The following is a 115,343-nucleotide window of genomic DNA, read 5'->3' on the forward strand; positions in this document are numbered from 1 at the left end:
GCACCAGTCACACCGGTTACCCCAGTTGATCCTGTTGCTCCAGTAGCTCCAGTCGTTCCTGTTCCCGTGGCACCAGTCACACCGGTTACACCTGTAGATCCTATTGCGCCCGTTATACCCGTGGTTCCGGTCGCACCCGTGCTGCCTACAGACCCTGTAGAACCTGTTACTCCTGTTGTTCCCGTTATTCCAGGATCGCCCGTTGTACCCGTTAAACCCGTCGCGCCGGTGGCTCCTGTTACACCTGTTGATCCCGTAACTCCTGTAACTCCTGTTACCCCGGTGGCTCCTGTTGCGCCGGTTACACCTGTAGATCCTGTTGTTCCCGTTATTCCAGGATCGCCCGTCGTACCCGTTAAACCCGTCGCGCCGGTAGCTCCGATTCCCGTTGCGCCTGTCGCACCAGTTACACCTGTAGATCCTGTTGCTCCAGTCGTTCCTGTTCCTGTGGCACCAGTCACACCGGTCACCCCAGTAATTCCCGTTACACCAGTGGCGCCAGTAGCCCCTGTTCCCGTTGCACCTGTGACACCGGTTATTCCAGTAGAGCCCGTCGCTCCCGTTGCGCCTGTCGTTCCGGTTACACCCGTAGATCCTGTTGCACCAGTAGCTCCTGTTCCGCTGGCTCCGGTGGCTCCGATTCCCGTTGCGCCTGTCGCACCAGTTATACCTGTAGATCCTATTGCGCCCGTTGTACCTGTGGTTCCGGTCGCACCCGTGCTGCCTACAGACCCTGTAGAACCTGTTACTCCTGTTGTTCCCGTTGTTCCCGTTATTCCAGGATCGCCCGTCGTACCCGTTGAACCCGTCGCGCCGGTGGCTCCAGTCATCCCTGTTCCCGTTACGCCGGTGTCTCCTGTTACACCTGTTGAACCCGTTATTCCTATTGCACCAGTAACACCAGTGGTACCTGTAGATCCCGTAACTCCTGTTGCTCCTGTTACACCAGTGGCGCCAGTAGCCCCTGTTCCCGTTGCACCTGTGACACCGGTTACCCCAGTAATCCCCGTTACACCAGTGGTGCCAGTAGCCCCTGTTCCCGTTGCGCCTGTCGTTCCGGTTACACCCGTAGATCCTGTTGCACCAGTAGCTCCAGTCGTTCCCGTTCCTGTTGTCCCTGTCGCACCGCTTCCCCCAGTAATCCCCGTTACACCAGTGGTGCCAGTAGCCCCTGTTCCCGTTGCACCTGTGACACCAGTTACTCCACTAGAGCCCGTCGCTCCCGTGGATCCGGTTGTTCCTGTTCCCGTTGCGCCTGTCGTTCCGGTTACCCCAGTAGATCCTGTTGCACCAGTAGCTCCAGTAGCTCCAGTCGTTCCCGTTCCTGTTGTCCCTGTCGCACCGGTTCCCCCAGTAATCCCCGTTACACCAGTGGTGCCAGTAGCCCCTGTTCCCGTTGCGCCAGTCGTTCCGGTTATACCCGTAGATCCTGTTGCGCCAGTTGCTCCGGTTCCACCGGTATCTCCTGTTGTTCCCGTTATTCCAGAATCGCCCGTCGTACCCGTTAAACCCGTCGCGCCGGTGGCTCCAGTCATCCCTGTTCCCGTTACGCCGGTGTCTCCTGTTACACCTGTTGATCCCGTAACTCCTGTAACTCCTGTTACCCCAGTGGCGCCTGTTGCGCCGGTTACCCCAGTTGAACCCATCGCGCCGGTGACTCCAGTTGTTCCTGTTCCGGTGTCTCCTGTCGCACCAGTTACACCTGTAGATCCTGTTGCGCCCGTTATACCTGTGGTTCCGGTCGCACCCGTGCTGCCTACAGAACCTGTAGCACCTGTTACTCCGGTTCCACCGGTATCTCCTGTTGTTCCCGTTATTCCAGGATCCCCCGTTGTACCCGTCGCTCCGGTGACTCCAGTCGTTCCAGTTCCCGTTACGCCGGTGTCTCCTGTTACTCCTGCGCTTCCGATAGCTCCGGTGGCCCCTGTAATCCCAGTCACACCTGTGGTACCTGTAACTCCTGTTACCCCAGTTGCACCTGTCGGACCAGTTGCGCCCGTCGATCCAGTCGTTCCTATTCCTGTTGCACCTGATGCACCAGTGACTCCCGTTGAGCCTGTAGCCCCTGTCAATCCACTGACTCCTGTAGCTCCCGTTGTCCCGGTTGTTCCTATGGTCCCATTGGCTCCTAACAACTCTGATGATACGATACGATGAGGCGTTACAAGCTGTCCTGAAGAATTTTTTCCCCAAACTGAAATTTCTATCTGCTGTTCTGCTAAACCACTTGTTGTAAAGACAAATTCAAATACATCCAGATCCGCAAAATAATCTTTCCTTATTGCTTGATTTGGATTTACACTAATTAATTCGAGTACATATTCCGTTCTAGTCCCGTTTAGGTAATAACCCTGAATCAAGATAATTGCATTAGTGGCCACATTTCTATTATCAATATTGATGGTCAGCTGTTGTGTTGGTCTTACACCATTGACCGGATTATTCTCAATCGGTCCAGTTGATAAAATAGTCATTATTCCCTCCCCTTTGTACGTTTTTTAGAAACAGGAGAGATATCTACATTCCTTATATACTAATACTTCTCTGACTCCTATAGACCGACAATTTTAATTGCCTGGTCTTCCTTTTCCCTGTGCCACATATTTTTGTCCATACATGGTATACTTTTATTTTTCAAGAGTGTGAACAGTTGAAGACAGTTCCGCTTATAAATTTTCTCCTGCAACATTCAAAATGCTCAATTTATTCATCCGACTCTTTGTTTATTTTTATAAACCACCAAGCGTCATTTGAAGATAACCAAAGTAGGGATGAACGCGATGGATATTAGATATTAAAGTAATCTGGCTGTTAGTTTAACTTCGCCCTCGATTGCGCATCTACTTTAATTTCTCATTCTAACTATGGAATGGCAGGTAAAATAGCGACATCTCATTGTTTGTTACGGAGCTACAATCCCCCATGACTCATAGTAATGATACGAAAAAGGAATCCATTTCTCTTTGGACTTTTTCATTTTAGCCTCAATAGTTCCAGTTCTATAGGAATAATCTCCGGTCTGCCATTCAACAGAATATTTAACTTTGAATTTATCGATCCCTTCCCAAGTTAGCGCTCCAGCAACTGCACCATGAGCTTTCTCAATTAGCTCAGTACGCTCTTTTTTATTACCAAAGAAATTATCGTTTAATTCACGAAGTTGAACATAAACTCTCTTCCGTCTAAAATCTTGACATAGGGACCAACTCTAGCAACTAGCTGATCCCCGTATTTCTAAATGGAAATGTTTCCTCCAAAAAAAGATACGATGAAAATAAATAATACTTAATTAGATACTATAAATGCCCAATTTGTTTCGATATTATTAAGTTATCATGCACATGAATAAAACCTCCTATTAGAACAATTTTCTAGTTTGCTTCTAATAGGAGGTTTAGACATATCTATAGAATACTCAGCACGTCAGTTGAATAAAAGCAGCCGATTACATTTGATCTGCTGCTTTCTTGGTTTTATTAAACTAACGTTACCCGTTAGTTTAATCATATACATGCAATCTCAACTACCTGTGTACGGATTATTATTTACATACCCGAAAAACGTCATCTTTCCATTCTCGTTTTCAGCAATACTGTATGGTTGCATCTGGTCACAATATCTGCGTGCAAATAAGCCTTCGCCAACTGGATAAATCTCAATATGAAGATTTCCGACGAATCTCGTAAACTATAATTTTCCGTTCCTCATGTTTTGTTGGATATTCTACATTAATATGATAAATTAACCATCGGTCAATAGATCGAATTCAATTTTTAATATTCTATTGACTCTCCCCGTTCAAGACAGGAACATATCCAGAGCATAAAGCTCAACGTCCACCAAATTTTTACGAGGCAAACATTTGGCCCCCCCCCAAGTGCTTTCCTTTTTTTCTTAGCGTTAGCAAAACATTCAGCCTTTGTTTGCTTAATGGAATTACTTTCCTCTTCCGTAAGCCACCTAAGTATCTGTAGCACAAAATCCATAACAAGCTGCCCGATCCCCTCGAACTCCTGGTACTTCCACTGCCATCAAGCCAGAATGGATATGTTTAGCAGTAGCTTCACGATGAACACACCAGCTCAGCCAAATAGCCCCCGGCCTTATCCTTAAAAAATCGTCGTACAGATTACGCTTCGCATCACATAAGTTGCCAATGACTCGACCGTATGGACGTAACTTCTTTGGTGAAATGAACAAACTATGAATTCATCAGTTATCAGATAGAGACTCATGCTACGGCCATGAGTCTCTTATATGCACAAAAAACTGGAATTTGTCCGGTTTAAATCCCTTATATATTCCCGTAGAATTAAATTCACAACAATACAAAAATATATAAATTATCCCATATATTTATATATATTTTTTTGTATGAAAGAGGGTGATACAAGAAAATTATTTGCCCAAAATAAGATCTAGGCTTTCTTATTCAGGTTGATAAAATTTCGTTTTAGAGGAGAGTGTACGTTTTGTTATTCAAATTGAAGAAGTCAATTAGTGTTCTTTTGGCCCTCCTGACTGCCCTGCCGCTGATATTAACTCCAATTCAGGCTTCGGCTGCCAGCGATGTTACTGTAAACTTGTCTTCTCAAAAGCAGCTTATCAAGGGATTTGGGGGAATCAATCATCCGGCCTGGATAGGAGATTTGACACCATCGCAAAGAGATACAGCATTTGGTAATGGACAAAATCAGCTGGGTTTTTCAATTTTGCGTGTCTATATTGATGATAATAAAAACAATTGGTATAAAGAATTGCCTACCGCAAAACGAGCGATTGAACAAGGGGCAATCGTCTTTGCGTCACCATGGAATCCTCCAAGTGATATGGTGGAGACATTCAATCGTAATGGGGACACCACGGCCAAGCGACTTAAATACGATAAATATGCTGCGTATTCACAGCATCTTAATGACTTTGTTTCTTACATGAAATCCAACGGTGTTAATCTCTATGCAATCTCCGTACAAAATGAACCGGATTATGCGCATGATTGGACGTGGTGGACGCCTCAAGAAATGCTTCGATTCATGAAAGATTATGCAGGCTCCATTACAGGAGCGAAAGTAATGGCGCCAGAATCCTTCTCCTACCTAAAAGAAATGTCAGATCCCATACTGAATGATCCTCAAGCTTTAGCAAACATGGACATTTTGGGTGCACATACGTATGGTACACAATTTAACAATTTCCCTTACCCACTTTTTAAACAAAAAGGTGCAGGAAAGGAACTTTGGATGTCAGAGGTATATTACCCTAATAGTAACGCAAACTCAGCAGATAATTGGCCAGAGGCGCTGGATGTCTCCTATCACATCCATAATGCCATGGTAGAAGCAGATTTCCAGGCTTATGTATGGTGGTATATTCGTAGACAGTACGGTCCCATGAAAGAAGATGGCACCATAAGCAAACGTGGATATAACATGGCGCATTTTTCCAAGTTTGTTCGACCAGGCTTTGTAAGAGTTGAAGCGACGAAAAATCCGGATACCCAGACGTTTATCTCTGCTTACAAAGGAGACAACAAGGTGGTTATCGTAGCAATCAACCGAGGTACTTCCGCCGTAAACCAAAAATTTGTATTGCAGAACGGGAATGCCTCAACCGTATCTTCCTGGATTACGGACAGCACTAGAAATCTGGCAACCGGCTCTTCGATAAACGTCACTGGCAATTCCTTTACTGCTCAACTTCCTGCCCAGAGTGTTACCACATTCACAGCTCCATTAAAATAGTAACATGTCCGATCGCCTCACACTTTTCCTTGCATAAATGTTGATGTCCTCATATTAAAATCGTACCGCAAATAAACGCAAAACCCTTGAGACAACTTCCAATGATATTCATTGGGAGTTGTCTTCATATGAATGGTCAAAACCAGAATAAAAGACAAAAGCGCTCCCCTGTCTAAAACACAATAGGAGTGCTCTTGTCTTTTTGTTCTTGTCTATTTCTTGAACATGAACTCGTTATAGGCTTTTCCTTCCACTCCTTTTAATATTGAAAAATTAATTTGGAATATTGATACAGATCGTTCTTCCATACAGGCCAATCATGTCCACCGCTTTCCTCATACCAAATATGAGGTACTTCGTGTTGTGTCAAATAACCGTGCAACTGTTCGCTGATTTGCTTGAGGTTATCTTGGTCACCGCAGGACAACCAGAGCAAACGGAGAAGCGATGACGCTTCTGATGGATTCGGGAGGAGCAGCTCCGGGGCTTTGGTGTTTGGAGCTGCGGAGAACGCACCGATCCAGGCAAAATGGTTCAGATTGTTCAATCCGATATTTAAAGACTGGCCTCCGCCCATGGACAAACCTGCAATTGCCCGGTTCTCCCTTTTCGTCCGTACATGGTAATTCGATTCAATAAAAGGAATTAAATCGTGAAGTAAATCGGATTCAAACGTCTCGAATGCTTTTATTTTCTCAGGATCAAACAGATCTCCCTCAGCCCTGTCGTTTGGCATTGCGCGACCATTAGGAAATACGACAATCATCGGCTCAAGCTTTTTATCGTCGTACAGATTATCGAGAATCACTTGTGGATTGGCATGATTATGCCACTCGGCTTCGTCTCCACCGATCCCATGCAAAAGGTAGAGGACGTTATACGTATACTCAATGGAATATCCGGGTGGAGTATACACCATTGTTTTGCGCGAGTTCCCAACGGTTGCCGAGAAATATTCCACCATTTCCATGTTGCCGTGTAGTATGTTTTCCCTGTACTGGTCATACCCTTCTGGTGCTGTAGTTATCATCATATTCTCCCCTTCCAACATGCTTCTTTTGTTGCTGCTAAACAGGATGTTGTGACTAATCAACATAACCAAATCCCAGAATCGTAAATCGTTTGCCCTCGTGGCCTTCAGCCATCTCAATCTCCACCGTGTGCTCTCTGGAATGCTTTTCATCGTACAGGATTACGGCATGGCAGTGTGTCCAGTTCACTTGATGCGGATCGGCTGTCTTCATCAGTGTTCCGTCCACTCTAATATTCGCGGTTCCAAAATCCGCCCTTCCGGAATCCTTGAACACCAGAATAAGGCGCTTGCTCCGGAGGATCAGCTTAAAGCTGTCTTTACCCGCTACGTTCTGCCCCGTATGCATCCAGTTATTAGGAAATAGCGGTGTACTGTGTGCATGATCATCCATCTCTGTCAGTTGCAGATCGGTATCCGTCTCCCGAAACCCACCCGCCTCAATCCGGGCGATCCTGTCGCCATTCAGACGATCAAGCAGCTTCGTGTCAACAAAGGCATTTCCGAGCAGCGGTGGCTTTTCATTCGCGTTATCTTCCTCATCCGGGGCGGATCGATCCGTTACGTCGAACAACCAGCCCAGACAGTCGGCCATAATATGATGTCCGGCATTGGTCGGATGGTAGATGTCATGGAAAAATTGCTTTTTGGTAATGACATTGCCCTGTTCCTTCGTCCACTGGAATTGCTCCACCACAGCATCTTTTACACTCACCATAGGCAGATCATAATGCCAGCCAACAGGAGTCAGGCGATCCTGAAGATTCCAGTCATTCTCAAACACACTGAACAGCAGAATGACGGCTGGTTTGTTGTTAGCGCCAAGTGCCTTGAGCACCAGGCTCTCGTAACAAATGCCTTTGGTCTCATCGTCTGCATCATTGACGGCAAACTCCACAATGACAATATCAGGCTGGACTGTCCCGTCCCGCAGCACATCCCGATCATAGCGGACAATGCCCAGCTGTGAGGGAGTGCCGCCTACGCCTGCCTTGATCAGACGAATCGGACTGTCATCCGATGGAGCGAACATATGCTTGAAAATTTCATGCGAGCGATAGGCGTAACAATTCAGATGAAGAGGAACGGCGCCTGCGCCGTGGGTAATCGAGCCGCCAATGTAAGCGATGGTGACCGGCTCGCCGCGTTTTGCTTTTTCAATAGCAGCCTTCAATCTAGTGTTGTTTCCTTTGTTCAATAGAGATTTACCAATCATATCACGATAAGCCTGTGACTCGGGATCAACCGGCGGCTCATTCCCAGCTTCAGCAACCCCAACAGGGTCACACGGTGCCGTCGGACCTTCCTTTTCATTTGCCGAATCCGCTGAATTGTTGAGCATGGACATCCATCATCCTTTCCATCAACAAAGGGTTTAATTGGGTTACTGAAGCATATTATGAAGCACGCTAATAAACTTCAGGTATACTCCAAAAGCCTTGCTTAAATTTGCTAAGCCGGGCTTTTGGAGATACATCTTAATTGTTAACTGCGACAAATTTCCATTGCTGATTGGTTGCGTTTGTAAAACCGTTTTGCTGTAATTTGGCACCGTCTGCAGTTGAGGAGCCTGCGACCTCTATGGCCTTATTGCTGTTGACGTTTATAATACTCCAATAGCCATTGCCCAGATCGTTGATTTTAAAATGCTGCGCGGTGGTATTCAAATTGCTCATGAGCTGTACTGCCTCTCCATTGTTACTGGTGCCATTACGAATGTCGATGACCTTATCGGGCGAATTTACACTCGTCAAACTGTAAATTCCACTAGCAATCTGGGTCAGGACCCACTTTTGAGGATTGCCACCCAAATCAGACCATTGCTGAAGCTGCAAATTGCTCTCATTTACCCCACCCGGTACATCAATAACCTTACTCGAATGTCTAGCCACGATCTTGTAGGTTGCCCCCGGCGTCAATCCGGTTGATGGAGTGCCACTGTTCGGGTAAGACTGTGCCCGTTCATAGAACCATTCGAACAGGAAACGTCCCATCGCGCTCCGTGAAGCATCACCGTCCCATTTTAGGCCTGCCGTCGGATCGGCAAAGGAGCTTCGTTCCCCAGCATCCAAAATGAAGCCGTTCATATGTGCTGCAATGCTGACATTGCCTGCCGCGTTGAAAATAGTCTTCGTATTGTTGCCGAAGCCTTCATTGCTGCCATTGAACAGATTCCAGTATTCGGAATCGCCTGCTTTTGTTTTGAACCACGTGACTTCGGTGATGTTAATCGGATATTTATCAGCCGCAGCCTTCACATTCGTATTCCACTGATCTTGCAGAATGGACATGTTGTCATGCGCTCCGTACCCCGGATACCAGTGAACGGCATAGCCGTAATTGTTCAGTGGATCTGTTAAAGGATGGCTTGCTGTCAGACTATAGAATTGGTTGTACCCCAAACCAGCGGCCCAGATAACATTATCCGCGCCTTGGCTGCGGATGGTCGAGATGATGGAGTTCTGAAAATTGCGCAGATCATTCCAGTGATCCACAAAGTCGTTCTCGCCGTTGTAGCCGCCCCAATGTCCGTTAGCGTACGATTTAACTGGCTCATTGATCAGCTCAAAGTGTACGTTGTCTGCGCTTTTAATTTCCGGGCGAGAAGCGAGATAACCCCAGATTTGATTGAACTTTTGCAGATTGGCTGTGGTCGTAGCTTGATCATCCTTCAATGTGAAGTCAAGTCCGAGTGTAACATAGACGCCTTTCGTTTTTGCATATTGGATATAAGGGATAATGACGTTCTGCGTTACAGTTTGTACACCAGCAAAATTATAAGTGCCTGCTGCTACGTCTCCCATGTCCTCGCGGTCAATGAACAGACGAATCTGATTCATATTCCAGCCGTGGCTGCTTCCGTATTTAGGACTTGTACTTGTAAATGTATCGGTAATGTCTTTCAGATAAGCCAATGTAGCGGCATGGCGGTTGTTGCCGTTTCGAGTGAGATAATAGTTGCTGTTCTGGTAGGTCCAGTAGGCTCCTGAGGGCTGATGCCAGCCACTCATTACGACGGGTTGGTTACTGCTGTTCACTAGATTTTTCCCACTGACGTGAAGCTTGCCCATAGGCATGCCAACCCACGCGTCCGCGCGACCCGATCCGAGTGGCGTGATGGACAGCAGCAAAGCCAGAATGAGCATAAATTTACAGTAATTCAACATCTTCTTCAACTTAATCCCTCCTGAGCTTGAATGGTGAAACGTGAAAACAGACGGCATCACCTCCTTCACTGAACTATATTGGGCTCGCCTTCGTAGCCCTTCTGATGGAGAAGCATCATCCAACGATGCCCGTGCGTTCAACACTCTCCACGAAATAACGCTGTACAAACAGGTAGATGATGATCAAAGGCAAGATGGCCAGTAAAATCCCGGTATCCTGTATCATGCTTAGATAAAAAGGATCGGCTTTGGATGCACCGTCGCTTACCTGCTGGGCCAAATTATACGGTAGCGAGGACAGCTGGGTGGACATCACTTTGCTGGACGTCAGATAGGTTGTCGTATAGAAGCTGTCATTCCATTGCCACACGAAGGAAAATAACAGCACCGTAACAATCGAAGGTATCGCATTGGGCAGCATGATGCGTGCAAAAGTGCGGCTGATGCCAGCACCATCAACGTAAGCCGCTTCCTCCACTTCCTTGGGAATGCCTCTGAAAAACTGGCGGAAGATGAAAATATACAGCCCTGCCTTGAGCGAATTGGCCGTTATGGCAGTCAGAATAAACGGCCAGTACGTATTCAGCAGATTTGCGGGTTTGCCAGCGATCAGCGTCATCAGTCCCATCAGATCAAAGCTCTTCAAATTCAGGTACACCGGAATCAGGATGGTCGTTGGCGGAACTAGAATGGTCAGGATGACTCCCGCAAACAACAGATTGCTCCCTTTGAATTTCAAGCGGGCAAACCCGTATCCAGCGAGTGCGCAGGAGAGCGTCGTCAAAATGGTCGTTGTTGCAGACAGTGCAAACGTATTGAGCAAGGTGGCCCAATAATCCATAACACGAATGGCCTGCTTGAAATTCTCGATGGAGAAATTTTGCGGAATCCAGACCACGACGGCCGAATACAGGTCGCTCTTATCCTTGATGGACGTCGATATTTTCTGGAAGATCGGAAACAGGATCACGAAGGAGAGCCCGGTAATCAGCGTGAACCGCACAACGGACCACAGCCAGCTCTTCCACTGCTCAAGTGACAGCAACCTTGATATCATCAACCCGGTCAACCCCCTTTCTAATCTTGATAGAAGACACGTTTGGAGAAAATAAGTGATACGATGACCAGAATGACGGCAATTGCCACGAAGTACACCCACGCCATGGCTGAACTCAGTCCAAAATCAAATTTGACAAAGCCTGTATCACGAATGAGGGTAGTCATAGCATTGTTGGCAAAGGAATCGACAATGGTATAGATCACGTTAACGAAAATAAGTGGGCTGACCATAGGAAACGTAATTTTCCAAAAGGCTTCATACCCCGTAGCCCCTTCCATTTTGGATGCCTCGTACAGCTGGGGCGATATGGTTTGGATGCCTGCCAAAAAGATAAGAATCTGCACGCCTGATTGACTGACGATCTGATAAATGCGATCTACGGCGCCGCTCAGATACATGACAACCCACTCGCCCAGCCCCGCGTCCAGCATCAGGTTTTCGATCTCAAATGTGCCCAGGGCACTGCCACCCATACTGCTCTGGTTAACGGCCTCGATCAGACTGGTGCTTTCCAGTGCCATGATGACGCCTGATGCCAAAATCACCGGCAGAAAAAAGATTGACCGCGCTATGGCCCGCCCCGGAAACTTCTGATTGAGAATGACGGCAAGGAACAGGCTGAATATAACGATGAGCGGCACATTGACGAATACATCCGTTATGGATCCGATCAGCGCTCGGTTGAAGCTGGTATTGACCGTCAGCGCCTGAATATAGTTGGCGAGACCTGTGAACTGGATGGATATGCCCTGCGCGTTCGCCTGAATTGAACTCAGGCTGTAGCGCAGGGAAGCCAGCAGCGGAACAAAGAAGAACAGGACAAAGCCGATAAGCCAGGGAAGCACATAGATCACTCCCCAGGCCGCCTTCTGCTGAGCATAGGTTCGGCGTCCCCACTTTCCTTTCAGTAGCGCTTTCAGAGCTGCTCACCACCTGTCACGTAACTTTTGGCTTCTACGGTTCGGCCTGCTGCCTCCACGGGGAAGTCGTTATAATTCACCAGAGCGAAGCCTCCGTTTTCGTATGTCGTTTGAAATACCCCTTCAGCCAGCTTCTCGTGTGCGACCATGTTCAGCCCGGCGAATGAACGATTGGCCTGATTGACCTCTTCATACATCTCGGCTGCCAGGTCCATCCACTGCTCGTAATGGGCGGCGTACAGATCGTCGTAATCCGTTTCCTTCACGACATGGTTCGGCGCGTTGAACCATGTGAAGTAGGGGCTTGCTCCATACTCAACAAGCTTCAACACATATTGTCTTGCATCGGTATACGTTGACAGATTGTAGGCTGCTCCGGTGTAGCTGATGCCACCGTGAACAACCAGTTGGAAGAACGGAATCTCTTCATCCTCCAGCTTGAAGTGGCTGCTGGACATCGGCGCATCCGTCAACCCCGTCACATATGGCAGCGCATAAGCATTCCCACCCTCCGCCACAAGAGGCATCCCCTGCTGTGTAATTTGCTTCAATGCCTCCGTGACAGCAACTTGCGCTCCGGTTCGGTCCAGCAGTTTTTTCGGATTCATATCGCTATTCAGCTGCTCGGCCAGATCACGCATAGACAAGCCGCCTGTCTCATATGGCTGGAGTGCTTTTAGCATGTCTTCGGTCACATCACCCAGCAGGTTTGGAGAAAGGATATATGCCGGTTGTCGATCCCGGTCACGCCGCTGTGTTGCCGGGTCCATCGGATATAGAACCGCTGGCTCCTGCGTGAGTGTTCGGGAAGCTTCCGAGGAAGGCTTGAAGCCGCTCTTCGCATGCACGTTTAGGACCGCTATATCAGGATAAAAGCCGATCCCGGCCTCACGGGTATAGCCGCTAAATGCCTGCATGCCTTTACGTCCTCCCACCGCCCCATCCACCTTGATGGAATCCGGCAAACGATGAAGGAGTCCTCCGTTGAACCAGCCCGCGTAGCGCACCTGAATGTTGGATACGTGTTTTTCTTTGAGCTCGGACAAGATTTGCTGCGCCTCTTCAAACGTGGTCAACGCCTCATTCGATTCGTAAGGTATACCCAGCAGGTGTTTTTGGGTGGTCATACTGCCGACAAGCTTCAGGTAAAACGGAATGCCCTTTTCTCCCTCAGCCGTTTGCTTCGCCGGAAGGCCGTCCGTCCGGGTTAAATAATCCCGGTACAGAGAGGCAAGACCGGAATAGGACGCATCTTCTGCTCCGGCAAAGGCGTAACGAACGACAAAATCGGATGCCGTCGGCTTCTTCTGGAACTTGGGCAGTGTCCGTACCATGTCGCTCGCCTGAAGCGTCACATCACTTTTGTTCACAACGTAAAAGCTTGGATACACATTGTTGTAGCTATTCAGTTTTCCGCTGATATCCGCATTAACAACGGCTGTAGCCGCACCTTCCTCGATGATGCCCAGGAACGCACCGCCCGAGTGAATCAGTCCGAAAACCGGCAGCCTGGCCTTTTCCTCAGTCGAGTCCACTTCACGAAGCTTCATCGTCAGGTCCGGTCCATACACGTCCTGCTGATAGGCGGGATATTGAACCTTGCCATTGTTGAAATGAATGAGTGCTCCCGAACCGTCGGGTACAAACAGGGAACCTTCTTCGTCCGCTGCACCAGCACCGAAATAATCCAGCACCGATATGCTATTGATCGGATATTGCTCGGGAAAATGAATGCCGGATGCCGGCACGCGTACGACCAGTGTTTCGTCATCCAGCTCGTATTCGATGGATAACATAAACATGCGTGGTCCGCTTTTTTCCTGCTCGATGCCATGCTCGACATTGTCCAGTTCAACGTCCTCTGGTGTGTAACCGGCTGTCTCAAAAGCCTTGAGGGCACGCGTTAGCTGAAGTCCCTGCATCGCCTTGTCGATTCGGACGTAGACGCCTTCGTCCTTGTCCTCGGCATAGCCGACCTTTAAGGCACGCTGCCCGGCCTTATCGAGCGCGGCAAGCAGCTTCTGCTCGAAGCGCTCCTTGCTGATTTTCACAGGCAAATCCTCTATGGAGCTCTCATTACTGCCAAACTGGTAGTTCACCCGAACGCCATTTGGCAATACTTCGTAGCTTATCTGCTGGTGGGCTACACTATCCGTATAGGAGTTAACCGAGCTGCTCTGTCCCAGACTGTTATAAAAGCTGAGCTTGGCCTGCGAAGACAGCAGATCCTTGTTGATGCCCGCCGCAAGCGTATCCAATTTGCGCTCTTCCGGATTGCTGCGCCAGATCTGCCCGCTCTGCTTGTGAATCACCGCAATCTCGGCTGTCTCTTCCTGGATGAACAGCTGCAGCGCTTCATTCTGGGCAAGCCCGATCATGCCCGGAAGACGTGTATCGTTGAAGGATGAGGCCAGCTTCTCTCCGGGCGGCAGCGCAGGCACTTCCGCTTGTTCACCCGAGCTCGCAGACATCCTGGGTTCAGGCATGGAAGCGGGCTGATACCCGCCAAGAAGCAGGCCGAATACGAGCAGGATCGCGATCATTTTTTTAGCCACGTACAAATTCATCTCCATTCTCCTTCCTTAGCCCCGGAGTACAAGTTCCTGATAGATGGTGGCTGCAAAGGACACAATCTGCTGCACCAGACTGAAGAACAGCAGGCAGAGAAATGCCATGAAGGCCATGGCAACCAACGTCAGAAGCATGGTCAGCACCGTTTTGGCGGGTGAGTATTGATGCACCGTCATATTGCCGACAAATAACAGGTATACCGTCCAGGCCGTGGCAGCCATGTTAAAGAAATAATAAAAGGCGGTTTCCTGCCCGGAAATGATCAGGCTGAGCCAAATCCAAGGAAACTGAATCAAAATCAGCGGAACCAGTGCAAAACACGTGGACATGAAAATTTCCGAGAATTTGCCCTCTCCGTCCATAAGCGTGGTGAGCGACCAGTTCGCTGTACACCAGAACAGCACCGGAACAATGACATAGACCATTTCCAGCAGGCTGTTCAATCGTTTCGGGTTATTGAAATTAACCAGGAAGCCGCTGTATTGGGCCTGAAGGATCGTTGTTATTGTCAACAAACCCAAAATGACCAATGCGATCATCAGCGTTGTTCTCTGATTTCGCTCGTATTTCAGCTCCCAATACCCGTCAAACGGATGAAATATGAGATGCAGCGGATATTGGATCAGCTGTCTACTTGATACCTGCATTCGTTGTCCCCCTTCTCTGTCTGCGAACGATGGTCACGGTTACCAGCACGGCAACAATCAGAAATAATCCCGACATGATCCATGAGAAATGCTCGCGGAGCAGCTCTTTGCGAAACAGGAGAAACGCTTTGGAATACCCTTCCCGCTCCATGCTTCGCTTAAAATATTGCGCAGATTCTGCATAATCCTTCTGACGCAGCAGCGCTTTTCCGATGCCTGCGTAGGCGTATTCAAGATTGGCATTCATATCTGCCGCTTTCGCAAAGCTTGCCGCAGATCCTTCCTCGTCTCCGTTGAAATAGCTTCGCACCGCTTCATGCAGTGTGCGTCCATATTCTGTCGTTTGAAATACGGTGATCTCGCCCAGTGCTTTGTCCAGCACAAGTATGCGGTCTCCTGCACGCTCCAGCGAAACAGGAGTGTTGAATTGTCCCAACCGGTTGCCGATGCCTCCGAACATGTGGAGCAAATATCCATCTCCGTTATAGGTAAACACTCGCCCCATCTTGGCATCAAGCACGGAATACATATCGCTGTCCCCCACGTCCACATCAACCAGCCGGGAAGGCCCTTTCTCATTGGTGTACAACAAATCCCCCTGCGGCGGATAGTAGCCTTCCCTTCTCAGGATGTCCGCGCCCTGCGCATTCAGTTTCTTAATCGGTAATCCCTTCTGGTCCCCGCTCGTTGCATAGATGAATCCTTCTTCGTCAATGTCCATATTGGTGAACTCGGTTGGTGTGAACATGACCATCTGGCTGCGCTGTTGACGGGTTGCGAATCGTTTCCAAAGATACTCCACCGGGTCGACCGATACCCTGTTGGCTCCGATAAACGAGGCAAAGGAACCGTCGGAATTAAACTCCATGAAGCCGTCAAAAACACCTTCAGCCATGACGTAAATCCGTTCGCCTTTATCCATAACAACCCGGAGCGGCTTGAATTGAAAGTCCGCTTTCAGCAGGTCGGATTGCGGCTGCTCCACAATTTTGATCAACTGCCCCTGCTCATCCAGATGAACCACCCGCTGATGATCCGAATCCGCAACGAGCAGCTGCCCATTGTCTGATACATACAATCCCTGCGGATTTTTGAAATAATCCTTCTGTCCGTCATGATCAAATGAATCGATAACTCGTCTCAGCTTCAATTCCCGATCCAGCTCGACGATTCGGCTGTTGCCCGAATCCAGCACGTAAACTCGCTCATCGGCTGTGACATGCATGTCGTTTGGTTCTTTGAATGTGCCAATCTTCAGCTCGGTGCCCGTCACTATTCGGGTCGCCTCATACGCGGCAGGAGAGCGAACCGCTTCTCCCCAGTAGGAGTAGTTGTACGCATCCGTCTGACCATCGGCAAAAGCCGTTGCCCCCGCATTTCCCAAGCACAGGAGGCAGGCAAGGCCCATCGTGAGCCATCCGCATTTTTTCCACATGTTTTTCAATATGTTGCTGCCCCCCTTCTACTCTTTCATACCGGAAGTTGCCATCGTCTGCATGACACTGCTCTGGGAGATGATGAACAGGACGATCGGCACGATCATGAGCAGAAGCGCTACCGCAGCGCCGACGCCTGCACGGGCAATTCCTCCCTGGATAATTTGACTGAGCGCATAGTGCAGTGTTTTCAGATTTTCACTGTAAATGAAGCTTCCGCCATCGGTTCCCCACAGCGCCGGAAACTGCAAAATCATAAGCGTGAGCCAGGCTGGCTTCACATTAGGCATTACGATACTCCAGAATATCCGGTATTCGTTGGCCCCGTCGATTTTTGCGGCCTCCAGCAGCGCATCCGGTATTTGCTCCATGAACTGCTTCATCAGGAAGAGTCCCAGGGAAAAGGCGAGTGAAGGCACAATAATGGAGGCATGTGTGTTGATCCATCCTAGCCAGGACATCACCATGTAGTTCGGAATCGCCGTGACATGTGGTGAGAACATCAGGGACAGAATGACGATGGTAAACAGCACCTTTGAACCGGGAAACCGGTATTTGGCCAGCGGGTACGCGGCTGCGGAAGCCAGCAGAATATGGCCTGCCGTTCCGAGCAGCGTAATAATCAGCGTATTGGCAATGTATCTGGTTAAAGGAACCCAGGAGTTACCCATCAGATTGATCAGGTCTGCAAAATTTTCTGTCGTCGGATTGTTCACCCAAAAGCGCGGTGGAAAAATAAACAGCTCATCCAGCGGTTTGAAGGCATTGTTAACCGTGTAGATCAGCGGCAATACCATGAATGACCCAAACAGAGCCAGCAGTGCAAACAACATCAGGCTGACGGTAAATGACCGATTCAGTTTTCTGGACATGCCGAAGACGGCGCGTACCTTGCTGGTCATTGTCATTCACCTATCTTTCTCAGCATTTTTTGTGTCAGTATGTTCGTTCCGAGCATCATGGCGAACAAAACAGTCGCAATGGCGGACGCATAGCCCATCTCGAAACGGATGGTGCCGTAGTCCATCAGATGTGTTACGACGGTATGTGCCGCATAGTTGACGCTTGGAAAGCCAGCCAGCGCGATGGAGATTTCGGCGACAGCGAACGAGGCTGTAATTTGCATCACTGCGCCGAACATAAGCTGCGGTCTCATGGAAGGCAGTGTAATGTACCATAGCTCCTGCCAGCGGTTTTTGATGCCATCCACAGTGCCCGCTTCAACCAACGATTGGTCGATGGTCTGGAGGCCCGCAATAAAGGCGAGGAAGCTCGTGCCAAGGCTGAGCCACAGCTGTACGAGGATGACGATCGCCAGCACGTACTTCTCGTTTGCAAGCCACAGGATCGGCTCCAGAATAACGCCGAGGCGCATCAGAAAGCCGTTCATATATCCATAGCTGTCTCCCGAAAAAATGATCAGCCAGATGAAAAAAACGTTGCCTGAAATGGAAGGTGCATAGAACACAAGCGTCATGATGGCCCGAATTTTGGGCGACAGCTCGTTGATGATCCACGCAAACAAAAAGCAGGCAATATAGCTGACTGGACCCGTAATAACGGCAAATAGCAGCGTATTTTTAAGGGCGATTAAAAAAACATCGTCGTTCAGGAACAGCCGCGAGTAATTTTGCCAGCCGACAAATCGGGGCAGCTCCAGCATATTGAAGTGAAAAAAACTGAGGCCCAGCGAGAGTCCGACCGGAATGACCGTAAACAAGAAAAAGATCAGCATAAACGGTGCCATCAGTACGTAATAGTGTCTGCTTAGGTACAAATCCCTTTTCAAAAGGGACCACCTGCTCGCTTGCCTGGCGTTGATGGCAGGCGCAGCGGGTGTCTTGGTGATTTCTGCCTGCAACCGTTACCCTCCCTTCCTTCTACTTCAGATTAAATTCCTTGCGCTTGAGCTCGATCTCATCGTCGATGTACAGAACATAATCGGACAAGGCTTCACGCGGATTCTCGTTTGCATTGACCACCTTACGGAACGCGTTGTCGAGATGTCGGCCCGTGAAATAGCCACCGGGAACCTGGGGAATGCCCTCTACCCACTCCCACTGCTGCTCCAGGTTTTGATAATCCTTAACCGGCCAGGGCAACTGCTCTAATGCCTCGATGTTGGCGGTCGGATAACGCGCCGCTGCTCCCATCAGTCCCTCCATTTCCCTGCCATATTCAATCTGGGTCTGCTTGTCGGTCCACCATTTCATGAACGACCATGCAGCCTCCTTGTTCTTTGCGTTTTCCAGCATCATGACTGCACTCGTCGTGCTTGCCACCTCATGCCTTACGGAACCATCCTCCAGCTGCGTGCCCGGAACGATGGTGAAGTCCCACAGATTGCGGATCTCGGGCGCCATAACGGTCAACATGTTATAGGTTGTGTAATCCGCGATACCAAGCGGCATCTCCCCAGTACGGAAGCGGTTTGGAAAATCAGCTTTAAGCGGGAATTTGTAATTTGTATAAAATTGGGTCCACCTCTTGAACGCATCCATGGAAATTTCTGAATTCAGCGCGCTCTCCTTTTGATCTTCCTTATAGAAGTCGCCATCGTTCTGGTATAGCAGCATGGCGAAGGTGGCGTTGGGTATCATGTTGGCATTGTTTGTTGTATCCTCGATTGGCAAATAGAACTCCATATTGTGCTTTTGCAGCACCGAGATGGCATTATAGACGTCCTGCCACGTTTTTGGCGGCTCCAAGCCAAGCTCGTTGAGGACATCCTTGCGATAGAACAGCATCGGAAAATGCTGCTGCTCTGGAAGAGCATATACCCCGTTGTTATAGCGGTAAGCCGTCAATCCGCTCTCGCGAAATCGACTTGCAACCTGCTCAAAGTCCGGGAATCCGCTCAGGTCGGCTGCCGCATTACGCATCGCGTAATTGACCGGAATATCCTCGCCCATCTGCATCGCCACATCCGGGCCTTCCCCGGCCAGCGTTGCAGGCAGCAGGATGTTGGGAGGAACAAGGCGCAGCTGCACCGAAATATCGGTTTCCGGTGTAAAGGATTCATCAATCAGAGCTTTCAGCACCTGTGCCTGATCACGTCCGGTTGTAATCCATACGGTGATGGAATCCTTTTTCTGCTCCATGTTGCCGATGCTGTCATAATCCTCCGTGTAGGAAGCGACGTAGGCACCCACTTCATGCTTCATCTGTTGCAGCACAGTTGCCTCAGCCTCGGGCAGCTTCTGATCCGGTGAGGATACCAGGAGGTAATCCAGTGCTATAGGCTGTTCACGAACCGATAGAATCCATGTTCCCAACCCGCCCACGTTGATTTTGAAGGTATCCAGACGTTTGGGCACCGTTTCCGGTCTTGCCGCCATATCCTCCAGCTGCACGACCATCGCATGCAATACGGCTACCTTGTCGCTCTGCTCACCTGTCGCCTTCTCCAAATAGTCGGCAACGGAACGGAGAATGTCGGCCTGCCGCTGGAATACCTCGGTCATCTCGGGAATGCGCTGTTCAAGCTGGTAATCCCTCAAAGGATCAGGATTGTTAGAGGTAATCATCAAAATTTTGCGGTACATCTCATTCAGATCCAGCACGCTGGATTCCACCGTGCGCAGCAGCGGAGCGATATCGCCCAGCGTAACCGTCATTCGCAAGCGATGTGTTCCTTTTGAGAGCTGGAACAGGTAAGGCTCGCTTTCACCAAGAACCCGTGTCTGCCATTCGGGGCTATAGTTAAAGCGAATGCGTTCCATTTCCTTGAATGGAACCTTCCCGTCAATCATCAGACTTCGTGTGGCATAGACGCCACGAAGCTGATCCTGTTTCACCTTGAGTGCAATCTGGTACAGGCCATCCTCCGGCACGTCTACATCCCATTCGATCCATTCGCCGGGAAGCTTCCAGTTGATGCCTCCAATGGCGTTGATCCGAATTTTGGATACATCATAGGGCTCAAGTGAAGGACTCGACCGATCCGAAATGGGGGCAAGGGTTGGTGACGATTTACTCACCGCCTGTTCTCCCTGTACCTTGAGCATGACAGCTTCCGCTGGCTTGAATCCTGCCGATTCATAAGTGGCCTGCAGCTCTGCGTAAGATGGAATGTCCTCTTCCTTGTACAGCTCGATATAATCGATCGCCATGCTTTCGCGCAGCGAGGTAAGCGAAAGCTTCTGGTTTCCCTTTTCAAAATAAAACTGGTACGGCTCCTCGAAGTAACCGGCGCTGTCCTTGAATGCAGCAAGCTGCCAAACGGGCTTCTCCACCTGCCGTGGTCTGAGATCATTGCCACGATCATCTCTTCGCACGCTGTCTTCGCGGTTCCCCCATACCCTGTCAAATAGCAGCACATCGGCTCCCCTGAACGGAACCTCTCCGTTCAGGGTCAGCTTCCGCTCAATGCCGGAGCTTTTGCCCGCGACGGGATAATAATGAACGCGGATCTGGTATAAACCGCTCGCCTGTACAGGGACCTCCCAGCTGATAGTGCCAACTTCCGGGGTGATGACCGCTTTCCCATCCAGTCCGGCATATTCATTGACAACCTCGAACTCATCGTCCGCAGCCTGAATGAAAGATTCTCCTTCGATTCTTACGGTCTGCTCCGGCTTGTCTGCGTTTGTATGCGTTGAGAGATAATGTTCATAGCTGCGTGGATCGTCTGTACCCGACACGGCTTCAAAATCCTCGCGCGCCTGAACGATGCCCGGACTACGATCCCGCGCAGGGTAAATGCTCCATATGGAGAAGATCAACGCAATGGCGAGCAGCAGAATCAATCCTTTTTTCTTTCGTGACCGCATGTTCCAATATGTCCCCCTTCCTTATGGCGTGGAGCATGGTTATGGTGTGTCACTCTCCAGGGACAGTGCGTAGGGCTTTGCATCCGTTCCGGAGAGGACAGCATCATTTCTTTTGCTTGTATACCTCATCGATGGCTGCCTGGAACGGCGTCTTGTATTTTTCAATGACGGTTGAAACGGAAACACCATCGACCAGCTCACCGTTGAAATCCCAGAAAGGCAGTGACGGGAACGTATTGTGGTCAAGCACCAGCATGCCGTCAGCAACCGTTCTGGCATTTTCGATGTCAGCTTCGTCCGCCAAGTGAGTCTCCAGGGTCGATTGTCCGGGGTAATCGTAGATTGAATCGATCTCATTGATTTTTTCCCAGATATACATCAATTGCTCCGGATGCTCGACTGCTTTTGGAATCGTCAGCGCCTGATATTGCGACTCGCCAGAGTGGTACGCGCTTGCACTTGGCCCTTTCGGGAAAGGCAGGAAGCCGATATCATAGTCCTGCATATCTGTTTTGATGCCTTCGATCTCGTACATGGCGCCCGAATACATTAGCGTATTGCCCTGACGGAAGAACGTGGCCGGTTCAGTCCAATCCCCGCCTTCCGAGGCTCTGCCGACTTGCTCGGTAGCCATTTTGGAAACGAAGCTCAGTGCTTCTTTTGTTTTTGGATCATCCAAATTTTGCTTGTCACCATTGGTCAGTGAGGCTTCGTTGGAATACAGCACCGGTTCAAGCAGTCCCCTTTGGGCCAATCCCCAGGTATCGAGCTTGCCGTCGTTATTGCGGTCCTTGTTTGCCTTTTTGGCTACTTCAATGAACGTATCCCAGTTCCACTGATCTTCGTCCACATATTCCTGCAAGGGCTTCATACCTAGCTCCTGCATGAGTGTGCGATTATAAAAAATGCCACTGATAAATGAAGATTGATCCTCGGTAAATCCGTAGCCCCTACCTTCGTACTGCATGTATTCGTTGGTCGTTTTCTGGTTGAACACCTTTTCGTTCTTGGTATACTCATCCACGGGCCATAACAAGTCTTGCTTGGTCAGTGCCGGAATAGCGTAGCTTTTGCCCAGCCGGACAATGTCGCCCAGCGGTTCTCCCGCCATCAGGGAAGCCACGACCTTCTCCTGGTATTCGCCAAAATCAATCGAAATGTATTCGATGTCAAAGTTGTGCTTTTTCTTCAGTGCTTCCAAGTTCTCGATTCGCTGAATGTTATCCGGGTTGCTATCGGTCATTTTCATGTCCCACCAGGCAACCACCTTGATTTTTCTTCCCCCCATGTCAAAATCCATCTCCGGCGTTGATGTCTCATTCTTAGGTTCTGTTTCATTCGTAGTTTGCTCCGCCTGCGGCGCCTTCGTTTCCGGCTCTGTCTGTGCGCTGGAGCCAGTGCTGCACGCGGTAATCAACAGCATGATTACAAGGACCAGGCTCATCAGCATGTACGTTTTTTTTCTCATCGTTGTCCCCCCTGAATGTGTTTTACAGTTTTCTATCAAAGTGTAGCTCTTGAATGAAAGCGCAAACAACCCGTTAAAGTAAAGGGGCTTACCCTGTCAAACTATGGGTTTTGGCAATTTGAATCCAGGTTGAAGCATTTTCGGCTTGAATTGGTAAACAAATGGTCCCTCCGCAAAGAGATGCACATTGTATGCGCTTTCTTTTATTCCCATAATGAAATAAAGACATGAGTCATACTAAGGACCGAGGGTTTTAGAGTGGTTCAGAGAGATTCAAATCAAGCGAAAGTGAGGTTTTGCTTCATGCATGACATCTTGCTTGTGGACTTCAGCGGCCACACGCACGGAGAATTGCAGAAGTTGCTGCGGCGCAGTAACTCCGATCACGTCATCGGAGACTGCGTAGTCTCTGCGTGCGCCGCCTTGTCAGCTTTGGCCGGTCGAGAATTTTCTGTCGTGCTCGTGAGCACCGGGGGATTTGCTGCTGCAGGTTTGTGGTTATGCCACTATATTCGAAAGAAAAGTCAGATTCCGATCCTTTTCATGGGGGGAGGGGATCATTTCAGGCTTGTACGCAAAGCGTTAGCATATCAGGTCAGCGATTATTTGCCAGGTCCGTTCCATGCCTCCGCCCTCCTGAACAGTCTGGATCGGCTCAAGTCCAGGCTTGATTCGGAGCCCGCGAAGAGACTTCCTTCTGCCTTCAGATCGCTGGTTCATTTGGAAGGCAAGCACGTGCATTCCAGCCAAGTGATCAAGATGGTAAAAGCTTATGTGCTCGATCACCTGAGCAGTGACATTACACTAAAGAGGATTTCCGACTTGCTTCATTTTAATTGTGCGTATCTTGGTCAAAAATTCAAAATGGAAGAGAACGTGTCCTTTAATCATTATTTAATGCAGCAGCGGATGGAAAAAGCCAAGCTGCTGTTGATATCCACCAATTTGCGGATTTACGAAATTGCCAGCGAGGTTGGATATACGGATACAGACTGGTTTTATAAAAAGTTCAGAGCATATACCGGGGAGACCCCCAATGTCTATCGAAAGCAAAAAACGTTCACCGCATAGTTGTGGAGCTGCCCCTTTGGGAATCATCAAACAAAAACAAAAGCAAGACCTCAGGTTCATCTCACCTGAGGTCTTGCTTCTGTTCATATCTACTTCTATTTTAACGGACCAAAAGGGATTCCCGGAATTCCTGGGGAGTCATGCCTGTCACCTTTTTGAAAAAACGAGTAAAGGAATGCGCTGCCTCATAACCAACCAGGAGTGCAACCTCCCGAACCATGAGATCGCTATTCCTGAGCAGTTCCTTTGCTCTTCTAACTCGCAGCTCGTCAATAAATTCGGAGAGGTTGATGCCCATCTCCTGTTTGAAGAAACGGGAGAGATAGGATGGATTGAAATGATGAAGCTCTGCCAGCCTCACTAGGGAAAGATCTTCTTCCAGGTGCTCCTTGACGTAAGTACACAGGGAATAAATGACCGCATTCGCTCGCTCCTGCTCATCCGAGCCCTTGAAGCGTACGAGCTTGTCGGTTGCCTGATACAGCACCTGCACCGCGTCCTTCATAGATGCGCACTCGCTCAGACGAAGCAATCTGCGCTGATCGGGAATATCCTGATACAGTCCCCATCGATTGATAGTCGAATACAGATACAGCGCCAGATTATAATAGGTTTCCATCGCCCTCTCCATCGTCACATCCTGTTGAAGCAGTTCATTGGCCAGCTCTTCAAACACTTCGTAAAATTGCTGAATTCGTCCCGTTTCCAAATACCCTGACATGACCTCAATTCGGCTGCTGACCCGTGTGAGCTCCCTTTGGCCCTGATTCGGCAAAGCATCATCATGATCGGTAAGCACCATGGAAATGCCATCACCAATCTTCATCCAATGCAGTTGCCTCAATCGCTCGTATTGCCGAGTAATGTCGTACCAGTTGTAGCTTTTCCCGCTTAACGCAAAAGCCACCGATATGCCAAGTGAAGCCATGCAGGCTTCCTGCACCAATTCGAGTATACCCTCCAGATATCGGATCAGTGAATGGCCTGGCTCTGCTTCCGGATGTTTTGGCTGAACCAGCCATACCACATCTCCATAATGGTCTGTTACGCTGGCGTGAAGGGTGTGCTCATCCATCAGGGAAGAACCGATCCTTCGCGCTGATGCCTGAATCTGTACGCGCTCCAGGTGCAGAGGTTTATCCTTATAATCAAATCGACCCATCACAATGTAAACAGGGGCCGAGAGATGAAGACTCATGTCTCGCCTTGCCCATTCATCCTGAATCTCACTGGAGCAACCTGCCACATATGGTGTGGAGTTCTGTAGCACGTTCCTCAAATACTCTTCCTGCTGAAGCACCTCCAGCTGACAGGTTGCCTCTTGGGACTGCTCCAGCAATTCGTGCATGCGGTGACTCTGCCGAATCTCTTGCATGACCTCCTCAACCACAGCCATGATCTTGTCATATCCTTCCGTTTTGAGTAAATAACGTACATTGGGCATTTGAAAAGCCTTGTAGGCATAATTAAAATCGCTGTAGCCGGTGAGAAAAATGACGCGGCAGTGCGACCAGTAAGCCTGGATCTGTTCTGTCAGTTCAAGACCGCTCATGCCAGGCATACGAATGTCTGTCAACACGATATCGATCCTTGAGCGTTCCATCCACGTTAATGCCTCCCTGGCTGAATAAGCCTTGCATACATCAAGCCGTTCCGGCATATGGCTTGCAAAGGTTTCGTAGAGGCTGTCCGTAATAATTTCCTCATCATCCACAATCAAAAGTCGATACATTCGCTTTGCCTTCCTTCCCTTCGGATTCGAATCGTGACCTTCAATCCCTGCAGCTCGCTTCTGGCCAAAAACAGGCCGCTTCCTTCCCCGAATGTCAGCACCAGGCGCCGATGAATATTCATGAGTCCGGTCATTTCATCCGAGTTGCCATCTTCAAGCAGACGCTCCTGAAGCGCATGAATGTGCAGGTCCGTCAACTCATGCCCGTTGTCCTCTACACTGATTTCAGCGATATTCCCCTTCATGCTGAACCGGACCCTAAGCATGCCCTGATCCGTCATTTTTTCAAGACTGTGCTCGTAAGCATTCTCAATGATTGGCTGTATGATTAACCGGGGAACACGAATCTGCTTCATATCCAGTGGCAGCTCCCCGAAGTCGGCCTGTATTCGTCTGGAAAAACGCAGCTTCTGAATTTCCGTATACACACTCGAATGGGCAGCTTCCTCCTCCAGTCTTACATGATCTGTCCCGTTTCGGGTAATGAACCTGAAATATTCACCAAGCATGTTGGCAAATTGCTCAATCCGCGCTGTATCCCCCGTTCTTGCGAGCGAATTGATAATGAAAAAGCTGTTATACAAAAAATGAGGATTAATCTGCGACTGAAGCTGCTTCAATTCGGCGCGCTGCATCATCATCGTCTTTTTGAAATCCCGATCGATAAGCAGTTGAAGCTTCTCAAGCATCTGATTGAACCGGGAGTACAGAAAGCCAAATTCATCCTTGCGCTTGTGCACGATGGGGATGTCCAGTACACCTGTCTCCATTTTTTTGAATCTTTTGACGAGCAACAGCAGCGGAATGTGAATCAGCCTGTAGCTAGAATAGAGATAAGCCGATATCGCGACGAAGGATGTCATTGCAAACAGCCAGGCCCAATGATAGAACTTGCTTAGCGGCCTCTTCACACTTTCCTCCGGTAAATACGTTGCTACCGATAAGCCCAATGGGCCCATATGGCTCTGGCTGACATAATAGCGTGTACCCTCGACCTTCACCTGAAAGCCGCCATGATCACTATCGGTGATGTGATCACGGTAGTAAGGGAGGATTAAGTCACGCTTGGAAACGTCTGTGATAATATGGCCCGTCTTTTCCTCAATGAGGAAGGAGCCACTGTCCGAGTACAGATTAAGCTGGGTCAGTGCATTTTGAAATTGCTCCGTATCCAGCTCGACCTGGACCGCAAACAGCGGTTCTTCTCCCTTCTTGCCAGTCAGGCGCACGGCACTCAGATTCATGGTGTCCTCCTTCACCGTAAAGCGCGCGCCTTTCCCCTGCATGCCGGAGCTAAAGTATTCATAGGAGGCTTTGTCATAATCATCGATGCCATGGGTGGCGGAGATGCTCTTGCCAATCGTGCGGATATGCACATAAACGTTCTTGATGTAAGCACTGCTGTTCTTGAACGTAGCCAGCCGCTCGGACAAATAATTCAATGTATCGCGGCGCTCTACCTGATCCATCATTCCCCACAGAATGGCGAGCCTGTTCAGCTTCCTGTCCTCAACGATGTCAAACTGCTGCAACTCCAGCCATTCAATTTCCCGATTCAATTCATCCAAATATCGGGTAAGCCGTCTTTCTGTTGACGAGGAAATTTCCTGGCTGGCATTGTCATAGCTCCAATTGTACAGATACAGGCCCAGGAGAATCAGTGGAAGAACAAAAATCAGATAGGTGATAACCAACCGGGCGAAAATGCTGCTGCGCCAGGATTGGGCAGGAAACTTAATCAACTCACTCCCCTCCATTGCTACAGGCTGGATTGTCTTTTTGCACATTTTGCATATGAAGGCACCATTGAGGAGCGGTCAGCGTTCCAGTGCTGTTTTGGTTTTGAGCCACGCATTAACCTCCGTTGTGATCTTTTCTCCGCCTAACTTGAGCCAACTCTCCACAAACTGGTCGAACTCTTCAATCGGTCTGCCGAGAATAATGTTCATGTATGCCTCAAGCTGAAGATCGTTCAGGATCATCTGACGGTCGACCATCGTTTCTGTAATCCCCCCCGTGAATTGGTCATATAAAAGCTGTCCGTTCCGCTCGTAACCATCAGCTATGCTAAATGCGCCTGTCGGTCCGTAGGTTTGATTCCAGCCCCAGCCGCTTTCGACACCTTCCGTCTCATAGGCCTCAACTCTTTTCTGAATAGCGGATGCTTCATCCTGAAGAACAGCAAGATTACCGGAACGCTGCGCCTCCCGAATTTGCCGGTAAGCATCCAGATTTTTGGTTCCCGGAAAGGGGGTCACCGGCGATAGCATCCACACTGCCTTGGAATCGTCATTGTAGTACGTTTCATACTGCGCCTGCTCCCCCCAGTTGGTCTGCAAATGAAGATTCATAAGCTTCATCACCACTTCAGGATGAGCATAGTCCTTCCTGACGGCGAAATATTGCCAGGTATTGGTGCGAAGTGGCACTTTAACCTGCCTGCCGGATTCTGCGGCAATGGGGTAAGGCTGCCAGTCCACTGCTGCATCGTTCTCTCGGCTCGACTGAATCATGAAGGGTGTCCATTGTTCTCCGTACAGCATGCCGATTTTTCCGTTTTTGATCAGTCGTACGGCCTGTGTTCCCTTCTTATAGCTGAATTCAGGGTCAAGCTGCCCCTCCAGGTACATCGTTTGCAGAACCTGCAGCGCCTCCCGGACTTCAGGCTGAATGCCGCCATAAACGAGCTTGCCATGTGCATCTTTAATCCATATATTCGGGTATGCACCATACCCTGCCATCAGACCAGCACCCCCCATGACCGGGTCCCACAGATGATTCGTTAGTGCAAGGCCGTAGGTATCCTGTTGGCCGTTGCCGTCAGGGTCTTCTTGTGTAAACGCTTTCGAAATCTCAAGTACGTCCTCCATCGTCTCAGGCGGCTGAAGTTCCAGACGTTCAAGCCAATCGGTTCTGATCCACAAGTACTGGGCTGTCTCGATGGAGGAGGCCGTTTCAGGTATCGCCATCAGCTTGCCATCGATGGTTGCCGCGTCAAAAGGCCCGCTTCCTTCCGCCTCCAATATGCTCTTCGCAAGCGGCGAAGCATACGTTGTGTACACCTCGGACAGATCCTGGATCAGCCCCGCATTGCTCAGCTGCCTTAATTGGTATGGATTTACCTTCACAACGTCCGGAATTCGACCTGCAGCGAGGGAAACACCCAGCTTCTGACCGTACATATCTCCTTTGGCGATCCAGTCATAGCGAAGCTTAATCCCAAGCTCTTGCTCATATAACCGGGTCCAGCGATTGTCCAGCAGTGTCTCTCCCGGCATCTGGCTGATCATGCGCTCCAGATCATCCCCGGCCTCTCTGACAAAAGATACTTCTACAGGAGAACTGTATTTTCCGAAAATGGAATGATCCTCGGATGGCTGCCCATCCACCACGGGCATGCTTTGTCCTGAATATCCGCTCGTATGGTCTGTTGGTATACATGCACTGAGCAACAGAATGACAACCCACTTTGTTTTGGTTAAAGCAGAAATACGCACATCATGCACCCCCATTCGTCTGTAATGGACAACGTTTTTTGGCAACATCAGGAATTTTAACCTTTCTGATATTATAAAAAAAGCCGCCGGCTCGGCGACTTCTATGCAAGTTTGTTCTCGTCCTCCGACACGATCACATCATATTTAAAATTCGAAAAATCAGCGCTGCCCCCGGTCACTCTCGTCGAATATAAAAACAACCCGATCCGGCAGCCCATAAAATGATCCAGCTTATAAATCATTTTGTGGGAAATGCCAAGCGGCTTCCACTCTGTCCCCTCCAGATAGGAGAACGTACAGTCGTCCTGATTATTCACGAAGTTGCCAAAAGCCTTGAGCGTAACTACGGATCCTGAAACAGGTATCCTGGCATACTCGGTGGCAGGCTCCGTATCAACCAGATTGCCAAATATCGATGAGTCCTCGCTGTTTCTTGCCAGCATGACCAGGTAAAATTGCCCTTCAGTCTTCGTCAGCGCAATTAAACCGTATGTACCGATCAGGAAACACAAGCCTGCATAATCACCATCCTCCAGCCTGCTGCCATCCAGCGTAACGATTGCTTCACAGGCAGGGCCCATTGCACGCTGCGTCAGCGTATTAACCGCAAAGGTCAGATTGGGGCTGATGTGTGCGGTTTGAATCCGATACACCCCAGGCTGGTCGGTTACCGACCAGAGCGCATCATTCGGAGTGTGATTCCATTGCCAGACATCCTTGAGCCGTACCTTTCCTTCTGCATTCGCTTCATAGTGAAAGTCATCGCTGCCAATCAGAGGTTTGTAGACGTGATCCGGTCTCGTACTCGGCACAACGATCTCTTTTGGCGCTTCCGTGGGGAACACCGGGATATCGTTCTCAAAGTGAAGCGGAACCAGCACAGGGATGCGGCCAACCGCCCCGTGATCCTGAAACAGCATGGCGTACCAGTCGCCATCCGGTGTATCCACGATTCCGCCCTGGGCTACACCTGAATTAAAATAACCCATATCGTCGTTAAACACTTTTCCGCCAACAAATTCGTCTTCCAGGGAATCCGCCATGTAACACGCCTGTGTTCTTCGGCCGGTAGCTTGTGAAATATGAATCAGAAACACATAGTATTTTCCATTAATTTTGTAAAAATGGGCCCCCTCGTAACCGAGGAAATAAGGCTCTTTTTCTTTTACGATCATGCGCAGCACTCCACCGGGCTTGGGGCCGGACAGATCAGAGCTTAACTCGGTCAAATGAATTTCGGCATTACCATGGACCAGGTAAATTCGGTCATCTTCGTCGAAAAACAGGGAGCAATCATGATAAAAGCCTTCCACATACTGCTTGGCCCATGGACCCGAGATCGTATCGGCCGTGTACAAATATGTCTTATGGGTATCGTTTGCCACAAAAATGACATAGAACTTATGCTTGTGATATCGAAGCGACGCTGCCCACATGCCTTTGCTGTAAATCTGCCTGCCTTGCTCCAGCCGCTGCGCGGGTGTATCGTCAAGTCTGTCGTACACATGCGTAGCCACTTCCCAATGGATCAGGTCATAGGAACGCAGGATGACGCAGCCTGGCATCATATGCATGGTTGTGCTGACCATATAATACGTGTCTTCAACCCGAATCACATCTAGATCGGGATAATCGGCCCAAATAATTGGATTTGCATGCATGTTGGCCATTCTTCCTTTCTAGCTTTATTGGCCACACAATCTCAGCAGATATATTAGGCCCAAGTCTAGTTCCTTGCTTATTCAAAACTCCATTCCCTAATACTGAAGCCTTGCTTGCCCAATGCTCCCCCAACCACCATATAGATGTCATGAACTCCCTGTGCATCAGTAATCCCGGTTGAATGCTCTTTCCATCGAGGTGATATGCCCGATTCAGGTGATCCACCCGATGCCGGAATCTCAAGCTGCCCAATCAGCAGTCCGTCCGGACGATCCAGATGAAGCTCCAGCACCGCCTCCGCGCCTTCATTGGAGATTGCAGCTGTAAAGCATGCTGCCCCTTCATTGCCAAAATCAACCTTCGATAACGCAATCCAGCTGCCTCTTTCCATCTCGGTAACAACAACCTCAGAATCGGCACCAGCCGTAGGCTTTGATGTACTTAATCGCTCCGTCTTCACCCCTGCGCTCCATCCCATTGTGGCAGCAGCTACCCTCTGATAAGGATTGAACAGCTTGATCTGTTCAACACCTTCATAATCTGCGTCCACCTCGTTCATACGACCATCTGCTTCGTTGAAGCTAATCTGGTTCAGATGTGTCGAACGATAACCATCAGGAACCTCCATCGCCTGTGATAACGTCTGGGCGTGATAAGCAATATACCAGTGATCCGCAAATTGAAATATGGCATGATGGTTGTTGCCGCCAACGCCAAAAAAGTGACCCGGATTTCGCAGGACCGTTCCTCTGTACGTCCATGGACCCATGGGCTGGCTGCTCGTCATGTAAGCAATCTCGCCGGGTGGCGGACTGCCCTCTGGACGAATACCCTCGTCAAAGTTAGAGCAGTAGGTAAAATAATAGATATTGTTAAATTTATGAATCCCCGCATCCTCAAACATGTACGGAGCAGGGATAACCCTCGCCCGGCCCACCACACTGGTCATATCTTCACCCAATGGCATAACTCTTGCGGTATCCGGCCTATCTGCTCTCCCTTCCGGTATACCACCCCCAAAATAGATATAAGCTCTGTGATCATCATCTACCAGCACGGCCGGATCGAACAGCCACGTCACATCCTCAACACCCGGAGTCTCTCTGGTAATGAGCGCTTTTCCAATAGGATCTGTCCAGGGCCCGACCGGACTCGGGGCTGACAATACGCCGATGCCGCTGGCATTGTTTGAAAAATAAAGGAAGAATCGATCCTGCCCGTCAATAATCTGATGGGCAGCGGCTGGTGCCCAGGATTGAGTGGCCCATGTGGCTGCGCCTTGGGGCCCTGCCACATGAATCTCACCATGATCTGTCCAGTTAACCAAGTCGTCTGAAGAGATGACTGTTATGCGGTTGATCGAGTGGAAACTGTTTTTCTGCGGATTGCCCTCAGAATCATATTCCAGCTTATCACTCGTCATGTACAGATAGACACGCCCCTCGAACACCAGAGCATACGGATCGGCTCCAAATTTATGAGCAACCAAAGGATTTTTATTTGGTGGAAGTTTTCCTATGGCCTTACTGATCTTCACAGCAGCTATAGATGCATGATTCTGTTCCGTTTGTTCCCTCGCATTTGAAGCAGAATTGTAGTTCATCAGTCGTTCCTCCATTTGAGTTTGATATACATCTTATCGCCGCTCTGCGATTTGCCAGATCCAGGCCTAAAATGCAGGGAAACGCTTGCAATAGCAGATGCAGCATGTTAGGTTGATTACAGTTTAAGGTAAAGCTGATTACATTTTCATTGCGTATTCCGCTCTATTTATTGCGCGAAAGGACAAGGAGGTGCTATATGAACGGATCCACTGAATATTTTTACGATCCCATCCAGTCCGAGCTTTTATATCTTCATCGCGTAACTACGTATCCATTGGAAACAATCTATCATCGACATGATGCATACGAGATCTACCTTTTTATTCGCGGCAATGTCAACTTTTATGTGGAGAACCGATGTTATCATCTGGAGCCGGGGGATTTGCTTATTATGTCTCCGGAGGAAATGCATCGCGCCTTTATTTTGGATGGAACCGAATATGAACGAATTACTATTAATCTAAAAAAAACATATCTTTGTCAGTTGTCGACTCTATCAACCAATCTATCCGCATGTTTTGATCATCGTCCAAAGGGACAACAAAACATCGTTCACTTAGATGATTACCATATGAAGCTGATTTTGCATTTAACTAGCGAACTGGAGGAATTGCTTGATTCAAATGTATATGGAACGGATGTTAAAACCAATGCAGTCATTGCACAGTTGTTGGTTCTCATTAACAATTCGTTCCACAATAAGTCCTCTATACCAATCGATATCATGCCAGAGATGGTACGTAAAACAATGGATTATATTGAAGCGCACATTTCCCAGGAGATTACGCTTCATAAGCTTGCCGAGGCATTTTATATGAACAGCACGTATATCAGCCGCCAGTTTAAAAAGCATACCGGACTAACGATCCGCTCTTACATCTTGAACCGTCGTATTGAATTGGCGAGATATTACCTATCCGGCGGGGTGAGCATTACGGATGCCTGCTTCCAATCGGGGTTTCGCGATTATGCCAATTTTATTCGAACCTTCACCAAAATTACCGGAGTCTCTCCGGGCAAATATAGCAGACAAGCACAAAATATTCCTGATCCATCCTTTGCACACTATGCAGCATTAAACCCGGCAAAGGATGGTCAAAAATAAACCCCTGCAATGAAGAGTATTCATCAACAACATTGAGCAATCCTACCCATTAGATTAACGAATTAAGAGGCGAAAATCGTTTAGATACATGCCTAATCGGTAATCGGATTATGTTCTTGTCCATTCAGGCAATCGGTACAAGTTCTTCTCCTTGGCCGGGACACGAACTTGTACCAACCTTCATATCGTGCATTCCCCTATAAAATGCAGCGTACATTCCTGCAGGACCGGACCGCCGCCCACAATCGTTAGAATTTATAATTCAGTCATCGTCGTCCTGTCCTTCTCCTGTTTAGTCTTGTTTGTATTGGTTACGTTCAAGAGGCTTGTGTCGCATACAATCGTGCATAAATACCTCCGCTATGCAGCAGTTCCTCATGCGTACCCATCTCGGCAATCTCTGTACCCTCCAGCACAACGATCTGGTCGGCATGACGGACCGTCGATAGCCGATGGGCAATCACCAGTGTTGTGCGATCCTTCGATATTTCATCCAGTGCCTGTTGGATCTCTTGCTCGGTCTTGGTATCAAGCGCCGATGTGGCTTCATCCAGAATGAGGATCGGTGCATTGCGCAGAATCGCCCGTGCTATCGAAAGGCGCTGTTTCTGCCCTCCAGACAAACGCACACCGCGTTCACCAATTACCGTATCGTAGCCTTGCTCCATCTGAGATATAAATTCATGCGCTTTAGCTGCTTTAGCTGCGGCAATCACATCTTTCCGTGTCGCGCCCTTCCATCCATAAGCAATATTGTCATACACCGAGCCATCAAACAGGAACGTATCCTGCAGCACCATTGAAATATTGTTACGCAGGCTGGAAAGCGTCACATCACGAATATCGATGCCATCCACTCGAATCGATCCCGCCTGTTCTTCTGTAGTCATATCACCATAAGGGACATAAATTGTCGGGGCAATTTTGGATAAATCTTCATAATTTTCATCGCCCCATGCTAAAATGATCAGATCAGGCTCAAGAGTCATGACATCTTCCGGCTCCATAGCTACTTTAATGGAGTCTGTAATCTGGTTAGCAAAAACAGCCTCTTTCCCGTCCCTTGCCGCTCTCGCCACACCTAGTGGAGTTACACCTAGAGCCACTACATCGCCAACCAAATAATCGACTACAACACGCTGAGGGTTGTTAGGCACCTTAACGTCACCCTTTACTGTGGATATCGTTCTCGTCTGCGAAACTGCTTCTGAAGCTTTCGTATCCGATACTTCCGATTGTGTTGTCTGTTGTGTCTGCGCAGGGATTGGATTCACCGTCCCCCCGTTATTCGATGGCGTTCCCGACGCACATGCCGACAATAAAAACATCAAACTCATCGCCGCCGCCAAGATCATTTCTTTACTTCTTACTTTTCCAAACATAGTTGATTCCCCTTCTCTATAAGACTGGACTAGACCCGCTAGTTCCCTCTCATAGTAAAGAAAATGAGAATCATTATCAATACCATCAACCTGCATGGATAGTGCGTTTATTTTCCGATAATCACTTGGTGTCATCTTGTAATACTTCTTAAACATCCGAAACAGATTTTTCTCATCTGTAAAACCAGTTCCTGTTGCAATCTCTTTAATGGTTGCTTCTGTATGCTTCAATTCCTGACAGGCAGCTTCAATCCTTTTCTGAATGAGGTACTCCTGTAAGCTCATCCCTTCCTTCTTTTTGAACAGCCGCGTCAATTGCCCACCACTGATCCCAAACATATCGGCAATTTCTTGAAACATAATCGGCTGCATGTAATGTTTATCGAGATATATCTTGGTAGAACAGGCTGGATCTGGCTGGAGATACCGAATCTCACCACTCTCAAAATCTCTGTATACCCCATGAACCAATTGATATAGAAAACTTTTGGCCTGCAGCTGATCCATCGCCTTGCCGCGGTTCCAACCATTCATCAACTGTTGAAACCAATCGAGTAGCAAGATAGGATTACTTGGTGTATAACCAAACTGTTGAACGAATGGATTCACTTCCTCCAGTAATTGCTGCAGGTGCCTCTTGAAAAAAAGAGGTGATTCTGCTTTATAAAACACCATAAAGGTCTTCACAATCTCCCCTTTTGGCGAAATACTGAGCAGGCTCCCTTTCCCGCCGTGAACTAAACCGAAGCGTTCCATTGCAAATGTGGTTTCATTCAGTTGAATTTGCGCTTCTCCTCCATATGCATAGATAAACATGCTGCTAGGCATTTTGTACTGCTCCAAAGGGGTTTGGGACGCTACATTCTGAAAGCGTACATCTATTAATGTAATGATCGAACGTGTCCAAATACGGGCCATCGTATCGATCATCTCCGGTGTAAATACCTGGCTTGCTTCTGCTTCTTCTTGCATCTATCCGCGCTCCCTCATCACACTTTTTCTATATATCAACCATTGATTGATATTGATTATCAATATCATTATTCATGAGGTAAGTATATCATCATTAAGTGATATTGGGGGAGCAGGCAACGGAAACTAAAAAAACTGACGTCGGTAGAGTACCGATGCCAGTTTGCCGCCAAGGTTCTTTTTCAATGTAAACAAAATGGGAAAAGAACTTGATTCCTTATAATAAAAAAGCCACTAAAATAGCGGCTTTACAGGGCATTGCTCATGTCTCTCGACATATTGAGTTTATCAACATCCCCCTAAGTGCTTAGGTAATGGAGCTGGTACCATGCGTAATTTTTATTTTACTACATACCGAATCTCTCGATATCCCCTTCAGAGAGCACGGTAACGCAACCCATCTACAAGCAGAGAAACAATATTTTTTGCATGCTCTATATCATCGTTGTCTACTGCCGTACTTAGGCTTGCTACCGCCCACAACAATTCATCTGGTGTAATCTTGGCACGTACTTCATCTGCAGCTGTTGCTGTTTCAATCAAAGTCTTTAGAGCTGGACTTAATTCCTCTACAAAGCAAATAGGTAAGGTTTCGTATGCCGGATCGCTAGAATGTAGAGCTGCAGCGAGTCCTCGTTTAGTTGCTATGAACTCCAAGTAACGCAACAGCCATCGCTCCAGTGCCTCAACAGGTTTATATTTATCAGCTAAGTCTACTGCAGCATCTGCACAAGCATCGATCTCCTGACGAAAAACAGCTTCAATTAAGTCTGAACGTTGTGGAAAATGACGGTAAACAGTTCCAACCCCTACGCCAGCCTTATCCGCAATCTCACGAACTGGAGCGTCTACCCCCGAGGTTGCGAACACTGTCATTGCTGACTGGAGCAAAGCATTAATGTTGCGTTGTGCATCGGCACGCACGCTTCGAACTGTCTGCTGACGAGGCTCCAATCCTTCACTGCGATCTTCCGTTTTGTCGTTCATATAAGTTATATCCCCCATAAGTTAATTCTACATTACGTCAATGGAATTTAGCTACTGTCCTATTCTTCATATTAACAAGACATAATCATAGCTTCAAACAAAAGAGTATTCCATATTCAAATTGGACATTGAAACAGGGCCTGTAGAATCCACTCATTACATAATCCAATGTAATCTAAAATACTGTGGATGTTATAAGTTTAATAAATATCTTGCAAGTGGAACTTCGTTCCGTATATAATAGGAACAACGTTCCACTTACGTTCTACTATAGCAGAACATAGGCGAACTCATAAATATTAATTGTTTAAAGAGAAAGGAAGGGATATTTAATATGAAAATCAATATGAGCGCTCCCTCTACCATCGTCTCTGTGAAGTCGATAGCACTAAAAGCCCCAGGTCGTGGTGAGGATTTGTTAGTGAAAATATCCGCCCCAACAACTGGAGGCAATTTGCCAATTATTCTTTTCGCACACGGTAACGGATCTTCGCTTGACGGCTATAGCCCTTTGACCGACTTCTGGGCTGCTCACGGTTTCGTGGTCATTCAACCTACGTTCCTCGATTCGAGAACTGTTGGCCTTACTCATGACGATCCCCGTAAACCACGGATTTGGCGTTACCGAGTCGAGGACATGAAGCGAATCCTCGATAATTTAGACCTTATTGAATCTGCCGTACCAGGCCTCAGTGGACGCACTGACCGAAGCCGAATAGCAGCAGCCGGACATTCCTTCGGCGGCCAAACGGCAGGAAATCTTTTGGGATTGCGAGTCCTCGACCCAGAAACTAAGAAGGACGTGGACCTGTCCGACTCACGCATCAAAGCGGGCGTGCTGTTCGCCACCGCTGGACAAGGTGGCGACAACCTGACACCGTTCGCGACCGAGAATATGCCGCACTTGAACGTGAGCTTCACGCACATGACCACGCCCACGCTTGTGATCGTCGGGGACCAGGACTATACCCCGCAAAAGTATCAGTTGACCGTCCGCGGCCCGGAATGGATGTCCGACCCCTACTTCCTGAGCCCAGGAGCCGAGAGCCTGCTCACCTTATTCGGTGCAGAACACTCACTTGGCGGAATCCCAGGTTATGAGGTTACGGAAACAACAGATGAAAATCCAGAACATGTCGCCTTAATTCAGCTGGTCTCATGGGCTTATCTTTGTCATGCGCTGGATATTGAACATGACAGCTGGTCGGCAGTTCAAAAGACTTTGTCAGAAGATCCAAATCCAATCGGTCGAATTGAATCCAAGTAAACTTTCACAAGAGCTAGATACGCTCCTTTACCCACCTCTCACTGGGAATGGAGAGCTAGTTCCAGTGTCAATATTTCGCTTTTTAAATACCTAGCCATCCGTATTTATCTCTTATCGTGTTTGTTGTTCCACAACAATATGAACATTTTCATATGTTATGGTACTTAATAAAGGTTCTAACTGTATATCCTTCATTATTTATCGATCTAATCAGGAATCGGACCTGGTTCTTATCCGATGAATGGTCCACTAAATTATCAAATCTAAATTTAAACGACGGATTCCCAGGTAGAAATACTGGGAATCCGTCGTAAGCCTATTTTAGAATTAGCTTATTTAAAGGGATCCTTATGCCATGTATTATCCCCCATTATCCTATCAATAATATGTTGTGATTCCCAAACAGCTGCGATCTCTAATCCTTCGCATTCTTTTATGTCAGCAGGTTTAATCTCACCCTTGTAATAAATTGAATACTCACCTGTAAGTTGATCAATGACACATGCAGGAGGTGGCCAAGCCTCTTCTTCATTAACAAATGGTCGGTTTTCTACTACAGGCCAATCACCTCATTTTAGAACATCATCATAAGCCCCAACAATAAATTGATAATTCTCTTGCTGCGCTTATCCTCAAAGGTGTTTCCCATATAGTTATAGATGGCTATACTTGCATCTTTAAATCTTCTTCCAAATGCAAATTTACCATTTGGCAGAGGTATGGCATATAGATCTCCCAATTTAATGCGCTTGCGTTTTGTATTTTTCAGGGTTTTCCAAACTCCTTCGTAGCAGCTTTAGAATATGCGTACTTTCCAACAGTTGTTCATCTATTTGTATGATAAGTATTTGGAGCTCTCTGCCAATCTATAAACCCGTCAGGTTCAAACCATCATACGTTTAGCTTTCTTTCCACCCAGAATTTGCACTTTCGTAACATCTAAGTCCTGATCCTAAGATTAATGAAAACATGTATGAGACTATTTCAAGGTATTCACTTGCTCACGGATCTTCTTTATAAAGTCATTTAAATCGTACTCATGTTTATGTTTCAATTTATAGCCCAAAAATATTTCATTCTTTACAATCATATCTCCGAAAACAACCTTAACCATGGAATTAGGCTGTTGTTGATTCAAAATATAAGTTGGAATAAGACTGATGCCCGCCCCATCTACAATAACTCTTAATATCATATGAACATTTGGAATGATATGAACAGGTTTAATTAAGGGACGATTCCTGAAGTGTTCTCGCCAATATCTGCGTATAATAGGTAACTCCAATCCGTAACTGATCCATTGCTGTTTCAAAAGCCATTCTTCTCGAATTATTAACTCATTACTTACAGGTACATCCAAAGAATTCGGGGCAACTAAAACAAATTGTTCTTCTAAAAGCCTGGTGTATTCAATTCCTGGAGCCAGGAATTTCTTCGAGGTGATAATCACATCTACCCGGTCTTCTTTCAGAAGCTCTAAACATTGCTCTGCATCCCCAAAATAGGCTACAGTACTTACTTCATACTCGGATAGATTACGAAGAATGATTTCGCTATACATTTCTGGGGCAGACCCTATTTTCACAACGTTCATCGTCGGCAGTGAGGTTGATTTAAGTCCCATGGTTGCTTGTTCTAAGGCCTCAATAAGTGGGGCAACTTGTGAATACAATTCTTTTCCTCGTTCGGTTGGAATCATTTTCCGTGCAGTCCGCTTAAACAATGGTTCTCCAGTTTCAGCTTCCAGTGCAGCTAAATGTTGACTCATGGCTGGTTGAGTCATAATCCGTGCCTTCGCCGCTTCGGAGACAGAGCTATGTTTGTATATGGCAATAAAACTTCTGTACCACTCAAAATCGAGCATTAAAACATTCCTCCGATGTACTTAAGAGTCAATAATATGTTACCAACATACATCATACAAACATATTATTATAAAATTATTTATAATAATAATGAAATTTCATAATTTGATTTATGGAATTTGGTGACCTATGATAGCTTCATAACCATTAAGGAGGATTGAGAATGACTAAATACAAGGCTCTTGTCGTAGGTGCAACTGGTATTATTGGAAGCTATATTCTTGATCATTTAAGTATATTGGACGAATGGGATGCAATCGGTGTTGCAAGAAATATCCCCAAAAAGAACCCTGAACGTTATGTAAGTCTGGATTTATTAAATCCTGAATTGCTTAGGAATAAACTGGAACAAATCCGAGGCATCACTCATATCTTTTATGCTGCATATCAAGATTTCCCTGCACAATCTCAAGAACAGCTTGATGTGAATACAAGTATGCTGGCTAATGTCGTGAAAGCTGTTGAGGAGACCTCGAATTCATTGGACCGAGTTATTTTGATGCAGGGTGCAAAAGTATATGGGGTCCATCTCGGGAAATTTAAGACGCCTGCGAAAGAAAATGATCCAAGGCATCTTCCTCCAAACTTTTATTATAACCAGGAGGATTTTTTACGAACTCACCAAAAAGGAAAGAGTTGGACTTGGACGATTCTACGCCCTGATGTCGTTGCTGGTGTATCCATTGGTAATCCAATGAGTATTGCCATGGTTCTTGGCGTATATGCATCAATTTCCAAAGAGTTAGCCCTTCCACTTCGCTTCCCAGGTAAAGAAAATGCTTATAAAGCACTAGTCCAATTTACAGATGCTTCTCTTCTTGCGCGAGCTTCTGAATGGGCAGCCCTTCAAAAACATACTGCACTTGAAGTTTTCAATATCACAAACGGAGACCTTTTCCGCTGGGAAGACCTTTGGCCAAAATTAGCTCAGTACTTTAAAATAGACGCTGGCCCGATACAGACGATTTCTTTGACAGAGCTAATGCCTTTACAAAAAGAAACTTGGGTCAGTATGGTTAACAAATATGATTTGCTGCAAACTCCATATGAAAAAGTTGCTGCTTGGCCATTTGGTGATTTTGTATTTGGATGCGACTATGATGTTATTTCAGATACTACAAAAATTAAGCAATTCGGTTTTCATGAAGTGATGGATACAGAAAAAGAATTATTTGCTGTTATGGATGAACTAAAAAAACAAAAACTCATTCCCTAAACTTAGTATTTCATATTACAATACAAATTCGAGTGTTTTGAGGGCGACCAATTGCTGATTCCGGAAATTGTAGATGCCGATACCGCTTTTCAAATGATTTCATCGATTGATATTGCGGCATTTGCCGTCATTGCCTTTAACTAGCCGGAGAAATTTACACGAGAAGTGGTTGAAATTGTCGGAGGTTAAATTTCCCTCCCATCCTTTGAAGGCCTTCTAAGAAATGTTTATACATTGGTTTACTGTCTTTAGCTCTGAATAATCTCCATTCAACACTCCTCCAGTCAAGTGGGCTACTTTGATGGATATATGCCTCACTCGATCCCGTCAACACGGGCTACGGCGTCCGCGCTTAGGCCGCAAAAAAAGAATCCAGGTGCACCCGGATTCTTTTTTTGCGAACAAATATATTCTTTGGGGAAAGCATCCAAGCATTACTCTATGGTAGGCATTGGGTTATTTGGTTGGCTCAAGTTGATCAGGGTGACATCAGACAATGTAATTGTCGTATCACTGTCTTCCGTCCCGGAAATGTTGCCCATGTCAAAAACAATTCGAGTATTCGCATAGCTTGGTTCGGAGGCTTCGAACTTATAGGAATACTCTTGTTCATCAGTGGACAGGTCCACTCGCTCTCCAAAAAAACCGTGCCAAGCATATTTGGCGGGAACGTCGACCCAGCCGATGCCCAAGCCCATTTTTCGCGCCTTATCCGCTTTGGCTTTGAAGGTAAGTTTGTAGATATAACCTTGCTGAACGCCAAACCCTTCATTAATGACCTGTCGATCCCATGGATTGCTCCCTACTTGGGCGATTCGAGCTAGCAACTGTTGATTCGCAACACTAATTGCTAGATTTGCAGGATTGCCGTCTACGTACGTGAACCAGCCTTCGCTTCCTTTAGCAAAGTCGCCGTTCGGAATCAGATTGACAGACACCAGCTGTCCGCCCTGATCAGCGCCTGGATTCACCTTCAAATAAGGTCACGTTTTGGATCAACACGTCATGCGGTTTAGACAACGGATATCCCAATCCAAAGGCCAGCACGGCCTCTGAATCGGAAGTGCCTCCCATCGTAAATGTATACGCATACTGCTGCTTCTCCTCAGTCAGTTCCACCGTTTCTTCCATATACTTGGCGAATTCTCCGCCGCTCTGCGAGATCACGGCCTGCATTGATTTTGGATCGGATACGGAAGCCTCGAAGCTCAGCCGGTATGTCTTTCCGGCATCCAGCGCAAGTTGGCCTTGCTGCAATAACGCATCCCACCAATTTCCGGTTGTCACTGGCAAGGCAATGCGGATACCAGTTTGACCTTCATGCGAAGCCGTGAGGTCGGCAGGAGTCAGTTCCCAATAGGTTCGATCTGCTGCCAGCTCGCCATTCTTTAACTTATTCTGTGAAATGTCAAGCCAGTGTGTATTGTACTCATTGCCTTCAAAATTTACGTAATACTGGCTTCCCGCTTTCAGCGAAACCGGTGGTAAATACACAGTTTTGTAAGTTTGCCAGCCCCCCGTGTCTCCAAGAAGAAGATCGGCGCTTGCAATCGTCGTCCCTTGTTCATCCTTGACGCTGAAGCGAACTTTTGAATCACTCTTAGCACTGGCTAACCGCGTGGAGAAAGCGTAAACTCCTTCGTTCGTCACATCGATCTTGTATTGCAGCAAGTCTCCTTCATCCATGTAGCTGACATGTTTGCCCCCTTCATCGGAGTTTTCTATTTGTAACCCTTGCATCATCCAGGCATCTACTGCAGGAATGTGCGTGTACCCATGAATCGTTACAGGTTTACCACGTTTCGTAAGGCGAACATTGTCTACATAGACCTTGCCCGTGGAACTGCCGAATAATAGACGAAGTTCGGACATTGCTGTAGCTGTACCCTCTCCGATCACAATCTCACCGGTGTAGTTCTTCATCTCTTGCCCAAGCCGGATCTGCTGTCCTTGATGAACCTGTACGACATGACCATCGCTGCTGGTCATGTCGATGTCCATTGTGCGAGGCGCATCGGACTTGGCGTCGAACGAGAAACCATAGGTCGTGCCTGCTTCCAGTTTCATATCCGGCTGAACCACAACTACTTGATCCGGCCGGCCATTGGTTTGCGCAACATCAACCACGAGTTGTCTTTCCATGATCGGGAATTTCAAGAAGTTGTTTACGGAGACCTGGGCTTCCGCACCCGAATGGGTCTGAGTGGACCAGAATCCCAAACGGTTTTTGCCTTGATCAAACGTGCCGTTGAAGACGTAATTGCCATCCGGTAGCGCTTTTCGTTCTATCGGCAGTGGATCTGCTTCGCCAATTTCGATCAGTCTGACATTGGACACAGTCACGGAAGCGTCACTCAGTCCTAAATTGAATTCGAATCTGGCATTGTTGTCCGTACTATCCCGCATGTTGAAGGTGTATTCGTACGGGTTCCAATCCGTAGTTAAGGAGAAAGATTTTTCACCGGAATAGTTCGTCCAGCTTTTTTCAAACTGAGTCACTTTGGATCGTATCACCCGGTTTGCAGATACCTTGGCATCAAACTGCACCTTATATTTTTTATTTTTCTTCACGTAGATCGGCATTTGCGTTAGTTGCACGGAATAATTTTCGGTTCCTGCCTGCGTGATCGTAACTTTCGCAGCTTTACCTTTCTGTTCATCCTCAACGACCTCTACCTTACCAGCCCCGCTGGCATTCGTGATGAATTTCCATTGGTTCGGCACACCATCAGCACCCAAACCTTCGGCAAAGCGTTCATTATAGATCTGGTTGCCATCCGCTTGAGGTTCGCGTTGTCGTTCAGGCTCGATCGGATTCGATGTTACGTCCGGCCATTCGTTCAGGTTTTTGTACGAATACACCCGGACGAAATCCACATTCATCTTTTCTGAGACAAACTCGCTTTCTGGTGATCCCGGCCAGTCTCCGCCTACCGCCAAGTTCAGGATCAGATAGAACGGACGATCGAACGGTGCTGGGAAGGTGTAACTCTCCGGCTGGCCCGCAGCTGTCGTCTGCCAGTTATTCACCTGATGATGCAGTTTCCCGTCAACGTAGAAGCGAATCAAACCTGGTAGCCACTCTACCTGAAAATCATGATATTCGTCTGCAAAGGACTTGCCTTCGGGCAATGTAAACTTCCCTTGATCATGACCGTGTGAACCGTCAGCCTTCACGGCATCATAGTGGAGTGTGCTGTATACTTCGTGTTCGGCCTCTTTGCCGCCGATCAACTCCATGATGTCGATCTCTCCGGATGACGGCCATCCTCCGTAATGAGCTTCATCCGTAGGCATCATCCAGATTGCGGGCCACATGCCTTTCTGTACAGGAAGTTTGGCGCGCACAACCACTTTGCCATATGTCCAGTCGCCTTTCCCCATCGTCATCAATTTGCCCGAGGTATACTCTTTGCCGCTCTTCGACTCCCGTTTTGCCTCGATTTGCAACACGTTTCGTTCGCCATCCTTGACGACGCGTGTATTGTTCGGGCTGTAATACTGCAATTCGTTGTTGTAGACGAGCCCGGTATCCTCAACGATCCATTTGGAAGCATCCACGGAAGACCCGCTGAATTCGTCGTTCCAAACCAGTTCCCATTGTTCATTCGGAATTGTCGTTGCAGGAATCGGCTTTTCACCTGCTGGATTTCCGGGAACGGATGGCGTCTGTCCGCTCGGTATCGACGATATCGGATCATTCGACCCATTGACGGGCGTTGATGGTTTGGATGGCACAGTCTGCTCAATTTCAGGCGTCATCATCGTGTGCTGCCCTGGAGTGATTTTTTTTCCGTTAACGAGTACGTCCGTTGCATCCACCTTCAGCAGCTTGATCTTGCCTTTTGTATTAATGCGGGTGTGCCGAGCTTTGTCCAAAATCGTAAGCGCATCGACGATGGTGTCGGAAGAAAGTTCAACCGTTGCTTTACGCAAGACAAGCATCTCTTCAACTTGACTGCCTCCTGCAATCTCCAGGTGTACTGGAACGGAAGCATTGTCGACCACGACGCGCTTCAGTTTGGAGTTGCGGATAAGGATAGAGTGGCTTCCGCCGCCTTTCACGATTACGCTTCCGGTGACGGTCACACCATCCAGCGCCACGGTACCATCACCAATGCCTTCAGTTAGTAACAAGTTACCGTTTACGGTTGTGTTCTTTAACGTCGCGTCGGCAGACCGAACGATTAAATTACCCTCGACCTTGGATTCATACGTGCCCGGAGCGCTTATAACATCCCCAATCATAGAGGACAATAACATTGCTGCTTCTGCTCGCGTAATGTTCGACTGCGGAGTAAGTTTACCACTGTATCCGTTTACAATTTTCTCACTGATAAAATAACTGAGTGCTTTTCTGGCATACCCTGCTACATCTGTCTCATCTTTAAAACTTGACACTACTCGTTCATCTTCCTTGCCTGTCGATAGCTGAAACGCACGATCCGCCATGACAGCAGCGTCTTGCCGGGTGATCGGTCGTTGCGGTGACAGGTGCGCTGCATCCGTTCCCTGGATGATTCCCGAACCATTTGCCCGCGTTAATGCATCATAGTACCAGTCCTCTTCATAAACGTCCGAAAAAGATGCTGATCGTGGACCGCCTGCAAATCCGAATACTCGGTCCAGCATCACCACAAACTCGGCCCGGCTGATGATTTCATTAGGCTTAAATGTGCCGTCCGCATAACCACTGGTCAAAGCAAGATCTTGCATGCGCGCCACGGCAGTTTCTGCCCAGTGTCCCGTCAGATCCTTATAAGCGGCGGAATGCAGGCTGTTCGCCTGCACATGTTTCGCCTCCGCTTGCTGCTGTGCGCTTTCTGCCCCGACAATTGCCGGATAAATCAGTGAAACCATCATGCTTCCTGCTACGAGACATGCCAATCCCTTTTTCAATCGTATTCCCCCTTCATCGTATTGTCATTGCCAGTCAGTGCTATTCTTTCACTGCCCCAATGACGATTCCTTTCACGAAAAAGCGTTGCAAAAATGGATAGACCAGCAAAATAGGCAATGCGCCGATAAAGATCTGTGCCGCGCGAACCGTACGCTGGGAGACGTTCTCCAGCATGGACGGGTCCACATTGATTTTACTGAGGTCTTGTTGCACGATAATCGTCTGAAGCAGCGAAGCTAGTGGATAATTTTTAACATCCGACATATAGATCATGCCGTCGAACCAGGAGTTCCATTGATACACCATGGTGAACAAGGACAGTGTGGCGATTGCCGGAAGGGACAGCGGGATGTAGACCAACACCAGGGTTTTGATATGACCCGCGCCATCCAGATAGGCCGCCTCCTCCAATTCTTTTGGCAACCCCCGAAAGAAGTTCATCATGAGTATGACATTCCACACGGACAATGCTCCCGGCAGAATAAGCGCCCAGATCGTATCCATCAAACCGAGTTTCTGGATCAGAATATAACTCGGTATAAGACCGCCGCTGAATAAAATCGTGAAAACAAAGAACCACGTGTACATCGAACGACCCTTAAAACTAATATCTTCCTTTGATAACGGAAAGGCCGTAATCAGCATAATGACCATCCCGATAATGGTAGCAATTACAGTACGTTTGACCGAGACCATCAAGGAGTTGATAAAGTTCGAATTGCCAAACGTCTTCACATAGGCATCAGTCGTAAACCCGATGGGCCAGAAGCTGACCAGATTCGAAGAGGCCGGTGCCATGCTGCTGAACGAAACAGCCAAAATATGAATGATAGGTAATATGCAGAGCAGCGATAACACTCCGAGAAAAATATAATTGGCAACACTGAATATTCGATACCCTTTTGTTTTGTAATACAAGCCCTTTTCTCCTCTCTAGAACACTCGGTAGTTAGCCAGTTTATAAGCGAGTCGGTATGAGATAACAATCAAAATGGTTGCAACCACGGATTTGAACAACCCTACCGCTGTGGCAAAACTCATCTTGCCGTTCAGGATACCGAGTCGATATACGAAGGTATCGATAATGTCTCCTTTGTCATAAACAAGTGGATTGTACAGGTTGAACACCTGATCGAATCCCGCATTCAGAATGTTTCCGATGGAGAGTGTCATAAGTACTATGGTGATTGGCATCAGCGCAGGAATGGTAATATGCAGAGTCTGCTTGAAGCGGTTGGCTCCATCCACTTCTGCTGCTTCATACAGTGAGGGATTGATTCCTGCAAGAGAGGCCAAAAACACGATTGTTCCAAAGCCGAATTCTTTCCAAATGTCACTAATTATAAGTGTTATGCGAAACCACGTCCCATCCCCCAGGAAAAATATCGGGTCCCCTCCCAGTGCAACAATAAGCCTGTTCACCATGCCTCCTTGCGGAGAAAGGATATCAAGCAAAATCCCGCCCAAGATAACCCAAGAGAGGAAGTGAGGCAGATAAACGAGTGTTTGGCTTACTCTTTTAAAAGCGACCAAACGGACTTCGTTTAACAAGATTGCGAAAAGAAATGGTGCGACCAATCCTGCGACAATTTTGAAAAAAGCAATGATTAAGGTGTTCCAGATTACTTGGCCGACATCGGGATATAAAAACAAATATTTAAAATTGTCCCAACCCACCCATTTGGATTCTGAAAATCCAAGGTAGGGTTTGAAATCCTGGAAAGCGATAACAATCCCACCCATTGGTATGTACTGAAATACTACGGCCAGCAAAACCGCCGGAACGAGCATCATATGCAAGGACCAGTTTCGTTGTATATTCCAGCGCTTTTTTACCTTGATGGCCAGCCGCTTGCTCGGCGTTTCTATCGTATGTTCCTTCACCCCAACATCCCCCATGTTCTAAAAATTTATATTTTACAAGTCCGCAGGAACTTGTATATTAAAATTATAGCAACGGTCATTAGCAATCTATATCCTAATATTGCAACAACGATAACAATATTTTAATGAGTTGAGGAGGTTGAACGTTGCTCACCCGTTTGAATGTCTTCACCAAAATTACGCTGCTGTTTGTGATACTGCTTATTCTGGTGCTGTTTCTCTACACATACTCCAACAGAGAAAGCGTGCGTGTTATCAAACACGAGATTCAGAACAACACCATGAATCACTTGTCAACCTTTGCCGATTCTGTAGAATCCAATATATACCAACTATCCCTCTACGGAATGTCTATCGGACAGGATTCCAGCATTCAGGAGTACCAGCGCCCGGATTACAAGGATATCCCCTATGAACGTGTCAAAGTCGGAAGTGCCATTTTGGAAAAAATGAATCTCTACAACGCGGCCAGCAAATGGCATTCGACTATCACGTTGTATTTTCCGCGTCTGCATAAAGTGATTTCAACGGACTATTATGCATTTATCCCGTACAGGGAAGATGAATTTACAGAACCGCTCTCGAAGTCATGGACGTATACCCATAATCAGTTTGAGTGGTATACTACGGATCCAACTACAGCGATTGGCAAGCCGGGCAAGGCCAGATTAATTACCAAAATCAGCTTCCCTGTGCGTCACTTGACTGCCATGCTGGATCAGAACAAATTAAACAACAAAGGTGATCCCTTCATGTTTCATCCTGAGTTCGGCTTAATCACCAACAGCAGCGGAAAGGACACCCTGAATGCTGTCCAGTTCAAGCTGCAAGAGGCGAATTTACAGGCAAAAGGAGGATTCACCACCAAGATGAATCAAACGGAATACTATGTCTCGTATATTCAATCCGACAGTCTGGGATGGTACTATGTAGACTATGTTCCTATGCAGCAGATCCTAAGACCGATTACGAGCAGCCGTAACCTTTTTTACGCATCAATTGCTGTTCTGATCGCCATGAGCGTTGTTGTGTTGTATGTGCTGTATCGGAGTGTGCAACTCCCGCTTCTTCAGTTGGTGAAAGGGACGAATCGATTGTCGACCGGAGACTTTTCCGTTCGCCTGCATCATTCCTCACGCAATGAATTCAGCCTGTTATTTGCACGATTCAACATCATGGCACAACGAATCCAGGAGTTGATTGAGAATGTGTACGAAGAAAAACTGAGGAGTCGCGAAGCCACGCTGAAACAGCTTCAATCTCAGATTAACCCGCATTTTCTCTACAATTGCCTCTTCTACATCAAGAACATGGCCAGGATGAAAAATGAAAAAGCAGTCGTAGCCATGGCTCTGAATCTGGGAGAGTATTATCGATACATAACAAGGTCTGAGAATGATCAGGCAACGATCAAGGAAGAACTGACGATGGTCAAAAACTATCTGGAGATCCAGTCGCTAAGGTTGGAACGAATGCATTTTACAATCGACGTGCCCCATGATATTTTAGATAGGACCGTGCCCAGGTTGACGCTCCAGCCCATTATTGAGAACGCTATCATTCACGGGATTGAGCCCCGAATAGAAGACGGCGTGATCAGCATTCATGCAATTCACAAAAACGATATGTATACGATAACGGTCGAAGACAGTGGTCTTGGTATGACCGATGACCAACTCGATCAATTGAGGAGCAATCTTCACAAACCGCTCGACGGAAACATGGGTTGTGGCACCTGGAATGTCCATCAACGTTTGTATTTTCTGTACGGTGAAGGAGCAGGACTGAATTATGAGCATTCGACCATGGGCGGAGTGAAAGTCAGCATCACATGGCACGACAATACCAACGAGTAGGTGACACTCATGTTACAGATTTTATTAGTCGACGATGAACGTTCGGTCGTGGAAACATTAGCCGAAACCATTCCATGGGAAAGCTGCGGAATCAGTGTAGTCCACGAAGCGTTATCTGGTGATGTAGCGCTCGAGATTATGGAGAATCACGACATAGATATCGTAATTACGGACATACGTATGCCTGAGATGTCTGGTATCGCCCTTATTACGGCAATCCACGAACGGTGGCCGCATGTGCAGACCATCCTTTTGTCAGGATACGCCGATTTTGAATATGCGAAGCAGGCTATTGCAAAAGAAAGCTTTGATTATTTGCTGAAACCTGTGAGCGATGAAGACTTGATAGAAACCATGCAGCGTCTCGTGGACCGGATCAAGAAAAAGTGGGAAACCGCGGCGTCGTACCAACGGGCATTAAACGCTTTTCAGGATAACCTGCCTTTATTACAATCCACCATGCTTCATGAATTGCTGACGGGTAAAACCTATTCCTCGGCAGTGCTGGCAGACAAGCTCGAGCTGCTGGAACTACCCTACTCGATTGATGAAGATCTAGGTATGCTGGTCATACGTATGGAGGAACACTTGTCCGAAATGGCACACAGCGACCTCTCATTAATGGAATATGCCATATGCAATATCATTAGCGAAGTGACGCATAATCATTTTCATATCTGGCACACACGAGATGTTCATGATTATCTTGTCGTCCTGGTCAGCGTCAAACATTCCGGCGCCAAGAATTTTAACAAGGATGAGAAGCCGCAAACGCTGCTGGAGCATTATGCGGCCCAAATTCAAACGAACGTGCAGTTGTACTTGAAAGGCGCCATCTCCATCTCGGTTTCCCGTTGGGGCAAGTTTCCTTACGAAATTGGAGAAATATATGAGGGTGCCGTAAGGTCCATGCGAAAGCGGATGGGTCAAACACAAGGTTTGTTCGTGACGGCTTCGGATGAAACGGATGTCCATCCACTGCCAGCAATCCGTTCTCTCTACAAGCCGCCAACACTCATTAGTCTGTTGGAAGCCGGACGTTTCGACGATGTGGAACAGAAAATCGAGGTGATTTTTGACGAGCTGCTGCATTCGGGAGAGCATCATGATATCGTGGAGACGACGATTGAAGTGTACCATGCCTTAGCCGGGGCCTTTGCTTATATAATCCACAAAAACGGGAAGCAGATCTCTACCCTCCTGCCCGCTGAAACATATCGGTATTTTCAAGCACCAAGTTATGGTACCGCACAGCAGTTGAAAGACTGGTCCATCCGGACACTCCATTACATAAGCGAAGATGCTGAACAAGAGCTGAAGGACAATCACAGCACCATCGTCCGCAGTGTCAAAAGCTTTGTGGACCTGCACCTGGCTTCAGACGTATCCTTGCCAGCGATTGCAGATCATGTTCACCTGCATCCTGTTTACTTATCCAAAGTCTATAAGGCAGAGACTGGAGAAGCCCTTACAGCATATGTATATCGATTACGAATGGAAAAAGCGGCCTATTATTTGCGGACGTCAGACGCGAAGGTATTCGAAATAGCCGATCTTGTCGGATATAACAATACTGCATATTTCATACGTGTTTTCAAAAAGTTCTATGACCTTACTCCGCAAGAATACAGGGAGAATCTACCCGTCTGAACCTAACATCGTCCCGTCCATTTGCTATCTTAGCCGCTTTTCATGACGTATCTCCAAAAAAGGCATTGCCGGAGATCTTCTCCAGCAATGCCTCTTCAATTTGTTTAGCGCGTTTACAAAAATACGGTGTTTTATTCGTTCTTATTTTCTGCTGGTTACAGACTGATACCACTCGTTCACTTCCTGCGTGATCTGATCCCCGCCAGAAGATTTCCACTTCTCAACAAAGGAGTCAAATGCGTCAATCGAAGTTTTGCCATAGATAATTTGAGCAAACATGTCCTTCTCCATCTTGGCTAAAATATCATTGTTCATCTGCATAGTCATCGTAGGAGCGCCAGTGAACATCTGGCTGTAAACAATGTCCTTTTGATCCAAAACAATCTTAGCTGCTTCCAGCATCGGTGCCGGTACTCCAGAATTGATTTTTTTCTCGAAAGGCGTCGTGGCCTCTTCGCCGCCGGCAAGCTTCGCGAGCGTTGTCATGCTCAAATTCGGAATTCGTGCTCCGTCAAAGGTCAACGTGTATTTCTCAGGAGCATAACCGTCTGTAAGGCTTGCATCCGTAGAAGGTTTACCATCTACCATTACCCAATCATATCCTTCGGCGAAGCCATATTCGAATTCATCGCCCTCCGGCGGATTGGCATAATGATCAAACAGATAATTTTGGTACGTGAAAAATGTTTCCGGGTTCTTCATATCCTTGTTAATCAGGATCACGCCGTTACCATTAGATGTACCATGTCTGCCTGCTTTGCCCTCAGGTCCGGCCGGAATCGGATACGCCTTGTATTCAGCTTCAGGATTATTTTTCTTCACGTCCTCCAGCGGCCATGACGGCATCCAGTGAGGCCCCACGACGATACCTGCTTTGCCTGCAGTAAACTCTTCAGCAGCCTTGGTCTCATCATATACGCCCGCTTCTTCAGGAATATACCCCTTGCTCATCCAATCTTGCAATGTAGCAAGAGCCTCTTTGGCGCCTGGCGTCACCGAGCCGTATTCAAGCTTTCCGTCTGCGGTCAGGTTCCACTGATTCGGCATCGTGCCATAAGCTCCAAAAATCCAGCCTGCATCAGACATCCAGGTATTTATCCAGTTCTTGAATCCGATCGTCAGTCCGAACGTATCCTTTTTTCCGTTTCCATCCGGGTCTTTATTTGTAAACGTTTCCATAATAACCTCAAGATCACTTAATGTTTCGGGTGCCTTCAGATTAAATTTCTTCATCCAGTCTTCCCGAACCCACATGACTGGGTCTCCGTTGTACGCATAATCCAGAATGGGAATACCGATTCGTTTACCGTCCTGCATGTAAGGATACCACACGGAAGGATCTTCATTCACAGCTGATTTCCATGCATCGCTCGCATATTTATCAAATAATTCGCCGGCATCGACAAACTTGCCGGTTTCGATCAACTCACGCACCAGATTGAACTCGCCGCGATACGAAATAATGTCTGGCATTTCTGCATTGGAAGCAAGCGACAGACGCAGCTTCGTTTCAAAAGCGTTATTGGTGGACGGAGATACCCACTGATTTTTCAGTTCAATCCCCAGCTTGTCTTTTGCCCATCGGGTATGAACGTTGTTGTCCTGATCCTCTCCCGACTTGAACTTCACATCTGGTCCCCACGGCCGCAAATATGTGATGCTCACTGGCGGATCATATTTTCCATCCTTCAATTCCAATGCAGTACTTGGTGCACTTGGCTCAGCTTCTTTGCTCGGCCCGCTGCTACTGCATCCACTCAGGACGGCTGACAACGCGAACATCCCTGCTAGCGCCAAACTACCTATTCGTTTCTTTTTGCTAGTGTCCAACCTTTATTTCCCCCTGTCTATGTAATGTTGTTTACAGAGTACATCATAATGAATAATCGATGTGTAAGCCCATACTAATATTGCAACATTTATTGCATTAATTTAGGATATTGGAAAATGGATATGAATCTTGTATAAATGCAATCCTCTTGAGATACAAAAAAAAGCAGCCTGACGAACGGCTGCTTCTGCATGTGATTCTAGTTACTCGTATATTTCACCCAATCGTATTCAGCGTAGAGCGGATTAGCCCCGTTATATGGCCCAAGCCAGTCGTCAACGCCAGTTCCGTTCCAGAGGTTCATCATGATTTTGCCGGGTGTAATGGGAATGTTGGACGTTGCAGTATGTTTCAGCACACCGTCCACATACCATTTGATATAACCTGGTTGCCAATCGAAAGCATACGTATGGAAGCCTTGGGACGCATCAAAGCCAAGGTTAATAACCTTCTCATGACCGCCGACTCCGTTCGTATAATAATTGAACTGGACTTTCGTAGTGTCTTTTCCCAGGAATTCAATATCAATCTCATCCCACTGCGTGCCATTTGCAGGCCCTGTATAGGTGAAGAAAGAAGAAACGATTCCCGTATTCTTCGCAGGCTTCATGCTCACCTCGTACAAACCATATCCATAATTGTTGGTTGATCGATATTCCCCGCAATCGAATTTGTTGTATGCAGAACTTGTTAAGCCGAGCCTGAGTTTACCGTCACTCGTAAAATTAACATTGTTAGCCCTCCAAGTACAATTGAACATTGAACCATTGGAGTAACCGTCTGCTTTTTGCCACGTACTCGGGTTGAAGTAACTTAACGGCTCCCAGAACACATACCCCGCGAAAGCGCTTACGGAAAAGAATAAAGAAACGAATCCTGACATAATTAATGTGTACCATGCCTTTCTTTTCATCATACACCTCCATCACTTATTCCAACCTGCAAGCAATCGTTATAAGTCAATTGGCATAAGTCATTCGTGAAAATCAACTACATTAATAGCCTTTCAACTTATAAAACGCTTTCATGGTTGGTGCTTCTATTTTATATGGATCAGGATAGGCGAACTATAACAAACTTTAAAGAATGAATATTCAATTTTCAAGATAATCATTTCTACATAGATTCTTTTCAAGAACTTCTGCCCAAAATAAATATGGGTTCATTAATCAGGGCTTTCACTACTCTTTCGAAGGAATCACCGGTACCAAAAGGAATGAATCATACTTTCCACCGACATGAATGGAATGAGTTCCTTTGTTCACTGTATCGGTGTGCCCATAACCCCTTGAACCTGTTGGGTTGTCATCGATAATGATATCACTACCTTTTATAACCAGCACCAGACTTTCCCCACTTTTGAGGAAGACGCTTGAAGGCAATATTTCAATTTCTACCGGCACGATCTCACCTTTAGTAAGCTTCAATAATCTCTTGTGCTTCAGTACAGGCTGATATGGCGTAGATTTCACAGGATCCAGCTCTCTATGGGAAACTCTTAACCATCCACTAGCCACCTGACCGTTTTCAATATGGTTGAAGTCAGGCAAGAATACTTCATTACCCCGTCTGTCGAATTTCTTAATGCCGACAAAAAGATCCATATCATCCGTGTCATCGGTGGAGACCCAGAGCTTGAGCTTCATATTTCCGGTGATCTCCATGTCCTCGTTGGCGGTAAATCTAAACCGTAAATCACTGTTTGCAGTCTGACCAAGCTCGGCATTAAAGGTCAGTGTGGATTCGTTCTGAACCTCAGCTGACGTATATTGTGACCTTATGCTCACTATCAAGACAAATTTGATTTAATGACAAAATGCGAAGAGGAAATTATGCTTGATTTGTCCAGACTTACGAAAGAAAGCTACCCAAGTGTTATTTCCGCACTTGAAACTGATTCAGAAACATTAATGCCATTTACCTTTACTATTTCATTTTTTGAGTATTTAAATATAAATAGCGGATTTATGAAAGCCGTGTTAGGTCCAAATGGGGATTTAACATTTCAAACCAGATTGAAAGAATTCATGTGGGAAACACTCTATGGAAATAATCCAAATGCTTTTTTAAAGGAAGTTGTTCCAGGACAATATTTAGCTGCTTATATCGGAAGTGCGATAATAGGGGTATTTCAACAATGGTTGGAAAGTGGCACGAAAGAATCTCCTCTTGAAATGGCTCGTATCCTAACAACCATTTCGGTTAATGGTCCCTTCTTCGCAGCTGGTTTAAAAAAATAATTCACCCAGAGAATATGATTTTGACATTAATCATGGGTCGTAAGGAATGTGAATACTAACCGACAGCGCCAGGAATCAGGACTATTGTCGAATTCTTGCGAAACTAAATAACCAGCCGCCGGTAGGATTACGGCGACGACTGGTTACTTAAAAGAACAGTATTAATATGAAACTCTACACTTATATGCCAATGATCGGCACATAGTTGACGCTGTGTATGGAAACTTAGATTGCAGCCAGCTTGCCTTAAACCAGGGACGGATGATTGCTCATCAACCCCTTTTAACATATCCTTCTCAGTGCTCTACTCTCAAATTCACTTTGACAGCTTTTCACTGCTTCTTACATTAAACAAATAATTCTTCTAAAGTGTGAGCAAATTCCTGCGGCTTTTGAGCATAGCCTAAATGAGCGCCTGCGATGGAGTGAATCGGTAAACCAAGTTTCTCGGATAAGTCTTTGACTACATCTTGAGGAAAGGAGCCAACGGAATCTGTTCCATTAAATAAGACAATTTTAGCTTTTTGATCGGTCAGCTTGTTGATATCGATTTTACGGCTAGTATATTGGCGAATTTCATATTTGAACCAATCAACCATTCCTTTAACCACGGGATTATCAACTTTTTCAATCGAAACTGCTGGCTTAGCCATCATCTGGGTATCCATCGGAACGGTATGCATAGCTTCAGCGAATAGTTTCATGGCTGCTGCCATTCCCTCTGTTTGAAAAGTTTCAACTATTTTATCATTCATTGCTGCCCATTCTGCGGAATCAGCCAAAAATGTGTTAATAGGCGGTTCATGGAATGCAACTTTTTTAACAATATCAGGCTGGTCTTGCAAGGTTTCCATTGCGACAATTGCTCCTGAACTGCTGCCTAAAATATATATAGGTTCATCACTTAGATGTTTTGCCAAAGCAGCTACATCATTAGCGTCGGTTTCAAGACGGTACGTGCTATGTGGATTGTGAGCATCTTCTGGCAACGGGGATGTTAATTCACTCTGTCCGTAGCCGCGGCGGTCATATGTTACCACAGTATATCGGCTTTGTAGAAATTTTGCGGTGCCCGTATAAATATCCCCAGTGCCATTAGCTCCCGGAATAAAGAGGAGAACAGGACCTTGGCCCACTGTTTCATAATGTAAATTGGCACCATTAACTTGTAATCTGCTCATTGGAAATCGCTCCTTTAAAAGTATTTGAAAACTATTGCTAACTCATGACATGAACTATATACTCATGGTATGAGTTGGTCAAGTCAGCAAACAAAAAAGGATGGAATTATGACAAAGAGAATTAGTTTATCAAGAGAACTTGTCCTTGAACAAGGCTTAAAAATCAGCAGTGAACTGGGCTTTGATAAGCTGACCTACAACGGGTTGGCCCGTTCATTATCCATTCAGCCACAGTCGTTATATCGGTATGTAAGTAATTTGGAGGATTTAAAAAGTGGAGTTGTAGCTATCTACATAAAGGGCTTGGTCGACTTAATCTACCATGAATTATTAACGTACTCTGGAAAAGACGCGTTACGTAAATTCGCATTATGCGTAATTTCATATTCACAATCTAAACTCACATTCCCAGAAATGGTTGGAGGACTGGCTGAATTCAGCTATACCGAAGCCGTTTCGCAACAAATGGAACATTTGCATAACATTTTAGTTGAACTTATTAAAGCCATTACAAAAGATCAATCAAAGATTGAACAAAATGAACAATTATTTCTGAGTTATGTACTCGGACATCTGCAACTCATGAATAATGGGATTGCTCCGAAAAAAGTAAATATTCAACAAAACTTTGAAGAGAACATTGAACGATTATTCTCGTTATTTTAATGGAGGCGACTTTTATTATCCTTATCTGAATTACAATTATTCCTTAAAGTTGCTCATGCGGATCAGAAAGTTGGACTCCATCCTCATAGCAACAAACTATTAATGAGAAAAGTCAATGGTCCTTTTTAGGAAGGAAGAATCATTATCTACTGTTCTAAAATAAAAGCACCCCAAGTGAACCACTGACTACGACAAGAACTATCAAGAAATCAATGCAATAAAAAAGACACTGATATTTTATTCATCAGTGTCTTTTTTATGGATACTTTTCAACCAACATCATGTTTCATCGTTGAACTCAAGACTAATTCACTTTAAAGCAACTTAATTAGCTCTTCTAGCTCATCGACCAAACCTTTTGCAAGTTCAAAATTCGTATCTTTTAAAGCCAATTCTATTTTCATTTCAACAGACTTTTTCTTTTGTTCAATTTCTAGATAGTCTTCATTAAAATGACTCGCATAAATCATCTGTCTAAATTCTAGTATACTCATTTTACTAATCGTCTTGTCCTCAATAATTAAAACATAATCCATACCATTAACAACAGAATAGAAATCATGAGAAATCATGAGAATCGCACCTTTGTAGTCCTCAATAGCTTTCTCCAATGCGATTTGTGTATAGATATCTAAATGGCTTGTCGGTTCATCAAGAAGCAGTAAGTTTGCTTGACTGGCAGAAACTTTAGCCAACTGAAGCATATTTTTTTCTCCGCCAGATAACGATTCGATCTTTTGATCCAGGATTTCTCCTTCAAAGCCATAGTTTGAAAGATACGATCTAATCTCATCATAGGTTTGAAACCCGGCATCTATGAATTCATTTAGTATAGTATTCGAATCTTTTAGCATTTCGCCTTGAACCTGAGATAAATAAGCCACATTAACCTCAGCATTTATTTCAATGGAATCCTGATTATTTTTAAAGATTTCTCGGAGTAAAGTCGTTTTCCCGGTACCGTTCGGACCGATCAGGGCTACTTTATCTGTCGATTTGATCTCGAAGTTCACTTTTTCCAAAAGCAACTCGTCAAAGGAAACGCTATAATTATTAACGTTAACCACAACGGTGTCTTCCATTTCCTTATCGATACCAAAACTGATATTCGGCTGCTTGATATCGACAAATGGCTCTTTGATTCGACGTGCTTCCAATCTCTCTTGAAACTTGACTCTGGCTTTTAACGCTCTGCCTCTGGAGGCTTCCGAATTGTACGTGGCGATCTCTCTAAGATTGTCGATGATGTGATCGTATCTCTCAATTTCTTCAGCTTCAGCAACCGCGATTTCTTGCAGCTCGATCTTAGTCTGAAGCAGCGAGAAGTTATAATCAATGTATCGCCCATCAAACTCTTGGATCTCCGTGTTTTCAAGGTGTATAATTTTGTTGAAACAATGATTCAACAGATACCGGTTGTGCGTAACAACCAGCAGCATTCCCTTGTGGGAATTAATAAGCTTTTTAAGTGCGTTCAGATTTTCAAAGTCTAAAAATACATCGGGTTCGTCCATAATCATTAAGTCTGGACGATTCAGCATTTCCTTCATCACTTGAATAAGTTTGAATTCCCCGCCACTTATGGCGGATATACTAAGATCTTTGAGCTTCATGAGGTTGGCAAGGTTTAACTGTTTATTGATGTTTTTTTCGAAATTATCCCCATCCATCGCCTCGAAGGCATCCAAAGCCAATTGAACCTTTTCCATCAGGCAATCCATATCCGATGTGGTGGCCATCTCCGCATAAATCGCTGTAATTTCATCTTGTATCTTGATGAATTCTTCTGCGATATATTCAAAAACGGTCATTTCTTTCGTTTTGTCTACTTGTAAAAACTGACTCACATACCCGATTCTGCAATCGGGGTCTATCTCTAACTTGCCCTCGAACAAATATCGTTCCGGATCCATCAGGATATCGATCAGTGTACTTTTCCCACTGCCACTTGTTCCGATAAAAGCACAATGTTGTGCCTCTTCAAACGTAAATGAAATGTTTTTATATAGTTCCTTTTGTGGAAATGAGAAGGATAAGTTTTCAACTTTTATCATAGTGTTACCTTTCTTTATAACTAAAATGGTGACTATTATTAAATATATTGTCGAACACAGACTTTTAGAGTAACACTGTTTACCCCCAAGTTCAATCTATTTGTAGCCCCTTACCCTCACTTCGAAATTCTAGTACTTTCTTTAGAATGGTGACTTGTTGGACGATTCTCAGAATTAATCATTGAACTTGTACCGTAAAAACAAAAAAAGCCGCTAATTGCGACTTTCAAAGGGATCTACCTTTCCCCCGACACATGTACGTACCGGTTCCGGTCATTTATAACACCCCTTCACTCTTTCTTTTTTTTGAAGAAATCGAACTTGATTACATAATCAAAGAGAAAGGTGATTGCAACAGCTCCAAGTGGAATCATTGCATAGGCCCAAGGCGGATTATTCGGAGTTTCACCAGGGGGTGCGTCAATTAAAATCTCAAAAAGAACAACACAGTAAATTACGGCCAAAACAATACCTGTTACGTTCCTATCTTTTTTACGCATAGCTACTTTCACCTCCCTTACTTACGTTATTCTTCCCGTTAATCGACACCATGTTCTTATCGATTCCAGCATTCGGTACAAACTCTTATCCCTTGCCATTATTTTTCAGGAAAAAAAGCCCCAATTTGGGGCTTGTTATTGAGTCACACTATTAACATATACCCCTACATATCATTTTTATAATACAGAGGATGTACCACCATCTATGTTCACGGCAGTTCCTGTTACATAGGAGGCTGCACCCGACACAAGAAAAGCAATCACTTTTGCCGCCTCTTCTGTTTGACCTATTCTCTTGAGTGGGATACCGTGAATGGGGTTAGAAGCGAACTCCTCCCAACTCTGCTCTGGTGCTGAAGCCTTCCACATCCGCTCAATCTGATCGCTACGAATCAGACCGATGCACACGGCGTTAACACGAATATTGTCCTTGGCGAGGTCTTTGCTCATGGCCTTCGTTAGTGCAAGTCCTGCCGCCCGACTGACTGATGTTGGCAAAGATGATGCAGATGGTGTCTTCCCTACAGTCGCCGTCACATTAAGGATGGAACCGCCACCTCTTTGACGCATATGAGATACTGCTGCCTTAGAACTGTGGACTGCTCCTAACAATTTCAAATCCAGATCTGAATACCAGCTTTCGCTGCTAACCTCTTCAAACGGATTAGCCGCAGCCGTTCCAGCATTGTTAATCAAAATATCCAATCCACCGAAATGCTGCACAGTCTGCTCTACCACACCTCGTACCTCTGCTTCTACTGAAATATCTGCAGAGATGACCAGTGCATCTGTCCCTGTCGTTTGCTTAATACGTTTCGCCGCAGCTTGAAGCGCCTCTTCGTTGCGGGCAACAATTGCTACTTTTGCGCCTTCTGCTGCTAGAACAATTGCTGTCTCTAGCCCGATCCCTTTGCTGCCGCCTGTTATTAGTGCTATTTTATCCTTTAATCCTAAATCCATTTGTATTTCCTCCCTTATTGCCTCCACTAATTGAACTAGACTGGTTATATTCAACCATCATTCCCGTTAGCGTAATCATCTTAAGTGACAAGGTCATCTTACCGTCTGGTAAACGAGGCCTATCGCTCCAGAATCAAAGGTCTTGTTTTCGATTAGCTTAAGATTGACCATCTCCTTGAGACCTCGAAATAACGGCAATCCTTTACCGATCAGGACAGGAGAAACCGTAATCTTATACTCATCAATTAAATCAAGCTGCATAAGATAGTGTGCGAACCTAGGACTACCGAGGATGACCATATCCTTGCCTGGCTGCTGTTTGAGGTTATTGATCTCTTCCTCGACATTTTCTTTCACGAGTCTGGAATTATTCCATTCAACTTTCTCCAGCGTCGTGGAAAAAACGATTTTGGCTGTGTTTTCGATCCACTCGGCATGATTCCGTTCATGCTGCGAAGCTTCTGGGTTTGAAGGCACAGATGGCCAGTAACTGTGCATCATCTGATAAGTCCCACGCCCCCAAATGACAGTGTCGGCAGTACTCAGAATTTCTTTCGCGTGTTTCTCCAAATCAGCATCGTAGGAAACCCAGCCAATGTCCATTTCACCATTCGGCCCTTCTACAAAACCGTCAAGCGATGCGTGCAGAAATAGAACGAGTTTTCTCATTTTCAGTTCTCCTTTGTTCAAGAGGGATATTTACATTATACATTTACTACATTTTACCATAATTTAAGTTTTGTTGTTTCTTATGGATTGCTAATCTCCAACCTGTCCGTTAACAAAAAAAGCAGCTGAATTTGGTATTACCCCCTTTTAGTCGACAAGGGATCAAAGACATCTTTAAGATGGACTTATCTTGCCTAACGAAGGGGATAACACTAATATTTCCACTTTCAAAGTTGAACAATTTCATATCCATCGATATTTATTCCCGACCGTAAAGTAAATTACACCATCACTCTATTAATAACTACAACGCCTTTAGCTAGTGCAATTCATTTATTGTGCTTGTTGTTCATCTGCATAATACCTTTCATATTCTTTAGTCAACGTGTATCGCTGTACACCTTTGCACGCATTCATCGCTTCCTTAGTGTGTTGGATAGCCAGTTCGCGCCGACCCAATTTGCGTTCTATTTCAGCAAGAAGTGCAGATCGCATCCATTGTCTTCTAATCGATTTCAGATGCTCCCTTGCTTGCTCACTCTTCTCTTCCTCCAAAAGCAAAAACGTCTCGTAATATGTACGGTAATCTGATCTGCGCATCTGGAGTACCGCTTGCCGAACCGCGGTCATGTCCTTGCGATAAGCACCGTAAGCGGCCTGATATATCGCTTGCCTCGATTTTTTCGTCGTCTGTTTTCTAAGTTTCTCCATCGTGAACTCGACTTCATCATCCAGTCTGTTAGCAGTCACATAAAAAATATAAATATAAGGCGTATGATGATTTTTACGTAAAAAAGCTTCCACACGGTCCATCCGGGTTTCCCATGCCATTGGGTAGATAACGTAAATCGTAAACGCAATAACTGTGGCGACCAGCACCGTTCCTACGATAAGAAAAACAGATTGTTCATTCCACAACATCACCAGCACAAATACAAATACAACGGAATAAAACGCAACATTCCACCTACTCATTCTCATCTATCATTCCCTTCAGCATCTAAATCATGAAGTATCTATTATATCAGAATTAAAACTATTTATTGTATAAATTTAGGAAACAAAGATTGGTATCACCAACAAAATAAAATTTCAACAGATATGGTGAAAACAAGTCTTCGATTGCCACTTCACACATTGCACTTTGGAAAATCAAATGATTTATTACTTCATAATTATACATATCTGTTCAGGATCTTCGCGTTTAAGTGTTGCCGGGGTTTTGTATTGAAAATATAGCCACTCACTGGGATTACCTGCTACCCCTGGTGAGTACAATGCATATTTGAGAAACGTGCTTCCTGTACGCTGTGAGAACCATACGTATAGCTCGCTGTATGTAATGACAACAAAACAGGGCATCTTCAGTAGATGCCCTGTTTTGTTTCAAAAAATGGTCTTCCGTTCATCACACTTGTTAAACACCCAAATTTGTTTTGTATTCAGCATTTTGCAAATGTCCGAACTGCTGAAATATTCATCCCCGTCCCAGTTTCTAAATGAGCCACTGAAACAATACAGATTCCGCTTAAGGTCCGTATTAGGTTTAGGTTCTGGGTTGAGATTAGAGTTGAGATTGGAATTGAGATTAGAGCCTGATCGAATCTCGATTCTTATTCTCCTTCATCGACATATTTCATTATCAGCTCACTGCAAATGGAGTTGGCCCAGGCGAACCAAGGTCTGGTGAATTTCCCGGGATCATTGACATCAAAACCTTCATGCATAAAACCGGTATCGGCATCTGTTGTCTCCAGCAGAACCAGCAACTGTTCCAGCTCTTCAGGGTCCTCGGTAGTCAGCCCTTGCATCGCCAAGGCAATATGCCAGATGTAATTATGCGGGGTATGCGGACTGCCAATCCCCTTTGCTTTTTCACCAGCAAAATAATAGGGATTATCCTTACTCAGAATAAACCGTCGGGTGTTCAAGTACACCGGATCATCGGCCTTGCAATATCCAAGATAAGGAAGGGACAACAGGCTGGGCACATTCGCGTCGTCCATCAGATTGTAGTTGCCCATTCCGTCCGTCTCATAAGCATAGATTCGTCCATATACGGGATGCTCCGTGATCGCATACGTCTGAATGCCTTCTTCGATCTCATCCAGCAGCAGCTGGGACCGGCGGCCGATATCCTGATGTCGTAGTACATCTTTATTAATCTCCACAATATAGCGCAGAGCCACGGCAGCGAACATATTCGCCGGAACCAGATACCCGTAAGTGCAAGCATCATCGCTTGGACGGAAGCCGCTCCAGGTCATCCCGGTATAAGCTACAGGCGTGCCGCGCCCACCATAACTCAGCGTATCCGTCTCCGGGCAGTTCAATCGCTCAAACGTGTACGGAGATTGCTCGTGGCGCTGTTCTTTTGTCCACAGATCGAGGATATTCAAAACTGCTTCCTGAAAAACATCGTCGAAAATCTCAATATCGCCGGTTGCCTTCCAAAACAGATACGCCAGCTGTATCGGGTAACATAGGGAGTCGATCTCGTATTTGCGTTCCCACACCCAAGGATTATGTTCGGTAATATCGTCCTTGTGGCCGTGATTATTGCCTTCGCGGTTGAACGCATTGGCATACGGGTCCAGATTAATGTAAAACATTTGCTTGCGGATTACCCCTTTGATCAAATCAGCTAGCTCGGAGTCCTTCACGGCATCGCCAATATAGTGCCGCACCTGGGCAGAGGAATCTCTCAGCCACATTGCCGGTATATCTCCCGTAATTACAAAAGCCGTTCCGTCTTCAAGTTGCTGAAAGGTGGTCTCCAGCGTGTTGGGATAACAGTTCTGAAACAGCTGCGCCAGTTTGGGGCGGTGGGAAAGCTTGCTTGTTACACGTTCAATCGTCTCCTTGATAGCGGTGATGTCAGATTTCATTTCCATAATCCTCCGTTGTTAATTATTATTCTATCTATATTTGGGCTGAGCCAAAATCAGCGGTTCACGTTGTGAATAAAGACGCTACATATTCAAAAGGTTCTTATGCTCTATTCGCACTTTATATCAAACACTGATTCTTAAATTCAGCCTCTATATCAGTTCCAGCTAAAATAGCCCGAGCAGGCTTCGATACTCCCCTTATCCGTCCAGTCATAATCTGAAATTACCCCACCCGATTTCCAGCGGGAAGGTGCCATATTGGAGAGCCAGTCCAATGGCTCAGAGACTGCTGTAGCTATAGCTGCCCGTTCAAAGGCTTCGGTGACGGCCTTACGCTGTTCACTGCCCATGGCTTTGGGATCGGCCGACACGAAGAGCGGGGTGCCGCTGCGCGACAGAACATCCAGCCACTGTCTGTTCATTTTCCAATCCACATTGTTTGTCAATCCCACACAATCAGCGTCAACGGCATAGAGCGTGTCATGCTGAGGCATTCGGAAGGCCAAGGTGTTGATCCCCATCCGGCGAGTGCGTTCCCATTGAAGACCACTGGTATCGTCGCCGGTACGCTGAATTTCAAAGATGCCTGCCGACAAGTGGGACAGTGTGTTGCAGCCGATAATGAGCGTATCTCCAGCATTACGTTTGATCGCCTTGTACAACGCAAGAATAATCTCTGCAGATGTTCTGGAACGGTCGGCGAAATGCCAGCCGTCATCGGTAATACCCATGCCAAAGCGGCTGCCCCAACGACCAAACAGATCATAGGTTGTAAAATCATGCTTCAGCAACTTGTAGCCCCAGCCTGTATAACGGGCTACATAGTCTGCGATGGACTCCAGCACCTCCGGAATGCTGGGATCCAGAATGTAGCCTTCCGGCTGTTCCGCTTTTGCTAATGGATTGTTTAGCAGCCACTCCTTGGGCGAATCCATCGTTGTCAACAGCGGGCGGAACCACATGCCAGGACGCACGCCCGTCTCTGTCATTTGCCTGGCCAGCTGTTCCATATCTGGGAACAGCTGCTCGTCCGGCAGCCATGGCTGATGGCGGCTCGCGGCAAATTTGCCCCAGTTTTTCTGCCAACCGTCGTCAATGACCATGTATGGACGATTGACAGAAGAAGTGGCCAGCGAGGACATCAGCTTGCTGTCTTCAAGAATCTGTCCATGGGAGCTGTGCCCATAGGCATAATACCAGTTGTTTCCCCCGTAGACGGGGAATTTCGGCAGCACCGGTTGCTCGCACATTACACGGCAGAACGCCTGCGTTGCCTCAAATGGTGTCTCTCCAAGCTCTCCCTTACGGCTGACCACTTCAGCCGCCTCGAGCTGGCGACCACTCAGTAGCACGCCCGTACCCCCGCATCGCACATCAAGGACCAGCGTCACCCAGTGGGCGTCGACGAACCAACAGCATAGCGAGGCAGGCCCGGTCTTCACGCCGTAACCATGCGTGATGCCGTCTTGGAGGGCCATGAAATACCAGGGCATCTCCCGGTCTGGCATAATACCCGCCCATTGCAGATCACCATAAGATCTCTCCCAGTGGTCGCCGAGCAGTCTAACATGCTCGCCGATCTCCCGGTTCCATCTCAGCGCAATCCGGCTAACCGGAGTCTGATCGGCAGATAGACTCACGCCTAGGCTTCCGGTCTGCTTACGTACCTCTACCCGGATATCCTTATCCGTATATACGCCGCTTTGTGACTCCATGCGGCTCCAGCTTTTGTCCTCCTGGACCAATACGATTTCGGGAAGTTCAATAAGATCAAGATAAGCCATACCATTCCTCACCCTTTCACAGCACCCGATGAGATGCCTTTAATAAATTGTTTCTGGAAAATCAGAAATAACACAATCATAGGTGCCGCCGACATTAAACAACCCGCCGCCACCCAGTTCATCTGCGATTGGTACTGCCCAACGAATCTGGACAAAGCCACCGTAAGATTCTGCACATCCTTGTTCTGCAAAATATAGAGCGACATGCCGTACTCGTTCCAGATACCCACCCCTTGTAGAATTACCACTGACGCCGTAATCGGCTTCAGCAGCGGCAGAATCAGCTTGAAGAAAATACCGATTCGGCTCGCACCGTCAATATAACCGGCTTCATCCAGTTCTTTGGGGATCGAACTGATAAAGCCCGTATAAAGAAAGATGGACATCGGCAGTGAGAAGGCAGTCTGAACCAGAATCGCTCCCCATAGCGTGTTCAGCGCATGCATTTTGATCAAAATCATATACAGTGGCACAATCAGCGTCAGCGAAGGAATGATCATACAAGCGATAAAGGTGGTATAGATCGCTTTATTCAGTTTAGACTTGTTTCTCGACAGCGGGTATGAGGCCATGGAAGAGACCAAGATAACAAGTAGTAACGTAAAGACCGTAATAATAATATTGTTCATGAAAGCTGTGCCGAGACCCGCGCTTTTCCAAGCATCCACAAAGTTCGCAAATACAAACTCTTTCGGAATGCTGATCGTCGACTTGTAGTCGGTTACATCCTTCAGTGAGATGTTGATCATCATATAGAAAGGGATCAGCGGAATCAGGCATATGATTAGACTGACAACGGCAATGAAGATTTTCTTGACGGTATTATTCCGCTTCATCAATATTCGACCTCCCGTTTCCGCAGATTACCCAGCACAAGCAGACCGACGACACCGATAATGACGAACATAAAGTTTCCGACCGTTGTGGCATAGCCTGCATCCTGCTGCCCCGAGTAGACGGAGTACATGAATGTGGACAGGGACGAAGTTGTATATCCAGGTCCGCCATTCGTCAAAGCCATGATAATATCGAACAACTTGAGACCGCCGATAAGATTGTACACGACATTAATGGTGATGGCTGGCATAAGCAGCGGCAGGGTAATCGATCTGAACTTAGCAAAAGCAGAGGCACCATCCAGATCGGCCGCTTCATAGTAATCGGAAGATATCGACTGGAGTCCAGTCAGATAGATAATCATCGCCGGTCCAATGAACTGGAACGTATTCACAATAATGATGCTGGTTACAGAGCTGCTCCATTGATTAAGCCAGTTCTTCGGCTCTATGCCGAACCAGGAAATCACTTCATTCATCGTTCCGCCGTTATATTGGAAGAAATAGTACAAGATGTATCCCATAATGAGCGGTGAGACAATAACGGGCAAATACACGATCGTACGGACAACGCCCCGCAGACGGAATTTCATATCTACAAACAGTGCATACAGCAGCCCGAATAAGTTCTGGAAGACGGTACTCAGAATTCCATATAAAAAGGTATTGAAAATGACAAGCCCCATATCTTTATCCGCAAACAGGCGGGCGTAATTTTTCCACCCAATAAAATTCCGTGCTTCAGAGTAACCGTTCCAGTCAGTAAATGAGATCATAATGCCCTGAATGAACGGGTAGGCAATAAAAACAAAGAAAAAGATCAGTGCAGGAATGTACATTACGTTGATGCTTGACTGGGAATGTCTTATCTTTTTGAAGGTGTTCATTCGGCTTTACTCCTCCTATCTGTATTGCTTATCTTTGGCCTGAAATGAAGATACCTTCATCAGTCCCAAAGAGGGAACTTATGAAGGTACGTTATCCATCAAACCTTATTTATCGAGCAACCGGGTATAGCTATCGTTCATGTCCTTGGCAAATTGATCCACGGAGTACGACCCGGTGAACAGCATTTGACCGTATTTGGAGATAGCATCCCACATTCCACTTGGCAGGAAGGCCCGGTCAAAGTAAGGCACAATTCTCGCATTTTTGGAAGCTTCGTAATAAGGCGTCATCTCTCCCAAGTCCACATTGACATCGGTAAAGGCCGAGCGGATATTCGCTTCTTCACAGAGCTGCTTGTTGATCTCTGGCTTGGCAAAATACGCGATGTATTTCTTAGCAGCTTCCATATGCTTCGTGTTCTTCGAGATCCCCCAGGCATCAGTCTCTCCACCAACCAATACAGGCTCATCCTTATCGGAGAAGGTCGGAATTGGGAAGAATCCGATTTTCACATTGGGATTGTATTTCACTGCGGAATCCTTGATTCCAAATCCGGTGATAGCAATAAGCGCCTCATTGTTAGCAATGGCTTTGGCAGTATCGTCATTCTTGGCCGTAAGAATATCCACGTTGACATAACCCTTGGCTTTCATAGTCTGGAACAGCTCGCCAAGCGGCTTATAGTGATTCCAATCGAACGTGCCGTTCTTCAATTCTTCGCCGTAGTTATTGTTGCTGTCTGTCGTAAGCAGTGTGCTGGAGAAAAAATCTACAGCCTGGCCGATCGGCCAGCCGTCGCCACCGCCAATATGGATCGGAACTACTTTACCACCACTCTCGGTTTTAACCTTCTCACACAATGCCAGCAGCTCATCTACCGTCTTCGGCACTTGAAGATTGTATTTCTCAAACAGATCCACATTGTAAGCGATTGCAGAAGTGTCAGAATCAATCGTCATAGACAGCACCCGGCCATCCGCATCCGTTACCTGCTCTTTCAGGGAAGGAATTAAGCGGGGTACCCATTCCTCATTCGAGAGATCGGCCAGTTGGTCGCTGTACTTGCCAATGGCCCAGCCATGTGTTGACCAGATATCCGGCATCTCATCCGATGACATCTTGATCTTCAGGATGTTCTCATATTCCTTACCCGGGGCATTGAAATCAATTTTGATGCCCGGATTCTCGGCTTCGAATTGTCTCGATACTTTCTCCAGAGCGGCTGCACCTTCACCACTACGCTGGGTCCATACGGATAAAGTAATGGTATCTTCCTTACTGGAGCCTCCAGATTCCTTGCTGGAGTTGGAGCTGGAACAGCCGGTAAACAGTGCGGCAGCCATCGTCAGCATCATTGAAACCGCTAACATTCTTTTCAATCTTTTTCCTTTTGCCATCTGTCTGATTTCCCCTTCTGCATTTGTATTTGTAAGGCTTAATTCAATTCTAGGGCAGCCGCAACTGAATGTGCAGATAGCCAATCTACACTCCAGGTGCAAATTTCTATAATATCGGAGGGCTCACTTCGCTCGAAGCTCCGCCCTAAACTCCGAAGGGTAACTTCCACTATGCTCTTTGAACAGCTTGGCAAAATGTTTGGGACTGTTAAAGCCCACTGCTGCCGCTACCTCCTGCACCTGAAGGTCATGTCCAGCCAGCAGTTCTTTGGCCTTAGCAATACGCAGGTGGGTCACATATTTGACGAAGGTGCTGCCTGTTTTTTTATGGAAAAGTGAGCTGAGATAATTGGGCGTGATACTGAAAATCTCTGCTACCCCCGCCACGCCTATATCTTCGGCATAATTCCGCTCAATGTATTCGACGACACGATCAATCATATCCGTACTGCCTTCGGTATCACGGAGCAGTTCCTTCTCTCCACGTTCGAGCAGTTGTCTCCAAGCTGCAGCATCAGGTAGCGACTTTTCACGGGGGTCTGTGCCTGTAGACAACGCATTGTTGAGAAAAGATCCGGCATGATTTCTGGCCTGAATCGGCAGGCTGTCGTACCCTTTATCCAAGAAGCTCCCGATCCCTCGGCTAAACATGACATACCGGTAGTAATCCTTTTTCCTATAAGTGTCAGCAAGCTCCACCAGCGCTCTAGACCATTCCCTCGCTTCCTTGGATAGCGTGCCCACCAGCCCGGATAGCTCCTTCCAGCGGATTAGATCATTGCGAGCCAGCAAAGCCTTTATCAGCAAAGCAGCTTCAATAATAGCGATATGGGCCTCCAGTTCTTGCAATCCGGCGCAAGGTTCGCCTGCCAAGGCATAGAATCCCAGACTACCACCACTCAAGCGTCCCAGCACCTTATTGATTTTGCCATAAGCGCTCTGCATCACCCACTGCTCCGTATGTTCATCTTCCCGGTCCCAGCCAAGCATGATTCCCACCGTACCTCCGGGTACAACGACCAGCGCAGCGCGCAGGCTCCGATTATTCAATTGCTGGACTGCGTTCTCCATCTCCGTATACCAGCCGGTAAGTTCCTCGGAATGTTGCCCCTTCTCCACATACCTGTCCAGTGCAAAAAGGATAGGCACATAGCTCAGTTGCTTCAGCTCATGTCCCTCCGGCAGCGTTCTGAGGCTCAGCGTGCGGTTAAATACAGCCGTCAAATTCTGCTTGAACGTGCTGCAGCGAACCTCGGTCTGTGCCAGCATTCGCTTCCTAATATCAGCCGTAATCAGCTCCAGTTGCTCCGGGGAGACGGGCTTGAGCAAATAATCTACCGCGCCAAGCTGTAGCGCTTTTCTGGCATATTCAAAATCAGCATAACCGCTGATCACAATCCATTGCGTCTCCGGAGACAGACCATAGGCCTGTTGAAATGCTTCAAGACCGCTCATCCGCGGCATCTTGATATCCAGGAACACCACATTCGGCTGAATCTCCCGAATCTTGTCCAGTACCTGGTGACCATTCTCCACCTCAATAATGGAGTACTCCTCCGTCAAAATTTCTTCCAGCATTTTTACCAGCCCGATCCGAACGTAGTACTCATCATCAGCTATGACGATCTTCATCGTTATCATCCTCCAGTGGAATGGTTATTGTAATTCGGGTGCCCACGTTCACCCTGCTCTGAATATTTAAATCGGCTTTCTTATAGGCATATTGAAGTCTGTTCTTCACATTGGTCAATCCCACACCCATCCATTTTGAACCTTCGGTCTGCTCCAGACCGGTGCCAGAATCCTCGATGACAATGACCACACAGCGCTGGAAATGCACAGTTTCTATACTCCCCAAGACCGTCAGTTGACCCGTTTCGCCAAGCGGCTCAATACCGTGCACAATCGCATTCTCCACCAATGGCTGAATCAGCAGTTTCGGGATTTTCATTGGTTCCGCTTCTGGGTCCAGTTGGATGGTGTATTCCAGCCGATTCTGGAATCTGAGCTTCTGTAGATAGCAGTATTGATTCAGCATCTGGAATTCTTCGTTCAGGGTTGTCCAATCGGCCTGCTCTGTCATATAACGCATCATACCAGTCAGTGACAGGATTGCTTGCTCCAGCACCTTGCTGTCGCCCAGACGGTTGATGCCAATCATTGTATTGAGCGTGTTGTATAGAAAATGAGGTTCAATCTGGGATTGCAGCGCCTTATACTCTGCGGATTGCTTGCTCAGAACTGCCCTATATTCACGATTCAACAGGTTGTTCACTTCGCTGAGCATCAAGTTGAAGGAGCTGCCAAGGATGGCTATCTCATCTCTTCCTCTCACTGGGACACGTACATTGAAATTGCCGGTCTCTACCTTGGCCATCACATTCACCATTTTTCGCAGGGGCTTCATCATACGTTGTGACAGAAGCGCCACCAGAAGTACAGAGAAAATCGAGACTAGAACATACACCCCTGTAACTGTGGCCTGCATAACATTAATTCTGTTGATATATTCCGTCTCAGAGACCATAGCCACCATGTTCCAATCCGTCTTCTCAATATGCTGGGTTGTTACACTGTACACCTCGCCGTGATCATCAATTTTGGAGGAATTGCTTTTGTTGCGGAGTTCTTTTAGCATCGTGTCCGATAACGGTTTGTTGGAATAGATCACATTGCCTTGCTCGTCGATAACGGACATAATCGAAGACACATTCAGTTTGATTTTATCCAGTATGACAGACAGCACCCGAGTATCCGCATCCGCCTTAACAACGGCGATTGGCTGTCTTGTATCCAGATCCTTGACCAACTTCACTATAGAAAAAACTTTATCTGCGGCCGGATCTGTCAGATAGTCCTGCTTATGCGAGCTGATGAATACCGTCTTGCCTTCGGCTGCTAACGCTTGTTTGTACCAGGTCTGTTCCGTAAAGGGATAGTCGCTGACCAGCCCACTATTGTTGGTGTACACGGCGAACACGGTCTTTGGAATGAAGCACACTAGCGTCCCTGTTATATCCTTACGCAAATTCTGTGTGTAATTGGGCAGGGTCGTGTTCATCGTTCTTGTGGCTTGCAGCTGCTCTAAGAGAGATACCGTCTTTCCGCTGTCAATCTTCCGAAAAGTGTTAAAAGCATCCATAATGGAATCATTCAGATAAGGCACCACGACGAGTCGCTCCAGATCCTCGATGTACGTGTTCAGGTTAATGAGCGCAGATGAAATCGTAGCCTGCGTGGCGAAATTTATATCATGGGTCATATTCTTGTTATAATAAGAGGGTACGAATAACACGAAGGCTAATGCTGGTATAAGTAGTCCAATTAGCGAGATACCGATCATTTTGAAGCGGACACCGAGGCGGGGTTTCAGGGTTGGTCTCATCGTTGCACCCTCTCCGGCTGGTGATTACTCAGTTGCAGATTTATCCAATTAGTCCTCATCTTGTTTTTCCTCCTTCATCCAGCTTGCCCACCAGGGACAGGGCTCTATTCCAGCATTATAGCAAAATAGTCATGATACTTAGGTCAGAATCTACTTCAGAAGAAACTAAACAACCGTCCCCCGGTAGACTCCGGGAGACGGCCAAAGCGTAGTAATGACATTCTAGTCCTATCCTACTCGAAGGAGTTATTGCGTCGGTCCGTATACCTCAAATTCCCAAATTGAATACCCATAGATCGTAGCTCGGACAGTCCCGTACATACGAACATAACGTGCTTCCACTTCGTTAAAAGTAATCCTCTCTAAACCACCTTTGCCGTTAGTGGTGCTATAAACGTCGCTCCAATTTGCCTCCTGGTTTGGAGCATCGGCTACCTGTATGCGATAACTTTTACCGTACGCGGCTTCCCAGTACAACCTGACTTCATTGATCTTTTTAGTTTCTCCGAGATCCACATAAATCCAGCCTGGGTCCACCCCGCGCTTTGAACCAAAGCGGGTTGTTAAGTTTCCATCGGTCACATACGGTGCGGTGTTCTCAATTCCATCATTGGATGAAGCTACCGCTGGGCGATGGAGCGCCAAATTAATTAAGGGAAGCGGCTCAGTATTCTGAACCGGCTTAATCGTAACTCCGCTGTAATGCTCTTTATTTAGGAAATTCATCTCTTGTAGCGTACGAGCAGGAGTGTTGCTACCAGGCATGTAGACGTTCTCAAACGTCAGATCAGTAATCATGGCTCCTTCCAATCCTTTAATCTTGGCAAAGCTTTCCCCTGCGTCACGGACCGTAATATCTTTTACTGTGACTCCTCGAATGGGTCCCACTCCATGGTTGCCACCATTAACCGTGAACAGGGTCATCCAGGCACTATTGTCTTCGTTACTTCCACTGATGTCCTCGACATCCATTGATTCAAACCTCACATCACTAACGATTCCGGTCCCATATTTATGATGAATAGCGAAGCCCACTGCGGCTTTGTAAACGACTCCGTTTCTGAATACAATATTAGATTGATCTTGCATAACTCCTTGACCAATCTTATAACCATAACATAACGTCCACGCTATCGTATCCTTGAATAACACGTTTTGAACCGGTTCTGGATTCCCCGGCCAAGGAACTTTACCTGAAGCGATGTCTGTGTCCGCTTTCCAGGCTTTCGTAGAAAATGGATCATCCAAGGAAATACCGATCGCATTTTGTACAACTACATCCTGGGATTCGCAAATATCAATGCCGTCATTCTCGCCCATTCCCAGACTATTGAACAATTTCAAATTTGTGAAGGTCAGATCGTTAGAGCGCACCGTAACAACGGCCCAGCCAGATGATTCCCGTATAAGGATACCATCCATGACAAAATTGGAAGTGGCAATGGGAACAACCAGATTATTGATCATTCCTTTACCATTGCTAGTCTTATCATCGTGCAAGGCTTGCCCGTTGCCATCAATCGTACCCCGTCCATATATCCGAATATTTTCGGATTGAAATGCAGTTGAGATCCACCAGGTAGCCGGCCTTCCCATGGAATCCTTAAACCAGTGCTCCGTATAATCCACTGTCTTTCCTGTACCGATGAACGTTGCTCCAGGCTCCATGTAGACAGCAGTATTACTTTTTAATACCAGATTACCAATATAATAAGTTCCGGCCGGTACATAGACAATGCCCTGTTTACCGCCTCCTTGAAGGGTTCCGTATTGGCTGGCATCATTAATTGCTTGCTGAATGGAAGCCGTTCTCGTGCTTACTCCGGTTGCTGGTGTGCCTGAGGACACCACATGATATGGAGCGGATGTAACATTAAAAATGCCTTCTCCGTTTGAGGCGGGAACATCCTTCTCCATCGGATCTGCAGCGATAACCATGCGTGTTTGGCGATTATTCATTGTCACGATCAGGTATTCGTCAGATTGTGTTGTGAAGGTTATCGTCCTTCCCTCTATCTTTTCAGCTTGTATACCGAGCTTCTTTGGACTTATAGAATATTCATGTACTTTATCGGTATTTAAAATCGTTAATTCATACGTAACAGGCCCTTCCGACATGGAAAAATGAGCATAGTCGTAATCACTAAATCCTTTGACAACTGGCACAACGACCCCGTTTGCTTTTAGCGTATAATTAGCCGAGTTAGTATAGCGCACTGATGGTTGATAAGTGCGAATCGTTGCTGGTGCCAAGTGAGTTTCTTCCGCATTTTCTACTCCAGATTGGGCGTTCGAGGTAAGTGTAAAAATGGTAGCAACTAGCATCACCCCCAGAGTAGAGCATAAAAATTTTCTAAACATTGTCATCACATTTGCCTCCTTTATTTTTTTTGAAAGCCCTTTCAAATTAAGTTGGACTGAAATTACAATCCCGCCGGCATGCAATTTCTCCCAGCACAATCATTATAAACTGCATCTATAAATCGAATAATGAGGGTAACTCCACAAAAAGGGCAGATTTCACACATTAATTATGTGAGCATCTGCCCTGAAAGGGAATCATTAATTAACACCATATGTCCTTTTATAAAGATCAAACTGACCACGTATCTTCTTGCTCTTTCAAGTCATCATAACTATCCGTGGTAATGTACTTAGTCCAAAGCGAACAAAAGCATAATGAGATTGATACAAATTGATATCTGGGTCTAGGTCTCTATCCGTCCAACCGACTCTATTTTTAAAACTGTCTGGGCCAACCTTCATTGGTTCACCTTTCACATGATGATGAGGTCCAAGCAAGTTTCTACAACTGCTGGTCAGCTCCAGCTCAATCAGATTCTCTCCTTGTTGGAGATATTCTGAAATATCTGCTTCATAGGGTTCCCATAAAAAGGTACGAACTTCTTGTCCGTTAATTGATAATCTTGTGACAATCGCATTCGGATGTGAGCCGAATTGCCATACCCGTGAAACACTGTCTTCAAAATGTATTGCAACCTTCTGCACAAGTTGAATACTGCCTGCAAAGAACGGTAATCCCTGACAACCTAGATCAGTTATCAAGGAATATTGATGAGGGAGTTCTTCAAGTATAAATGGACCATCTGTATATATAACACCATGCTCGCCATTTTTATAAGGAGATTCCGATTTCACTGCAAAATGTCCAACTAGATACACGCTTTCAAGTTCCGTATCGAATTTCAGCTTATTTCCCTCAGACTCAAAACTTTGAGCACGTTCAATAGCTGCATACGTTTCAGCAGAATTCCAAAAATCCAATGTTAACCTGATGGTATTTCGACCATGCTGAAGGAACCCACTTAGATCAATTTTCTTGAAGGATACATCTCTCCACCAATCACAGCTATGAGATGCTATCTTACTGTCATTAATAAGAATTTGCGCTTTCTCTGGATTTTCCATCACCAGATGCATTTCCCGCACGAGCGCAGGATCAAAGGCGATCTGAAATTCGAATTCCAATTCGACTTGAACAGGATATCCTATCTGAAGCAGTTCTTCTTGAATAAAAATAATAGGCTTAGGTTCCGACCAATCACCATTCTCCAGCCTGTACCTGCAAGTGTCCATCGTCAAGCTATTGTGATCGATATGGTCAATTTCCCATAACTCACTTAGTTCCTGAATGAACCTAGCTGAATTGTCTGTTTGGAGTAGAGTTACCTCATCCGTTTCCAGTTGACCTTTCGTCGGAACTAGTTTGATAACATAGGATTGGGTAGGATACAGAGTCATGTTCAATTTGACGCCGTTACCTACCCTGGTATAGTTAAGTGGCCTGATATCACCACTCTCCAAATCAATTAGGGACACTATACCCCTTCGAGGGAGAGTCACCTCTACATCTGGATAACACTTTTCTCCGGAATTCACCAGGTAATAGAGATAGGAATTTTCTAACTTAAGCGTCTGGATATTGACCATGTCCGATACGATAGGTAGTCCTTCCCTGTCAACGATAGCGATCGATGGAGAAACGGTTCTGGAAACAGATTCTACCAAGGCGTTGCGATTCCAATCGGGTTTTACTGCACCATTCACTAAACGACGGATTTCTTCACCCGGTTGTCCATTGATGAGGAACGGAACGGGTTCCAATACAACTAAGCTTCCTCCATGAAATACAAACTGATGGAGCAATTTCACCGTCATCTCGCTTAAGGTCACACTCGGTGGAACGACAACAACTCGGTAACCTATCTCTCCTACAACAAAAAGATTCCCCTCTACTCTGCCATGACGTTCAATAATTCCCTCGCTTCCATAATCATGCTCGATAAACGATTGGCACAACCAGCGAGAAAGCTGTGCAAATGATTCATGATATTGCTCAACCTGTGATGAGTTAGAACCCTCCAGTTCCACCCAAGCTGTTCGAATGGGATGAAGCAGTAATACCTCAGCTTGCCGTACTCCTTCAACAAGGAGCATGGACAAACGGGCAAAGTAATCATTAAAGTGATAATAGTACCTCCACCAAGGCTGCTGATAAAACAAAGATGGTGGATAATCCCGTTTACGAAGTCCCCTCAGCGTATAAGCTTGCAAGTGTTGACACATTAGATTCATTCCATGAACAAATTGCCATTCCCCGATCCGCTTTAAATCCTGAAAGCTGACATTCCAACCGGAACAGCCGTAACTCTCCGTGATGGCTTGCTTTTTGCCCAACTGGCGAACAACGGAGCTAACTTGCTTAGGAACAACCGGCTCTTCACTCACAGAACGTCCAAGCCAGTCACAACCGGGGATTTGCAAATATTCATAGAAGAGCAGTGGATCGCCCACTGAAGTCGCTTGACTCATAAGGGTTTGCTCGTCTACAACATGACCCGTAGCTAACCATCCCCTTTGCTCGCACCACTCTCCAATTTGCTTGGCGTAGGACTCAGTAAACAAGGTGGTGACACATGACCAATAATCATACCTGACCCTGCGGCAGTCCTTCGTTTCCAAGAACAGAGCTGGAAGTACCTTACGTAGCGAATACCCGTGCTGGTTCTGAAAGGCATCTTCGAGTTCTAACGACCACGGAAGATCTCCGCGTCCAAACTGCGGTTCATCCGTGAATATTCCTTTCAATACAGAGCCGAATTGTTCACCGAACTCCGCCCAGTAAGCATTATAGGTGGAATCAATGAACGCAGCTACAGCCTTTTTGCTTAACGTGTCGATATAATAAGGATTCAACTCGTAATATACTCGAAAGTCAGGTTTGCGTGTGTCGCCAGTAGTAAGCAGATGCAATTCTTCCTCAGACTGGACATAGGAGGCAATTGTCACTCTATTCCCCCGATTAAAAGGAGCCCATTCATAAGCTAACCGCTTCTGTTGATAAGCCACTCCAAGTGCAGGCACCTTTCCGTCAGCAAAACCACTAGGCCAGCCATTTTCATCATAGAGCCATGTTTCCATACCAAGTTCCTGACTTTTCTTGATGCAGATCTGTATAGCCTCCATCCACTCTTTGCCCATGTAAGGAACAGTAAGGCCTCCCCTGGCATGTATAAAAAAACCACCGATTCCCGCACTATGCATTTCTTCGATCTGCCGTACGAGTTCATTGTGATCTAGATCGTCATTCCAGGACCAAAATGGCACCGTACGATAATCAGCAGGAGGATGTTGTAGGAGATCCCATATGGTCATTGTCTTATTCCCTCCTGTTAACCCTTCAGACATAACTGGATCAAATCATCAATATGGGCTGTTGCGAGACATTCAATCGTGTCTGCTGCACCATAATAAATCTTAACCTCACCATCATCTTCGAGTACCATTCCGCCTGGGAAGATGACATTGTTACGGAATCCTCCTTCAATCTCATAGCTAGCTTCTGGAGTCAGCAGCGGATTCTGATACATGCCGATTATTTTTTTGGGATTCTCCAAATCAAGCAACATTAAGCCTGCTGTATACCGTTTCTGCCACGACGTTTCCCATCCGTTCTTGCCTCTTGTAGGGTCAATATCAACGGCATGAAATGTAGTAAGCCATCCCTGCTCTGTCTTGATGGGGGGAGCTGCAGGGCCGATCTTATCATTGGCAAATGGTACATCTTCAACAGCAAGCAGCAAGTCAGAATTTCCCCAGTACCTCAAATCCGGGGATTCTGAAATCCACATGTCAAATCGGTCGACTCCCCCGCGGCTGTAGACTGTGAAAGGCCGTTCAAGCCTCATAAATTTCCCGCCAATTTTCTCCGGAAATAGTACCATATTTCGCAAATCCGGTGTCGACAAGCTCAAAATATCAAACTCTTCAAAATCGTCGGTAACGGCCACACCACCGCGGATGCCATGCTGTGTGTCTACGGCAAAACACATATAGCAGCGTCCGTCAATTACGGTAAGCCTTGGGTCATAGGCACGGATAATTTCTTGGTCATGTAGCTTAAAACACGGCTTCGGTTGCACCTCCCAATGAATTCCGTCATCGCTGAAGGCAACACCAAGATCTGTTGTATGATGAGCCTCAATCGTCTGCTGCTCCAAAGACCCATAGTCGTTTCGAAAAACCATCACATATTTCCCATTGAATTTCGTTACGCCTGCATTGAACACAAGTGCAGTGGGATATGGGACGCGAGAAGCATCTAGAATCGGGTTATTCAGATAACGTTTAATTACAGAACTTGATGCGAGTTTTCCGATATAAGGTGAATTCATTTCCATTCCTCCTGATGATGTTAAGAATACCACTAGCCCTTTAAGGAGCCCGCAGTCATTTGCATAAAGGATTTGTTAGCAAAAATATAAGCAATAAGGATCGGGAGAATGGACAGACACGCCCCCGCCATCATGAAGTGTGTCTGTGAAGCAGCGGCGATTCCGTACTTCAAATTGGCTAGTCCGACGGTCAATGTCTGCAGTTCGGGTTTACTGAGCGTAAACACAAATGGAATCAGGTATTCGTTCCACGCTCCCCGGAAGGCAAACAAGGCACACACTCCTAGCCCAGGCGTAAGCAGCGGAATAATGATTCTCCAGAATGTTCTGCCCGGAGAGCACCCATCAATGCGTGCAGCCTCATCAAGCTCTTTAGGAATTCCGTTCATGAAGCTGAGCAGGATAAAGAATGCCGAAGCATGTGTGCTGATCAGAATCAGAATTACGCCCCACAGCGTATTATGCAGATGAAGTTTAATCATCAGCTCGAATTGAGGTCGAAGAACGACTGCTCCGATCGCTACAAACATAGTAAATGCCTGGATGCTGACGTATAGTTTTTTGCCAATAAAGTCCATTCTGTTCACGACATAGGCTGCCATGGACGAGACAATTAATGTTCCTATGGTTGACGCGACGGCAACAAATACACTATTTAGTGTGTATGTTGAAAAATTCGCCTGTTTCCACGCTTCGATATAGTTGGTGAACTGCCAAATAGCTGGCAGAAAAGTCGCTCCGGCAGTAAGTTCGGCATTCGTTTTAAAGGAACCGAGCAGAGTGATAATTATAGGAAACAGCGTTAGAAATGCTACTATTAACAGAAACGCCCACAGTACGGTATTCCATGCAATTCTCATGAACGTTCCTCCCTTATTCGTTATGACTCATCCGTTTTGATCCATAAAAGTAAAGTATCGTGATGATGCCAACAATAACAGCTGTGACAAAAGCGACAGCACTACCATAGCCAAATTCTTGAATTTGTGTAGATGCCGTGGAACCCGCAGGCGGGAAAAATAATTTATATACATATAAGAACATGACATTGGTTTTTCCAATTGGCCCGCCATCAGTCATCACCATAATACTCTCATAACCTTTTAGCGCATTAATGATGGCTAGCATAATGATCATTTGCATGACAGGGCCCAGCATTGGAATGGTAATGTAACGAAATTGTTGGAATTTGTTTGCCCCATCCAGAGCAGAACTCTCGTACACATCTTCGGGAATATTTTGGAGCCCTGCTAGAAACAAAAGCATATAATTGCCTACCGCCCCCCATACAGCAACGAGGATGATCGTCAGCATGGCATAATCAACGCCCAGCCAATCTATAGCACTGCCGATCAATTTATATTTCAGAAGGAACTGATTGAGGATGCCATTATACGAGTTGAAAATGGTGAAAAATACGACCGCCATAACCGCTGTACTAATGATCGTAGGCATAAATATAATAGCTCTCAGCAGATTTCTCCCTTTAATTTTCCAATTCAGGATAACGGCCAATATCAGAGCGAGCGGTATCGATAGCAGGAGCTTGCCTCCAGCATAAACGAACGTGTTGGATACTGAATCCCAAAACTGATGATCTGTCATTACGCGTTCTAGATTTGCCAGTCCTACAAATCGTGCAGTCCCAAACCCTTTGTAATCGTAGAACATATATCTCATGGCCCACATAATCGGGTAGATGCCCAGAACAATGGTAAGAATATAGCTTGGCAAAAGAAAGCTGTATGAAAAAGCTAGATTCTTTGCTTTATTCATATCCTCTCAACTCCTTGCAATCTCTGTAAGATTTAATGAAAGGATGGAGCGTGCCCCACCCTTTTTAAACACCTCTATTTTATTTTACGTATTTTCCTGCAAGTTCCGCTGGATCGAAATCTGCAATAGGCTCGGCCTTCGCTTCTCCACTCGCAATTGCTGTATCCAAAGCAGCGTTATAACGAGTATTCAAATCGTTGATAATGGTATCCAGATTACCTCCGCTTAGAATGTACTTGACGAAGGCATCGTCAGATTTCATACCGTGTACCGGCACTGTAGGGTAGACCGGCCAGACACCGTCGTATTTGTTCGGCAGGAAACCTTCTATGCCTTTAACTTCCGGTTTCGCTGCAACAGCACTTACTGAAGGGACCATGGATATGCCAAAGCCTTTCTCTTGATATTGTTGAAGAACAGATTCATTATACATATACTCCAGGAACTTCCAGGCTGCTTCCTTATTTTCGGTCTCTGAACTTATTGCCAACCATTGGCCCCCTAAGAACCCAGAAGCACCATTGAAATTTCCGTCAATGGATGGTGCAGGTGCTGCAGCCCAATCAATTTTAGCTGGAAATTGAGATTGGTAGACTCCCGCTTCAGCAGAAAAGGATAAGTACATCCCGATTTTCCCTTCAGCGAATTGGGCGCGCAATGGGTCGATATCAAGCGATTCGACACCGGGCAACATACTTCCGTCATCCTTGATTTGCTTAAATGCTTCCATGATGGGTTTAAAGCCACTATAGTCATATCGAGCTGTCTTAAAATCATAACCATATCCGCCGTAACCACTTACTTCTGCAATAACACGGGCAGATCGGCCCAAGGCACTGGAAGGATTTTTAAAATTCTGTGCGAAACCGTAGGCTCCGTTTGATTTACCCACTTGCGTAATTTTCTTGGCTGCCTCAACCAACTCATTCAGTGTAGTCGGAGGTTGTTCAATACCTGCTTTGGCGAAAAGCTCTTTGTTGTAAATCAGACGCATCGTTGTCCCATAGTTCGGCAAGCTATAGCGTTTTCCATCGAAGCTGTTCAGATCCTCCATGACAGGAAATGTATCTTTCATTTTATCTGTGAGAAACTCGTCAATTGGAGCTAGGAATCCTTTTTTATAGAAGGTCTGTATGGTGTTTTCTTTAACACGAATGACATCCGGTGGTTCCGAGGTCTGAAAAGACATATCCAGCGCTTGATCGAAATCATCTCCCTTGATAACCAGTTCCACTTCGATGTTATCCTTATTGGTTTCATTGAATTTATCGATCGTTTCTTTCACGAACTCAGAATCATGGCGGTCTCCAGTCCAGTAGGTGATCTTGGTTTTAGCAGCTGCGCTTGCTCCTTTATCTGTGGACTTAGGGCTACTGCAAGCCGCTAGGCTTCCCGTGAGCACGATACACAGTGCAGACATAAGAAATTTCTTGTTTAATTTCATTCGTATTACCTCCCCTTTTTATCTGTTATTCTCTTTCTTCTTCATTATAGTTTCTTGTAATCGTTTACATAATGCGGTAAACCACACATCAAGGGCAGGTTTTCTTATGAATCTGTCATTAAAAAACTAGCCCTGCATCCGAAACTTTCGGAAACAAGGCTATCTTTCGAGTTATGATTGATCATAGGCCAGATCCACAGGCGGACTGATCTTCCCTGTACTATATAATTTGAATTCGGATGGTGTCATATTGGTATGCTTCTTGAAAATTTCGCTAAAATAACGTCGATGCTCATACCCCAATTCCCTAGCGATCTCCTGTACCTGATAATCATTGATTAGCATTTCTTTAGCTTTTTCCATTCTTTGATGGATTACGAATCGCTGAAATGAAATATTTAGCACTTTTTTGAACAGATTCGAAAAATATCCGGGACTTAAATTGAACTGCTTTGCACATAAATCAAGTGATAAATTTAAATGCAAGTTGGCACATATATAATCCTTCGCCTGATAGATCAACTTGGTCGTTTCATCCGAACGCTCGTGCTCAATCCACGAACACGCTTCAAGACAAATTTCTTTTACCGTATCCCGCATAATCTGAAATGTAACCACACCTGTGCGCTTTACATGGTTCCACTGCTTCTCAAGGTTCTTCACCCGATCAGGCGGAAATTGTTCTAACATGACTCGACATATCTTGGATGACAGCTCATAACAAAGGTTTTCGACTTGTTGCGGTTTGGGAAGAGGATCTCGCTGCAATAAATCATTAAAGATCTGCTCCAGAATAAGTCGGCATTTTTCTCGATTGCCCGAGCGCAAAGCCATTAAAAACTCCTGCTCCGTGGACGCAGTATAATGAAGCAAGGTTTTCTCATCATCGGATGTACTTGAATAACTGTTAACACCATTACCATCTGTATAAAAATGATAGGCCAGAGCACTTAAGGCTAGTTGATATGAATCCGGTAATTCATCGATAGATGTTACACAACTACCAATACCGATGGAGATGGTAGAGTTCGTGAATTGATAAATATTTAATCTGCATGCTTCAGAAATCTGCTCTGCGATTCTCATATCTTCACAATTGATCAGACAGATGAACCGATTTAACGCTTCACTAAAAACAACACCACTGCTAAAAGCTGCGATAGTTTCCTCCAAAATATTTCGAAGGCTGAATCTGATCAATTCCACTTCCCTTGAGGGTTGTGCTTTATATTTGTCCATAAAACGGTCTAGCTCCACAATAAAAAGATTGAAATTCTGAGGAGCAAGTTGAATGCCGAGTGTTTGCCATTTTTGAAAGGCTACGACAGCATTCGTCCTATGATGAACTAGCAAGGACAAATACTCCTGCTGCAATACAGGTAAGCTTTTTCTTACATGTTGCTTCAGTTCTATCGCCTTGCTCTGCTCCCGCCATTCTTCTTCGATTGCTGCCTTTGCTTTCAACACGACCTGAATGATTTCATCTATAGAGAATGGTTTCTTTACGAAATCAAATGCGCCTAATCGAATCGCTTGTCTCGTAAATGAGAAATCGGTATACGCGCTGAGAATGACAATTTTCGTAAAAGGAGCGTTTACGAGAATTTCTTGCGTCATGGCCAGCCCATCCTTTTTGGGCATCCGTATGTCTGTAAGAACAATATCCGGTTTGGTCTCTTGGATTAGGCGAATGCCTTCCTCCCCATCGAGTGCCGTACCAACCACTTCAATGTGATGATCTTCCCAGGGCGGCTTCTGAGAAATCATATCGACTACACTTCGAATATCATCAATGATGCATAATTTAATCCGTTGGAGTTCTTCTATCATGATTCAACTTCTCCTTCTCTAATCGGAATCCAAATGTCAGTTCTCGATCCCTTGCCAGGACTGCTGTGAAGTTCGATTCGTGCTTCTTCTCCATAAAATAGGTTGAGCCGATTCACGATATTGTTCAGAGCATAACCCTTCTTGGAGACAGGCGGTTTCAACATCGCTTGACTTACCATAGCCGCATCCATGCCTGCACCGTTATCCTCAATAATCAAATGAACCCAATTGTTTTGTCTGTCCACCTGTATATGAATCTGACCTCCGAAAGTAATGTCCTTAAAGCCGTGTTGAATGCTATTTTCCACAATTGGCTGCAAGAGAATCTTTGGCAAAAGGCTGTTCAGCACAGATTTATCAAGTACAGTAACTTCAAACACAAACAGTCCTTCATAGCATCTTTGTTGAATTAAACAATACTGCTGTGCGTGCAACAATTCATCCTGCAGCGTGTTCCAATCCTTCCCCCCACTCAAGCCAAGCTGAAACATCTGGGACAAGGAGAGAATCATCTCATTGACTTCCTCATTTTCCCCTAGAACGGATTTGCAGTAAATCGTATTAAGAGTGTTATACAAAAAGTGTGGTTCCATTTGCGCAGTTAAAGCTCTCATCTCGGCCTTACGTTTTCCGGATTCGCTCAACCTTACATCATCAATGAGTCTGTTGATTTCATCCAACATGCGATTGAATTGAAAACCGACCTGAGCTACTTCATCGGACGAACGGCTGGCAAAGCGAACATTCAGGCGGTTATTCTCTACCTCGCGCATAAGTCGTTGAAGCTTGTATAGAGGATTTAGCAACAGCGCCGTCAGTTTATTGGATAAAAGGCTAGTGAACAGCAGAAAGAAAAGCATTATATAAAGGGTTGTGCGCTTTACACCGTTCATTTGTTCAAGCAGTTTATCCTTCTGTTGAATACCGAATAAGCTCCAATCTTTGACAACTGTTGATCTTGTGTAATTGACTAGGTAATCCGTTTCATCAAAATTATGAAAGAAAGAGCCCATATTACTCTCAGATACATTGTACAAGAAAGGTTTATCTTTCATTAGATTATGGCTGGATGACCATGAAGTTCGGATGACTTCCTCGCCATTGGCATCGATTACAAAATAGTCGCTGTCATCATTCGAAGAATGTTTGTTAACCAGTCCTATTAGTCCACTCTCATTTACATTCACGACAATGTATACATTTGTATTGGGGACATTCTCTTGAGTTCCCTTTGTAACAAATGAAATAGCACGCTTATTACCAGAAAAAAACTTATCAGAATGCCCTTTTATCCACTTTCCTCCATAATTCTCAATCATATCGAAATACATACTGGATTCATAAAAGGATTGTGTCTGAGAACGTCTTTGTGAAATAGGATAAAAATCTCCAATGGGCGTGGCAATAAGTATACTTTCGATTAGAGGTTCGTTGAAATAAACCTGTGAAAACACATATTGGAGCTCTGACAAATGCACATAGTAATTGGAGATATCATTACTCTGTACATCCAGCATCATATCTTTGAAGGCATAGCTAAAAGTCAGTGAACGAATGGAGTTGGAGATCCCCGTTAATTTATCATCCAGTATCTGAGTGGTTTTGTTTACGGTTTCTTGACTAGTCTCAAATGCATTCTTCTGGAGCTCTTTGGATGCAATCCAGTAGGTTGTCAGGCCTACCGCCCCAATTGCAAGCGTTATCATAGTTATGATGGATAAGCGAATTCTCTGTTTGAATGAACTGCTGTATATCAAACGATTGAATTTTTCAGTGATGTGCTCTGCCCAAAGTCGTCTCATAAATTCGGTATCAACCTCTCTTGTAAATAAAAGAAGTCTTGCTGAAGTTAAACTTATCTATTTGCGAATCATTTTACATTAAAATATCAATTTAGCAATACATTCTTCATGTCAATACGGATTTATTACAAATATACTGTTCCATTCGGATCATCAATTAAACAATTCCACGCTCCGGTTTAATATGTTTCAATTCTTTTGCTGGCAAGAAGAAAAAATTTATATCAACTTAAATTTATTTGACTCGCCGATATAATCATTTTACTAAGGGGGGCTGAGGTTTTGCCGATCAGGGAGATTTTTTGTTTAGTTCGTTTCACGCACTCAATTGGCTTAAGCCATAACAAAAAGCCGCTATATAGCGACTTCCAATGGAATCATGTTCTTGTCTCTCGACACTTCCCTTAAATCATCGTCTGTCTAAATGATCCTTCTATTTTTGGTCAACGTTGTTAGCCTTATGAATACCACATCATACGTTGGTTTTAATCACTTTAATTGTTTTAAATATTGCTCCATTACTTGTAACCACACTCTTAATTGACTCAAATTTTCTACTGAATGAGAGCCATATGGAAACAATTCAAATTGATATAGCTCTGGACTTCCAAATACATGACTAAAATTAACTTCAATTTGGTCTTTCGTAAAATTTAAACATTCATAGTAGCTCGTAATTTCTGCTTCACTATATTCATCTGGGCAGATGTAGTCGATTGCCTGTATGATTTGCTCATAATTATAATCTTCGGCTTTTACTTCAAATATGACCCTATCTTCATGTGAAAACTCACGAAACATGGTTGCCACCTACCCTAATCATTTTCTGGTGAACGTTGCTGCCTTAATGGGGGTTATATCGCAAACTTTGGGTCATAGAAGAAGAGTTGTACGTAATAGCATATCAAAATCGGTAGCCTGTTTGTAATTTATAATAGCGAGGTTACGAACTTCACCTCCGGAAAACGGCTGTCCGGTCCTTTCATTAAGATTCCGCCTTGATTCTTCAAATACATATCGAAGAAATCCAGCATATAGGCATTGATAACGGAGTTCGCTCTTTCTGGCACAATCTTTCCTGTAATGCCCAGCATATTGAAAACCGGAGAAATGAACTGTACATCGGTAAAATTCAAATGCTCTGTATTTTCGATATAGAGGATTTGTCCTCCTTCGTCAACCGTTTCGCGCATCCGTTCAAGCTCCAACTTTTTATCTTCCGTTACTTGATCCATCCACTCTCTTGTTGATCCCATCCGGTTAAGCTCTGCATCAGTGTAGACCCGATTATTTATCACCCTGTTTAATTCTTCGAAATAACTTTCAGAGTTGATGAACAAAAACGGCTTTCGCAGATCATCGCTGTCACGCAGTCGATACAGCCCTCCATCCAAGTCTATTCCGACCGTGATTCGTGGATCGTAAGAAGCGTCGTAGGCTGTCGCTCCGCCGATGGAATGACCGAACACCCCGACATGACCGAGATCAATCCTCCCTTTTAAAGGACTTGGAATCTGTCCCGATTGGATGAGCTCGAATTGGTCCAGCGTAAACGCCACATCGGCGGTTAACACTTTTCCCAACTTGTCGCGATTTTCTCTTCCCGTTCGGTAATCATCTTCGGGAGAGAATAAGTCGTTGGTTGTGCTGGTCGTGATTCGACCGTCCGGAAACTCGGTTGCAACTGTATTGTAGGTGTGATCGATCACTGCCACGATATATCCGTGACTCGCGAGATTCTCAGCTTGCGACGTATGGAGGAACCTGGACGAGCCAAAGCCGGGATTTGCAAGGATCAGCGGATATGAAGTCTGTGCCGAGGAGACTTCGGCCCCCGAATAAGCATGACTGGATACGTACTTCAAGTGCTGAAGAGTAAACTCAGGAAGGCCATAGTTCGCGGCCATATAACGTAAAATTGGAGTATCGGGAATAAAGGGAGCGTACTTGCTGGTGCCAACTTTAACCGGATACCATACCTGAACCATCAACTCTCTCTTACCCTCTCTGGCTTCGTCGAAAATCTCTTCCCTATTAGTATCCACGAGATGAAAAGTTTGCGTTCCTACCTTAAATTCGCCTGTAGGTTTAGGTAGATTAAATACTGGAAAAGCATACATGAGACCCGCTGTTACGACCAGCATTACCGCTATAGCGGTATAAGCTGAACCCAACATGAATCGCGGGATTTTTTTGGGGCCGTTTTTTCTAAAATAGCTATAACCTGAAATGGCTAAAAAAAAGATCGTTATGCAATATGAGAAAAATAGCTGAACTCTGTATCCTTCCACCGTCCAATGAATGACCAATAAAAGAGTGGCGATCCCGCTTGCAACGAATAGCAGAATTCTGGGCCGTCCTTTTTTTAATAACAATGTTAATGCAAACAAGCCGATGTTTGACAATAAAAGCAACAGTTCAAACAGCCTCATCTCGATTCTCCTTTTAAAAATTTTCTATTTTCGTTTGTTCCAATATTATCCTGCCAGGATGGCCTTAGCTATCGATTCCACTTACATTCACCTTACAATTTTGTAATTCTACCTTGTAACTGTGCTCATCTTTGGATAGGAACTTAGTTACTTAAATCAAAAAAAGCCGCTATAATTAGCGGCTTTGAATGTAATAATGCTCTTGTCCTGCGACAAGCATACACAGGATAGTCCATGCCTTTTTCTCTTCAATATACTTATACACAATTCGGAAATCATGCAATCAACCGCTCCATCCCATTAAAATGTATGAATTATTGCTACAAAATTGCTTTTTTGAGCCTGAATAGTGGAGGAGATCTATCAAAATCTATCCGAAGTATTGAAGAATTAACTGGTATATTGCTACGGAAAGTCCTAAAATACTCGCTTTCATTTTAGATGGATGATATCTTTTGCTGCGAAACAAGTACAGAAAGATCACTATAAATCCTAAGGGAATCCACAGCTGAAAGACACCTTCTGTTGTATAACGAGAAAAAATTGGAATAATGGAAGTACTGATCAAAAAGTAAAAGAAAACTGTAAAACATCTTGTTTCTAATTGCTTGCTCCACCTTACTAAAAAGAAAAAAATAATGATTCCGACAATTGTAATGTATAAAGGGGGGAGAAGAATAGAAACGTCCCCAAATTTGAATTCCATTTTGCATTGCCCTCCTCTTTTAAATCATCACCACTTTTTGTTTCGGATTGGGAAGCATGTACATTATATGTTATATGTTATAATTTAAAGGTTAATTTTACCAAAAGTAAGGAGGGATGTAAAAAAACATTGTAGGGTTTATAGTTTTCGCTTAAGATTTTAGCTGTATTATGGAACTATTCCAAACAGGTGGTTCCATGCAAAGAACCAGTAGATATTTAGATGTACTTAATAGATCGCGGAGCAGATATCCATGTCACTGATTTAAGAGGTAAATCTCCCATTGATGTGGCGAGAAGCTATAAACCAGACAAGATCATCCAATTTTCAGAAGAATATCAGCTATTACATCGTGACTAGGAGGACCTCATATCATGAAAAGGATCACCAAACGTACATTTCTAATCACTACTCTAACAGCGTTCCTTACTATTTCCTTAGCCCCTGTCCCCACTCTCGCTTCTGATTACAAGCAACTTCCAAAGCCAGAGTGGACCTATGACGTACCTACCGATACGACAACCCAAATACATAGTAAGAACTATTATTTCACAGGAAATATCGTCTACCCTATCGTGTCAGAACAGACTAACTCTCAAACTGCATATACATTCTTGTATCAGTCAGATCGCTCTACCGGCAAAACTAAATCCGTACACTCCTTATTAGCGATAGACGACAAAACTGGAAAACAGAAGTGGATTCATAAATCGCCTATGCTCTACAATTCGTTTGAAATAGATCAGAGCGGTGACGTCTACTACTTCGATGAGGTAAATTCCGGTAACAAGAAGGTATACCAGTTGATCTCTCTGGATTCAAATAACAAGCCACGCTGGGTCAAAACATTCAAAGAGCACTTTCAATTCAATGTCCTAGAAGATGGGCGCATAGCCGTGGTTACTTTCACAAAAGACACCAGTGTGATTACTCTTTATACAAAGGAAGGCAAGCCGCTTATCAAAAGGGAGTTTCCTGGCCACGTACGACATATTCAGGGGAACTACGTCGGATTGTTAAATTCTGATGCTCCGAGAAACACGACGACAATTGATATTTACTCCATTCCTACAGGAAAGAAGATTATTTCCGCTGTCCAACCGCAGGATCACGTCAATATTGTGCATGCTGACTTTGAAGTTCTAAGTGGCGGAACTGTGATTGTTCCCATTTACGATGCAAAGATGGAAGTGGAAACCTTGCACGGCTACAAGCCTAACGGGGAACAAAAATGGATCAGACCATTGCCTAAGCCAGCACAGGATGCCGTTTTCGGTACAACGTATGCGCATAATATGTACGATTCTTTTTACGTATCCTTAGGAAATAACTTTCTGATTCAAGAGAAAAATAAGCTTAGTCTGTACAATACTAACAATCAATTGATTGCGACCAAGACGTTTACTGATTTACCTGCACAAGGACTGTTACAACGACTAAATGATCAGAGCATTGTCTTCGGAGCCGTCGACAAAACACAAGCTTGGTATGATTCATCTAAACCGGAGCCTAAGAAAGCCGCCTACTATATTCTGGACTCTAATACACTAAAAATAAAAAACTCTTTTGTAATCGATGACGCACTTTTTCACCAAGCCGATGTTCGTTTTCACGATGCAAATACATTCTATATCCACATGAGTGAAACCATTGCCAAATACGTTCTAGAGTAGCATATGTAGGCTGGAGTAATCCCCCATTATAACGATTTATGCCTAGCCCCTCTCCAGGAGCGAAGTCATACATCGTTTCTTTTTTTATCAAATGAGCAGCCTGCAGAACTGCAGACTGCTCATTAGTTTTATTGAGATGTCGTTTCCTGTTAGCTTACTGAAACAACCTTATTTTTCTCTTGTAGGGCCCACGTAATCTTAGATTCATTTCCCACTAGAGTTATCATCCTATCCTAGATCTTAAATGTTTTTCTTTATCCAAGAACGCAACTTATCAGCATAGAAATCGCGTTCATCTGGATCGGATGGAGAACCCTTTGACAGATAAAGTTGATCATTCACATATCTAGGGTAAACATGGAGATGATAATGCCACACGTCTTGATTGCCAGCAGGCTCATTATGTTGGCGCGTAGAAATCCCTTTACATCCATATGTACTTTTCATTGCAAATGCTGTAAGCTGCGCCGCGCGGTGAATTTCAACAGCGTAATCCGCAGGGAGGTCAAAGATGTTCTCGAAATGTTGATTCGGAACAACAAGAACATGTCCTTTATTGTTTGGCCACCATTTGCTCGCTATAAAAGCCGTTACCTTTTCATTCTGATAGATGATATTCCTTTGTTTTGTCCCCTGGTTAGGTCGCTCGATACCCCAAACACGACAAAATGGACATTCGTAACCTTCGGGCTTATGTGAAAATAATGCTGTCATCTTTCTCATTCCACTCCTCTCATATTTTTCCAACTAGCTATTAGACGCAGGCAACTTTTGTTCGTTGCGTTATCCTCAACATTGATAATCAATCTGAGCTCGCTTTTATTCCGGTATGCCCGGCTCATTTGATCACCACTCCTGAATATATCCACCTTATCAAGTCTTGCCAGTAAGTTGGCAAGGCTTTTTTGTCTTGAACGTACCGTAGTTGTATCGCTTTGATTATGTAATCTTTAGATTTTCTTCAGAATTATGCTTATTAATTCCTTAGTTTTTTTCATTATGATTTCTATATCGACAAGAGAGGAGGCAAAACAATGATCAGTAATACGATCTTAGAGCTACTACATCAGTATGGATATCTGATTTTTTATTTTGCCTTCTCATTAGGGCCATTTGGCATTCCAATTCCGAATGAGATCACGATTATCAGTGGTGCTATTTTGAGTCACACGGGTGTTATCAGCTCATGTATCACATACTTCTGCATTTTAACAGGACTATTAACCGCCATTACCTTTGCTTATTTTGCAGGGAAGTTATTTGGGCCCAAGATAAAACACAAATTTCAACATAATAAACACTTCGTTAAGGCTGAACTGATTCTGAATAAGAGTGGCAATTGGGCGATGTGCATCGGTTTATTCATTCCAATCGTGCGATATGTTCTCCCTCTGGTCATTGGACTGAGCGGCGTTCAATATCGGAAATTTGCTCTCATTTCATATTCCAGTGCTTTGCTTTGGACCATAACGTATTTTACAGCGGGAATCTACTTCGGCGCTCCCATTCTATCAATGCTTCATTTATTAAAATTTTGATCGATTTTGATAAATTACCATCACATATACGGAGGAACCATAAACATGAATTCCAATGAACCTATTTTATTTCTGAAAAGCTTTCTTCAAAGCCCAAAACATGTTGGCAGCATCATACCCAGTTCCCGGTTTCTCGCTAACAAAATGGTGAACCAAGCGCCTTGGCTTGACGTAAAAGCAGTCGCCGAACTCGGATCGGGCACAGGTGCCATCACTCGTTATATTCATCAACAGGCACAAGATTCGACCCAAGTGTTATTGTTTGAGATGAACGAGACGATGAGGAATAATCTGAAGACTGAATACCCTTCATTCCCCTGTTATCCAGATGCCTCTCGATTAGTGGAATCCATGAAGCAAGAGGGCGTTGAGCAACTGGACTGTGTATTTAGCGGGTTGCCTTTCTTCAACTTTGAATCTGAATTAAGGAATACGTTGGTAGACCAGATCCATAAGGCGCTCAAACCCGAGGGGTTATTTATCGCCTTTCAATATTCACTTCAAATGAAAAAAACACTATCCGAAAAGTTTATCATCGAAAAGATAGAATTAGTGCCCTTGAATGTCCCTCCTGCCTTCGTTTATGTCTGTCGCAAAAAGGAAACAATTTAAACAACTCAGGCTATGGTTTACACTGATATTATCCTCTTTATAAGGATTTAAAATTTTATTTAAAACAGTCTAAAAGGAGTGTTGGATTGTGAGTACCGTTCTCATTGTTGATGATGAACCCGACATCCGTGATGTCATTCATGTCTATTTACGTAACGAAGGATATCAGGTCATTGAAGCCGCCAATGGTGAAGAAGCACTAAATATTATCAAAACTACATCGGTCCAGCTCGTTATACTGGATGTCATGATGCCCATTATGGACGGAATCAAAGCCTGCTTCAAAATAAGAGAAGTATCAACCTCTCCCATTATTATGCTATCCGCCAAAGAAGAGGACATAGATAAAATTACAGGCCTGACTACCGGGGCTGACGATTACATGGTCAAACCGTTTAATCCGTTAGAATTACTAGCTCGCGTTAAGGCTCAGCTACGACGCCAAACACTGATTGGCAAAGCAGAATTCAATTCACTTATCCTGATCAAGGACCTTGTCATTGATACAAGTAAACATTCCGTGAAGTTAAAGGAGAATGACATTCCACTAACTCCACTGGAGTTTTCCATTCTGGTGCTGCTTGCAAGCCATCCTGGACAAGTATTTAGCTCCGAAAAGATCTACGAAACTGTATGGAAAGAACCTTACGGGTATTCGGATAATACGGTTATGGTCCATATTCGCAATCTGCGAGAGAAACTGGAAGTGAATCCACGAGAACCTCAGTATATTAAAACGGTATGGGGAGTGGGTTATAAACTTGATTAGACGATTGCCACAGTTTAAAAAAAAGATACAGATTAACATCCTATATCGAATGTTGATCAGTTTATTAATTTCGTTTGTTGGCTCTGTGGGTGTAAATAATATGTTGATCATAGGAGCCGCAAAAATTAGTGAAAGATTTGAATGGCCATCACTTCTCTACATTTTTCCTTATGTTCTAACACCAATCTTCATCGTAATTTTCACGTTAATTTTTTTATTTTCCACACGAAAAATTGTACGAGATCTCATTACATTGGAGCAAGGATTGCAATTCATTTCAGAAGGAAATCTGGACTACCGGGTGCCCGTTAATCGACAAGATGAACTTGGGCGAGTCGCTTCCAACATTAATCACATGACTGAACAGTTGCAGCTGCAGATGGTTAAGGAGCGCGAGCTGGAGAAATCCAAGATGGACATGATCACGGGGATCTCACATGACCTGCGCACACCGCTTACCAGCATCATCGGCTACATTGAGCTTCTAAGAACAGAATCATTTCAAGACAAAGCAGAGTATGACCGCTTCATCCAGAACACCTATAACAAAGCAACGCATTTAAAGAAGCTGCTCGATGACTTATTTGAATACACACGTCTAACCTCAGTAGATACCCAATTGGATTTGAAAAAGGTTGACCTATATCAGCTATTGGACCAGTTGCTGTTTGAATTTGAACCTTTAGCTCAGGAGAATGGAATTCATATTGAGAAAGAGATTGGCGATTCCCCAATCATGGCCTGCGTGGATAGTGATAAGATTGCTCGGGCCATCGATAATCTTCTTATGAACGCCCTGAAGTATTCTGTGAAACCTGGTGCGATTCATATTCGAATGAGTATGCGTCATGAGTACATTATCATTAAAGTCGAAAATAAAGGTGAGCCGCTCACAATAGAGCAAAAAAGTAAGCTGTTTGATCGATTTTATAAGGTTGATTATTCAAGAAGCAGCGAAGGTATTCAAACGGGGTCTGGTTTGGGTCTTTCGATTGCAAGAAATATTGCGGAGTTACATCAGGGTACCTTAACGCTTCAACATACGCATAACGTATTTACGTTCCAGTTAAGCTTGCCTGCCAACATCAAGTGAAACATTATTGAATTCAACAATGGAGGATACCCGCATTGAAAACATCCGAACCGTTTCTTTTCCTGCAAGGATTCTTAAAGAACCCCAAACGAGTAGGAAGTGTCCTGCCCAGTTCCAAATTTCTAGCCCATAAAATCGTCCAGTCTGTACAATGGGAAGAAGTTAAAACCATTGCAGAACTGGGGCCAGGAACAGGTGTTATCACACGTCTTATGAGAGCCAAATTACCGAAATCTTCAATCGTGTTTTTATTTGAGAGAGACCCCAAAATGAGGAGTAATCTGAAGAAAACATATCCTGAATTCATGTTCCATTCGAATGCATCCTATCTTTTGAAAAGGATCAATCATGAACATGTGCATCAGTTGGATAGTATCATTTGCGGACTACCATTTTTTAATTTTTCCAGAGAAATGAAACAAAACATCCTTTCACAGATGCATACAGCGCTTCGACCTGGAGGGATGTTAGTGTTGTACCAGTACTCACTTCATATGAAGAAACGATTGGCTGATTTATTCGATATTGAGAGAATTAAATTTGTGCCCCTCAGCTTCCCTCCTGTTTTTGTCTATACTTGTCGCAAAAAGAAAGATGAAGGACACAGTGAAACGAGGGAATCAGTATACTAACCATAACCATACGAAGTGATGTGAAAAAAAAATGAGAAGTCTCTCTCTCTTCAAGCTCGAAGACGATTCTGCGTTTCCGCCCGGCTCAAGCTCGATTTTGGTAAAAGCTTTTATTCACTTCTCCGGACGGGTCCAGTTTCATCTTGAATAGAGTGCCGTAGCTTCCCCGCTTGTTGGGACGCAAACGTACTGCTAAATCGCATCTCATGATGAGACAATTTAATTGAGCTTATGAAGTGTACCGTTCTTATGTTCATTGAGCAGCTTTGAGAAAAGCTTGCTAGAGTAATCAATCCTACGCTCTGGAAACTCGCCTGTAAGTATAATCTTCAACATATGAAGCAGACGTTTACCCGTTAGTTCAGTAGGCCCGAGAGACCATTGTCTAATACTGGGATATAAGTATATCAACCCAGAGTAACGAAATGCTGCCCTCAATCTTTCATAAAAATCATCATAGCTAAGTGATATACCGTTTGCAATTAATTCCTTGTAATAAATTTTGGCATCCTCAAGGTTAAAATAACTAGCCAGATCAATATAAAAGGGTGCATAATAACACCACCCGAAGTCAATAAAATAGGGTTTTCCATTGTAATAATGGATGTGGGAACCGTCTACGGATTGCAAATCTCCATGCGTAAGAGTTAGGCTTTCCTTCTCATCATACAAAGCCACCATATCACGTGCAAAAGCGTTTGCTTTTTCACGTAGTAATGGCAGATACGCGCCAAATTCCCTGTAAAATTCGGGGTTCTGCTCTATAAGCGTTTGAAAATGGTCCACAGACACTTGTGTAACTAAATAATTTTCCCAATAATGACGGTCAGCATGGGGGAGCCACAGCATCTCCGAACCTCTATGCATATTAAGGGCATGGATTCTGGCTAATGCCTCCGCAACTCTTGGCGACCAGTCTACGCCAGGTGGAGGAGATTTAACACTACCCAAATCTTCTATCGCCATCCATCTAGGCTCATCTGTTTCTAGATCTAGTGAAAAAGTGGCGGGTGTGTTCTGATGGCCCTGGTCAGTTAACGTTTTCATTGCCATGCGTTCTTTTAGGGCAGCTTCTTTAAATATTACGCTCTCCTTTTGACCATTTTCATAAGTAACCTCTATACGACGTACATCCGCACCAGACCACCCACGTTCAGCATCCGTCATATACCCTTGCTCTAAATGACGGATCTTTCCACGTTGTAGTTCTTCGGCTAAACCTTGAGCAATTATGATCATATTATGTTCCAAATTAATCTACCTACCGATCTATTTAATTTAGGTTTACTCAATAGAGAATTTTTTTTGAAGTTCTAAGAATATCTCTAAGCAAACAGACAATCCTTTTCTATTATTTAGTGCATGGAATCATGGGAGACATGCTGCTCCTTCAGTTGATGCCCGTCGCGTGCACGAGTCTCTTGCTCCTCATTCGTCCTGCGGCCCATGAAAGGCCACCAGTTCGCTGGTCCGAACGTACGGACCATAACGGGAATGAATAGCGGCAGCATGAGCAAAGCGTATATAAACAGTCCACAAAGCACAATTGTTGCAATTTGCAGGAGTGACATTACGCCAGAAGGGAGCATAGCCGCAAACGTACCGCCCAGAATAACCGCTGCAGACATAATGACTGTTCCCATGTTTTTCATCGCTTCAAGAATAGCTTCCTGCGGCGAGAGATGGCGGTACTCCTTGAACCGATCCATCAGGAAGATACTATAATCGATGCCGAGTGCTACCAGCATGACGAAGCCGAAGAAAGGAACCGCCCAGCTGATGCCCGATTGGCCTAACAGCCGTACAAATATGACCTCAGCAATCGCCATCGAGGAATAAAAGGTAATCAGCAGTGAGGCTATCATATACAATGGCATGACGATCGACCGGAACAAAATGATTAAAATAATCGATATTCCGATCAACATCAAAATAACTGTACGCGAATAATCTTGTTTCGATATGTTGCTCAAATCGTTGTTCATGCTCGTTATACCGCCACTCGCCACCTGCGCGCCGCTATATGCAGAGCCTTGAATTGCGCGATTTACAGCCGCTTCAAGACCGTCGATTTGCGCCATTGTTTCTTGGGAGTAGGGGTTGCTGCCAAATACAACATCGAACTTAACTGTTTGACGATCCTCCGACATATACACATCAAGCGCCGTTTGGAATTCCTCGTTCGCAATGGCTTCTTCCGGGATGTACCAGCCCGTCATTTGTTTATTCGGCGATCCGGCAAGGCCATTCAGGTAGCCTCCTGCCGAAGCGAGCCCATCTTTTACCTCAGTCAAGCCATCTACACTCTGATCAAGGCCGGTTGTAAGCCCGCCAAGCTGAGTATTAAGTGAAGCAAAGCCCGCTTGCAACTCTTTCTGGCCATCGGTCAGCTCGTTAAATCCTTGTGTTACGCTTGGTAGCTGAGAGACGATTTGTCCTTGGCCTGTAGCGGCCTGCGCAATCCCTTTTTGCAGCTCGGACAGTCCAGCTGCCAGCTTGCCAAGACCCGCAGCCAGTGACGACTGTCCTTCTACTGCCTGTAAGAAGCCTACATTGGCCTGCGTCATGCCAGATGAAATGCCGGCAAGCTGCTCGTTCAGCTGTTTCAATTGGCCGCTAATGCTTGAAGCTCCCACTTGCAGTTGAGCCAGTGTGCTTAGTGCTTGTTTGTAATTTGCATCGTTTTGCAGCTCTGGGTAGCTCTCTTGAAGATCTGAAAGCCCTTGCTCGACCCCTGACAAACCACTCGCAAGCTTCGCTTGGTCCGATGCAATGGCAGTGTAAGCACCTGTCAATGTTCCAAGACCTCCGCCCAGCATATCATAGCTGGCCTGCAGCTGCTTGCTTGCGCCAGCCAACTGCTCGGCACTAGCCTGCGCTTGCTTCAGGCCCTTGCTAAGCTGGCCCGCACCAACCGTGCCGTCCTTCAAGCCTTGCTGGATCCGTTTCAAGCCATCACCAAGCTGCACAATGCCATCCTTCAGCTTATTGGTACCTACAACGAGCTGCCCGGCGCCATCTACTGCCTCATTTAATTTTGGTGCATTTTCATTCAAGGCGCTGCTTGCTTCTGACAGCCCATCCCCAATTTTACCTAAGCCTTCGCCGCTTTGGCCAAGACCATCCTCCAAAGACACCACTTGATCGGAGACAAGAAATTGCTCCATAACCTCGCCTGTGGGGCGAGTAGCGCTGCGCACGGCTTTTACGCCTTGCGTATTTGCCAGTTCTCGGCTTACTTGCTCCAACGTAGCAAGCCCCTCAGGTGTATCCAGCGGCTTATCGGTTTTGACAATTACAGTTGTTGGCAGTGAATCCCCAGGGCCGAAGCTGTCTGATATGATGTTAAAAGCTTTAACCGAATCGTATTTATCGCCAATCTCGTCTAACGAATTAAAAGAGATCGTGCCTTTATAAGCTGTTAAGAACGGGACAATAATGACAGCTAATATAATGAGCGCCCATAATGGACGTTTCAAGGAAAATTTGCCGACCGCTCCCCATAGCTTGCTTGGCTTATGCTCCAAAGAACCTTTTGCCGGCCAAAACAGCTTGCTTCCGAGCAGCGCCATAAAGAACGGTACAATCGTAAATAATGCGATGAGCAAAATAGCTACGCCGACCGCAACGGCAACCGCCGAACGATAAAGCATAAACGTAGAGAAGCCAATAGCCGAAAAACCGACCAATACAGCTAATCCGGAAAACAATACGGTTTTTCCTGCTGTACGGTACGTATTGACGATCGCTTCCGTCGTATCACCGCCATTATGGTTAAGCTCTTCCTTGAAGCGGCTGATGAGCAGAATGCAATAATCGGTTCCTATACCGAACAATACGGCGACCAAAAAGATCTGCGTAAAATTAGACAACGGGAAGTCGAAGTATTCGACCAGAAAAGCAATAATGGACTGCGAAATTAAATAAGTAAATCCTACCGCTACAAGCGGCACGAACGGTGCGATGGCCGAACGGAATACTACGAACAAAATAACTAGAATAAAACCAAGTGTAATGAATTCTGTTTTCTTAAGTCCATCTTGCGAGCTTTGGAGAACGTCCTCGGAAATCAGCCAGTTACCCGTATAATAATGCTCCACTTTTACGTCCGAGATCGCCTCGTATAGGCCATTGCGAAGCTCAGAGATCTCACGGTCGCCGGCCTCGACATTCACGAGGGCAATGATGGTGTTGCCATCCTTTGATACCATCTGCTCTGCCAGCCCTTTGGTATCAAAGTGGGTCGTGACCGACAACACGCCGATCGATTTCCCATCGCTCTTAAGCTTGTTGATACCGCCCTTCACCTCTGCAAGGTCTTCAGCTGACAACCCTCCATCCTTATGGAACACAAGCACAGTTGGCATTCCGCTGCTGGTGCCAGAGCTGTCGTTCTCTCCAATGGTTTTTTCTAATTCGCGGGCTACGGTCGAGGAGTACCCATCTGGAACATTAATCTGCCCCTTTGTTCGTACCAGATCCTGCATCCCCGGTGCGGTAACGATCAGTCCCACCGTTGCAATCAGCCAAACCGCAATTACCAGCCATCTAAACTTCAGTATTGTTCTCATTTCTAATCTCCCTCTTAATAAAGTAAAACTAAGGATTCATCATTTCCATTGCGAGTCTCGCGAAGGAAGATTAATTCCCGTTCTGTGTATTCTTTTTGTTTTTAATCAAAATTGCACTCGCGAATGTACCAATTATTAGGAAAATACCAATCAATAGTGTTACATTTTGCATACCTGAATTAAAAGCATTAAACACGAGTGACTTCATTTCATCAAAAGCTGGCATAGCTTTAAATGCTTCAGCTTGCTTGCTATCAAAAACTTGTGAACCCCCAAAAGCTCCAGCTTTATGGAAAACATCCAGCATTTGATTTCTAAACTCGGTAGGAATATTGGCTAAATTCATGATACTTGTGTTCAATGAAGCGTTATAACCTTCCGTTAATTTAATTCCAAGCATTACAACACCAAAGGAGATACCCACTTGTCTAAAAACATTTAAAATACCAGAAGCCATACCTACATACTCTTTATCAACTGAACTCATAGCAGCATTAGTAATAGGTGGATTAACTAGAGCATTGCTAATACCTAAAAGAATAAAACCAGGCATCAGATAGCTCCACTCAAACGGAGCTTTGATCATATAACGCATAACAAATATTCCGATTGCACCGATCAATAGTGCTCCACTAACTAACCAACGGTTACCAATTTTCCCCGAGATAATTCCTGCAATTGGACCAAGAACTATCGTAAAACCACTAATGAGTAACATTTTTGCACCTGTATCAAAAGCCGAGTAACCCATGTAATTTTGCATAAGAATGGTTAAATAGGTAAAGCCTCCGTATAGTCCAGCACCTAATACAAAAGCTGCGATATTAGCCCCATTAAATGTCCAATTTCTAAAAATAGATAATTCAATCATCGGCTGTTCTACTTTTTTTTCGGTAATGATAAAAGCTATAAGTAAAATAAGTGATAATCCAAGTAGACTTAAAATGTGCCAATCAGTCCATGCGTAATCTCCATTCACTGACTTTTGAATTAAGGCTAGAATCATCGTAAAAATCATCGCTGTGCTGAAAATCAGTCCCCAAATATCAATTCGTCCATTTTTGTTTGTTTCACTTTCTTTAATCACAAACATTCCTAATATAATTGCTACAATCGCAACTGGAATGTTAACAAGAAAAATAGATCTCCAACCAAAAGCATCGACTAATGCTCCACCGACCAAAGGACCACCGGCAATAGCAAGCCCAACGGCACTACTCCAAATACCTAGTGCAAGTCCTCTTTGATTTTCAGGAAAAGAAGAAGTAACTATCGTTAATGATAATGACATCATAGCTGCGCCACCAATTCCTTGAAATCCACGGAAGATGTTTAACCAAATATCACTGTTTGCCAATCCACTGGCTAAAGAGCCAATCATAAAAATACCCAATCCTAATAAAAAGACTTTTTTACGTCCGATAATGTCGCCTAATTTTGAAACTGGCAACAACATTGCCGCATAAACTAAAGTATAGGCATTCAACACCCATTGTAGATTTGAAAAACTCGATGAAAAAGCTTGTTGTATATCTGGTAATGCAACATTGACAATTGTAATGTCTAACATGGCCATAAATACGGTTAAACTTACCGTGGCTAGAACCCACCATTTTCTTTTTGATTGTGTCAAAATAAAAACTCCTCTCATGTATATGTGCGTACAAATGCATATATATATTAAAATGAAGAGCACTACATTATTTCGAATCCATGAGTGCTTTCATATTGTTAGCCGTTATCTGAATATCAACAGAGGAAAAGTTATAAAAGTACCCTGCAAGTTCACTTCATATTCCGATAATCCAGATCATGCATCTTTGATTGAATTAAAATAAACATCTTTATCGTGTATACGTGTGTACAAATGCATATATATATTAATATAAAAAGCACTGCATTATTGCAAATTCATGAGTGCTTTCATATTGTTAGCTGTTTGTTCAAATTTATCTACAATGAAATTGTTATTCGTTTTGTAATAAACTTCTCGCCCTTCTTTTCTCCTTTGAACGATACCAAAACGACTCATGAAGTCAAGGTGCCGAGAAATAACTGAACGATTCTGTGGAAAATATTCTGCAATACCACCGATTGTCATTTCACCATTTGCAGAAAGAAAAATTAACAACTCACTCCGCACTGGATCAAGTACCGCTCGAAAAAACTCAATATCAATATTGTCTTCTATCAGCTTTTTACATTTATTTGGATCAAGATTTAATCCCATTGTCATACCCCCTGAATTCATTATATGCATTCGTGTGCACATGTCAATGTTTTCGGGAAAATTCAATGAACGAAATTTTATATCCCATACTTACACCTCCATAAAATCAGTCAGGGAGTCTTTATATCTTTTATCAGCTGTTATTCATTTTTCTTACCTACTGCTCAATCCCAGTGCTTTTCCATGGCTTCTTCACATCGAGAAAAACCATTTTTTGAATAAAACTTTACACTCTCACTACTTGGCCAAAGTATAAGAAACTCAACCTCATTTTCTTTTGACCATTTTTCCATAGCTTTATGAATTTCTGAGCCGATACCTAGATTCCTGAAAGCAGGGCGAGTATAAACATTCGTAACGTAACCGTAATAAGGATCTGGTGATTTCCCTGGCCTCGGAACTTTATGTATTAATTGCATATACATATGTGAGACAAGACTTCCACTAATCTCTGCAATCCAAATATACCAATCTCCACTTTTGATAGCTTTCACCAAGAACTCACTACAAACCTGGTTAAATTCCTCAAATGTGACCGCAGTATCCACACTTTCCTCTTCCGAGAAGTCCCAACGCATTTGAACAAGCTGAGGCACATCCTCCAACGTGGCCAAGCGAATTATCATCATACATCCCACCTTGCTTTTAAATATCTTTAAACTTCATTTTATTATATCTTTGCGCTAACCAGCCCGTTAGTTGAATGCCTCAATAGAATTAAATGCAAACATTATTTCTGCTTCACAAACCAATTCATTGTTTACCTTTGCGATGCCTATTCCTTTGACAATCTGTCCCTTGGCTCGGGTCACTTCGAATTCCAGATGGAGTTGATCCCCTGGTTTTACTTGCTTTTTGAACCGACAATTATCAATACCAGTCAGTAACCCTATCTTATGGTTATTACTCTCTACGTTGGACATAGCGATACCACCCACCTGTGCCAGTGCTTCTACAATCAAGACTCCAGGCATGACAGGATAATCGGGAAAGTGACCTAGGAAATAAGGTTCATTGAAAGTCACATTTTTGATTCCAACAGCTTTCTTTCCCTCAACAATTTCTAAGATTCTATCGACCAAAAGAAAGGGATATCTATGAGGAATAAGCTCTATAATTCGATTAATATCAAGCATGGATTTCCTCCTCTAATATTGGCTTATAACCATTCTAACGTCATTTGGAGAAATCAGCCATTTTTTTACTAACCTGCCCCCTGACCTTTCTCTTCTTTCACCAACCCTAATCTTCCCAGCCGCTACAAAAATCGGACATGCTTGAGTACCCGGTAATAAAGAACAAGGAAAGTCAATAAGCAATTGGACTTCTGCATTGTGGCTATGAGTATGAGAAATAACGATGCTCCTATTCCTAACAATTAACAGCTAACATAAATACCGCTTTAACAGAACGTACGTTCCTGTTATGATGTAATTATAGTGTTTTTGTTCTGGATTATATTTCTACTTAGAAAGGATACATAATATGAATTTATATAAGTTTGAATTAACGGTTAACGGATTTCTTTTACGCGTTCATTTTAGTGCATCTGAAGAAAGTGGGCTAAAATGGTGTAAACGAATTGCTTCTGAATTCCAGAGTCATGTTGCTAATCTGGAGATAAAAGTTGATATACATAAAAAGGAGAAGCAAAAGAATGCATGGGAATATCACGGAAAACCTTATTTATATGATCGAACACTGAGGAAAAAGCCGCTGACAAAGAAAAACAATGTAGCTGAATCAACTGCTGCTATGTAAAGGGAATTATAGAGACGGAGAATTTAGCATACTGGAACATTTATTTGTTGTGTTTGAATTTCACGTTAAGTACGATACTGAAAATAAAATATTTTTATTTAAATCGAGGAATACTTTCAACATTAATATTAACTTCTCGCCATAAGCTCAGCTCAAGCATAGTTATTTTAGGATTTAGTGTGGGCGGATTTTGGGCTATCTCTATTGCAGTTAATATACCCACAAACCCAATCTGGGTATAACGGATCGAACCCAGCTTTTTTACAAACCCGTTCAATCAGGCCGGAAACATGCCGACAAGCAGTACGATCAGGCAAATCGTGGCTACGACTGACAGAGCCGGGATCATGATACCGATCACTCTGGCAATTCCCAGATACCCGGTCGTGGTTATGATCCATTCTTTTCCGGCAATATCCGCGTCAGTTGCTATGAACTTGATAATCTAGCCCTGTTTGCTGTCGTAAATTTTTTTCAGCAGGTCCGCAAACTGCTGTTTATCGCTTTCGGACAAACAATTCGTCATCTGAAGGCTGAACTCATCCAAAATCCGTTTCAGCACAGGTTCGAAATCTTTCGCTTTTTGCGTTGGATAAAGCAGGTAAGAACGACGATCGCGAGCATCCACTGAACGGTAAACGTACCCAGCCTCCTCTAGCTGCTTGACGCAACGCGTTGTAGTCGCTTTATCGAACTTCACTTCATTTGTGAGCTGGTCCTGGTTAAGCCCGGGATTCGACAAGATCGCCTTAAGATAACTGTGGTGCCCGCCCCCGCCGATATCAAATGGTTTTAATATACCAGCCAATTCTTTTTGGTTAATACGATGAACGTAGGACAACATTTTGCCAATCGAAGGTTTCTTCAACCCAGTACCTCCTTAAAATCTTTTGTATCCAAAAATTTTACCTCATGCAAGTTGCGTATGCAACTAACTTAAAGTATAATCAAAACCAAATTAGTTGCTAATGCAACTAATTGTTTTTGACGATAGTAAGGAGTGATTATTTAGTGAAACTGAAACTGGAAGACGAGAATCGTTTCATTACTTATCAAGATGACCCAGTTATCCAGAAAAGGCGTTGGATCATCCTGATAGTCCTGAATTTATTTACATTTATGTCGACGCTCGACGGCAGCATCGTCAATATTGCTCTGCCCGTTATCGCGAAGCGGATGGATCTGACAGTCGCTGAAGCGGAATGGATAGTCACAGCTTACCTGATGACCATTTGTGCAGCGATCCTCTTTTTCGGTAAGCTTGGAGACATTGTTGGTAAAATTAAAGTGTTCAAATGGGGTATGATTATTTTCACGCTTGGTTCCCTTCTGTGTGGGTTCAGCTTCAGCCTGCCGCTTCTCCTGGGTTCACGACTACTCCAAGCCCTGGGCGCAGCGATGACGATGGCCAACAGCCAGGGCATCATTACAGACATCTTCCCAACAACAGAACGTGGAAAAGCATTGGGATTGATCGGGACATTTGTCTCCCTCGGCAGTATAGCTGGACCGAGCCTGGGCGGTTTTATCGTATCCGGACTGGGTTGGGAGTATATATTTTTGGTGAATATTCCGGTTGGGCTGATCGCGATTGCGATTGGGTGGAAGGTACTTCCTGCTGATCGCACCAAACTGAAGGTCCGTATTGATAAGGCCGGGGGTTTGCTATTCCCTCTATTTATCATAGCTTTGTTTTCAGGTCTACTGCTCGGGCAGCAGGTCGGTTATGGAGATATGCGGATCGTCGCTGCATTAATCATCTCCGCCATTGTTTTTGTTATTTTCCTTTTCGTTGAGATTCGTAAACCAGAACCCATGCTAAAGCTTACCCTGTTTAAAAATCCGCTGTTCAGCTTAAGCATTTTATGCGGCTTTCTGGTATTTGTGGCCAACTTTTGTTTTAACATCATCGCACCGTTCTATACGCAAAGTATTTTGAATCTTACACCCTCCCATGCTGGGCTCCTGCTAATGCTGTTTCCGATTGTCATGGTGATCGTAGCTCCACTCAGTGGCGCACTATCGGACAAAATTGGTTCCGAGCTGCTCACTTTTGCAGGACTCATTGTGATGGTTATCGCTCAAGTCGGACTTGCACGACTTCATAGCGGCAGCTCTATCATTCTGGTTGGGAGTTGGATTGGTATGCTCGGTCTCGGCAGCGGTTTGTTTCAATCACCGAACAACTCGTTGGTAATGTCGAAAGTGCCCAAAACCCAGCTCGGAATTGCAGGGAGCATTAACTCGCTCGTCCGCAATATGGGCATGGTCGTGGGAATTACGGTTGCTACTACTACCCTATTTGGTGTTATGAGCAACTTGGCTGGTCGTAGGGTTACAGGACTTGTGCCGGGCCGCCCCGATCTTTTTCTATCGGGCATGCACGTGGTTTTCATGACCTCCGCTTCAATATGCTTAGTAGCTGCAGTACTTACGGGTTGGAGGCTGTGGTCGGCTAAACGGACTTTACGCCGCGAACATTTACGGTCTTGATAATATACTTGATCTATAAATCAACTTAGGTGCTGTTTTAGTCCAAAAAAGTTAAATTATTTGAAAATTTAAAACAACCCTTTTCACTTCTAATCTCCGCCAAATGGAAAAACCTCTCTAATACAGTTGACCTCGTGTTAATTGTTAACCGTATTTTTTGCGCTATCGATCATTCAATCCATGTTCAATAGATTAGGGGTTATTCCAGAAAGTTCCCAGCCATTTTGCCTATATGGTATGCCTGAAACCAGGTTTACCGTTTTTTTAATCGGCTCCCAAATGTCTTCAACTGCTTGTCACATCGAAAAAGCGAATAAACTCTTCAAGGATCGCATCCAAGAAGAGTTTATTACAAAAGTTTTAGCTTATAGAATCGATGTTGTTGGTGAGGATATCGATACAGAACGGTATCATAATAAAGGATATGTGTCCAATTTATACTAATGCATGTGGTATATAAAGTTCTTCTAAACGGGTAATTTCTTCAGACGTTAATTTAACCGATAACGCTGAAACCGCATCTTCAAGATGGCTGATTTTGGTCGAACCGATTATTGGTGCTGTGACCTCTTCCTTTTGCAGCAACCATGCAAGAGCAACTTGTGCGCGCGGAATCCCTCGGTTAGCGGCAACTTCTGCTACTCTTTCAGCAACTTTGCGATCAGCTTCTTCCGTTTTAATAAACAACGCTTTTGCTATTTGGTCGTTCTCGGATCGCGAGGTCTGCTCATTCCAGTCCCGGGTTAACCGGCCTGCCGCCAAAGGCAGGTAAGGAGTGATGCCAACGCCCTCATCTTTGCAAAGGGGGAGCATTTCTCTTTCTTCTTCCCGATAAAGCAAGTTGAGTCTATTTTCCATGGAAACAAAACGTGTCCAGCCATTGCGCTCCGCGACATGCTGCGCTTTCGCAAATTGCCATGCCAACATGGAGGATGCTCCGATATATCTAACCTTTCCCGCCTTAACTAAATCGTGAAGAGCCTCCATTGTCTCCTCGATTGGTGTATTAGGATCCCACCGATGGATCTGGTACAAATCGACGTAGTCCGTTCCAAGCCGTTTTAGACTGTTATCAATTTCGGTCATGATGGCTTTACGGGAAAGTCCCATTGCATTCGGACCTTTGCGCATCGGAACAAATACCTTTGTAGCAATGACGGTTTCATCACGACGGGCGAAATCCTTTAATGCACGTCCAAGAAATTCTTCACTTGTTCCATCCGAATACATATTAGCAGTACTAAAAAAATTAATGCCCATTTCGACTGCTTCTTTAATGATCGCTCTGCTGTCCTCTTCATCCAATGACCATGGGGTATTGCCGCGTTCAGGTACGCCGAAGCTCATGGTTCCAAGACTTAACTTCGAAACATCCAAACCGCTTTGTCCCAGTTTCACATATTCCATTTAATAACACACTCCTTATATTTGTAGGCGTTACGCCTTATATTATCTGTAGATCTTCTGTTGAGTCACAAAATTGTTAAGATCCGTTGGGATGAAGTCAACCAACTCGAGCCGCTTGACACGTTAACAATACGTTCCGCTGCTGCTTCAATCAGAAGTGGCAGGATCGCTTGCGTGACAGCAATTACATCGAACACATTCGTTTCGAAAACTGTGCGTATCTCGTCGAGAGACGCGATGCTTGGGGAGCGGACCTTCCAACTTCCTCCAGTGGCCTACCTGGCAGACCTGCGGATGATATACCCGCGTTGTTAACAAGCACGTCAAGAGAGCCGAGTTCGCTGCGAATACGTGCTGAAGCAGCTGAGATGAAATCCTGATTCGTGACGTCGAGCTGTAGAGCACGAGCATCTTCACCGATACTTTTCTCTGCTGCATCCCCTTTTTCGAGATTGCGCGAGCCGATGAGTACCGCAAAGCCTTGTGACGCGAGAACTTTCGCTATTTAAAGCCCGATTCCTTTGTTTGCCCCAGTGACCAAGGCGACAGGTTTATGCATTTTTCACTCCTTCCTTTACATCCTTTGCAGAACTTTATAATTTTCATAGGTTGACATATCAACCTAAAGACAAATTCAATTCCCTTGGTTGATATGTCAACTAACAAAACAAACTGTACCATCTTGTGGTTGACGTGTCAACCATGGTATTATATTGGCATGGATATTAATGAACTAAATGACGACGAAATGCGACTATGGAATACATGGAAAGGCTCCTTTAAACGAGTCTTTGGCCACGTTGTAAAAGAAATGTCTGAATATACAGGACTATCAGAAGGTGATTTTGGAGTATTAGATCGTTTAGTCCAATTTGGGGATGGAAAACTTCGCCAACAGGAATTAGCTGACTCGATGGACTGGGATAAGAGCCGACTATCTCATCATCTAACGCGTATGGAAAAACGAGGTCTAGTTCTGAGGAAACCACTGGACACAGATCGCGGTGTGCAAGTCATTATTACTCCCGTCGGAAAGTCAGCCTTGGATGAAGCCCTTCCCATAGTCTCAAAGGCAATACGCAAGTATTTTCTAGATCTATTAACTGATCAAGATATTAAGTCAATAACTGAACTGGCGGAACGAACCAAAAAAATTGACAGATCGCCTAGTAACGACTCTTCATCTTGATCGCTGTTTTGGATGGCATGCACAACATATAAGTACTGCAATTGACAAGTAACGGGCCTCTCTCGCTAAAAATAGCGGAGGGGTCAGTTTAATTTTTCCAGTTGAAGTCGTATAGGTGTAATGCAGTCGAAACTTTATTAAATAATCATCAAATCAGTAATGTTATTGTTTTTTTATTTGGCACTAGTGTCCTAAAACAAGATTAGGGCAGCGCGATAGAACACATCGATAACTTCCGTAATTATCATCTTTCTATGCTTGAAGCCCAATTTTTAAAGTGAATCAGTATCTCTTCTAGATTCGTTGCTCCGCCTGCACCATGAAATACTCCATCCCTCACAATACAGTAGAACCAATCTTCATCAGTTCTCTCTTCTTCTATCGAATCAAATGGCGTATCCTCTAAATAAGTTTCCGCCAAATTGATTTCAACAGACCAACCGGGATTATCCACTGTATCAATTTTCACACCATATGAATGTTCCCAATCTCCATTACAGTTTTCATAATACCAGTTCTGAAGCCATTTTAATGTATTCATCATCTCTACCTCTTCTTTGGAATTCCGTCTGGTCTAGTTAGTCTTACTACTACAGATCCGTTCAATCTCCTCAACTGGAAAAATCGTAGTTCTGCTCATCGAAACGAGATTAGTGTAGAAATCATTCATCACTACGGCTATTGGAGCGTACCGCATGATAATCTTTGCTGCTGAATCCATCATCTCTGGCAACTCGTCGCGCTCAGTACAACGGCGTATGTAGTCTATACGTTCAGTTCGGTTTACCGTGCCAACTAATGCCGTTACAAGCCAGTTCACTAACGTTGTTACCACATAACACCCATCATGAGTCTTGTTCACTTCAAGAAAATTCAATTCAGAATCGGACAGTTCAAACCGAGAAGACGTCGCAAGACCAAAGTCCGAAATATAAACACGGTTTCCGTCGGTTAAAACATTCTTAAAGTGGAGATCGAAATGATGTAACTTGTTTGCATTCATAAAGGAGACAGCGGATCGCAGATTCAAATCCACCATGGACAGTGCTGAAGCGGCTTTACTCTCACCAATAGCAATCTGTTCGGAAAGCCAGTCGTGCAGGTTGTAGGGAATGTACTCACAGAACAGTACAACACTGTACTCGGATTGTTCAAGTGCCTCAATACGGTCACCCATTTTTGAAGTATCCCAAAACTCAACCATACGGGAAACATCGCTCAGTTCATCAGAGATTGGAGTTCGTCGTTCTGGACTTTTTAACACCCGCCAGTGGTACATTAACGGAAAACTCGCACAGTGATTTGCCAGCACCCAGTTGGTGGTCATGGTATGGGCTGCAACCTCGCGCCACACACTAAAACCTGGAGAACCTATGCCATACTGGCAATATGGAGGAAGTTTGAAAACGTTTTTCGTGGACATGGCATTTTCAGTGAGCCTTTCTTTTTCCGTAAGTGGTATTATTTTCACGAAGATGGGCGTTTCCTCAATCTGCATCAAAACCGTTGCACCACCAATGCCAGTATCAAGACCCGTAGCATCTTCTACTCGTTCTCGAAGCTGTTCATCACTGAGCAATGTTACGGCAGTGGACACGATAGCATAGCGGGTAAGGCGAGTTTCATGAGACACATAAGACTCCTTCTGTGATGATGTCATAGGGGGTATTCTCCTTTTTTCCCAGATCGGATGGCGTGAAGTATGTACATTTTGTACATTGACATAAAGTTCCCTAACTTTCTCTGATCATAGCATATTTAACGACGTTCCATTGCCCTTGCTGGTAAGCAAGTATCATGTCTAAAGAGATTGATCCCTCGTTTGAACGATACTTACTAACCTCAATAGTCATCTCATCTGGGTTGATCGATTGCTTCTGCTTTTCAATGGTTAGAAGAATGCCTTTAAGCATCGTTTTCCCCTGCTCATATAACTTTTGCTCTATTAATTGTTCATAGTTGTAGTTATAAATCTTGATGTTATATTCTTTTTGTAAGTATTCTTCAATAACTTGTTTATCAGAACTTTTCAAAATAACTCCCTCTTCCCAAACCAGAGAAATGTACTCCATATCGGCATTAAGAGCTGTATCATTTGAAATCACTTCATCCAACGCTACGCGATAAGGTCCAGTAAGATCCTCCTGTGAACCTGAACTAGTCAAACTGCTGGAGCAAGCTGATGTTAGAATAATCAGTATAATGTTGAGAATAAAATATAAATATTTTACTTTTATTATAATCCTCCCCTTTAAAGTACTTACTTAAATGAACGCAATACAACTATATTATGTTGCCAAACAATGGAACAATGTTCTTTTCCCTCGACTTTCCCCTCTGAACACAGTCTGTTAAACGTGTATAAAACATCGTTGTTAGCCTTATGAATACCACAACATACGTTGGTTTAATTCACTTTAATTGTTTTAAATACTGCTCCATTAATTGATTTATAAAAAAAAATAGATTTTGATGCTTGCGAATAGGCAAGAATCAAAATCTATTCATCTATTAGCTTAGATGATCCATACCAACTCATCTTATACTTTACTCTATCAATCCAGCTGATATGGCTTCCCAGAACCCTGAATCTTCTGTTCCCATAGACCAGATGGAGATACCCGCGAGATTATACTTTATTGTTAAATGAGTTTTTTCCTGGATACTTGCTGCATTTTCGTACCAAACCACATGTTTTGAACCATCATCTGCCTGATAGCGGAGAGATATTGAAGACGAAGACTCATCCCATTCTGGTTTAGCGCCTATTGAAGCAATCAAAGCAGGGATTTCTTTTAGAGCTATAATATCTCCATTCTTCTTCGTTTCATTCCAATTATATCCATAAGCTGGCACTCCAATAATTACTTTTTGAAGAGGAATTTCAGATATAGTGTACTGAATGGCAGCCTCCATCCAATCTTTACCTGCTACTGGTCCAGAAGGTCCCCATGGACCATTCTGGTCATAAGTCATAACTTGAATATAATCAGCATGCTTGCCTAATTCCTTGTAATCGAAGGCACCTGACCAGCTATTAGTAGGATCATTTTCAAACTCAGCTGGAACCGATACCATTGTGAGATATCCCTTAGGTCGTAACGTTTGAGAAATCTCTCCAATAAAACTACTGAAAGCTTTACGATCCTTAGCCTCAATATTCTCAAAGTCGATATTAATACCTTTATATTGATTCGTTTTAACTAGGTTAAGAATACTCTTGATAGCCTCTTTCCTTACTTTCGAATCGCCTACAATTTTGTGAGCTAGTGCCGCATTGAAGTAATCTCCTTGCCAATTGGAAACCGCTGCAAACGTTTCGATATTTTTCTTATTAGCAAAAGAAATAGCTTCCTTGGGGGCAGAACCAACAATTTTACCCTTCGAGTCGAATGTAAATGAATCTGTGGAAACTTGAGTGAGGTAAGAATAATTAGTAATAAGAGAGTCATAAGCATTTTCATCTTGAGCATAGTATCCCAAAACTATTTTGGAGTTGGAACCCGCTGAAACATTACATGGTGATAAAAGAAAACTACTTAATATTGTGCTGATTATGGATAGATATAAAAGTTTTTTCATTACAATACACACACCTCGTATTTAGTTATTTATTAATTTATCAGTATTTATGAATTGATTAATCTCTGGCATGACGTCATACCCAATTTCCCTAACGAACGTTCGTTAAGCCACTGTAGCATAGCGTTTTTTTGAATACAATATATATAGATATAATCTCATATTATTAGTAATTCACTAAGACATTAGGATAGACAAATATAAGTGCCTCCCCATTCCTTGCCATTTTGCACTCAAGAAACTAACACTATTTATTTTAAAATTGTAATGAAATTTACTTTATTTTCTCTTTTGCAACAATTTGATATGTTGCTCCGTTAGAGGTGCTGAATACATCCTAGGAGGAAAACATATGAACACTCGTAACAAAAAAATAGCCTTAACTTTAGCCGCAACGATTATAGCTGGAGGAGCTTTGTCATTTACTAACTTTAACAGTTCCGATGCGGCAGAACTTAATTCAACTAAGGAAATCCACATTCTTCCTATGAAGATTTCAGAGCAACTGAACAATAAACTAAAAAATGTTAAGCTCTCATATCAAATTCCGAGTATCGTTATTTTCAACAAACATTTCAGTGATAAAGAATATAAGGATTTAGAGAAGAAGATTGGTAAGTTCCACATCAAAAATACGTATAGCAACGTTCTTGAAGGATTCTCTGCAAATCTCACAAAAAGACAAATTGAGCTGTTAAATAATGCCTCATTCGTGTCTTTAATTGATTTAGATTCAAAAATTTCATTGGGTAAAGAAATTACCATAACATCAGATTTTGTTAAGAATAGCGACCAATGGTCCGCCGGATTCGCAGATTACCCCAAAAAGGATCGTTCAATCTATAAACTGAATTATTCGTTTAATTCACTACCGAAAGAAATCAATATGAATCAAAGGGGGCTGTACCTGAGTGGTGTTAATCGTAGTGATGATTTATTCATGTTCGTGAAGAAAAAAATAGATAAGACATCTAAATTAAAGCCAAATCAGACCTATCTTGTAACCTTTGATTTTGATATTGCGACTAACGCAGCGAAGGATAGTATGGGTGCTGGTGGTTCTCCAGGAGAGAGTGTGTATGTAAAAGCTGGAGTAACTAAGCAAGAACCCAAATCGATTCTAAATAAGGATTATTTCTATCAAATGAATATCGATAAGGGCCAGCAGTCTCAAGAAGGCAAAGATGCTTTTGTGCTCGGAAATTTATCGAAGAGTACATCTACAGATCAAACATATGAAGTAAAAACGTTCAATAATAAAAACCGACCTTTTCTCGTGAAAACGGATGCGAAGGGAGAATTGTGGATTATCCTTGGCACGGATTCAGCATTTGAAAGCGAAACCAGTATTTATATCACAAGAACTAAAATAACCCTCAAAGAAATTTAGATTTTGAGTAAGGAGCTGTGCTAATGACAGCTCCTTTTATCTTTTTACACTCGCAAACGAAAAGTCTCTTTCTTCTTTTCTTCACTCCGGTTTTCAGTGTTGAGATCGTCCAAACATGATCTCTTTTTATTTAGAATCCTTACCTCCCATGGAAGAACTGCGGCAAATATTTACGGTTCTGCTCCAGCATTTCATTCAGCATCTCTTCTGATATACACACGGAATCGGTTAGCGGATGAGAGCTAAGGGCGAGCAGTGCCTTCTCCCTGCTTCCCGAGACCGCCGCTTCGATGGCCAGACTCTCATAGGTCTTCACCGCTTGAATCAGGCCAACTGCGGCATCCGGTATTCGTGTAATAGGTACCGGAACAGCTCCTTTCTTCGTTACCAGGCAATTCACTTCGATACTGACATCCTGTGGCAAAAAGTCCAGGGTATCGCCGTTCATGACGTTTAGCGTTAGAACCTCTCCGCTATCCGTATGAATCGCCTTCATCAGGTTGACAGCCGCCTCGGAATAATAGGCACCTCCACGCTGCTCCAGCTGCTTCGGTTTCTCCACTAGCTCTGGCCGCTTGTAAATCTCAAATAGTTCATCCTCAAGGCGCTTGACCATCTCAGCCCTCGTCTCGCCTATGGCTGCGGCAGCCTGCTGCTCCGCCAATATCTCACGGTGAAGGTAATAATATTTCAGATAATAGGACGGAATAGCGCCAATCGCCCGAATCAGCGTAGCGTTCCAAGCAAGCTGCGGCACGTTACTGGCCGAGTAACTCCCCCCTGTGTCCAACAACTCCTCCAACTTTGACTCTCCATCAATCTCGATCCGGCTGATCCAGTGCAGATGATTTAACCCGACAAACTCGCAATAGATGCGTTCCTCAGGCACCTGGTAGAGCGCAGACAGCCACTTGTAGGCGGCGATCGGGGAATTGCATAAACCAATGGAGCGGATGCTGGAATGCTTCATGATG

Annotated in this window: 85 protein-coding genes and 1 pseudogene (1 of these 86 only partly in view); 19 read left to right on the top strand and 67 right to left on the bottom strand. The window is 45.0% G+C overall.

From position 1 onward, the window contains the following. Positions 1-2,474 (bottom strand): collagen-like triple helix repeat-containing protein (locus tag BLV50_RS33660; RefSeq protein ID WP_218135370.1); only part of this gene is annotated, 2,474 nt, incomplete at its 3' end. 1,998 nt (positions 2,475-4,472) lie between these two features. On the opposite strand from BLV50_RS33660, the gene BLV50_RS06965 reads away from it, so the two are divergent. After that, positions 4,473-5,741 (top strand): glucuronoarabinoxylan endo-1,4-beta-xylanase XynC, encoded by a 1,269-nt coding sequence (locus BLV50_RS06965; protein ID WP_063567972.1) that lies wholly within the window; start codon positions 4,473-4,475, stop codon positions 5,739-5,741. Between the two features lie 259 nt (positions 5,742-6,000). On the opposite strand, the gene BLV50_RS06970 is transcribed toward BLV50_RS06965, so the two are convergent. The 12 genes from BLV50_RS06970 to BLV50_RS07025 form a co-directional block, all read right to left on the bottom strand. Continuing rightward, positions 6,001-6,771 (bottom strand): alpha/beta hydrolase, encoded by a 771-nt coding sequence (locus BLV50_RS06970; RefSeq protein ID WP_063567979.1) that lies wholly within the window; start codon positions 6,769-6,771, stop codon positions 6,001-6,003. 55 nt (positions 6,772-6,826) lie between these two features. Next, positions 6,827-8,119, bottom strand: coding sequence for an SGNH/GDSL hydrolase family protein (locus BLV50_RS06975; protein WP_371129223.1), 1,293 nt, complete (start codon positions 8,117-8,119; stop codon positions 6,827-6,829). A 130-nt stretch (positions 8,120-8,249) separates the two neighbouring features. Then, entirely contained in the window at positions 8,250-9,938 is a 1,689-nt protein-coding gene (locus BLV50_RS06980; RefSeq protein ID WP_256337934.1) for an RICIN domain-containing protein, read from the bottom strand. Positions 9,939-10,053: 115 nt separating this feature from the next. Further along, a complete protein-coding gene (locus BLV50_RS06985) occupies positions 10,054-10,998 on the bottom strand; it encodes a carbohydrate ABC transporter permease (RefSeq protein WP_090806673.1) in 945 nt (314 codons plus the stop codon). Between the two features lie 17 nt (positions 10,999-11,015). Continuing rightward, positions 11,016-11,918 carry a carbohydrate ABC transporter permease gene (locus BLV50_RS06990; RefSeq protein WP_063567969.1) on the bottom strand — a complete coding sequence of 301 codons (903 nt, stop codon included), beginning with the start codon at positions 11,916-11,918 and terminating at the stop codon, positions 11,016-11,018. Beyond that, a complete protein-coding gene (locus BLV50_RS06995; protein ID WP_256337877.1) occupies positions 11,915-14,473 on the bottom strand; it encodes a DUF5696 domain-containing protein in 2,559 nt (852 codons plus the stop codon). The genes BLV50_RS06990 and BLV50_RS06995 overlap by 4 nt, the downstream gene beginning before the upstream one ends. Before the next feature lie 27 nt (positions 14,474-14,500). After that, on the bottom strand, positions 14,501-15,136 hold the full coding sequence (locus tag BLV50_RS07000; protein ID WP_072733035.1) for a Yip1 family protein: 636 nt from the start codon (positions 15,134-15,136) through the stop codon (positions 14,501-14,503). Next, positions 15,120-16,571: an SMP-30/gluconolactonase/LRE family protein gene (locus BLV50_RS07005; RefSeq protein WP_371129234.1), complete on the bottom strand. Its 1,452-nt coding sequence runs from the start codon at positions 16,569-16,571 to the stop codon at positions 15,120-15,122. The genes BLV50_RS07000 and BLV50_RS07005 overlap by 17 nt, the downstream gene beginning before the upstream one ends. Positions 16,572-16,598: 27 nt before the next feature. Continuing rightward, on the bottom strand, positions 16,599-17,474 hold the full coding sequence (locus tag BLV50_RS07010) for a carbohydrate ABC transporter permease (RefSeq protein ID WP_063567966.1): 876 nt from the start codon (positions 17,472-17,474) through the stop codon (positions 16,599-16,601). A 2-nt stretch (positions 17,475-17,476) separates the two neighbouring features. After that, positions 17,477-18,433, bottom strand: coding sequence for a carbohydrate ABC transporter permease (locus BLV50_RS07015; RefSeq protein ID WP_063567965.1), 957 nt, complete (start codon positions 18,431-18,433; stop codon positions 17,477-17,479). A 19-nt stretch (positions 18,434-18,452) separates the two neighbouring features. Then, on the bottom strand, positions 18,453-21,344 hold the full coding sequence (locus BLV50_RS07020) for an extracellular solute-binding protein (RefSeq protein WP_090806679.1): 2,892 nt from the start codon (positions 21,342-21,344) through the stop codon (positions 18,453-18,455). 103 nt (positions 21,345-21,447) lie between these two features. Continuing rightward, positions 21,448-22,812, bottom strand: a complete 1,365-nt coding sequence (locus BLV50_RS07025; RefSeq protein ID WP_064637823.1) for an extracellular solute-binding protein — start codon at positions 22,810-22,812, stop codon at positions 21,448-21,450. Positions 22,813-23,115: 303 nt separating this feature from the next. Between BLV50_RS07025 and BLV50_RS07030 the strand changes: the two genes are divergently transcribed. Further along, entirely contained in the window at positions 23,116-23,883 is a 768-nt protein-coding gene (locus BLV50_RS07030; protein ID WP_079693666.1) for a helix-turn-helix transcriptional regulator, read from the top strand. 100 nt (positions 23,884-23,983) lie between these two features. Here the strand turns inward: BLV50_RS07030 and BLV50_RS07035 are convergent, their stop codons facing one another. From BLV50_RS07035 to BLV50_RS07055, 5 genes are all read right to left on the bottom strand, one after another. Then, complete coding sequence (locus BLV50_RS07035; RefSeq protein ID WP_090806681.1) at positions 23,984-25,615, bottom strand: response regulator; 1,632 nt, start codon at positions 25,613-25,615, stop codon at positions 23,984-23,986. Continuing rightward, complete coding sequence (locus BLV50_RS07040; protein WP_143021524.1) at positions 25,600-27,357, bottom strand: sensor histidine kinase; 1,758 nt, start codon at positions 27,355-27,357, stop codon at positions 25,600-25,602. Before BLV50_RS07040 ends, BLV50_RS07035 begins: the two co-directional genes overlap by 16 nt. A 75-nt stretch (positions 27,358-27,432) precedes the next feature. Continuing rightward, the gene (locus tag BLV50_RS07045) at positions 27,433-29,013 is read right to left on the bottom strand and encodes an extracellular solute-binding protein (protein ID WP_090807527.1); all 1,581 of its coding nucleotides are present in this window, start codon (positions 29,011-29,013) and stop codon (positions 27,433-27,435) included. Between the two features lie 200 nt (positions 29,014-29,213). Continuing rightward, positions 29,214-30,773 (bottom strand): glycoside hydrolase family 43 protein, encoded by a 1,560-nt coding sequence (locus tag BLV50_RS07050; RefSeq protein WP_090806684.1) that lies wholly within the window; start codon positions 30,771-30,773, stop codon positions 29,214-29,216. A gap of 77 nt (positions 30,774-30,850) precedes the next feature. After that, complete coding sequence (locus tag BLV50_RS07055) at positions 30,851-32,377, bottom strand: glycoside hydrolase family 43 protein (RefSeq protein ID WP_090806686.1); 1,527 nt, start codon at positions 32,375-32,377, stop codon at positions 30,851-30,853. 197 nt (positions 32,378-32,574) lie between these two features. Here BLV50_RS07055 and BLV50_RS07060 point away from each other — a divergent pair, with 197 nt between their 5' ends. Continuing rightward, complete coding sequence (locus tag BLV50_RS07060) at positions 32,575-33,483, top strand: AraC family transcriptional regulator (RefSeq protein WP_090806687.1); 909 nt, start codon at positions 32,575-32,577, stop codon at positions 33,481-33,483. A 317-nt stretch (positions 33,484-33,800) separates the two neighbouring features. Here BLV50_RS07060 and BLV50_RS33665 read toward each other — a convergent pair whose 3' ends face one another. Both BLV50_RS33665 and BLV50_RS07070 read right to left on the bottom strand, forming a co-directional pair. Further along, a complete protein-coding gene (locus tag BLV50_RS33665; protein WP_305367656.1) occupies positions 33,801-35,837 on the bottom strand; it encodes a helix-turn-helix domain-containing protein in 2,037 nt (678 codons plus the stop codon). A 375-nt stretch (positions 35,838-36,212) separates the two neighbouring features. Then, the gene (locus tag BLV50_RS07070) at positions 36,213-36,842 is read right to left on the bottom strand and encodes a TetR/AcrR family transcriptional regulator (protein ID WP_256337879.1); all 630 of its coding nucleotides are present in this window, start codon (positions 36,840-36,842) and stop codon (positions 36,213-36,215) included. Between the two features lie 316 nt (positions 36,843-37,158). Here BLV50_RS07070 and BLV50_RS07075 point away from each other — a divergent pair, with 316 nt between their 5' ends. Further along, on the top strand, positions 37,159-38,091 hold the full coding sequence (locus BLV50_RS07075) for an alpha/beta hydrolase family protein (protein WP_072733049.1): 933 nt from the start codon (positions 37,159-37,161) through the stop codon (positions 38,089-38,091). A 979-nt stretch (positions 38,092-39,070) separates the two neighbouring features. On the opposite strand, the gene BLV50_RS07085 is transcribed toward BLV50_RS07075, so the two are convergent. Further along, positions 39,071-39,955: a LysR family transcriptional regulator gene (locus BLV50_RS07085; RefSeq protein ID WP_090806691.1), complete on the bottom strand. Its 885-nt coding sequence runs from the start codon at positions 39,953-39,955 to the stop codon at positions 39,071-39,073. A 164-nt stretch (positions 39,956-40,119) separates the two neighbouring features. Between BLV50_RS07085 and BLV50_RS07090 the strand changes: the two genes are divergently transcribed. Further along, entirely contained in the window at positions 40,120-41,172 is a 1,053-nt protein-coding gene (locus BLV50_RS07090) for an SDR family oxidoreductase (RefSeq protein WP_063563776.1), read from the top strand. 434 nt (positions 41,173-41,606) lie between these two features. On the opposite strand, the gene BLV50_RS33375 is transcribed toward BLV50_RS07090, so the two are convergent. From BLV50_RS33375 to BLV50_RS07105, 4 genes are read right to left on the bottom strand one after another with little or no spacing between them, the layout of a single operon-like run. After that, a complete protein-coding gene (locus BLV50_RS33375) occupies positions 41,607-42,143 on the bottom strand; it encodes a carbohydrate binding domain-containing protein (protein ID WP_256337880.1) in 537 nt (178 codons plus the stop codon). Then, entirely contained in the window at positions 42,127-46,071 is a 3,945-nt protein-coding gene (locus tag BLV50_RS07095; protein ID WP_256337881.1) for a carbohydrate binding domain-containing protein, read from the bottom strand. Before BLV50_RS07095 ends, BLV50_RS33375 begins: the two co-directional genes overlap by 17 nt. A 40-nt stretch (positions 46,072-46,111) precedes the next feature. Beyond that, positions 46,112-46,990, bottom strand: coding sequence for a carbohydrate ABC transporter permease (locus BLV50_RS07100; RefSeq protein ID WP_063563774.1), 879 nt, complete (start codon positions 46,988-46,990; stop codon positions 46,112-46,114). 15 nt (positions 46,991-47,005) lie between these two features. Then, the gene (locus BLV50_RS07105) at positions 47,006-47,956 is read right to left on the bottom strand and encodes an ABC transporter permease (protein WP_090806693.1); all 951 of its coding nucleotides are present in this window, start codon (positions 47,954-47,956) and stop codon (positions 47,006-47,008) included. Between the two features lie 146 nt (positions 47,957-48,102). Here BLV50_RS07105 and BLV50_RS07110 point away from each other — a divergent pair, with 146 nt between their 5' ends. Next, the gene (locus BLV50_RS07110; protein WP_090806695.1) at positions 48,103-49,812 is read left to right on the top strand and encodes a sensor histidine kinase; all 1,710 of its coding nucleotides are present in this window, start codon (positions 48,103-48,105) and stop codon (positions 49,810-49,812) included. A gap of 9 nt (positions 49,813-49,821) precedes the next feature. Beyond that, complete coding sequence (locus tag BLV50_RS07115; RefSeq protein ID WP_090806696.1) at positions 49,822-51,462, top strand: response regulator; 1,641 nt, start codon at positions 49,822-49,824, stop codon at positions 51,460-51,462. 141 nt (positions 51,463-51,603) lie between these two features. Here the strand turns inward: BLV50_RS07115 and BLV50_RS07120 are convergent, their stop codons facing one another. The 3 genes and pseudogenes from BLV50_RS07120 to BLV50_RS07130 form a co-directional block, all read right to left on the bottom strand. Next, positions 51,604-53,292: an extracellular solute-binding protein gene (locus BLV50_RS07120; protein WP_090806698.1), complete on the bottom strand. Its 1,689-nt coding sequence runs from the start codon at positions 53,290-53,292 to the stop codon at positions 51,604-51,606. A gap of 200 nt (positions 53,293-53,492) precedes the next feature. Continuing rightward, positions 53,493-54,206, bottom strand: a complete 714-nt coding sequence (locus tag BLV50_RS07125; protein ID WP_090806700.1) for a beta-glucanase — start codon at positions 54,204-54,206, stop codon at positions 53,493-53,495. A 268-nt stretch (positions 54,207-54,474) separates the two neighbouring features. Next, a pseudogene (locus tag BLV50_RS07130) lies at positions 54,475-55,047 on the bottom strand (CocE/NonD family hydrolase C-terminal non-catalytic domain-containing protein); the annotation flags it as partial. Between the two features lie 78 nt (positions 55,048-55,125). Between BLV50_RS07130 and BLV50_RS07135 the strand changes: the two are divergent. Then, entirely contained in the window at positions 55,126-55,533 is a 408-nt protein-coding gene (locus BLV50_RS07135; RefSeq protein ID WP_256337882.1) for a TetR-like C-terminal domain-containing protein, read from the top strand. Positions 55,534-55,880: 347 nt separating this feature from the next. Here the strand turns inward: BLV50_RS07135 and BLV50_RS07140 are convergent, their stop codons facing one another. Beyond that, positions 55,881-56,714, bottom strand: coding sequence for an alpha/beta fold hydrolase (locus BLV50_RS07140; RefSeq protein WP_090806704.1), 834 nt, complete (start codon positions 56,712-56,714; stop codon positions 55,881-55,883). 69 nt (positions 56,715-56,783) lie between these two features. On the opposite strand from BLV50_RS07140, the gene BLV50_RS07145 reads away from it, so the two are divergent. Beyond that, positions 56,784-57,380, top strand: coding sequence for a TetR/AcrR family transcriptional regulator (locus tag BLV50_RS07145; RefSeq protein WP_218135371.1), 597 nt, complete (start codon positions 56,784-56,786; stop codon positions 57,378-57,380). Positions 57,381-57,694: 314 nt separating this feature from the next. On the opposite strand, the gene BLV50_RS07150 is transcribed toward BLV50_RS07145, so the two are convergent. The 22 genes from BLV50_RS07150 to BLV50_RS07255 all read right to left on the bottom strand — a co-directional run bounded on the left by BLV50_RS07150 (position 57,695) and on the right by BLV50_RS07255 (position 88,723). Next, positions 57,695-59,434, bottom strand: a complete 1,740-nt coding sequence (locus tag BLV50_RS07150) for an ABC-F family ATP-binding cassette domain-containing protein (protein ID WP_090806706.1) — start codon at positions 59,432-59,434, stop codon at positions 57,695-57,697. 290 nt (positions 59,435-59,724) lie between these two features. Further along, positions 59,725-59,934 carry a hypothetical protein gene (locus tag BLV50_RS07155; protein ID WP_090806708.1) on the bottom strand — a complete coding sequence of 70 codons (210 nt, stop codon included), beginning with the start codon at positions 59,932-59,934 and terminating at the stop codon, positions 59,725-59,727. Positions 59,935-60,111: 177 nt separating this feature from the next. Continuing rightward, positions 60,112-60,894: an SDR family NAD(P)-dependent oxidoreductase gene (locus BLV50_RS07160; protein WP_090806710.1), complete on the bottom strand. Its 783-nt coding sequence runs from the start codon at positions 60,892-60,894 to the stop codon at positions 60,112-60,114. Positions 60,895-60,987: 93 nt separating this feature from the next. Beyond that, the gene (locus BLV50_RS07165; protein WP_090806712.1) at positions 60,988-61,563 is read right to left on the bottom strand and encodes a dihydrofolate reductase family protein; all 576 of its coding nucleotides are present in this window, start codon (positions 61,561-61,563) and stop codon (positions 60,988-60,990) included. 333 nt (positions 61,564-61,896) lie between these two features. Continuing rightward, positions 61,897-62,538, bottom strand: a complete 642-nt coding sequence (locus BLV50_RS07170) for a hypothetical protein (RefSeq protein ID WP_218135372.1) — start codon at positions 62,536-62,538, stop codon at positions 61,897-61,899. Between the two features lie 638 nt (positions 62,539-63,176). Next, entirely contained in the window at positions 63,177-64,451 is a 1,275-nt protein-coding gene (locus BLV50_RS07175) for a glycoside hydrolase family 125 protein (protein WP_371129224.1), read from the bottom strand. 158 nt (positions 64,452-64,609) lie between these two features. Then, on the bottom strand, positions 64,610-66,238 hold the full coding sequence (locus BLV50_RS07180; protein ID WP_090806720.1) for an alpha-amylase family protein: 1,629 nt from the start codon (positions 66,236-66,238) through the stop codon (positions 64,610-64,612). Positions 66,239-66,246: 8 nt separating this feature from the next. Continuing rightward, positions 66,247-67,074: a carbohydrate ABC transporter permease gene (locus BLV50_RS07185; protein WP_063563760.1), complete on the bottom strand. Its 828-nt coding sequence runs from the start codon at positions 67,072-67,074 to the stop codon at positions 66,247-66,249. Further along, positions 67,074-67,961 (bottom strand): carbohydrate ABC transporter permease, encoded by an 888-nt coding sequence (locus BLV50_RS07190; RefSeq protein WP_063563759.1) that lies wholly within the window; start codon positions 67,959-67,961, stop codon positions 67,074-67,076. The genes BLV50_RS07185 and BLV50_RS07190 overlap by 1 nt, the downstream gene beginning before the upstream one ends. A 105-nt stretch (positions 67,962-68,066) precedes the next feature. Then, a complete protein-coding gene (locus BLV50_RS07195) occupies positions 68,067-69,332 on the bottom strand; it encodes an ABC transporter substrate-binding protein (RefSeq protein WP_256336381.1) in 1,266 nt (421 codons plus the stop codon). 150 nt (positions 69,333-69,482) lie between these two features. Continuing rightward, entirely contained in the window at positions 69,483-70,991 is a 1,509-nt protein-coding gene (locus BLV50_RS07200) for a response regulator transcription factor (RefSeq protein WP_177031133.1), read from the bottom strand. Continuing rightward, a complete protein-coding gene (locus tag BLV50_RS07205; RefSeq protein WP_072733064.1) occupies positions 70,972-72,744 on the bottom strand; it encodes a cache domain-containing sensor histidine kinase in 1,773 nt (590 codons plus the stop codon). The genes BLV50_RS07200 and BLV50_RS07205 overlap by 20 nt, the downstream gene beginning before the upstream one ends. Positions 72,745-72,990: 246 nt before the next feature. Next, positions 72,991-75,111, bottom strand: a complete 2,121-nt coding sequence (locus BLV50_RS07210) for a galactose-binding domain-containing protein (RefSeq protein WP_240321321.1) — start codon at positions 75,109-75,111, stop codon at positions 72,991-72,993. A 255-nt stretch (positions 75,112-75,366) separates the two neighbouring features. After that, positions 75,367-78,420 carry a glycosyl hydrolase gene (locus BLV50_RS07215; RefSeq protein ID WP_177031134.1) on the bottom strand — a complete coding sequence of 1,018 codons (3,054 nt, stop codon included), beginning with the start codon at positions 78,418-78,420 and terminating at the stop codon, positions 75,367-75,369. Between the two features lie 17 nt (positions 78,421-78,437). Continuing rightward, a complete protein-coding gene (locus BLV50_RS07220) occupies positions 78,438-79,439 on the bottom strand; it encodes a glycoside hydrolase family 130 protein (RefSeq protein WP_072733066.1) in 1,002 nt (333 codons plus the stop codon). A gap of 32 nt (positions 79,440-79,471) precedes the next feature. Further along, positions 79,472-80,299 carry a carbohydrate ABC transporter permease gene (locus BLV50_RS07225; RefSeq protein ID WP_063563753.1) on the bottom strand — a complete coding sequence of 276 codons (828 nt, stop codon included), beginning with the start codon at positions 80,297-80,299 and terminating at the stop codon, positions 79,472-79,474. A 13-nt stretch (positions 80,300-80,312) separates the two neighbouring features. Next, complete coding sequence (locus tag BLV50_RS07230; protein WP_063563752.1) at positions 80,313-81,215, bottom strand: carbohydrate ABC transporter permease; 903 nt, start codon at positions 81,213-81,215, stop codon at positions 80,313-80,315. Between the two features lie 79 nt (positions 81,216-81,294). After that, on the bottom strand, positions 81,295-82,659 hold the full coding sequence (locus BLV50_RS07235) for an ABC transporter substrate-binding protein (RefSeq protein ID WP_090806726.1): 1,365 nt from the start codon (positions 82,657-82,659) through the stop codon (positions 81,295-81,297). A 171-nt stretch (positions 82,660-82,830) separates the two neighbouring features. Continuing rightward, complete coding sequence (locus BLV50_RS07240) at positions 82,831-84,489, bottom strand: response regulator (protein WP_072733069.1); 1,659 nt, start codon at positions 84,487-84,489, stop codon at positions 82,831-82,833. Next, entirely contained in the window at positions 84,486-86,195 is a 1,710-nt protein-coding gene (locus BLV50_RS07245) for a sensor histidine kinase (protein ID WP_256337883.1), read from the bottom strand. Before BLV50_RS07245 ends, BLV50_RS07240 begins: the two co-directional genes overlap by 4 nt. A 585-nt stretch (positions 86,196-86,780) precedes the next feature. Continuing rightward, positions 86,781-87,101 carry a hypothetical protein gene (locus BLV50_RS07250; protein ID WP_170867799.1) on the bottom strand — a complete coding sequence of 107 codons (321 nt, stop codon included), beginning with the start codon at positions 87,099-87,101 and terminating at the stop codon, positions 86,781-86,783. A 119-nt stretch (positions 87,102-87,220) separates the two neighbouring features. Beyond that, the gene (locus BLV50_RS07255) at positions 87,221-88,723 is read right to left on the bottom strand and encodes an alpha/beta hydrolase family protein (protein ID WP_072733072.1); all 1,503 of its coding nucleotides are present in this window, start codon (positions 88,721-88,723) and stop codon (positions 87,221-87,223) included. 1,080 nt (positions 88,724-89,803) lie between these two features. Between BLV50_RS07255 and BLV50_RS07265 the strand changes: the two genes are divergently transcribed. Next, positions 89,804-91,102: a hypothetical protein gene (locus tag BLV50_RS07265; RefSeq protein ID WP_063563745.1), complete on the top strand. Its 1,299-nt coding sequence runs from the start codon at positions 89,804-89,806 to the stop codon at positions 91,100-91,102. Between the two features lie 240 nt (positions 91,103-91,342). Here BLV50_RS07265 and BLV50_RS07270 read toward each other — a convergent pair whose 3' ends face one another. Then, positions 91,343-91,816: an HIT family protein gene (locus tag BLV50_RS07270; RefSeq protein ID WP_072733517.1), complete on the bottom strand. Its 474-nt coding sequence runs from the start codon at positions 91,814-91,816 to the stop codon at positions 91,343-91,345. A gap of 320 nt (positions 91,817-92,136) precedes the next feature. On the opposite strand from BLV50_RS07270, the gene BLV50_RS07275 reads away from it, so the two are divergent. The 5 genes from BLV50_RS07275 (at position 92,137) to BLV50_RS07295 (ending at position 95,746) form a co-directional block, all read left to right on the top strand. After that, positions 92,137-92,640, top strand: coding sequence for a DedA family protein (locus BLV50_RS07275; protein WP_063563743.1), 504 nt, complete (start codon positions 92,137-92,139; stop codon positions 92,638-92,640). A 45-nt stretch (positions 92,641-92,685) separates the two neighbouring features. Then, entirely contained in the window at positions 92,686-93,252 is a 567-nt protein-coding gene (locus BLV50_RS07280; RefSeq protein ID WP_072733075.1) for a class I SAM-dependent methyltransferase, read from the top strand. Positions 93,253-93,340: 88 nt separating this feature from the next. Continuing rightward, positions 93,341-94,021: a response regulator transcription factor gene (locus BLV50_RS07285; RefSeq protein ID WP_079693707.1), complete on the top strand. Its 681-nt coding sequence runs from the start codon at positions 93,341-93,343 to the stop codon at positions 94,019-94,021. Further along, positions 94,008-95,114: a sensor histidine kinase gene (locus BLV50_RS07290; RefSeq protein WP_072733077.1), complete on the top strand. Its 1,107-nt coding sequence runs from the start codon at positions 94,008-94,010 to the stop codon at positions 95,112-95,114. The genes BLV50_RS07285 and BLV50_RS07290 overlap by 14 nt, the downstream gene beginning before the upstream one ends. Positions 95,115-95,149: 35 nt before the next feature. Then, positions 95,150-95,746, top strand: coding sequence for a class I SAM-dependent methyltransferase (locus BLV50_RS07295; protein ID WP_072733079.1), 597 nt, complete (start codon positions 95,150-95,152; stop codon positions 95,744-95,746). Positions 95,747-95,965: 219 nt separating this feature from the next. Here the strand turns inward: BLV50_RS07295 and BLV50_RS07300 are convergent, their stop codons facing one another. From BLV50_RS07300 to fabZ, 6 genes are all read right to left on the bottom strand, one after another. After that, on the bottom strand, positions 95,966-96,985 hold the full coding sequence (locus BLV50_RS07300; protein ID WP_218135373.1) for a phosphotransferase: 1,020 nt from the start codon (positions 96,983-96,985) through the stop codon (positions 95,966-95,968). Between the two features lie 116 nt (positions 96,986-97,101). Next, positions 97,102-100,317, bottom strand: coding sequence for an MMPL family transporter (locus BLV50_RS07305; RefSeq protein WP_072733082.1), 3,216 nt, complete (start codon positions 100,315-100,317; stop codon positions 97,102-97,104). 70 nt (positions 100,318-100,387) lie between these two features. Continuing rightward, entirely contained in the window at positions 100,388-101,950 is a 1,563-nt protein-coding gene (locus BLV50_RS07310) for an MFS transporter (protein ID WP_090806729.1), read from the bottom strand. Positions 101,951-102,217: 267 nt separating this feature from the next. Continuing rightward, entirely contained in the window at positions 102,218-102,547 is a 330-nt protein-coding gene (locus BLV50_RS07315) for an ArsR/SmtB family transcription factor (RefSeq protein WP_064637734.1), read from the bottom strand. A gap of 164 nt (positions 102,548-102,711) precedes the next feature. After that, positions 102,712-103,173 (bottom strand): GNAT family N-acetyltransferase, encoded by a 462-nt coding sequence (locus tag BLV50_RS07320; protein ID WP_072733083.1) that lies wholly within the window; start codon positions 103,171-103,173, stop codon positions 102,712-102,714. Positions 103,174-103,242: 69 nt separating this feature from the next. Beyond that, a complete protein-coding gene (gene fabZ, locus BLV50_RS07325; RefSeq protein ID WP_090806731.1) occupies positions 103,243-103,683 on the bottom strand; it encodes a 3-hydroxyacyl-ACP dehydratase FabZ in 441 nt (146 codons plus the stop codon). 349 nt (positions 103,684-104,032) lie between these two features. Between fabZ and BLV50_RS07330 the strand changes: the two genes are divergently transcribed. Next, positions 104,033-104,308, top strand: coding sequence for a hypothetical protein (locus BLV50_RS07330; RefSeq protein ID WP_063563735.1), 276 nt, complete (start codon positions 104,033-104,035; stop codon positions 104,306-104,308). Positions 104,309-104,753: 445 nt separating this feature from the next. On the opposite strand, the gene BLV50_RS07335 is transcribed toward BLV50_RS07330, so the two are convergent. Further along, the gene (locus BLV50_RS07335; protein ID WP_063563734.1) at positions 104,754-105,176 is read right to left on the bottom strand and encodes a MarR family winged helix-turn-helix transcriptional regulator; all 423 of its coding nucleotides are present in this window, start codon (positions 105,174-105,176) and stop codon (positions 104,754-104,756) included. 143 nt (positions 105,177-105,319) lie between these two features. On the opposite strand from BLV50_RS07335, the gene BLV50_RS07340 reads away from it, so the two are divergent. After that, complete coding sequence (locus tag BLV50_RS07340) at positions 105,320-106,801, top strand: MFS transporter (RefSeq protein ID WP_256337884.1); 1,482 nt, start codon at positions 105,320-105,322, stop codon at positions 106,799-106,801. 435 nt (positions 106,802-107,236) lie between these two features. On the opposite strand, the gene BLV50_RS07345 is transcribed toward BLV50_RS07340, so the two are convergent. The 3 genes from BLV50_RS07345 to BLV50_RS33390 form a co-directional block, all read right to left on the bottom strand. Continuing rightward, entirely contained in the window at positions 107,237-108,208 is a 972-nt protein-coding gene (locus BLV50_RS07345) for an aldo/keto reductase (RefSeq protein WP_064637728.1), read from the bottom strand. A 65-nt stretch (positions 108,209-108,273) separates the two neighbouring features. Continuing rightward, complete coding sequence (locus BLV50_RS33385; RefSeq protein WP_256336254.1) at positions 108,274-108,405, bottom strand: hypothetical protein; 132 nt, start codon at positions 108,403-108,405, stop codon at positions 108,274-108,276. After that, a complete protein-coding gene (locus BLV50_RS33390) occupies positions 108,393-108,713 on the bottom strand; it encodes an SDR family NAD(P)-dependent oxidoreductase (RefSeq protein WP_348537067.1) in 321 nt (106 codons plus the stop codon). Before BLV50_RS33390 ends, BLV50_RS33385 begins: the two co-directional genes overlap by 13 nt. Before the next feature lie 213 nt (positions 108,714-108,926). On the opposite strand from BLV50_RS33390, the gene BLV50_RS07355 reads away from it, so the two are divergent. After that, on the top strand, positions 108,927-109,397 hold the full coding sequence (locus tag BLV50_RS07355; protein ID WP_063563732.1) for a MarR family winged helix-turn-helix transcriptional regulator: 471 nt from the start codon (positions 108,927-108,929) through the stop codon (positions 109,395-109,397). A gap of 244 nt (positions 109,398-109,641) precedes the next feature. Here BLV50_RS07355 and BLV50_RS07360 read toward each other — a convergent pair whose 3' ends face one another. From BLV50_RS07360 to BLV50_RS07375, 4 genes are all read right to left on the bottom strand, one after another. Then, positions 109,642-109,938, bottom strand: a complete 297-nt coding sequence (locus tag BLV50_RS07360) for an immunity 53 family protein (protein WP_090806733.1) — start codon at positions 109,936-109,938, stop codon at positions 109,642-109,644. 33 nt (positions 109,939-109,971) lie between these two features. Further along, complete coding sequence (locus BLV50_RS07365; RefSeq protein ID WP_063563730.1) at positions 109,972-111,057, bottom strand: protein kinase; 1,086 nt, start codon at positions 111,055-111,057, stop codon at positions 109,972-109,974. 73 nt (positions 111,058-111,130) lie between these two features. Further along, the gene (locus tag BLV50_RS07370; protein WP_063563729.1) at positions 111,131-111,511 is read right to left on the bottom strand and encodes a hypothetical protein; all 381 of its coding nucleotides are present in this window, start codon (positions 111,509-111,511) and stop codon (positions 111,131-111,133) included. Positions 111,512-111,944: 433 nt separating this feature from the next. Next, positions 111,945-112,979 (bottom strand): glycosyl hydrolase family 18 protein, encoded by a 1,035-nt coding sequence (locus BLV50_RS07375; RefSeq protein WP_090806735.1) that lies wholly within the window; start codon positions 112,977-112,979, stop codon positions 111,945-111,947. 352 nt (positions 112,980-113,331) lie between these two features. Between BLV50_RS07375 and BLV50_RS07380 the strand changes: the two genes are divergently transcribed. Further along, positions 113,332-114,369 carry a hypothetical protein gene (locus BLV50_RS07380; RefSeq protein WP_090806737.1) on the top strand — a complete coding sequence of 346 codons (1,038 nt, stop codon included), beginning with the start codon at positions 113,332-113,334 and terminating at the stop codon, positions 114,367-114,369. 139 nt (positions 114,370-114,508) lie between these two features. On the opposite strand, the gene BLV50_RS07385 is transcribed toward BLV50_RS07380, so the two are convergent. After that, a protein-coding gene (locus BLV50_RS07385) for a 6-phospho-beta-glucosidase (RefSeq protein WP_072733086.1) crosses the window boundary here: on the bottom strand, positions 114,509-115,343 show its 3' portion. The gene runs 473 nt beyond the window's last position; the window shows 835 of its 1,308 coding nt (coding positions 474-1,308); the start codon falls outside the window, past its right edge; its stop codon occupies positions 114,509-114,511.

Origin of the sequence: Paenibacillus sp. 276b (assembly GCF_900107875.1) — a bacterium.
Taxonomy (GTDB): domain Bacteria; phylum Bacillota; class Bacilli; order Paenibacillales; family Paenibacillaceae; genus Paenibacillus; species Paenibacillus marchantiae.

What these genes read in the sequence shown, in the direction of transcription:
- BLV50_RS06970 (WP_063567979.1), bottom strand. Translation starts at nt 6,771, where the DNA reads ATGATAACTACAGCACCAGAAGGGTATGACCAGTACAGGGAAAACATA.
- BLV50_RS06975 (WP_371129223.1), bottom strand. Translation starts at nt 8,119, where the DNA reads ATGTCCATGCTCAACAATTCAGCGGATTCGGCAAATGAAAAGGAAGGT.
- BLV50_RS06980 (WP_256337934.1), bottom strand. Translation starts at nt 9,938, where the DNA reads ATGTTGAATTACTGTAAATTTATGCTCATTCTGGCTTTGCTGCTGTCC.
- BLV50_RS07000 (WP_072733035.1), bottom strand. Translation starts at nt 15,136, where the DNA reads ATGCAGGTATCAAGTAGACAGCTGATCCAATATCCGCTGCATCTCATA.
- BLV50_RS07005 (WP_371129234.1), bottom strand. Translation starts at nt 16,571, where the DNA reads ATGTGGAAAAAATGCGGATGGCTCACGATGGGCCTTGCCTGCCTCCTG.
- BLV50_RS07010 (WP_063567966.1), bottom strand. Translation starts at nt 17,474, where the DNA reads ATGACCAGCAAGGTACGCGCCGTCTTCGGCATGTCCAGAAAACTGAAT.
- BLV50_RS07020 (WP_090806679.1), bottom strand. Translation starts at nt 21,344, where the DNA reads ATGCGGTCACGAAAGAAAAAAGGATTGATTCTGCTGCTCGCCATTGCG.
- BLV50_RS07025 (WP_064637823.1), bottom strand. Translation starts at nt 22,812, where the DNA reads ATGAGAAAAAAAACGTACATGCTGATGAGCCTGGTCCTTGTAATCATG.
- BLV50_RS07030 (WP_079693666.1), top strand. Translation starts at nt 23,116, where the DNA reads ATGCATGACATCTTGCTTGTGGACTTCAGCGGCCACACGCACGGAGAA.
- BLV50_RS07035 (WP_090806681.1), bottom strand. Translation starts at nt 25,615, where the DNA reads ATGTATCGACTTTTGATTGTGGATGATGAGGAAATTATTACGGACAGC.
- BLV50_RS07045 (WP_090807527.1), bottom strand. Translation starts at nt 29,013, where the DNA reads ATGCCCGTGGTGGATGGGCAGCCATCCGAGGATCATTCCATTTTCGGA.
- BLV50_RS07050 (WP_090806684.1), bottom strand. Translation starts at nt 30,773, where the DNA reads ATGCATGCAAATCCAATTATTTGGGCCGATTATCCCGATCTAGATGTG.
- BLV50_RS07055 (WP_090806686.1), bottom strand. Translation starts at nt 32,377, where the DNA reads ATGAACTACAATTCTGCTTCAAATGCGAGGGAACAAACGGAACAGAAT.
- BLV50_RS07060 (WP_090806687.1), top strand. Translation starts at nt 32,575, where the DNA reads ATGAACGGATCCACTGAATATTTTTACGATCCCATCCAGTCCGAGCTT.
- BLV50_RS33665 (WP_305367656.1), bottom strand. Translation starts at nt 35,837, where the DNA reads ATGCAAGAAGAAGCAGAAGCAAGCCAGGTATTTACACCGGAGATGATC.
- BLV50_RS07070 (WP_256337879.1), bottom strand. Translation starts at nt 36,842, where the DNA reads ATGGGGGATATAACTTATATGAACGACAAAACGGAAGATCGCAGTGAA.
- BLV50_RS07075 (WP_072733049.1), top strand. Translation starts at nt 37,159, where the DNA reads ATGAAAATCAATATGAGCGCTCCCTCTACCATCGTCTCTGTGAAGTCG.
- BLV50_RS07085 (WP_090806691.1), bottom strand. Translation starts at nt 39,955, where the DNA reads ATGCTCGATTTTGAGTGGTACAGAAGTTTTATTGCCATATACAAACAT.
- BLV50_RS07090 (WP_063563776.1), top strand. Translation starts at nt 40,120, where the DNA reads ATGACTAAATACAAGGCTCTTGTCGTAGGTGCAACTGGTATTATTGGA.
- BLV50_RS07115 (WP_090806696.1), top strand. Translation starts at nt 49,822, where the DNA reads ATGTTACAGATTTTATTAGTCGACGATGAACGTTCGGTCGTGGAAACA.
- BLV50_RS07125 (WP_090806700.1), bottom strand. Translation starts at nt 54,206, where the DNA reads ATGAAAAGAAAGGCATGGTACACATTAATTATGTCAGGATTCGTTTCT.
- BLV50_RS07135 (WP_256337882.1), top strand. Translation starts at nt 55,126, where the DNA reads ATGCTTGATTTGTCCAGACTTACGAAAGAAAGCTACCCAAGTGTTATT.
- BLV50_RS07140 (WP_090806704.1), bottom strand. Translation starts at nt 56,714, where the DNA reads ATGAGCAGATTACAAGTTAATGGTGCCAATTTACATTATGAAACAGTG.
- BLV50_RS07145 (WP_218135371.1), top strand. Translation starts at nt 56,784, where the DNA reads ATGAGTTGGTCAAGTCAGCAAACAAAAAAGGATGGAATTATGACAAAG.
- BLV50_RS07150 (WP_090806706.1), bottom strand. Translation starts at nt 59,434, where the DNA reads ATGATAAAAGTTGAAAACTTATCCTTCTCATTTCCACAAAAGGAACTA.
- BLV50_RS07155 (WP_090806708.1), bottom strand. Translation starts at nt 59,934, where the DNA reads ATGCGTAAAAAAGATAGGAACGTAACAGGTATTGTTTTGGCCGTAATT.
- BLV50_RS07160 (WP_090806710.1), bottom strand. Translation starts at nt 60,894, where the DNA reads ATGGATTTAGGATTAAAGGATAAAATAGCACTAATAACAGGCGGCAGC.
- BLV50_RS07165 (WP_090806712.1), bottom strand. Translation starts at nt 61,563, where the DNA reads ATGAGAAAACTCGTTCTATTTCTGCACGCATCGCTTGACGGTTTTGTA.
- BLV50_RS07170 (WP_218135372.1), bottom strand. Translation starts at nt 62,538, where the DNA reads ATGAGTAGGTGGAATGTTGCGTTTTATTCCGTTGTATTTGTATTTGTG.
- BLV50_RS07175 (WP_371129224.1), bottom strand. Translation starts at nt 64,451, where the DNA reads ATGAAATCTGACATCACCGCTATCAAGGAGACGATTGAACGTGTAACA.
- BLV50_RS07180 (WP_090806720.1), bottom strand. Translation starts at nt 66,238, where the DNA reads ATGGCTTATCTTGATCTTATTGAACTTCCCGAAATCGTATTGGTCCAG.
- BLV50_RS07185 (WP_063563760.1), bottom strand. Translation starts at nt 67,074, where the DNA reads ATGAAGCGGAATAATACCGTCAAGAAAATCTTCATTGCCGTTGTCAGT.
- BLV50_RS07190 (WP_063563759.1), bottom strand. Translation starts at nt 67,961, where the DNA reads ATGAACACCTTCAAAAAGATAAGACATTCCCAGTCAAGCATCAACGTA.
- BLV50_RS07195 (WP_256336381.1), bottom strand. Translation starts at nt 69,332, where the DNA reads ATGTTAGCGGTTTCAATGATGCTGACGATGGCTGCCGCACTGTTTACC.
- BLV50_RS07200 (WP_177031133.1), bottom strand. Translation starts at nt 70,991, where the DNA reads ATGAAGATCGTCATAGCTGATGATGAGTACTACGTTCGGATCGGGCTG.
- BLV50_RS07205 (WP_072733064.1), bottom strand. Translation starts at nt 72,744, where the DNA reads ATGAGACCAACCCTGAAACCCCGCCTCGGTGTCCGCTTCAAAATGATC.
- BLV50_RS07210 (WP_240321321.1), bottom strand. Translation starts at nt 75,111, where the DNA reads ATGACAATGTTTAGAAAATTTTTATGCTCTACTCTGGGGGTGATGCTA.
- BLV50_RS07215 (WP_177031134.1), bottom strand. Translation starts at nt 78,420, where the DNA reads ATGACCATATGGGATCTCCTACAACATCCTCCTGCTGATTATCGTACG.
- BLV50_RS07220 (WP_072733066.1), bottom strand. Translation starts at nt 79,439, where the DNA reads ATGAATTCACCTTATATCGGAAAACTCGCATCAAGTTCTGTAATTAAA.
- BLV50_RS07225 (WP_063563753.1), bottom strand. Translation starts at nt 80,299, where the DNA reads ATGAGAATTGCATGGAATACCGTACTGTGGGCGTTTCTGTTAATAGTA.
- BLV50_RS07230 (WP_063563752.1), bottom strand. Translation starts at nt 81,215, where the DNA reads ATGAATAAAGCAAAGAATCTAGCTTTTTCATACAGCTTTCTTTTGCCA.
- BLV50_RS07235 (WP_090806726.1), bottom strand. Translation starts at nt 82,659, where the DNA reads ATGAAATTAAACAAGAAATTTCTTATGTCTGCACTGTGTATCGTGCTC.
- BLV50_RS07240 (WP_072733069.1), bottom strand. Translation starts at nt 84,489, where the DNA reads ATGATAGAAGAACTCCAACGGATTAAATTATGCATCATTGATGATATT.
- BLV50_RS07245 (WP_256337883.1), bottom strand. Translation starts at nt 86,195, where the DNA reads ATGATAACGCTTGCAATTGGGGCGGTAGGCCTGACAACCTACTGGATT.
- BLV50_RS07255 (WP_072733072.1), bottom strand. Translation starts at nt 88,723, where the DNA reads ATGAGGCTGTTTGAACTGTTGCTTTTATTGTCAAACATCGGCTTGTTT.
- BLV50_RS07265 (WP_063563745.1), top strand. Translation starts at nt 89,804, where the DNA reads ATGAAAAGGATCACCAAACGTACATTTCTAATCACTACTCTAACAGCG.
- BLV50_RS07270 (WP_072733517.1), bottom strand. Translation starts at nt 91,816, where the DNA reads ATGACAGCATTATTTTCACATAAGCCCGAAGGTTACGAATGTCCATTT.
- BLV50_RS07275 (WP_063563743.1), top strand. Translation starts at nt 92,137, where the DNA reads ATGATCAGTAATACGATCTTAGAGCTACTACATCAGTATGGATATCTG.
- BLV50_RS07280 (WP_072733075.1), top strand. Translation starts at nt 92,686, where the DNA reads ATGAATTCCAATGAACCTATTTTATTTCTGAAAAGCTTTCTTCAAAGC.
- BLV50_RS07300 (WP_218135373.1), bottom strand. Translation starts at nt 96,985, where the DNA reads ATGATCATAATTGCTCAAGGTTTAGCCGAAGAACTACAACGTGGAAAG.
- BLV50_RS07305 (WP_072733082.1), bottom strand. Translation starts at nt 100,317, where the DNA reads ATGAGAACAATACTGAAGTTTAGATGGCTGGTAATTGCGGTTTGGCTG.
- BLV50_RS07315 (WP_064637734.1), bottom strand. Translation starts at nt 102,547, where the DNA reads ATGGGATTAAATCTTGATCCAAATAAATGTAAAAAGCTGATAGAAGAC.
- BLV50_RS07320 (WP_072733083.1), bottom strand. Translation starts at nt 103,173, where the DNA reads ATGATAATTCGCTTGGCCACGTTGGAGGATGTGCCTCAGCTTGTTCAA.
- fabZ (WP_090806731.1), bottom strand. Translation starts at nt 103,683, where the DNA reads ATGCTTGATATTAATCGAATTATAGAGCTTATTCCTCATAGATATCCC.
- BLV50_RS07330 (WP_063563735.1), top strand. Translation starts at nt 104,033, where the DNA reads ATGAATTTATATAAGTTTGAATTAACGGTTAACGGATTTCTTTTACGC.
- BLV50_RS07345 (WP_064637728.1), bottom strand. Translation starts at nt 108,208, where the DNA reads ATGGAATATGTGAAACTGGGACAAAGCGGTTTGGATGTTTCGAAGTTA.
- BLV50_RS07355 (WP_063563732.1), top strand. Translation starts at nt 108,927, where the DNA reads ATGGATATTAATGAACTAAATGACGACGAAATGCGACTATGGAATACA.
- BLV50_RS07360 (WP_090806733.1), bottom strand. Translation starts at nt 109,938, where the DNA reads ATGAATACATTAAAATGGCTTCAGAACTGGTATTATGAAAACTGTAAT.
- BLV50_RS07365 (WP_063563730.1), bottom strand. Translation starts at nt 111,057, where the DNA reads ATGACATCATCACAGAAGGAGTCTTATGTGTCTCATGAAACTCGCCTT.
- BLV50_RS07375 (WP_090806735.1), bottom strand. Translation starts at nt 112,979, where the DNA reads ATGAAAAAACTTTTATATCTATCCATAATCAGCACAATATTAAGTAGT.
- BLV50_RS07380 (WP_090806737.1), top strand. Translation starts at nt 113,332, where the DNA reads ATGAACACTCGTAACAAAAAAATAGCCTTAACTTTAGCCGCAACGATT.